This is a genomic window from Natronorubrum marinum, assembly GCF_052040125.1.
In the GTDB taxonomy this organism is placed as follows: Archaea; Halobacteriota; Halobacteria; order Halobacteriales; family Natrialbaceae; genus Natronorubrum.
On record NZ_JBPPFV010000002.1, the window covers coordinates 670,662 to 784,113 of the forward strand.

Below are 113,452 nucleotides of genomic sequence, written 5' to 3' on the forward strand. Positions count from 1 at the left end.
AGATGGACGCCCAGACCGTCGGCGACCCGAGCGACGAGGCGACCGATATCGGCCCGCAGGCTCGCGAAGACCTCATGGAGGAACTCCACGGCCAGGTCGAGGAAACGCTCGAGAAAGGCGGCGAGTGCCGACTCGGCGGCGAGCCCATGGATCGCGACGGCGCGTTCTATCCGCCGACGGTACTGACCGAGGTTCCCGACGACGCCCCGGCCGACGACGAGGAACTGTTCGGTCCCGTTGCGTCGATCTTCCGCGTGCCCGACGAGGACGCCGCACTCGAGAAGGCCAACGCCACCCGGTTCGGTCTCGGCGCGAGCGTCTGGACGGACGACCTCGAGCGCGGCGAACGGGTCGCCCGACGGTTCGAATCGGGGCTCGCGTTCGTCAACGAACTCGTCAAATCCGACCCCCGACTCCCCTTCGGCGGCGTGAAGGACTCCGGCTACGGCCGCGAACTCGCGCGCGACGGCATTCGGGAGTTCGTGAACGCGAAGACGATCTGGGTGCAACGCGGCGCCGGCGACGAGACCGGCATGGTCGAGTGATGCACTCTCTGAACCCGAATGAAGACTTCGGGAGAAGTGAGGCAGGATGGCCGTTCACACCCACGTATCGTCCCGCTATCGGGATCGATTCCGATAGAGACCGACCGTCGCGGCGGCGATCATCGCGGCGAGAAACGTCCCCGCGAAAAACAGCAATGTGAGAACCTGTTCGCGATTTGTGGCTGGCGACGAGTCGTCGTCTCGGCTGTCGGATGACGACTCCGCTGCGGTCTCCCCGTCTCCGCTCCCGCCGTCCGCAGATTCGTCGTGTTCGGTGTCGTCCCTGCCGTCTTCGTCGTCACCGTCCGCTTCGCTGTTGCTCTCACCATCGTTTTCCTCGCTTTCGTCCTCGGCGTCCGCATCACGCTCTTCGTCTTTTCCGTCGCTCCGCCCGCCGTCGGACAACTGAACGTCTCGCGTCGTCACCTGACTCTCCCTGACAGTAACGCTCGAGCGTCGCGTGTTGTATCCCTCCGCGCTCGTCTCGAGCGAGTAGCTCCCCGGATCGATCTCGAACGCGTAGCTACCGTTTTCGCCGGTCGTCGCCTCACGATCGGTGCCTGCGACCCGAACCGTCGCCCCCTGCACCGGTTCGTCGTCGGGGTTCGTCACGGTACCCTCAACTTCCGTCGGTAGACGGGTGAGTACCACGTTTCGTCGCGTCCACTGACCGGCAGGAAGCTCTTGCGTCCACGTTTTAGATTCGAATCGATCCGCGGAGACGGTGACCTCGTACATTCCCGGCTCGAGTTCCAGATTGTAAGAGCCGATGTTGTTAGTCGTCGCCTCGCGATCGGAGTCGTTGACACGAACGACGGCGGTAAGGATCGGATCGCCGTCTTCGTCGGAGACGCTTCCGACGAGTCTGGTGGTACCATCGTGCAAGACAGCACTCGAGAATGTCGGTACTGATGTCTCAGAGGGGGGAACAGATTTCGCGTGGTGATCGACGGGTGCCGAGACAGCAACGGATTCGCCACCGATACTCGCGACACCACTACCGACCGCACAGAGAAGCAAGATACCGATCGCTACCAGAACTGCTGCATTCGCTCTCGGGTCGGTCGTCGACATGCGAATCCGATCAACTCGAGCGGTGATTCCGCCGCTCGAGACTATAGGGTATCGGACGACTCACCGCTCGATACGTAACTCATCGCTCGAGCGACGCCGAACGTGCTCCGCTCGAGTAGCGACGACCGTGGCCCACCTCGAGCGAGCACCACGCTTTTATCGGCGCTGTGCGACTCCGAACCTATGACCGGACTGTACTACGAGGAGTTCACCGTGGGTGAGACGATCGAGCACGAGCGCCGGCGGACGATCTCCGAGAGCGATAACCAGCGCTTCTGCGATATGACCATGAACCAGCAGCCGCTGCATCTGGACGGCGAGTTCGCGGGCGACACCCAGTTCGGTGAGCGACTGGTCAACGGCCTCTACACGATGTCGCTGGCCGTCGGCATCTCGATCCCGGAGACGACGGACGGGACGATCGTCGCGAACCTCTCCTACGACGACGTCGAGCATCCGAGCCCCGTCTTTCACGGCGATACGATCCGCGTCCAGTCGACGGTGACGGACAAACGCGAGACCAGCGACGGCGAGCGCGGGATCGTCACCATGCGCGTCGAGGTCCACACCCAGGACGACGACCTCGTCTGCGAGTTCGAACGCACCGTGCTCTCGCTGAAACGCGAGCACGCGGAGGCGTGACCGATGGCGAACTCACGAGTCGTTCCCGACGGCGACGACGGCCACGGTCTCGAGTGGCTCTCGCTGGACGACGACGAGTCGGTGCTCTGGTCCGGCGGCCCGGACCGGCGAACGATCGCGCCGACGGCGGCGCTGCTCGCCCTCCCGGCCCTCGCCTTGCTGGTCGTCCCGTTCAACGCGGCCGCCGGACTGGCACTCGCTGCCGTGCTGGCACTGGTCATCGGTCCGCTCGTCGCCTGGTCCGTGCTCTGGATCCGCAGGACCGACTACGTCGTGACCACCAGCGCCCTCTACGCGAAACAGGGAATTCTCTCGCGGGACGTCAAACGGATCGACTTCGAGAAGGTTCAGAACACCTCCTACAGCCAGAGCGCCATCGGAACGCGCGTCGGCTACGGCACGGTCGAGGTCAGCTCAGCCGGCGGCTCCGGCGTCGAGATGAGCTTCCGTTCCATTCCGGAGCCCCGGGAGATCCAGCAACTGATCAGCAGCCGCGTCTCGCCGGCTCGTTCGTCCCGCGACCGATCGAACGCGGACTCCGACACCGACGTCGACTCGGACGACGTGCTCGAGGAGATCCTCGTCGAACTGCGAGCGATTCGGACGGCACTCGAGGAGGGTGAGACGAACCGAACTCGCCCGTCCGAGTCACAGTCGACCGACGCCGACACCGAGAGCGTCACGCTCGAGCACGATTCGACCGACTCACAGCGGTAGACCCGTAGCAGCGTCCTCGCCGGATTGTGTACGGTGCGTCGACCGACGCTCCCTCAGATCGTCGTCGAGATCATGTAGAGATTGATGCAGACGGCAGCCGTCCACGGGATCGCGAGTCCCGCGGGAACGATCGCTCGGTAGGCCGTCGGCAGCATCGGTCGGCAGACCAGCCCGATCCCGATCGCGACCCCTTTGAGCGCGAGCATGCCGAGCAGTCCGTAGCCGTCGATCGCGCTTCGAGCGACCGGGTTCGATTCGGCCAGCCCCAGGTGGAGTCCGACGAACGTCGTCACGATGTCCCCGACGAGCGAGAGACCGACGAGGACCCAGAAGAACCGCTCGAGGGCGGCCGGCGAGATATCGACCGGAAGTTGGTGGTGTAGGTGTGCGGCGTCGGAACTCATACTCTCCCCGCCGGAGTCGAACCGGGCGTCGACGCGTCGACCGTCGGGAGCGTGCCGTTCGCACGCCATGCTTCCACCAAACGGGGTATTGTTATGTCAGGCGTAGGCCGCGTCAGCCCGACGCTTTCGGTCAGTAACGACCCTCAAACGCCGCGACAACGGTCTCGAACGATCTGCGCGATCGGCCAACGCGGCCCGGCGTCGACTCGAGACGCATATCTCCCGGACGAAGCGTAATTCCGAAGCAGGCGATTGCTGGCGGCGGAAAACAATGAGATAACAACACGAACGGGGTGTAACCGCGTAAGAAACCGAGGACTACCGGTGACGCGACTCCTCCTCAGAGCACGGTTCCGTGTTTCTTGTCCGGCAGCGACTTCTCGACGTCCTCGTAGAACGCAAAGCGGGCGGCGAGTTCCGCGCGCAACTCGCTGGGCGGGACGATCTCGTCGATGACGACCTCGCTGGCCATTCGGTGGATATCGATGTCCTCGCGGTACTCCTCGCGGAGCTCCCGTTCCATCCGTTCGCGCTCCTCGGGGTCGTCGATCTCGGAGAGCTTGCGGGCGTAGACCGCGTTGATCGCCGCCTCGGGCCCCATGATGGCGATCTCACCCGAGGGGAGTCCGATGACGCTCTCGGGATCGTAGGCGGGGCCGCCCATCGCGTAGATTCCCGCGCCGTAGGCCTTCCGGATGACGACGGTCTGTTTCGGCACCGTCGCCGACGACGTCGCGTAGATCATCTTCTTGCCCTGCTCCAAGATGCCCTCCTTTTCGACCTGCGAGCCGGCCATGAAGCCGGGCGTGTCACAGAGGTAGAGTAACGGAATGTTGAACGCGTCGGACTTCCAGACGAACTCCGCGGCCTTCTCGGCGGCGTCGGGGAAGATCGCTCCGGCCCGGTGGGCGGGCTGGTTAGCGACGATCCCCACGGGACGGCCGTCGATCCGAGCGTAGGCAGTGATGATCTCCGGGCCGTAATCGGGCCGTAACTCGAAGTAGGAGCCCGAATCCACGATCCGGTCGATGACGTCGGTCATGTCGTAGCCCTTGTTCGGCGACTGCGGGACGACGGCGTCGATCCCCTCCGGCGACCGCGCCGGCGAGGTCGGCTCCTGCTGTGGCGGCTTCTCGTCCGAGTTGTCCGGCAGGTAGGTGATCAGCTGGGCGACGAGCTCGCGGGCGTGTTCCTCGTCCTTCGCGATCAGATCGGCGGAACCGGACTCCCGAGCGTGGATCTGCGGGCCGCCGAGCTCCTCGAGGTCGATTTCCTCGCCGGTGACCATCTGGACCATCCGCGGGCTCGCGATCGCCATCGCGGACATCCCCTCGACCATGATCGTGAAGTCGGCGAAGACGGGCGTGTACGCGGCCCCGGCGATACAGGGGCCGTAGAGGACACAGACCTGCGGCACTCGTCCCGAGAGCATCGAGTGATTGTAGTAATACTTCCCGATTCCCTCCCGGTTTGCGAAAAAGCCGGTCTGCTGGTCGATCCGGCCGCCGGAGGAGTCCATCAGGTAGAACACCGGCCGGCCGGTCTTCAGCGCGCGCTGTTGCATCCGCAGGAACTTCTCGACGCCCTTCTTGGCCATGCTCCCGCGCTTGACGGTGTAGTCGTTGGCCATGAAGTGAACGTCGCGGCCCTCGAAGGTCGCCCCGCCGGTGATGAGACCGTCGGCCGGCAGTCGGTCGTCCGTCTCCTCGCCCGTTCCGTCGGGGTGCCAGTCGTCGAACGCCGCGAACCTGCCGTCCTCGAACTGGAACGCGCTGTTCTCGCCGTCGAACCAGAGCGCGAGGCGATCCCGGACGAACAGCTTCTCCGAATCCGCGAGCTGATCGCGGTACTTCTCGGGACCGCCCTCGAGAATGTCCGCGATCTCCGCGCGAAGCCGTCGCTCGCGGTCGGTCGGCTCGAGATCGTCTTGCCGGTCGGCACCGACGGAGCCGCGCTGTGGAGCGTCGGCGTCCGAAGCGGCATCGACGTCCCGTTCGGTCGACCGCTCCGATTCGGGCGAACCGTCGTGGCTCGCCAGCGGCTCGTCCTCGTCGCCGACGTACACTTCGACGGATTCACCGACGTGTTCGGCCAGTGCGGCGGCGATAGCGGCCGCTTCCTCGTCAGACGCCCCTGCCGCGATACGAACGTGCATGATAGACGATGTGTGGGGGGAACCAAAAACCGTTTTCGTCGGCCGGGCTCGATCGCTCGTCGATCCAGAATCGGAGTTGATGGCGACTCGAGTGCGGTCTCGTCGGCCGAGCCCGACCGAGCACGCCGCTCACCGGCGAGCGACCTGGAGCGAGGAAGCTACTGGAGCACGGAGCCCTCGAAAGGTACGGCGGAGAGGAGAAAACGGTTCGCGTCCGACCGCCACTGATCGTTCGGAACTCGCCACGAGGGATGAGGAGGATCGCGTGTCGTGGACGCGAACCGATCGGGAGTGAGTCGTACCGTCGGGCACCTGGTGCCCGCCAGTAGCTGCCTTCGTGGTCACCAGCACGAAGACAGGTATTGCTGGACGGGGAACTGACACGAACGCTCGCGTTCAGTCGTGCAGGTTTTATAATAGGTTGGGTTTGTGATCACCTACGAACGTTTCGGTGCGCCGGTGTTGGCGTGTAGCGACCCACGCGACGGCCAGTACAAAACAAGTAGCAGGTGCAGGCACAACCGCTATCGCCGATTTCCACGTTACATTCGACCGTCATCGACCCTCCCGTGTACGTGAACATTAGCTTTGGCGTCGTGAACTGAACGGACATTGCAGACACCAGAATCGCGGTATGGAAGGCACACACACTGAGCATCTCGTCCACCGGATCGCCACGATCCGCGACCGGATCGAGGCCGGCATGGATCGTCGCGAGTTTCTTCGGACCCTCGTTACCGGCGGCTACGCACTCGGCGTCGCCGGGGCGCTCGGCGTCGACGATTTCCTCGCAGCCGACGACGGCGAGGTTCCTATCGTCACGGCACACGTCCGAGCCGATCCCGACGACCCGTGGTCGCTCGAGGAACGGACGCGATACGTCCCCGCCGAGTGGTACGCATCCGTCACGAAAGCCCTCGAGTTGAACGAGTTGCTCGCGCGAACGGCGTTGACCGGCTATCTCGGAAGCGCGGTCGTTCCCGGATCCTACGACAGCGGAACGGCCACCGTCTCCGTCGGTATCTCGAGTGATCCGAGCTCGCTCAAGGAATCGTTTGACGGACTGTTGGACGGGATCTCGCTCGATATCGAGACGATCGGCGACATCGAAGAAATCGAGCAGGGACCCCAAAATATCGAGCCGCGAGTCGTCGACTCCGTCACGAGCGACGACGTTCCCAGCGGCGTCGCCTGCGAGACGGCGAACAGCATCGCGACGCTCGGCCCCGTCATGTACGACCCGAGCAGCGAATCGGAGTTCTTCGTGACGGCCGAACACGCGTTCGACGGCGGCGCCGATACGAACGGCGATTACCTCAGCCTCCCGGTCGACGGGAGCGACTCCGTCGAACTCGGTCCCGTCTCACACGCCCACCCGGCGGAGGACGTCGCCGCGATCACGCCCGAAGGACGGGTTCAGCCCTCGAACGCGATCGACACGCCGTCGCCGTCGCGCGCCCGCGGCCAACTCACCCGGCTCGGACTCGCGGACCTCATCGCCCGCGACGAGGAACTCGAGAAGGTCGGTGCGGTGACCGGACACACGACGGGCAAGATTCAGGGGATCGACGCGGTCACCTGCTTCACCGATAACTTCTGTCGGCACGGCCAGATTCGCTGGGGCGGCGAGATGGATCTGACCGACGGCGACAGCGGCTCGGTGAGCTACTACGCCGACCCCATCGGCGACGACGAGGACGTCCTCATCGCGGGCTTCAACAACGCTCGCACCTGGTGGCCGGGACAGAGCTACGTCTGGGGCGTCGGCGCCTATCGACTCACCGAGAACTACGGCTATCACTTCTAACTACCCCGAACTGCAACGGTACGACCCTACACCCACTTCCACCTCAACCCATGGCAACCGATACTCAGACCGGCTCCGATCGCTCCGACCAACCCGGGATCGTGAGATCCGTCGCCCGACTCGCCGGCGATCTACTCATCGCCACCTGCTGGGTCGTGTTTCTGACGCTGGTCTTTCTCGGGACCACGTGGCCCCAGTGGGCGTTTTACCTGCTGTTGATACTCGGCGTCGGCCTGTACGTCACTTTCACGGCCGCGTGGCGTAGCGGCTGAACGGCGGCGAAATCGACGAGTCGAACGAATAATAGTGTCCGAGGGATGGCTTACTCGAGAACGGTCTCGAGGCGGTCGATCCACTCGGCGTTGCCGACGTGCAGCGGGACCCTGTCGTGGAGGTCGGTCGGCTCCACCTCGAGGATCGACTGGCTCCCGTCGGAGGAGCGACCGCCGGCCGACTCGACGACGTAGGCGATCGGGTTCCCCTCGAACTGGAGTCGGAGCTTCCCTCGCGGGCTGTCCTCGAGGGCGGGATAGGCGAAGATTCCGCCGTAGGTCAGCACCTGGTTGACGTCGCCGATCATCGCGCCGCCGTAGCGGAGCTTGTTGCTCGGATCGGACTCGATCTCGCGGGCGTACTCGCGGAAGTCGTCGGGCCAGTCAGGGACTCGACCGCCGAAGCCGTAGACGAGCGGGTCGTCCGAGATCGTTACGTCCTCCTCGACGACGGTTCGGCCGCCGCCGGTGAGTTCGTACTTCGTGACCGTCCCGTCGCGGGCGTAGGCCATCGTCGTGATCGGCCCGTAGAGGACGAATCCCGCGGCGACGAGCGCATCGCCCGGTGCGGGGAGGGGCTCGTCGTAGATGCCGAACACCGTCCCCATCGTATTGTTCGACTTGAGGTTCGACGAGCCGTCGAGCGGGTCGACGGCGACGCAGTAGGCCTCGTCCCCGCCGTCGATGATCTCGGATCGCTCCTCGCTCGCGTACTGGGCGACGCCGTCGATCGACGACAGTCGGTCGGCGAGCAATTCGTCGGCCCAGACGTCCGCCTCGGCCTGAACCTCCCCGCTCGGGTTCGTCTCGTCGGCTTTCCCTCGACGACCGATCAACCCCTGTCGGATTTCCGAGGCTGAGCGGGCGATCGTGGCGACGACGTTGTCGATCGGATCCGTATCACTCATCCCTACTCGGTCGCCTCGAGTGCGGCGTCGGCCGTCTCCTCCTCGTAGATGACTCGCTCAAGGGCGTCGAGGAGCTGGGTCGGGTCCTCGCGCTGCCAGACGTTGCGGCCGACGGCGAGACCCTTGCAGCCGGCGTTGACGGCGGCCTCGACGGTCGAGAGGAACTCGTAGTCGGAGGTCTTCGAGCCGCCGCTCATGACGACCTTCATGTCGCCGGCGGCCGCACAGGCGTGTTCCATCGCCTCGGGGCTGCCGGGGTACTTGACCTTCGCGATGTCGGCGCCGATCTCGAGGGCGATCCGGGTCGCGTAGGAGATCGTGCCGGGCTTGGTGTCGTTTTTCAGTCCCTGTCCGCGCGGATAGGACCACATGACCATCGGCAGGTCGTGCTCGCGGGCGCTCTCCTGGGCGTCGCGGAACTCCTCGTACATCTCGACCTCGTGGTTCGACCCGCTGTAGACGGTGAAGCCGACGGCGTCGGCGCCGAGTTCGGCCGCGTAGTCGACCGAACAGTTGACCGGCGAGTCGGGTTCGCCCATCCAGAGGTTCGAGGTCCCGTTTAACTTCAGGAGGAGGTTGACGTCGTCCTCGTAGCTGGGGTAGTAGCCCTCGGCGACGCCCTTCTGGACGGCCATCGCGGTGACGGCGTCGTGCGTCGCCGTCTCGAACACCGTCGACGGGTCGAGCTTTTCCGGGACGTCCTCGAAGTCGACTGGACCGTGCTCTAACCCGTGGTCCATCGCCAAAATCAGTGACTTGCCGTCGCGGACGATCGGTGAATCGTCGATCGGAATCATCTGTAAGTGGGTCCAACAGGCCGCTATAAATCTCTGATGGTCCGGATTGTCGAAATTGCGTACAATCGTAGTTATCTCCGCCGAGATACGGTCGATTCTCCCTCATTTGTTGCAGTTTGCCGAGCCACTCGTTGTCACTCGAGCAGTTCTCGGGCGTTGTGTCGCCACGTTCGAACGTGGACGACGTTCAGCTCGAGCACGCGAGCGACGTCGAACGCACTGATCGTCGCCAGTCGCTCCGCCGAGCGAATTCCGGCCTCGGCCAACTCGTCGGCGTCGTCGGGACCGACGCCGGTCACCGCCGTCACGGGCGTCGGTTTCGGCCACGGCCGCTCCGACGGTTTCTCCCGGCCGACCGCCGCGACGGGAGACGCGTCGTACTCGAACGCCTGCCAGTCTTCGTCCGCACTGACGGCGATCCACTCCCGTTCGGCGGCGCCGAGTCCGCGAACCTCGTCCGACCGGCGGTCGAGGTCGCCGTCGCTCTCGAACGACCACGGGAGCGAGAACCGCCGTCGGAGCGTCCCCGCAGTCGCTTCGTCGAGTCCGGCATCCAGCAACATTCGATAGGAGTACTCCTTGTCCGGAATCGCGTCGGGTTCGATATCGGCCGCCTCCAGAGCCGTCCGCTCGTCGGACTCGAGTCGCGACCGACCGTCGGTAGCGCTCTCGTCGGTCGGCCGATCCTCGGCGGCCTCGAGCACCTGCTGTTCGTCGAACGCGAGTACGACACCCTCGTCGGCGTCAATGCTAGCGTCGGCAGCGGCGACACTGCCGTCGGCGTCGGCAGCGACAGCAGCGGGATCGACGTCGAGATCGACCGAAATACCGATTCCGAGATCGACGGTCTCGGTGCTATCGTTGTCGCTTCTCGTGTCCGCATCCCGCTCCCTGACGGCGTTGTTCTTGCTCACGCGACCCACCAGTTATCAGTAGCTCACACTGTTTCGCCTTGAAGGTTGTCCTCGGAGTGGAACTACAGTGCATCGGCCAAGGCAGCCGACTCGAGCCAGCACGCAGCCGCGACCGATATCGGCCGCGACCTGAAGACGGCCTCGTCTTACACGCTCGATTCCGTCGGCTGTCGATCCCGTCGGATCGCGCCGTCAATTGATCTGTCACCAACACCGATCGATCGTATCAATTCAGCGGAATCTATTTGTAAAAGACGTACATACGTCGAAACAATGCGGCCCGCCCGACTCGCACTCGCCGTCCTGTGTTGTACCCTCCTCACACTGGCCGGTGTCGCCGTCGTCGTTGGTGCACCCCCACCGACGTCCCTCTGTGGCGTCTGTGGTCCCGGAGTCGCCGACGATTCCGAAATCGACGGCTCGACCGGGCCCGGGACGCTCGACATCTATGTCGACGAAACCGGGGACTCGCTCTGGAGCGCCCGCGTTCCCGTCACCGATTCGGCTGCCGATCGATACCGGACCAACGAGACTGCACTCGAGACCGCGGTCGATGACGCCTGGGTTTCGCCCCACGCGGCCGGCGGCGACGTTCGAGCCGTGGAGTCAACCCTCGATGACGAGACCGTCGTCGTGAACTACACCGTCGACGATGTCGCGCGGACGGGCGTCGGTGGCGCCTGGCTCGTCGATTACTTCGCCGATGTCCCGTCGAACACCCGCTACTCGGTGACCGCCGAGCGGGTGACGATCCACGCACCCGAGGGAACGGTCGTCACGAACGACCCCGCCCGCGCCAGCGTCGACGGGAATACCGCGACGTGGACGCGGAGCGACGACTCCGCATCCGGCGGCGATTTCGACCGACTGACGTACGTCACCTACGGCGAGGACAGTGTCCGCGGCACCGCGAGCGGCTACGCCACGATCGGTCTCGAACGCGGCCCACCCGCCTTGGAACGGGGCGTTCTCGGCGGCCTCGTCCCCGGAACGCTGCTCTTGCTCGCGGGAGTAGCCGTTGGACGCTACGACCCGGGCCGCGAGACGCTTCCTCCGGCGACCCTCGAGCGACTGTTCGTCGCCGTCGGAGCGATCGGTACGATCGGATGTCTCGCCCTGAGCGTCGCGGCGACCGGTCGACTGCTCAGTCCCGGACTCGGCGCGCTGAGCGCACTCGGTATCGGGTACGCCTCGATCGGCATTGCGGCTCGCCGGAGCAAGTATCGACACAGCACTCGCGGAGTGGCCGGCATCGCGGCGCTCGTGACTCTCGGCACTGGCATATTGTTGTGGCTCTTCGGCGGTCCGGTGGCCGTCGTCGTCCTCCCCTTCGCACTGGCTACCGCGTGCTTCTTGCCGCTCGGACACGCTTCGGCGACCCGGTCGAAGCCCTCCGTTCCGCTTCTCTTCGCGGTGCTCTCGGCGTTCGTACTGATCGCCGGAGCCGTCTGCCTGGCGTATCTTGCCACGCCGGTGGGATTCGGCGTGATCCTCTACTGGCTCGTGTTGGCGTTCTGGGCGGCCGCCATCGTCGTGTTCGGCTATCCGCTCGGCCTCATGGGCCGTCGGCTCGCCGGAGCGTAACCACCGATGGAATCGCCGCTGAACCTATCGAGGCGAAACGGATCGATCCGCGAACGCCCGATAGCGCCCACTACGTCGACGGGGTATCCGCTTCCGAATCAACGCTCACTCGGTCGTGGATGTGGCCCTCGCGAGCGTTCAGATGCTGCGGCGTTCGATCGTTCGATACTGCCAGCACCTCCGCGACGATGCTGTGTGCGATCTGGTAGGGCGAACCGCCGCCGAGATCGAGGCCGATCGGCGTGTACAGCGACGACAGCGCCGCCTCGTCGAACGTCGTCCCCTCGCTCTCGAAGGCCTCGGTCATCTCCTCGAACCGCTCGTGTGGCCCCATCAGCCCCACGTACGGGACGGCCGAGTCGAGCAGTCGTTCGATCGTCAACCGATCGTCGACGAAGTTGTGCGTCATGACGACCGCGTAGGTGCGGCCGTCGAGGTCGATCGCGTCGTCGATCGACGCCGGCGACGTCGTCACCGTCTCGTCGGCGTCGGGGAACCGCTCCTCGAGATCGACGCTCCCGCGAAAGCTGACCACCGTGACGCGAAAGTCGTTCTTCGCGGCCAACTCCGTCACCGGCCCGACGTCGTGACCGGAGCCGAAGACGACCAGCTCCGTCGGGGCCGCGAGCCCGTCGATAAACACCCTGAGTCGCTCCTCCCCAACCTCGAGTTCGACGGTATCGGCCCGGCCGCGCTCGGCGAGATCGGCCGCGGAACCCGCGAGGTCGTCGGGCCACGCCCCCGCTGACTCGCCGTCCGGCGTCGCGAAGACTCCCTCCGCGGGATGGTAGTACGCCCGATCGCCGCGAGCGAGAGGCGCGTCTCTGCCATCGATTTCGTCTCGTCCAGCCCCCTCGTCCCCTTCGCTCCCCTCATTCGCCTCGTTCCCGCCCTCGAGCACGGTGAGAACGGCCACGCTTCGGCCATCGTCGAAGGCTTCGACGGCCGGGCGATAGGCCTCGGTCAGCGGCTCGAGCAGGACGTCGATGATCCCGTTACAGCCGACGCCGAGCCCCCAGACGTCCTCGTCGTCCTCCATCAGGTCGTACGTCACCAGCTCCGGCCGGCCGCGTTCGCGAACCGATTCGGCCGCGACGAGGAGTTCGTCCTCGAGGCAGCCGGCCGTAATGCTGCCGACGCCCTCGCCCGCCTCGTCGAGGAGCATCTTCGCGCCCGGCCGGCGGTAGGCGTTGCCCTCGACGTCGACGATCGTCGCGAGGACGTCCGTTCCGTCCCCGTCGAGTCGTTCGTGAATGCGCTGTACCACCTCGGTCTCCGGAACGCTCCAGTTGCTTCGTGTCATTGGTTCGAGTCGCTCCCGTCGATTGTGTCGCTCCGCCGCTCGCCTCCGTCGATTGTGTCGCTCCGCCGCTCGCCTCCGTCGATTGTGTCGTTCGCTCCCTCACTTCGGTTCACGCGTTCGTCGGTCGTCGCCGGTCCTCGTAACCCCCGGTCCGGGTCGGCGACGCCGTCGGCCATCGTATACACCTTCCGTACGCCGGCGTCGTGCAAGTCAGTTCCGCACGCCCCACTTTTGACGGCCTCGCGAACCCGGTCCGGCGCCGCAACCTCGGCTCCCGCCACGACATCGACGCCGGCCTCGAACATCGGTTCCGGAAGCCCGGACGCAGTCGCGCCGATCAGGACGACCGTCGCGTCCGCGGGCGAGACCTCGAGATAGCGCTCGAGACCGCCGTAGACGAACACGGAGCCGGTGATGAATACGACATCCGCGTCGGCCATCGCCGTAGTCGCGTCCACCGGTCGGAACGTCGTGACGCGCACGTCGTCTGGCGCTGAGACGGGGCCGACATCTCCGCGTTCGATCACCCGAACGTCGACGTCCGAGAACTTCCGAAACGCGGGTCTGAAAACGCCGACCGTCGCGATCACGTCCACGCTCGGATCCAGCAGCGCCATCGGATCACCGGTCTGCCACTCGATACACGGGGCCGACAGCGCGTTAATCGCGGCGACGCCCAGGGCGGTCCGAAGCGCGGTGTCGCCGTCCGCCGTCGCGTCGCTTTGGGCCGATTCACCCGCTCCGGTGCCGTCGCCGTCGCGATCCGAGACGGTCGCCGGATCGGCGGTCTCCAGCGTCGCCCACCGGAGGAGCGTCTCGATCTCCACCCCGTCGGTCGATATCGACTCCCCCGGCGGTCGGTGAGCGAGCCCGGCCGTCCGCGTTCCCTCGTCGGACTCCGCGGATTCGGAGTCGGATCGGGGCGCTGTGCGGACGCCGGCCAGTTCGACCAGCACCGCCGCGTCGCCGATCGTCACGCGTTCCACCGTAACACCATCCACGATCCCGCGGCTACGGAGCCGGTCGACGATGGCCGGTCGGATGGGGTCGATCATCCGCGATCACCCTCGCCGTCAGAGCGCCTGCGCCGAGGATCGTACTCGAACCCGATCGGGCCGTCGATCCCGTAGCGCTCGAGTTGTCGCGCCGCCTCGTCGAGATCGGTCGGCGTCGCGAAGCCGAACAGCCCGTCGACGTAGGGAAGCGCCGTCGCCATCCCCCGCGAGCGCGGCTCGTACGCCGGCGACACCGCGAGCGGGTTGAGCCAGACGATGGCGTCGGCCCGGCCCGCGAGCCAGGTGACGCTCTCCTCGAGGTGTTGCTGGTCGCCGACGTCGAGCCCGTCGCTGATGACGACGACGACCGTTCGTCGATCCACCGCGTAGGGATGGCGCCGCCGGATCGCGTCGAACGCGTCGCCGATCCGCGTCCCGCCGCCCCACTCGATTTCGGCGTCGCGAAGGGCTCCGGCAGGATCGCCGTCGGCTCGTGCGAACTGCTCGGTCGCCTCGACGAGGTCCGTATCGAACAGGAAGACGGACGATCGGCGCGCGGCGGCCTGCAGTCGGTCCGCGACGGCGAGGAGGGTGTCACGATCGATCGTGTCGAGGACGGAGCCGCTGACGTCAATCAGCAGGCAACAGTGAAGTTCGCTCGGCACTCGTTCGCGGGTTGGAAGGTCCATCGCGGTTCCCCCCGTCCCCAGACTGGCGCGAAGTGCACGCCGGGCGTCGATCCGGTCGCCGGTGGCCGCGAGGCGCGTTCGGCGGCCAGGAATCGTCGACAGGGCGTCGAGGAACCGATCCACCGCGGCGGTCTCGTCGGCGGTCAACGGAGCCGGCGTCGCTTCGACGGGTTCGCGCCGCCCGACGGCGCTGTACAGCCGCGCGTCGTCGCCGTCGTCGCCGTCGTCGCCGTCGGACTCCGGGCGCTCGCCCGTCGCGTGCCTGCGCCCGGTCGCGAGACGAACGTCGACGCTCTCGGGGCCGTCGTCAGATTCCGGCGTTGGCGGTTCTACCCCCGACGGCAGGTCCGCTCCCTCCAGCGATGCCGCCTGTCGATCCGGATCGTCGGTATCGTCGCCGCCATCCCGAGCGGGCGAGTCGTCGTGTGTCGAAATCCGGTCGATCCCGGTCCGTAAGCGGTGCCAGAACGTCGAAAACTCGGCGTCGAACGCCTCGCCGTCGTCCGCTTCGGTGAGCAGGGTCGCCCGAAGCGCGTCGGCGGCCGGATCGCGGTCGGCGAACCCGACGACGGCGAGGGCCCGTGCACCCTCGAGTGCCCCACTCGCCGGGACGCTTGCCCCCTCGCGGCGGAGCCGACCGACGAAGCGAACGAGTTCCGTCAGCACGTGTTTTCGCGCCGCTTCGAAGTCCGGCGCGGTGTGCCGGCTCGGTGTGCGGTCGAGACCGTCGCCGTCGGTCTCGATTTCGGACTCGGAATCAGTCTCGAGCCCTTCGAACTCCGCCTCGGTCTCGGACGGGTCGCGACGCGGCGTCATGGGTCGGGCGCGTCGGTTCGCTCGCGGGCCGCGGCCGCGGCGTCGCGAAGCCGTTTTAAAAGCGACGCGTCGACCCGTTCGACGTCCTCGACTTCCTTGAGCAAGCAACCGATCGTGCGTTCGATCTCGTCAGCCGAGAGCGATCCGCTCGAACCGTCGGCTCGCAGCGCGGCGACCGCTCGAGCCCAGTCGAGCGTCTCCGCGACGCCGGGCCGTTTGAGGAACGACTCCTCCCGGAGCCGCTCGACGACGGCGCAGACTTCGGCGGCGATGGCGGCGTCGAGTTCCGGCACCTTGCGGGAGACGATTTCGTACTCCGTCTCGAACGACGGCGGCTCGACGTGCAAGTAGAGACACCGTCGCTTGAGCGCGTCGCTCAGCCCGCGGGTTCGGTTCGAGGTGAGGACGACGATCGGCGGATTCTCCGCGCTAACCGTTCCCAACTCCGGAATCGACACCTGGTAATCGGAGAGGAGCTCGAGCAGGAAGGCCTCGAACGCCTCGTCAGCGCGGTCGATTTCGTCGATCAGCAGGACCGGCGACCGATCCTCCCCCGCGGTGAGCGCGCGCAGGAGGGGACGCTCGAGGAGGAACTCGTCGTCGAACACGGAGCGCGGTCGCTCGGCGTCCGAGCCGGAGCCGTCCGTCGTGTCCGGCGCGTTCTGAAGGTTCAGCGCATCCGGCGCGTTGGAAGCATCCAGAGCGTCCGAATCGGTCGCTCCGCCCTCGGCCGCCCCCGTCGCGCCGACGCGTCCCTCGTTCGACTGCACCGCGAGCAGCTGTTTCGTGTAGTTCCACTCGTAGAGCGCGTTTTCGGCGGTCAGGCCCTCGTAACACTGGAGCCGAATCAGCTCGGTTTCGAACCCCTCGGCGAGGACCTTCCCCAGTTCGGTTTTCCCGCTGCCGGGCGGTCCCTCGACGAGGAGCGGCCGCCCGAGTTGCAACGCGAGGTAGACCGTCGTGACGAGGCGGTCGTCGGCGACGTAGTTCAGTTCCTCGAACCGCTCGCGAATCGTCGACTCCGAGACCGTCTCGAACGCGACGGTCGGCGTCTCGTCTGTCATGGCGTCAGTTCCTCGTCTTCGACCGCCTCGAGATAGTCGCCGGGATCGGTCCGGAAGCTGTCGGCGCAGCCGTGACAGCAGAAGTGGTACGTCGCCCCCTCGTGCGTGACGCTCGGCGCGTCGTCGGGATCGACGGTCATGCCGCAGACGGGATCGACTGCCGACTCGTCCGTCACGTCGTTCGGCTCGTTCACGCTGTTCGAGTCGGTCGCATCGCTCGTCGCCGTTTCGGTCTCGTTGTCACCACCTTCGCAGCAAGCGCCACCCCCTACATCGCCGGCGTCGGTCGCCGGTGACGCGTCCTCGAGACTCCCCTTCCGACGAGACGACCCCGTCACCGCCCCCGTGTCGGCCCGCACGTCGATCAGTTCGGCGAGCACGCTCGCCGCGATTTCCGGCCCCGTTTTAGCCGAGATATCGATTCCCGCAGGGTTCGTAATCGCGTCTCGGACTGATTTGGGCTCCTGCTCGAGGAGTCCTGCGGCCCGATCGACGACCGTCTCGGCGCGCGCGTCGCTCGCCACGAGGCCAATGTACGGCGCGTCCGCGAGGACGCCGGCAGCGACGGCGCGAGCGTCGTACTCGCCCATCGAGGCCGCGACGACGAGCGGGCCGGGACCGACGGCTTCGGCGATCGACTCGGGCTCGAGCGTCGAGAGCACCGTAACGTCGTCCGGAACGGTTCCGCCGACCCCATCGGGGTCGACGACCGTCACGTCGATTGCGAGTTCGCTCGCCAATCTGACGAGCGAGTTCGCGACGGGCGAGCCGCCTACCACGAGAAGTTTCGTCGTCGGAACCACCGGTTCGATGAACACCTCGAGGGTCCCCTCGCTCTGACACGTCATCGGAAACGCCTCGAGTCCGGGGCGATCGATCTCCGCGGGATCCGGGGCGAGACCGATCAGCCGTGGCTCTCCCTCGTCGATGGCCGCGCGGGCCTCGCTTTCGACCCGCGACTGGGCGCAGGCCGCGCCGCCGACCCAACCGACGAGGTCGTCGTCGGTCGTGACGAGCGCGCGGTCACCGACGTTAGCCGACACCGGCGCTTCGCGGCGGACAACGGTTGCTCGGGCGTAAGGCGTCCCGCGCTCGGCGAGCGCTCGCTCGCGCGCTGCGAGTTCGCCGTCGCCCACGGCGTCGGCTCGGTCGGTAATCGACTCGTCGTTCGTGGTCGCTGGTGGTGTGTTTTCGGTCATTTCGTGCTGTCGACGCCTCGTTTGCCGGCGTCACGAGGGATGGATGCCGGCGACCGTCGTCGTGGGACCGCTCGAATCCATCCGTGACTGTGACGAGCGATCGAGTGCCGGGACGTGAGTCCGCTCATCGTGGCTGTCAGTCGTCCGCCGCCTCGTCGCTCGACTGGACGTCGAACTCGAGGGCGACGTTGTCGGCCGGATCCGTCGCGAGTCCGGCCTCGTCGAGTTTCTCCCAGACGACGTCGGGCGTCATCGGCATCTCGACGTGGCTGATCCCGCCGTGGGCCATCGCGTCGACGACTGCGTTGACGATGGCCGGCGGCGAGCCGACCGTCGGCGACTCGCCGACGCCCTTCGCCCCGATCGGGTGGTGGGGCGACGGCGTGACAGTGTGGCCGGTCTCGAACTCCGGAATCTCCATCGAGGTGGGGAGCAGGTAGTTCATGAAGTCGCCGCCGGTGACGTTGCCGTTGTCGTCGAAGGTGACGTGTTCCATCATCGCCGTCCCGATCCCCTGGGCGAGACCGCCGTGGATCTGGCCCTCGATGATCATCGGGTTGATCCGGTTGCCGCAGTCGTCGACGGCGACGAACTTCTCGAACTCGACCTCGCCCGTCTCGCGATCGATCTCGACGATCACGATGTAGGAGCCGAACGGATACGTCATCTCCGGCGGATCGTAGTAGTTGACCGCCTCGAGCCCCGGATCCTCCCCCGCGGGCTTGTTCATGTACGCGCCGGCGGCGATCTCGGTGATCGAGATCGAGCGATCCGGCGCGCCGGCGACGTGGAACTCGCCGCTCTCGCGGTCCCACGTGATGTCCGCCTCGGCGGCCTCGAGTTCGTTCGCCGCGATGGCTTTCGCCTTCTCCCGAACCTTGCGGGAGGCGACGGCCGCGGCCGCGCCCGCGACGGGCGTGCTCCGCGAGCCGTAGGTTCCCAGGCCGTAGGGGTCGGTGTCCGTGTCCCCGTGTTCGACGGTGATGTCGTCGACGTTCATGCCGAGTTCCTCGGCGACGATCTGGGCGAACGTGGTCTCGTGACCCTGGCCCTGCGTCTGGACGCCGACTCGGACCGTCGCGTTGCCGGTCGGGTGGACCCGAATCTCGGCGGAGTCGAACATCTCGACGCCCGCGATGTCGCAGGTCTTTCCGGGACCCGCGCCGACGACCTCCGTAAAGGAGGAGATGCCGATGCCGAGCAGTTTGTCGGCGTCCTCTTCGATTCGGCGCTGTTGTTCCTCGCGGTAGTCGTCGTAGTCGGCCATCTCGAGCGCCTTGTCGAGGGCCTTCTCGTAGTCGCCCGAGTCGTAGTTCCACCCCGTCGGACTCTCGTAGGGGAACTGGTCGGGCTGGATGAAGTTCTTCCGCCGGATCTCGGCGGGGTCCATCTCGAGTTCGTCGGCCAGTACCTTCACCATCCGCTCGATGAGGTAGACGGCCTCCGTCACGCGGAACGAACACCGGTAGGCGACCCCGCCCGGCGCGGTGTTGGTGTAGGCCGCCGTCAGGGTGCCGTAGGCCGTGTCGACGTCGTAGGATCCGGTGAAGATGTTGAAGAACCCGGCGGGGAACTTCGACGGCTGGGCCACGGCGTTGTACGCACCGTGGTCCGCGAGCACGTCGGTCCTGACCGCCAGGATCTCGCCGTCTTCGGTCGCGGCGAGTTCGCCCTGCATGTCGTAGTCTCGGGCGAACCCGGTCGACTGGATGTTCTCCGAGCGCTCCTCGACCCACTTCACCGGCTGCTCTAACACGTACGACGCCGCCGCGGCGACGACGTAGCCGGGGTAGATCGGCACCTTGTTACCGAATCCGCCGCCCACGTCGGGGCTGACGATCCGAACCTTGTGTTCGGGGATCCCCGAGACTTGCGAGAACAGGGTTCGGTGGATGTGGGGCGCCTGCGAGGTCATGTGGACCGTCAGCTTGTCCTTGCCGGGATCAAAGTCGCCGACCGCCCCGCAGGTTTCGATCGGCGCGGGATGGAGTCGCTGGTAGAGCATCTGCTCTTTAACGGTGACCGGCGCGTCGTCGAACACCTCGGCGGTCGCCTCCTCGTCGCCCGTCTCCCAGTCCAGACAGTGGTTGTCCTCCTGGCCCTCGATGTCGTCTCTGATCAGCGGCGCGTCGTCCTCGAGCGCCTTCTCCGCGTCGACGACGGGATCGAGCACGTCGTAGTCGACGACGACTTTCTCCGCGCCGTCTTTCGCCGTGTACCGGTCGGTCGCGATGACCGCGGCGACCTCCTGGGACTGGAACTTCACCTTGTCGTTGACCAGGACGTCCTGCGTGTCGTCCATCAACGTCGGCATCGTCGCGAGGTCGTACTCGAGCAAGTCCTCCGCGGTCAGGACGGCGACGACGCCGTCGACGTCCAGTGCGCGGGACTTGTCGATGTCCTCGATCCGTGCGTGGGCGTGCGGGCTACGAACGAGTTCGCAGTGAAGCATCCCCGGTTTCTTGATGTCATCGACGTAGTTGCCGCGACCGGTGATGAAGCGCTGGTCTTCCTTCCGCTTGACCTCCTCGCCCATCCCGCCGCGACCGTGGCCGCAGTGTTTCTCGGGCTGCGGGCCGCCGTCCTCCGCTTCCGCGAACCGTTCGGAGTCGCTGCTCATCGCGAATCACCGCCGGAATCGCCACCGTGTTCGCGGTCCGTCATCGGCCCGCCACAGCAGTTCTCCGCGCCACAGTCGAACTCGCCGTCGGCGACATCGTAGTCGACCGAGGCGGACGCCTCCGTCGATCCGTCTCCGTCGACGGTAACGCCGCCGTCGGCGGCTGCGATCTCCCCTTCCTCGAGTTCCTCGGCGGCATACTCGATCGAGCGGACGATGTTCTGGTAGCCGGTACACCGACAGAGGTTGCCGCTGATCGCCTCCCGAATCTCCGCTTCGCTCGGGTTCGGATTCTCGTCGAGCAGGGCTTTCCCGGACATGAGCATCCCCGGCGTGCAGTAGCCACACTGCAGGCCGTGTTCCTCGCGGAACCCCTCCTGTAGCGGATGTAACTCGCCGCGGGCCTCCGGGAGCTCTTCCATGCCCTCGACGGTCGCGAGTTCGCTCCCCGCGGCCTGCGTCGCGAACATGAGACAGGACTTGATCGGTTCGCCGTCTTTGAGGACGGTACAAGCCCCGCAGTTTCCGGTGTCGCAGCCGATGTGCGTGCCGGTCAGGTCGAGTTCCTCCCTGATCGCGTGGACGAGCAGCTGTCGCGGTTCGACGTCGATCGTGTGTTCGGTTCCGTTGACCGTCAACGTAATCTCTCGTGTGTCTGTCACTGTGATACCCTCCGTTTGATAACCCCGGCGCGTTCGGCGGCGTCGCCGAGCGCGCGCTGGGTGAGGACGTTCACCATTCGTTCCTTGTAGCCGGCGTCGCCGTGTTCGTCCGACTCGGGGTTCGACTGCTCGGCCGCCAGCTCGCCGGCGCGTTTGAACAGGTCGCTATCGGGGCGTTCGCCCTCGAGGTGTGCTTCGGCGTCGGTCGCGCGGACGTTCGTGATGTCGACCGCGGTGAGAGCGATCCCCGCCCGCTCGATCCGGCCGTCCTCGTCGAAGACGAGCCGCGCGGCCGAGCCGACCATCGCGTAGTCGCCGACCTTCCGTTTGAGCTTGTGGTAGGCGCTTCCCTCGCGCGGCTCCGGCGTCGGCACGCGAATCTCGGTGACGAGTTCGTTCTCGTCGAGGGTCGTGTCGTACGGGAGCAGGAAGAAGTCCTTCGCGGGAATGACCCGCTCGCCGTCCGGCCCGTGGGCGACGACCTCGCCCTCGTGAGCGAGCAGGACGCTTCCCCAGTCGCCCTTCGGGTCCGCCTGGGCGACGCCGCCGACGACCGTTCCGCGGTTGCGGATCTGCGGATCAGCGACCAGCGGTGCCGCGTCGGCGAAGCTCCCGTACTTGTCGTCGATCACGTCCGAGTGCTCGACGTCGGCGTGGCGCGCGAGCGCGCCGATTGTGAGCCAGCCGTCTTCCTCCTCGAGGTAGTCGAGGCTCTCGATGCGGTTGATGTCGATGACCGTCTCCGGGACCGCAAGTCGGAACCGGAGCATCGGCACCATGCTCTGACCGCCCGAGAGGATCGCCCGGTCATCCAGACTCTCGAGTAAGCTTACGGCCTCCTCGACGGTCTGGGGCTCGTGCTGTTCGAACTGTGCCGGTTTCATAACATGCCACGGATCCGGTCTGTGATACCCGAATCCGTCTCCTCGTCCACGTCGCTCATCTGCCGTTCGATATCGCTGAAGAAGTTGCCGACGATCTTGTTGGCGACGGGCTCGATCACGCGCGAACCGAGTTGCGCGATCCGGCCCGAGATGTCGGCCTCGGTCCACCACTCGATCCGCGAGCCCTCGCCGTCCTCGAGCGGGTAGATCTGCATTCCCGAGTCCATGCTGAAGCTGCTCCCGCTCGCGGTTCCGCTCCCGGTGGCGGTCATGATGAACTCCTCGTCGTCGCGCTCTTTGATCGTCACGGAGGTCTCGAAGCGCGGCTTGACGCTGCCGACGCCGACCTGCATCAACGCGGCGTACTCCTGTCCCTCGACGAACGCGCGTTCGGCGACGTCCTCCGGATCGGCTTCGGGCAACGTCTCGAGGTCCTCGTCGGGCTCGTAGTCGTCGAAACTGAAGTCGTCATCCATCGGGGTGATGTACTTACAGCCCTTCAGCGAGTTTCTGACTGCGACCGGGTCCGAGAGGACGATCCACGCCTTCTCGGGGGGAACGTCCTCGAGTACGAATTCGCCGTCGAACTCCATCAGGACCACCCGCTCCGCAGTCGTGTCCGTGATTCGATATCGCCCATCATCTTTTATAACCCTGCACTATGTGCATACTATTTACCACAGTATATGGTATACCGTACCACTCCAATAAACGTTAGTGTTAGTTTCGGGTCAGCCCGATCCGACCAGTCGCGACTATGACGAGGGAGATGTCGCACGACGGTGACGACCTGATCGACCTCGACGATGCGGTCGACCGGATGCGAACCCTCCGTTCGACATGGTTGGCCGACCGACCGACCGAGCGCGTGTCGCTCGAGCGATCCGCCGGACGGGTGCTCGCGGAGCCGATCCGCGCGCCGGTAGACGTTCCCGCGCGGAGCCACGCGACGATGGACGGCTTCGCGCTCGACGCGACCGACGAGTACCCGCTCGAGGTGGTCGACCGGTCGGTGTTTCCGGAGGACGATCCGGGAGCGCTCGCCGACGGTGCGGCGGTTCGTATCGCGACCGGGTCGCCGCTTCCACCGTCGGCCAACGCGGTGCTCAAACGGGAAGAAGCGACCGTCGACGACGGCCGGCTTTCGGGACCCGCGCTCGAGCCCGGAACCTACGTCTACGAGCGCGGGAGCAACGTTTCCGAGGGGGAGCAACTGTTCGACGCGGGCGAACGGCTCGGCGCGAAGGACGCCCTGCTGCTCGGCGACCTCGAAATCGACGACGTGACCGTTTTCGAGCCGCTCTCCGTCGGACTGCTCGCGACCGGGACGGAGATCCACGAGGGCCGCCACCGCGACCTCGACTCGCCGATGCTAGCCGGACTCGTTCGCTCGTGGGGCCACGAGGCGACTTACGAGGGATCGGTTCCCGACGAGAACGATCGGGTCGCGTCGCGGATCGACGAACTGGCCAGCGAGCACGACGTCGTGCTCACGACCGGCGGCACCAGCGTCGGGAAGAAGGACTACGTCGTCCGCTCGCTCAACGCCCTCGGCGACGTGCTCTTTCACCGCGTTCGGCTCCGCCCGGGGAAACCGATCGCCGTCGCGCGCCTCCCCGACCACGACGCGGTGGCGATCGCCATCCCGGGGAAACCCGTCGGCGCGCACCTGGTAACGTCGCTCGTCGCCCGACCCTTTTTCACCGGCGACGACGCGCTGCCGACGGTGTCCGCGCGGCTGGCTCGAGCCGTCGACATCGCGACGCCCGGGTTCACGTACGCCATTCCGGTCACGCTCGAGGATGGCGTCGCGATGCCGCTCGGCCACGTCGACTCGGCGCTCCCGATCTACGACGAGACGTTCGACCCGAGCGTGCTCTCCTCGAGTACGCGCGCGAGTCGGGCCGACGGGATCGTCCTGACGGAAGACGCGATTCGGGCCGACGAACGGGTCGCGGTCGTTCCCCACACCGTTCTCGAGCGATGATTGAGGTGAAGCGATGACGGAAATGACCGAGAACGCACCCGACGCGGAGCAGGAGTCACCGCCGTCAGAGAATCTTCCGGTGGTCGACGTGGATCAGCGCTCGGAGGGATCGAGTCAGAAACCCGACCGCGACGACTCCGACGGCCGTTCCCGCGACCAACCGGCGGTCGCCGGAGTGCTCCTCGCCGCCGGAACGAGCAGTCGGTTCGGCAGCGAGAACAAACTTCTGGCGACGGTCGAGGGCGAGACGATCGTTCGTCGCGCCGCGCGAACGCTCCTCGAGAGCGACGTCGACTCGGTCGTCGCGGTGCTCGGCCACGAGGCCGACCGGGTTCGGGCCGCACTCGAGGGACTCCCGATCGAAACCGTCGTCAACGAAGTGTACGACACCGGTCAGGCCTCGTCGCTGCGGACGAGCATTCGAGCAATCCGAGACCGCGAGGAAAAGTGTGAGGCGGCGGTCGTCGCGCTCGGCGACATGCCGTTCGTGGAACCGGAGACCGTGAACGCACTGCTGACGGCGTACACCCAAAACGCCGGCGACGCGATCGCACCGGCGTTTGATGGCGTCCGCGGCAATCCGGTGCTGTTCGATGAGCGCTTTTTCGACGCGCTCGGCGACGTCGACGGCGATATCGGCGGACGCGAGCTCCTGCTCGAGAGCGACTCGAGCGTGCTCGTCACCGTCGACGATCCGGGCGTGCGCCGCGACGTAGACCGTCCTCACGATCTGTAGACCCGACCGCGTCGCACGATGCCGATGTTCCTGTTCGTCACCCTCGATCGATCTGTGAAACTACTCGGACTCGAGTTTCCTGACGACGATTTTGCCGTCCTCGACGTGCCACTCGACTCGATCGCCGGCGCCCACGTCCAGAAAGTTGCGAACCGGTTTCGGCACCGTCGTCAGGTTCTTCTCGGAGATTTTCGTATCAGTCAGGTTTCCCATCGGCGTATGGTAGTGCCGTAGTCGATACATAGCTTACGCTATACTGATAGACGGGATCCGATTAGCCGCTCGAGCGCCACCGGTGTGCGCCGCCGTCGGAGGCCTTCGAGAAGTCGAGGTCGTACCGGTCGGATTCGATGAGGACTTTTCCGGGCACGTACCGGTCTTCGGCCCCGTCGACCGGCTCGAGGAGGTTTCTGTCCGCCATCGTCGAGAGCACGTCCCGAACCGTTCCTTCGCGGCCGGGGATCAAATTCGCCTCTTCCATCACGCCGTCGACGTCGACCTGCCCCCGGAGGAACGCCAGCCGAATCGCCGACACCCACGCCGGTTCACGCTTCGTTTCCCGACACATGAAGGGATAGTTGTGAGGGATGCTGTTATAGTTTCTGACGGGACTGTGCAAGCGATTGGTCGGTGGCGGTCCGAAAGACGGCCGAAGCGACCGCGGTTCGCCGAGACCTGGCGGTCGGCTCGCCGGGGCGAGGACGGTAGGATGATAATTCATATCAATAAAGTGAATTGTAACGCGCATGGTCGCTCGCTACAGCCGGCGAACGCTGCTTGGCGCGGGACTCGGCGGTGGCGGACGGGTCGTACTGCAGACGGGGCGTCCCGAATACGGGTCGAAGAAAAACGAGTCGAAGAGCGGAGCGTTCTCGTCGGGCCAGCGAGAGAACGGGCTACTGGTGAAGCGGTTTCTCGGCCATCTCCTTGCGGAGTTCGGCCAGCGCCGCTCGAGAGACGTTCCCTTCGAACGTCTGGAGGAGCGCGTACACCTCCGCTCGAGAGACCTTGACGTCGCCCTCGCGGACGACGTCCTCCGGGCGCTCGCGGAGTTCGCGCATCGTGCCGACGGCGAGCAGGTAGGGAATCGCCCACGCCGAGAGCCGGTTGCCGTGGGTTTCGGGGACGACTTCGAGGTAGCGGTGGGCGTCGTCGAGGTAGGTTTCGGCTCGTCCGGTGACGCGCTTGATGACGTTGGTGACGCCGCGCTGATTGGACTCGTCGGTCACCGCCTCGAGGTCCACGTTTTCCTCTTCGAGCCACTCGGCGGGGAGGTAGACGTTGTTCTCCTCGTGGTAGTCCGACTCGACGTCTTTGGCGATGTTGACCAGTTGCAGAAGGAGCGCGAACGAACGGGCGTTGTTCCGCATCTCCTCGGCGCGTTCGGGCGACGCCCCACGGGCGACCAGTCCGGTGATGAGCGTGCCGACGGTGCCGGCGGCGTACCAGCAGTACTCCTCGAGTTCCTCGAGCGTCTGTAAGCGGAGTCCGCCCTCGTCGGCGTACCGACTCGTGAACATCGCCATCCCGTCGACGAGTTCGCGGACGGGTTCGCGCATGATCTCGCGGGGTTCCTCGTCGAGCGATTCGAACGTTCGCAGGATACGCGGCGTCTCCGCGACGACCTCCCAGTCGTCGGTTCGCTCGTCCGGAACCCATGGCTCGACCTCGTTCATAAACGCCGAGACGGTTTGGTCGGCGTTCGGATCGAGCAACTCGTCGTACGCCGTCAGCAGGTCGCTCTGGGCTTCCGGAGGAATGTGGCCGGCATCTTCGATCGTATCCGCGACGCGACAGAGGAGGTAGCCGAGACAGATATGCTTCGCCATCGGCTCCTCGAGTCGATCAATAGTGATCGAAAAAGTCCGCGAAACGTCGTGAACCGCGTCGTAACACCACTCCAGGTCGGCGTCAGTCGGCGGTTCGGGCTGGCCCGTGGTCATCTACTCTGTGAGGGTTTGTTCCCACCCCGGAAAAACACCGCGGTCTCGGCGGAATGTTCCGTTCGAGACTCGTAGTACCGATCCTGTGTGCCCGATCGACGTCCGTGCTGGCGATCTGCATCGCCGTCAGTCGAAACCGTCCGCAATTGCGATCGGATACCTGTCCGGTTCGGTGAACGTTCGTCCGACGTCCGAGAGACGATCATCTCCCGTGGGATTCGACGCGACGACCGCGACCGGTCGCGTGTTCGATACGACACCCGCCCGGCGTATTCCGACCCGACGGCTATCCCGACCGCCGTCGAAAGGCGAGCGTGACGCAGACCGTACTCATCGCGGGCGCTCACGGACAGGTCGGACAGCACGTGGCAGCCATTCTCGGCGAGAGCGATCACGAGGGCAGGGCGATGGTCAGGGACGACGGCCAGGTCGCGGAGATGGAGTCGCAGGGAGCCGACGAGACGGTCGTCGCGGATCTGACGGAGACCGTCTCCCACGCGGTCGAGGGCTGCGACTCGATCATCTTCGCCGCCGGTTCCGGCGGAAACGACGTCTACGGCGTCGACCGCGACGGCGCGATCAACCTGATCGAGACCGCCGAAGAGGCGGGCGTCGACCGGTTCGTCATGCTCAGTTCCATGGGAGCCGACGATCCCGAGTCGGGTCCCGACGCGCTCGAGGACTACCTGACGGCGAAAGCGGAGGCCGACGAGTACCTCCGCCAGAGCGGCCTCGAGTACACGATCGTTCGGCCGGGCGAGTTGACGAACGAATCCGGGGTCGGAACGATCGAGGTCGGGGACGACATCGGGCTGGACGCCGGTGATATCCCTCGTGAAGACGTCGCCCGGACGCTCGTAATCGCGCTCGAGCACGACGAACTCGTCGGGGAGACGTTCGAGATCCTCTCGGGCGACGAGCCGATCGAGGAGGCCCTGGAGACGATCGCCGCGAACTGATCGTCGCTCGGCACCAGCCCCCCCAGTTCGGGGGTCCCTCAAGCACTCGGTTCGGCCGGTCAGAGGGTGACCGCGCACAGCAACAATAATAACAACGCATCGCCCCGAAAACCCACGCATGGACTTCGAACTCTCGGCCGAGCAACAGCAGATCCGGGATATGGTTTCGGACTTCGTCGACGAGGAGATCGTCCCCGTCGCCGACGAGATCGATCACGAGGACGAGTACCCCGCCGATCTCGTGGGTGAGATGGCCGAACTGGGGCTGATGGGGATGCCGTTTCCCGAAGAGTACGGCGGCGCCGGGCTGGATTATCACTCCTACGCGATCGGTCTCGAGGAGATTTCGCGGGGGTCAGGTGGTCTCGGAACGATCGTTGCCGCTCACACCTCGCTCGCTGGCAACATGCTCTACGAGTTCGGCGACGAGTCCCAGAAGGAGGAGTACCTGACGCCGGTCGCTGAGGGGACGGATATCGGCGCGTTCGCACTCTCGGAAGCCGGCGCGGGCAGCGACGTGCCGGCGATGGAGACGACCGCCGAAAAGGACGGCGACGAGTACGTGATCAACGGCGGCAAACTCTGGATCTCGAACGGTTCCGTCGCGGATACGGTAACCCTCTTTGCGAAGACCGACCCCGAGGCGGGCAACAAGGGCATCTCCTCGTTCGTCGTCAAACCCGAGGCAGACGACGGCTTCATCGTCGAAGGGACGGAGGACAAACTCGGCGACAAGGGCTGTCCGACGGCCGAACTCCGGTTCGACGACCTTCGCATCCCCGAAGATCGCCTGCTCGGCGAGGAGGGGGAAGGGTTCGTCCACGCCCTCAAAACGCTCAACGGCGGCCGGATCACCATCGCCGCACGCGGCGTCGGCATCGCTCGCGCGGCCTTCGAGGAGGCCCGCGACTACGCGAACGAGCGCGAGCAGTTCGGTCAGCCGATCGGCGAGTTCCAGTCGATCAAACACAAGCTGGCGGACATGGACACGAAGATCCAGGCCGCGAGCATGCTAATGCACAAGGCCGCCGACAAGAAGATTCGCGGCGAGAACTACATCAAGGACGCCTCGCAGGCCAAACTCTACGCCTCCGAGGTGAGCCGCGAGGTCGCCAACGAAGGGATCCAGATCCACGGCGGCTACGGCTACACCAAGGATTTCGCCGCCCAGCGCTTCTATCGCGACGCCAAACTCAACGAGATCTACGAGGGCACGAGCGAAGTGCTCCGGAACACGATCGGGGACCAGTTGCTCGACGAGGCCTGAACGGCCACCATCGTTCGTCGTCCGGCCTCCGCTATTTCCACCACAGGACGTACACCGTGATCGCGATTCCCCCGACGGTGCTCAACACCACGGCCGCGATCAGGCCGAGGACGACGTCGATCTGCAACAGACCGATCACGAGCGCGAGAAACACCAGTTGGAGAACGGCGAGGGCGACCCCGAACCTGAACCAGCCGGTTTCGACTGCTACCACCGATCCCTCGCTCGGATCCCTCGCGTCTGGTGCGGACATTTCTTCGGGGACTGTACGACGCGGGTCGGTATAGTTCTCCGCTCCGAGAGTGAGCAAGACGTGGCCTATTTTTCGTTCCCGTCGCCCTCGAGACACTCCTGAACCCAGTCGTAGTGTTCGCGAACCCGCCGCTCGCCGCCCTCGGTGAGTGCGCACACGTCGTAGATCCCTTCCGTTCGCTTCTCGACGAATCCCGCGTCCACCAGCGCCGACAGCGAGCCGTAGAACGCCTTCGGCTCGAGGTGGTCGTCGTAGTGGGCCTCGAGGCGGGACTTCAGCTGTTGGCTGCGCAGTTCGCCGTCTTCGGCGGCCGCAAGCAGGATGCAGATATCGCGACGACGACCGCTTCGGAGCCACTTGGTCATACTCACACTCGAGCGAGGCGACGCTCAGGCGTTTCGGTTCGGCGTGGCGGTACTATCCGCAGTGTCGTTACTCGACGAGGAGCGCAGTCGTCCCCTCGAGGACGAGGGCCCACAGGAGCCCGCCGGCGCTCGCGAGGGCTACCAGCATCGGCGTCCCGAGCTCGAGGCGGACCGTCCCCGCGCGGTGATCGAGTTCGTGCCGGAAGAGGAACCGCGTTCCGTCTGGATCACCGCCGTAGCGGGCCATACACAGCCCTTGGAGGAGTTCGTGTGGGACAACGATGAGTGCGACGAGGCCGATCGACGCGACGAGCCAGCGCCCGCACTCGAAAAGCGACCGGTGGCTCGTTTCGTTCGCACCGATGCGACGTGTTCCCTACGTACATCGGCCACAATACTCTCTGCTCACCTAGAAATTAAAATTTTATAGAATGTTTTATCATCCTATAAAATAGGTGGGTTGTATGAACAGAAGGCAGGTTCTCCGGACGGCCGGAATTGCGACGACGGGATGCCTCTCGCTCTCATCGACAGGTTCCGGTGCAGTCGAATCGGGACCGTCCGTCGATGTCGAAACGAATCCACTCGAAGGGGCGGCCCGTAGTGCAGTCGTCAGGCGGGCGCGCGAGTCACCCCAGATCGAGTACGTGACCGAACAGCTTGGTGAGCGGCGGTCGGTGGCGGAGGCAGTCGAGTACACCGTCGGTTCGGATACTGGCCTGAAAGTCCAGTTCGGAATGAAGGACAGTCCGAACCCCCTCATCAAGTACTACCGTTCGGACGCGTTGCCGGACACCGGCGTCGATTCACGGGGTGCCGACGATGTCGTCGCCATTGGGACAATGACGCTCGGTGACGGGATCCGGGTCGTCGACGGGGCGCGGTCGACAGTCGTGGACATCATGGAGACTCAGGCCGTTCGGGAGGTTCAGAGCGGACTACGGGACAACGACGCGTTTCGCAGGCGAACGGATCGGATCGAGCGACGGCCGGAGAAGTTCGACCTTCGGACGGACCGGCCACGGCTCGTCCGCGACCCCACACGGGATGACGATCAGTTCGTGTATCTTCTTCCGGTGACCAAAGACGGTGACTTCCACAAGTTTATCCGGGCGACAGGTACCGACCCCGCCACAGCGGACGTCCGGCTGGACCCATCCCCCAGCGGCGGTCACGTGTCGTGTTATCGGGGTATCTGTGCCGACTGGTGTCTGATCATCTGTGGTGCGCTCGGGTCTGCAGGAGCGATCGGCTGTGGCGCTGCCTGCTTGGCGGCCGTCGCAACGGCCCCTATCTCGCCAGGCTGTGGGCTCCTCTGTGGCGCAGTTGTCACCGGCGTCTGTTACCCCACGTGTACGAATAGGGTTCACTGATCGTGCAGTCAGTGATCGAACTCTCGAGTACGGAGGTTGCGACACTTGCGCTCGTGGTCGTGTTCATGACGATGTTCGCCTGGTTCGGGACGGACACCACTGGAACAACGCGGCTGGTCACCACCGTGTTGACGCTGATCGCAAGCGCTCTGGCCGGGTTCACCGTGTTCTGGCTGATTAATCGGTGATCCGTTCGTAGCGTCCACGAGACTGGACTCCCGTTCGGTCGCCACGGTTCGCCGTGGCGATACTGTTCAAAGTATCCTGTGCGGCGGTACTGTTCGAACTATCACGACTCGCCGAGGAGCGCAGTCGTCCCCTCGAGGACGAGGGCCCACAGGAGTCCGCCGGCGCTCGCGAGGGCTACCAGCATCGGCGTCCCGAGCTCGAGGCGGACCGTCCCCGCGCGGTGATCGAGTTCGTGTCGGAAGAGGAACCTCGTTCCGTCGGGATCGCCGATAACGACGGTTCCGGAGCCGACGGCCAGCGAGACGAACACCGTCCCGACGAGGGCGGCCGAAAGCACGGCAACCGTGCCGACGCCGCCGGAGACGACGCGTGACAGGAACTGCATGCCCGACCGCCGGCCGTCCTCGCGAGTCCTCGAGCCGTAGATACCAAAACCCTGCATGTCGCTTCCGGGAAGCCCGCCGATGCGGACGTCGCTGGGATACTGCAGAAGGACGCCGGCCATCCAGAGGTCGCCGATCGAACCGGCGGCGTTAGCGGCCAGTGGCACGATCAACAGCGGCGAGGGGACGACGATCATCGCCGCGAGTCCAGCGACCGTGATACCGACGAACGGTGCCAGTAAGGTGGCGAGCAACTGGTTGCGCGTGTAGCTCACGTCCTCCGTCTCCGCGTAGGCGTAGGGCAAGACGAAGTAGGCGAGGCCGAAGCCGTAGTCGGGATCACCGCCGTAGCGGGCCATACACAGCCCGTGAAGCAGTTCGTGTGGGACAACGACGAGCGCGACAAGGCCGACCGAGGCGACGAGCCAGATGAGCGCATCCGGCGGCGCGAACACCGGGACGACGATCGGCTCGAGGGACGTGCCACGGATCGTCGCCAGCACGTGGCCGAAGAGGTAAGCGAGGCCGAAAAACCCGACGACGGCGACGACGACCCACTGAATCGCGACCGATCGCGTGCGCTGGAACGTCGCGATCAGCCGGGGGGACTGGCGCGGCTCCAGAGTCACGACCGAACCCTCTCGAGGCACCGAAAAATCGGTACCGATTCGCCTCGGCGTCGGCGAGGTTTGGATCGAATCGCGGTACCGGCAACCCGCGTCGAAACCGATAGCTTCCCGGTCTTCGATCCGTGAGTACCGGCTATGACCGACGATCGAACGGCCGAAGCAGGCGGCATCAAGGCCATCTACGACGAGACCGAGACCGAACGCGTCCTCGAGTTCGAGGCGACCGGTGACGGGGCTGCTCGTTCCGGCACGAGCGCCGCGATCGCCCAGAACCGCGAGGGCTACGCCATGCTGAAAGTGCGACCGACGGCCGATGGCGACGAACTCGAGCGCTACTACGGCTTCGACATGGCGCTCGACCACGCCGGGGAGTTGCTGAGCGTCTCCCCGCACGACCTCCCGATTCCGGGCGCGGCCGAAGATATGGGAATGTGAATCGGTTCGGGACAGGAAGGACCGCTCGCGTCACGTGACGATCGCGTACAGGAACAGCATGCAGAAGTAGACGAGCAACAGTGTCCCGAGCGCCTGCAGCCGGAACCGGCGAATGTCCGCCCCTTCGTCGGCGTACGCGCGTTCGAACGCGGCCCGTTCGCGGGTGGAGAGCGTCGAGGGGTGCTCGAGGCCGCGGTGCAGCGTTTCGAACCGTTCGTCGTGGAACGGCTGGCGACAGTACGGACAGCGCGCGGCCGGCTCGCCGCCGTGGACGGCCGTCTCCGGACCAGCATCGCGGCGTGGTGTCTCTGCGTCGTCGCCGTTCGGGTCGCTATCGCTGTCCCCGGGATCGTTCGTCGCGCGAGACGCGTCGAACGGAGACACGGTATCGATTGCTACGTGAGCATCCCCTATCGTTGCTCGGCTTCGCTTCAATGATCGTGAACGCCGGTCTCGAGAGAGACTGGACCGAACCGGTTCGCCCAGTGTAGCTCCCGAGGCCCGCGGAAGAGCGGGAAAAGCGGGACTCATAAATACGCAGAGTCGAACGATTTAGACGAGAACAGTCGTGGCAACTACATCGTCGTCGTTTCCCCGTCCGATCGGTAGCCGACAACGCTTCTCTGCGCTTCTCGCAGCGACCGCGCTCGGGGTTTACCTCCTGTTGATCATCGGCGCAACGACCTCGCTGACGAACGCAGCAGCAGCGTGTTCGACCTGGCCGACCTGCCACGCACCGGCCGATCCCCTGAGTCAGACCGAACTCGTGATCGCCTGGGGCCACCGCCTTGCGGCGGTCGTCGTCGGTCTCCTCGTCGCCGCCACCGCCGTCACGGCGGTCCTCGGCGACGTCTCGAGTCGCGTCCGCTGGACGATCCTCGCAGCAGCCGTCCTCTACGTGATTCAGGTCGGCGTCGGCGCCGCGACGGCGGTCTTCGGACCCGCGGCGATCGTTCCCGGGCTCCACCTCACGCTCGGGCTCGTGATCTTCACGGGCATCGTGCTCGCGCTCGCCTGGGACCTCGAACTCGCGACCGGCGAGGCGAACGACACGATCGACCAGCCCGAGCCGCTCGAGTCCGCAGCCGCCGACGGGGAGGCACCCGCGGCCCGCTCGCTTCCAACCGGACGGCTCGCTCGAGCGCGGCTCACCGCGTTCGCCTACTTCAAGATGATGAAGCCGCGGCTGATGTGGCTGCTCTGTCTCGTCGCCGCCGCGGGGATGGCGCTGGCCGCCGGACCCGATCTGACCCCCGACGTGATCGTCGCCACGCTCGGCGGCGGCGTCCTCGCGATCGGCGCGAGCGGAACGTTCAACCACGTCTTAGAGCGCGACATCGACCAGAAGATGTCCCGGACCGCCGACCGACCGCTGGCGACCGAACTGATTCCGGTCCGGAACGCGATGGCCTTCGGCGTGTTGCTGACGATCGCCTCGCTGGCGACCTTCCTGACGATCAACTCGCTGGCAGCCGCGCTCGGACTTGCCGCGATCGTCTTCTACAGCGTCGTCTACACGCTCGTGCTCAAACCCAACACGGTCCAGAACACGGTCATCGGCGGCCTCGCCGGCGCGCTCCCGGCGCTCATTGGCTGGGCGGCCGTGACGAACGAGATCGGCTGGCCGGCGCTCGCACTCGCCGGCGTGATCTTCCTCTGGACGCCAGCCCACTTCTACAACCTCGCGCTGGCGTACAAGGACGACTACGCTCGGGGCGGCTTCCCGATGATGCCCGTCGTCCGCGGCGAGACCGAGACGCGCAAGCACATCGTCTACTACATCGCCGCGACGCTCATCTCGACGATCGCGCTCGCCTGGATCACCGATCTCGGCGCGCTCTACGCGGGGACGGTCGCGATATTCGGCGGGATCTTCCTCTGGTTCGCCATCCGGCTTCACTTCGAGCAGACCGAGGCCGCGGCGTTCCGGTCGTTCCACGCCTCGAACGCCTTCCTCGGCGCCGTCCTCATCGCGGTGCTGATCGACGCGCTCGTGATCTGAGACGAACGTCCCATGGCGTTCCGACATTCCTAACCGCGCCCCGTTCCTACCGACAGCCAATGCACCGCCGATCGTTTCTCGCCGTCACCGTCGGCACCGCCCTGACTGCCGGACTGGCCGGCTGTACGTCGCTGCTCGGTGAACAGTATCCGGAGGAGTTGGAGGACGTCGAACCCGACCGAGAGCTTCCGGAACCGACGCTCGGCGACGGTGACGTGACCGTCGAGGTCTACACCGATTTCACCTGCCCGTCCTGTCACAGCTTTCAGGCGGACGTCTTCCCGACGCTCGAATCGGAGCTGATCGAACCCGACGAGATCACGTACCGTCACACCGACTTCCCGATCCCCGTCGAGGACGAGGCCGTCTCGATGGCGAACGCCGCTCGAGCGGTCCAGAGCGAAACCATGACCGACGACGAGCCGGCCGGAGAATTCTTCGCGTACAAGCGGGTGCTGTACGAGAACGACTATACGAGCGACGAGGACCTCGCGACGGCCGCGGCAGACGTCGGCGTCGACGCCGACGTCGTCACCGAGGCGCTCGAGGACGGTACGTACTACCCGACGATCGCCGCCGATAGGGAACGCGGCGAGGACGCCGGCGTCGAGGGAACGCCGACGGTAATCGTCGACGACGAAGAAATCGACGACGCGTTCGACATCGACGAGATCGTGCAGACGGTCGAGGACGCTACGTAGCTACCGCAGGGAGGCGGGAGCGGGAACAAGAGCACCCAGCCCAGTTCGGAGACGACCACGGAATGGGGGAACTCACGAAACGCCGCTGTCGGCTCCCAGCCGGTTCGACTCACCGGGAGGTGGCAATGAATCGATTGACGGTTTCGTCGCTGCCGGCGATGATGAGGCTGTCGTCTCGATGGATCGTGAACTCGGGGCCGAGGTTAGTTAGCAACTCGCCGTCCCGTTCGGCCGCGACGACCGTACATCCCAGCCGTGCGCGGATGTCGAGGTCCCCCAGCGTTTGGCCGGCGAACTCGGGTGCGGTCGTCCGGATGATCTCGAACTGCGTTTCCGGCGTCAGTACCTCCTCGTCCTCGAGCAAGATCGAAGAGAGCATCCGACCCGTCACCGTCGACAGCGCGAGGACGTACTCGGCACCGGCTCGGTAGAGTTTTCGGACGGTTTCGGTCTCATTGGCTCGCACGATCACCTCGGTTTCGGGAGCCACGTTCTCGAGGACGAGCGTCGCGTAGATCGCGGCCGTATCGTCGTCGAGTGCGAGGACGATCGACCGGGCGTTCTCGATATCCGCAGCCTCGAGCGTGTCTTCGTCCGTGACGTCTCCGACGACATCGATGCCGAGGTCTTCGCGCCTGTCGATAATCGTATGGGAGAGTCCCTCCGCCCCGAGCGTGTCGCCGACCGTCCGGCCGACTTCCCCGTAGCCGCCGACGACTACCCGAAAGGTGCGTTCTTCCGCAGGCGAGAGCGTTCGTGCGGTCAGTTCCGTAAGCGTCTCGTGAGAGCCGGCGACGAGCAGAATCGTGTGCTCGGTGATGATCGTCTCGGGATCCGGTGCGGGGACGAATTCGCCGTTGAACCACGCGCCGATCACGTTGATGCCCATGCGGTCGCGTATGCCTGAGTTGGCAATCGTCCGACCGGCGAGATCACTGCCACGCTCGACGAGGAATTCGGTGATCTCGAACTGTTCGTCGAGTTCGATCGTCTCCTGCAGTTCGGTGGTGATCGACATCGCGGCCTTCGCTGCGAGGCTGTGACCGAGAACCTGTCGCGGTCGAACGACGATATCCGCACCGGCGTAGCGATGGTAGGTCTCGGCGGCTTCGTCCTCAGCCACGCTTACGATCTGGATCTCGTCGGTGAGTTCCCTCGCGGTGAGGATCACTTCAGGATTGGCTTCGTCGGAGATGTCGACCACGAGCGCGCGGGCCTCGTCGATGTTCGCCGCCAAAAGCGTCTGTTCTTGCTCCGGATCGCCCATCATCGCCTCGATGCCGTCGGCCGTGAGGTCCGTGACGGTTTCCGGATCGTCGTCGACGAAGACGGACGGAACGTCCGCGGCCTCGAGTTCGTCCCTGAGAACGTCTTCGCGTTCCCTGTGCGAACAGATGATGACGTGATCGGTGAGGTCGGTCGACTCCGCCGGCTGCGTCGCAAGCGCCCGCTGAAAGAGCGGCACGACGAACAGTGGCAGCGCGAGAAAGACGAGCAACACGCCGCTGAGATTCATTCCGATAACGATGAGGTTCATCGGGGCGCTGTTCCAGGCGTCCGTATCGCCGCCGAACCCGGCGGTCGTCAGCGACTCGATAACGACCTGAATCGACTCGTAGATCGTTCGCTCCTCGCCCTCAAACATCAGCATCCCCCACTGATAGATGAAGCCGTAGGCGATCACGATCCCAAAAACAGCGACGAGCGACAGCACGATTCGTCGCCACCACGTGTTCATCGGGCTAACTATTACTGTTGGCAGGTATGAAACCTACTGCTTTTCTGGTTCTCTATCCGGGTATTGCGACAGCAATACGCGTTCGATGGCCCGTTCGACCCATCACCTTACTCGTCGTCGGTTCGGGCCGCGTCGATGCGCTCGAACTGCTCGTCGCTCAGTTCGATCTCGACCGCGCCGACGTTCTCTGCGAGTTGGTTGGGCGTGCGCGCACCGACGATCGGCGTGCAGGTGAACCGATCCTGGTCCATCAGCCACCGCAGGGAAACCTGCGCCGGCGTGGCGTCGACCTCGTTCGCGACGGACTCGACGGCCTCGAGGACGTCCCAGGCGCGATCCGTGGCGTAACGATCCTCGAACAGGTCGTCTAAGCTGGCCCGGGAGCCGTCCGGCGCTTCGACGGAGCCGTTCTCGGCCTGCTCGTACTTCCCCGTCAGGAAACCGCCGCCGAGCGGCGAGTAGGGACAGACTGCGATGTTCTGATCGGCGCAGACGTCGAGGTAGTCGCCGACGACGTCGTAGTGGGCCGCGTTGACCATCGGCTGGGTGACGTCGAAGCGCTCGAGGCCCTCGACGTCGCTTTGCCACAGCGCCTTCGTCAGTTGCCAGGCGGCCATCGTACTCGCGCCGAGATGGTTGACTTTCCCCTCTCGGACGAGGTCCGAAAGGACCGACATCGTCTCCTCGATCGGCGTCTCCTCGTCCCAGCGGTGGATGTAGTACAGGTCGAGGTAGTCGGTGCTCAGCCTGTCGAGGGTGCCCTCGATCTGAGCGCGAATGTGCTTGCGCCCGAGTCCGGAGTCGTTCGGGCCGGGCTCTCCCCAGCCGTCGAACGGGAAGTAGACCTTCGAGGCGATGACGAGGTCCTCGCGGTCGATGTCGTCGCGCGCTTCGAGCCAGTCGCCGATCCACTCCTCGCTGGTCCCGTCCGGATCGCCGTAGACGTTTGCGGTGTCGATGAAGTTGATACCGTGGTCCCAGGCCGCATCGAGCAGCTCGTGGGCCTCCTCGCGGTCGGTCTCGACGACCCCGCCGGTCTCGCGTCCGAATCGCCAGGTGCCGTAACAGAGTCTCGAGACGGTCGTGCCCGTGGTACCGAGCGTGGTGTACTCCATGGAGAGGAATGATGTCCGCGAGCGGGAAAGCTGTGGGGAAGCGGCGAATCGTACGCCCCTGCTCAAGGTGCGTGCAGATCCATGGCGAGGCGTCTTGTCCGTGCCGCCTGCTGTGTCCGACGATGGAACCGAACGAGTCGGCCGTCCGCGAACTCGGATCGGCGGAGTCACCGGGACCGATCGTACGCGAGTACGATGCCGAGACGCCGGTCAGTATGGCCGTCGTCCACGCGATCTGTGCCGTTACGAACGTCGACCCGCTCGAGGCCCCGACCGAACTCGGGTTCGTCCTCTACGATCACGTCGATCCGGAGGCGCACGATACGCTCCTCGGCGACGGAACCGGTGACGGCGAGACGGTCGTCTCGTTCGACGTCGCGGGCGAACAGACGTACACGGTCGATATTTCCGACGACGGCCGTATCGAGGTCCGCCGATCCAGCGCGTCACGGTAGCGTGCCGCCGCGTTCTCGTCGCCCGTTCCGGAGGTTCGCGAGCTACTGTCACCGGTCGGTCGACCAATTGGACGGCGACCGACGAGATCACCGACCACGGACCGCATTCAGCGCCGAACGTTTTAGGGGTCCGCGTACAAGCGAACGTATGGATCGCATTCTCGTCGCCATCGACGACTCCCGAGAGGCCCGTGACGCACTGAAATACGCACTCGAGCAGTTCACCGAGGCGACGATTTACGCCGTCCACGTGCCGGAGGTGTCGAACGTCACCTTGGACACCAGTTACGACGCGTCGATGACCAACGAGGCGGAGGAGCGTGCACAAGACGTCCTCGAAACCGCGACGACGATCGCGGAAGAGTACGGACGAACGATCGAGACCGAACTGGCGTACGGCCATCCGGCCAAAGCGATCGTTTCGTACGCGACCGAAACCGAGATCGATCAGATCGTCGTCGGTAGCCGTGGGAAAGGCGGCGTCAAACGGGTACTGCTCGGCAGCATTGCGGAGACGATCATCCGGCGAGCGGACTGTCCGGTCACCGTCGTTCGGTGATCAGTCGTCCTCGGGAGAGTCGGGGTCGTTGCCCGGTCGCTCGGTTTCGGGGACACCGCCGTCGGGTCTCTCTGGTCCGTCCGTCGTCTCGGCATCCGACTGTTCGTCGGACGCCATCCACTTGGCGTCAGGTCTCGCCGGAACGTAGGCCCGGCCGACGGGACCGCCGATGAACCACTCCCGGATCGTCAACTGTCGTTCGGCACCGTCCTCTCGTGCGCTCTTGAGACGTCGCTCTGTCGTCTGGAAGTAGTTGACGACGGTGACGAGGAGCACGCCCCCGATCGTATTTCCGAGCAACACCGGGAGAATGAATCCGGTGAGACCCGGAATCACGTCGATGTGACCTAAAAACACGAGGTACATCACTTCGGTAAAGGAGACGACAACGTGGTAGAGGTTCGCGTAGGGGATCATCAGGAACGCGATGTAGATGAGGAAAAAGCGGGTGATGGTGTCGCGGACGGCGTAATCGAGCCAGACGACGCCGGCGACGATCAGCCCGGCGAAGCCGGCTTTGAAGAACAGATCCCAGAACGGCGCGTTCATCCCCTTCATCGCGATATCGGTGGCCGCTACGGCCGCCGGATCGGAGAATACACCGGTGTACGCTAAGACGAGTGCGCCGAATCCGCCGCCGACGAAGTTCCCGATTAACACGACCACCCAGATCCGGAAGAGGGCCGGAAGGCTCGCCAGGCGCTCGAGAACGAGCGCGACCGGGGGAAGCGTGTTCTCCGTGTACAGCTGATAGCCGCCGAGAATGATGTAGATGAAGCCGATCGGGTAGAGAATCCCGCTCAGGATCGGGTCACCACCGGTCGACGCGGTCATCGACGCGTAGATCAGGAACGTAAGCGTGATCGCGAACCCGCCGGCGAGACTGCTGAAGAACAGTTCGCGGATGCCGATATCGATCTCCTCGTCGGCGGCCGCGATGATCCGCTGGAAAACTTCGTTGCTCTCGAATCGGTCGCGAACCACCGCACCCACTGCCGGGGCACCGTGCCTCGACTCTTCGACGCTTTCCCGGAGATTTCTATCGGAATCGGACACTACGTCGCGTTCGGTGGGGGGAGGAGAAAACACCTCTCATTTGCCTGAGTGGCGTTACGACTCGATCGTCGGAACTGCGAACTCGAACGACAGTTCATCGTCCGTCCGGGCGAACTGAAGTAGCCGCTCGACGAAGGCGGTTTTCCCCTCGGAGTAGGCGATGAGATCGTCGTGTTCGGTCGACAGTTCGCGCTTCAGCGTCTCGTACTCCGTGCGGAGTGTGGGGGCCGTTTCGAGGACGTCCCGCGTGACGACGCTGACTTTCCAGCCGTCGCTCGACGCCGCGAAAACGTGATCGTTGAATCGCCGGCCGTTCTCGCGGCGAAAGACGGGATGCCACTCGTCGCTGTTCTCGTGTCTGTCGCCGCCGAGTTCTGACTCGAGCGTTCGGGAGACGTCGCCCACAGCGTCGTCCGCGACGACGATATCGAGATCGACGATATCCTTCGCAGCGAGACCGGGGACGGCGGTCGAGCCGACGTGTTCGATTCGTTCGACAGCGGACTCGAGCGCTGCGTCGCAGAGCGCGTCGGTCACGCGCTCGCGTTCGGCCTTGAAGCGCCCGCGCCACGCGTCGTGTCTGGACGGAACGAGTTCGATCGGGTCCTCGTTCGGACTGACCATTGTTTCGCAGACACGTATCCGACACTTGAAAGTTTGGCTCGAGCGGCGACCGAGCCGACGCCGAAAACGCAGAGAGCGACGGAAATCGACCCTACTGAACCGACGGCAGAATCTCGTCCTCGTAGAACTCGATCGCCAGCTCCTGGTCGGGCCCGATCTGGTGGAAGTAGACGTGGTCGTAACCGGCGTCGACGGCCTGTTCGATACTGTCGATGTGATCCTGGGGGTCCGGACTGGTGGTCGTGCCGGAGTCGGCGATGTCTTCCTTTTCGACCAGCTGTGCGGCCTGCTCGAAGTGGGCCGGCGTAGGCAGTACCTGTGAGAGTTCGCCCGGCATAGAGCCGTTGGGCCAGTACTCGTAGACGGTGTCGACGGCCTCGTCTTCGGTCTCGGCGTAACAGCCGTGGAGTTGCGTGTATTTGGGGCCGTCGCCGCCGGCGTCCTCGTACGCTTCGACCGGCGCTTCCTTCGGGCCGGAACACCAGAGGCCGTCGGTGTTCTCGGCGACCCACTCGGCCGTCTGCGGGCCGAACGCGCTCCCGATCGCCGACGGCTGCTCGTCAGGACAGGTGTACAGTCGCGCGTTCTCGACCGTGAAGTGCTCGCCGTGATGGCTGACGGTTTCGCCCGTCCAGAGCTTGTGCATGACGTCCATCGCCTCGTCCAGCATCTCGAGGCGGACGTCGTGTTCCGGCCAGCGCTCGCCGGTGACGTGTTCGTTCAGGTTCTCGCCGGTGCCGACGCCGAACGTGAATCGGTCGCCGAACATTTCGTCGACGGTCGCCACGGCGTGGGCGACGTTGACCGGGTGGATCCGGACCGTCGGGCAGGTGACGCCGACGCCGACCTCGATGTCCTCGGTCGCTTCGGCGATACCACCCAGCGTGGACCAGACGAACGGCGACTCGCCCTGCGCCGAGACCCACGGGTGGAAGTGATCCGAAATCGAGAGGAAGTCGAAACCGGCGTTCTCGGCACGCCGGGCGATATCGACCAGTTCGCTCGGGCCGTGCTCCTCGCTCGAGAGGGTGTAACCGATCTGAGTCATTCCCGCGTCGCTACCACGAATCGGCGCGTAATGGTTCGGCTTGCGACGGCTGTGCGGTCCGATCTCGCCCGAGTCGGAGCGCCGGCGACGGATGGCCGCGCCCGACGACCAGTTTACGTCGACCGGGGTCGTACGAGGGGTATGGAACCGAACCGCCAGCCGACGGATCCCGAACGACCTCGAGGGCGTGCATGATCGAGCGATCGCTGACCGTCGTCCCGGAGAACGGACTGCACGCGCGCCCGGCAGCGCGGTTCGTCTCGACGGCGAGCCAGTACGACAGCGCGATCGAGGTGTCGGCGGCGGACGGCGATCCCGTCGACGCGAGCAGCATGCTCGCCGTCACCGGGCTGAACGTCCGCGGCGGCGAGCAGGTCCGCCTCACCGTCGACGGCCCGGACGAGGACGCCGCGTTCGAGGCGCTCGAGGAGATACTGACGACCCCGGAGGACGAGTGAGGTGAGCGGAACGAACGGCGAGCGACTGCTCGGGGGAACCGGCGTGACGCCGGCCGTCGGCGTTGGCCCCGTCCACTGGCTCGCGACGGACCTCGAGTTGCCGGAGCCGCCCGATGCCGACGCCGTCGATCGGTCGAGCGAGCGCGAACGGATCGCCGCCGCTCGCGAACGGGCGCTCGAGGCGCTCGATCGGGAACGGGCGGCGGCCGCCGAGCGCGTCGGCGAGAGCGAGGCGCAGATCTTCGACGCGCACGCGGCGTTCCTGACCGATCCCCAACTCGAGGACGGCATCGACGAGGCGGTCGACGACGGGCTACCGGCCGAACACGCCGTCCAGGCGGCGTTCGAGGACCCGATCGCGCAGTTCGAGGCGATGGAGGGGCCGATGGCCGAACGTGCCGACGACCTTCGCGACGTTCGCGACCGGCTCGTTCGCGAACTTCTCGGACGGGAGACAGCGGCGATCCCGCCCGGAAGCGTCCTCCTCGCCGAGCGACTGACGCCGAGCGACACGACCGGACTTGATCCCGACTCGGTCGCCGGCGTCGCGACGGTCACCGGCGGGCGGACCGCCCACGCGGCGATCCTCGCGCGAGCGCTCGGACTCCCCGCCGTCGTCGGCGTCGGCGAGGCGTTGCGCGCGCTCGAGGCGGGAACGCCGGTGGTCGTCGACGGCGAGCGGGGCCGCGTGATCGCCGATCCCGACCCCGAAACGCGGGATCGAGCGGGACGCGACCGAACCGTCGAACCGATCGCGGAGCCCGTCGCAACCGCCGACGGTCGGTTGATCGAGGTCGCGGCGAACGTCGGCGGCGACGATTTCGCGGCCGCGGCGACCCAGGGTGCCGACGGGATCGGGCTCTTCCGGACGGAGTTTCTCTTCCTCGATCGCGAGGAGCCGCCGACCGAGGACGAACAGTACGAGGCGTACTCGGACGCGCTCGAGACGTTTCCCGACGGCCGAGTGATCGTTCGCACCCTCGACGTCGGCGGGGACAAGCCGCTGCCCTACCGCGAGGGCGCGTCCGAACGAAATCCGTTTCTTGGCGCGCGGGGGATTCGGGTCGCCCTCGAGGAGCTGTCGGACCTTTTCGAGACGCAGCTGCGGGCGATCTGCCGGGCGGCCGCGACCGAGAACGGGGGCGAGCTCGCGGTGATGTTCCCGATGATCGCGACGGTCGAAGAACTCGAGGCAACGCAGGCTCGGCTCGAGGCCGCCGCGTCGGCGTTAGCCGAGGAGGGCATCGAGTACGGACGCCCCACTGTCGGCGTGATGATCGAGACGCCGTCGGCGGTCTTTATGACGGACGAACTCGCCGCGCGCGTCGACTTCCTGAGCATCGGGACGAACGACCTCACGCAGTACGTGATGGCCGCCGATCGGGAGAACGAGCGCGTCGCCGACCTGCAAGATCCGTTGCACCCCGCGGTACTCCGAGCGATCGATCGGACGACGGACCACGGCGGCGACGCGTGGGTCGGCGTCTGCGGCGAACTCGCCGGCGATCCGGCGGTGACCGAGCTCCTGATCGGCCTCGGCGTCGAAGAACTGAGCACGAGTCCGATCGCGATCCCGGCGATTAAACGCCGAGTTCGGGAGGTCGAGTCGGCGGCGGCGCGGGCGCTCGCCGACCGAGCGCTCGAGGCGGAGACGCGCGAGGACGTTCGAACACTGCTGGACGGCGAGTAGTTCAGGCCTCAGACCTCAGACCTTCGAGACCTCGCGGGCCTCCTCGGCGGCCTCGCGGACGGTCTCGACGGTGGCCGATGGCGACGTCGCGGCGACCGCCGCGTTGAGCGCCCCCTCGAGGACCGGCGCGTCGGCGATGACGACGTCGTCGACGCCGGCCATCTCGATCGCGAGTTCGGCGTTCATCACGGCGCTCCCCAGATCGACGAGAACGACCACGCCGTCGCCGTCGGACGCGGCCTCGATCGCTTTGCTGATAGGATCTGGACTGGTGCCGATCCCGCCGTCGGGATCGCCGCCGGCGTACTCGAGGGCACCCTCGCCGCTCATTTCGCGGGCGATTTCGCAGATCCCTTCGGCTGCCTTGGCGCTGTGGGAGACGACGACGATGCCGACCATCAGTCGTCACCCTCGCCCGGACTCTCGGCCTCGAGTTCCGCGGGGTCGACGTCCGCTTCGGCGTCGGTCTTATTTTCCATCTCGCCGTCGAGCTCTTCGGCCGCCACCGCGAGCAGTTCCTCTAAAATCATGAGCGTGCTCGTCGCGCCGGGATCCTGGTGGCCGACCGATCGCCAGCCCAGATAGGAGGCTCGTCCCTTCTTCGCGCGGATTGGGGTCGTGAACTCGACGCCGCGGCGGGCGGCGTCGACCGCCTTGGCCAGCGCCTCGAGCGGGTCGAGGTCGTCGACTTCGATCGACTTCTTGTAGGTGTGGACGGCGGGGGTGAGCGCGTCGACCATCGTCTTGTCGCCCACCGACGCCTTTCCGCGGCTCTCGACGGTCTCGAGGTAAGCCTCGGCGAAGGCGACGCTGGAGTCGGCCGCGATTCCGCCCTCGAGTTCCTGGCTCGCGCTCATGATCGAGCCGCCGTAGAGCGGACCTGACGCGCCGCCGATCGTCGAGACGAGGGCAACGCCGATCGTCTTGACGAGGTCAGCCGGGTCGTCGGCGTCGCTCTCAGACACCTTCTCGAGGGCCGCCTGAAAGCCGCGGTTCATGTTCGCGCCGTGGTCGGCGTCGCCGATCGCCGAGTCCAATTCGGTGAGCGTCTCTTTCTCTTCGGCAAGCCGATCGGCGACGGCCTCGAGTGCGGTGACGACGAGGTCGCACTGTCGCTCGAACTCCTCCGACATGCTCACTCCCCGCCGGTGACCGTCAGTCCGGGCGTTTCGACCGGGGAGGCGAGCAGCTCTTTGAGTTCGTCGTCGAGTTCGAGCAGCGTGATCGAACAGCCCTCCATATCCAGCGACGTCATGTAGTCGCCGACCCGGGCGTTCCAGGTCTCGACGCCCGCCTCGCCGAGCAGCTCCTGTAGCCGACGGTTGACGACGTAGAGCTCCATCAGCGGCGTCCCGCCCATCCCGTTGACGATCGTGGCGACCTCCGCGCCCGCTTCGAGGTCGAGGTCCTCGAGGACGGCCTCGGTGAGATGATCGGTTATTTCGTCGGCGCTCATCACGTCCGTTCGCTCGGTCCCGGGTTCGCCGTGGATGCCGATGCCGAGTTCGATCTCGTCTTCTCCCAGGTCGAACGTTGGCTCGCCTTTTTCGGGCGTAACACACGAGGTCAGGGCCATCCCCATCGTCCCGACGCGATCGTTGGTCTTCTCGGCGAGGCGTTTGACCTCCTCGAGGTCGTCCCCGCGGTGGGCGGCCGCTCCGGCGACTTTGTGGACGAAGATCGTCCCGCAGACGCCGCGTCGACCGGACGTGTACAGCGAGTCCTCCACGGCGACGTCGTCGTCGACGACGACGGTTTCGACTTCGACGTCCGACTCCATCCCCGCCATCTCGACGGCGGTTTCGAAGTTCATCACGTCGCCCTCGTAGTTTTTGACGACGCAGAAGACGCCCTCGCCGCCGTCGCAGGCCAGAATCATCTCGCTCAACTGGTCGGCCGTCGGCGAGGTGAACACCGCGCCGGCCGCCGCGCCATCGAGCATCCCGTCACCGATGTAGCCGGCGTGGGTCGGCTCGTGGCCGCTTCCACCGCCGGAGACGATGCCGACTTTCCCCTCGACCGGCGCATCGTCGCGGACGACGACCTCCGTCCCCTCGAGTCGCCGCAGGTCGTGAGCGGCAACCATTCCCTCGAGCATTTCGTCGACGACGCGGTCGGACTCGTTGATGAGTTTCTTCATAAAAGACCTTTACGTACATAACGATGCAATCGCTGATAAGCGTTCTCGTGGGTCCGATTCGAGACGGAACGGAACCCACCTCGAGCGTCGGCAGACCGTCTCGAACCTCGAACGATATCGAGCGGTGCGACTGACGGCGCGGCAAATCGAACTCCCCACTCGCGGCCGGCAGATACCGGATCGTATGGACGCTGGCTTCCTCGGCCAGGCGGGTATCGCTCGAGGCGGGTCCGGGACTCCACGCGAGTTAGTCTTTCACCTCGAGGAACGAGATACACCAGTTCTTCGCGTCGGCGAGCTCCTGCCTCGAGAGCGGAACCGACTCGTCCTCGTTCCAGAGCGGTCGAACCGCCATGTGAGTGGGTTTACAGTATCGCGAGAGGATCGGCGTCTCGTAACTGACGAACCCGAAGCGGGAGAGAAGCGACGGTGAGAGGCAGTGGTCGGTCACCGACAGCACGCCGGCGTCCTTGTTGTCCACGATGACCGCCCTGAGCAGGTCGGCGAACGCGTCGTGATTCGACGCTAGCGGCACCGAATCGAACACCATCACGTCCCCCTCGCCGTTGGATCGCGTGACGAGAGCAGCGGCGGGGCGGTCGTCACGGGCAGCCACGTACACGGTGTGGTCGGCGGACGGTGCGTCGAGCAGCCATCGGTAGTACTGTGCCTCTCGATGGGCGTGTAACGCGCGGGGGACGTTCGACTCGTAGATCGACTCGAGGACGTCTACGGGGGGCGACGCGTATCGTTCGATGTCGTATCCTGCACCGGAGGCGGTAAGCCGATCGAACAGGCCCAGACCCGTTCGTGCGACTGCGTCCGCCACCCGCCCGGCCGAATCGAACGGCTGACCGCTCGGCAGAACGCCGCTGGGGCGGTTCAGACGGTAGTACATGGATACTACGCTCACCTCCGACCAGCCGAGGTCCTGCTGTGCGCCGAGCGACGCGGCGTTCGGGAAGTTGAAGAAAAACGCCGACTCGTGCTCGCTGTAGTAACTGATCCCTCGTTCGGTAATCCGCGAGTACAGCCCCTTCCGACGGTGGTCCGGGTGAACGACCGCGTCAACGGGTTTGAGCGCCAGGACGACGTGCTCTCCCCGGCGGACCCGACAGGGCACGTATCCCTGCACGGCGACGATTTCGCCGTCCCGTTCGGCGAGCGTAATCGGGACGTGCGAGAGGTACGGGTCATCGACGTACTTCCAGTCGAACCAGTCAGCGCTCGGTCGATACCCCCACTCGGTCTCGAACAACGAGAGAATCCTATCACGGTCCCTCGATTCGTACGTTCTAACCAGGTACTCGTCCGAGTCACCCGTTTGATTCTCTAGCGCCATTTGACCGATATTCGGCGGGTTCGCCCTTCGTTAAGTGGGCACATCGATATTCCGTGTGAATGAAACGGGTGAACCCGAACCGGTCCCGTGCCCTGTAGGCGAGAGAAACGGGTGAAACCGGGTCCAACCCCGTCTCGTGTACGGGAAGAATACGAGCGGTAGAGCTGTCCTATTTCGAGGACGAATGGGACCTGGTCCGATCCGACGGGGGTCGCCGGCGAATCCGGGGTCCCGGAGTCGAAGACGGCCGTGGCGACGAATCGAACCCCTTACCCCCGGTCGACCGAAACCGCCCCATATGGAAGCCGTAGTCGAAGCGACGGCCCTCGAGAAGTCCTACGGCGAGACGGTCGCACTCTCCGGCGCATCGGTCTCCGTCGCGGGCGGCGAGGTCTTCGCACTGATCGGCCCGAACGGGGCCGGGAAGACGACGCTCGTTCGCGCGCTGACGGGAACGACCGACCCCGACTCGGGATCGGCTCGAGTGCTCGGCGACGCGCCGTCGGCCATCGACCGGGACCGCCTCGGGGTCCTCCCGCAGGAGTTCTCTCCGCCGGATCGTCTGAGCGCTCGAGAGTTGCTCTCGTACTACGCCGGACTGTACGACGATCCCAGAGACCCCGACGCGGTGCTCGCCGACGTCGGCCTCGCGGATACCGGCGACACCTGGTACGAAGACCTCTCGGGCGGCCAGCAGCGCCGCGTCTGCGTCGGCTCGACGCTGGTCAACGACCCCGACGTCCTCTTTCTGGACGAACCCACGACGGGAATCGACCCCGCGGGTCGGCGGACGGTGTGGCGCTTGATCGACGACCTCGCCGCTGGTGGGACGACCGTCGTCCTCACCACCCACGACATGGCCGAAGCCGAGCGGCTGGCCGACCGCGTCGGCCTGCTCGCCGACGGCTCGCTCGTCGCTCGCGGGACGCCCGACGAACTCGTCCGCGACCACGGCGGCTCGAGTCGTCTCACCGTCGAGACGGCCGTCGGTCTCGACGCATTCGCCGACCTCGAGTTCCCCGTCGGCCGTCCGGAACGGGGCCGACTGCAGGGCCGAGCGTCGGATGGCGCGGTCGTCGTTCGCGATATCGCCCCTGCAGAGATCGGAACGGTCGTCGACTACCTCGAGGGTCGCGGCCTCGAGTACACCGGCCTCTCGTGGGCTGAACCCGACCTCGAGGACGTCTACCTCGCGCTCGCGGATCGGACGGAACTCGAGCGAACGGATCGAGACGGCGGCGACCCGTCCGAGAAGACGGACGCCGACGATATCACTCACGCGGGTGAGACAGCGTGAGCCGACTGCGTCGCATTCGGGCCGAGACCAGCGCGGGCTGGCGCTCGTTCGTCCGTCGCCGAACCGCGGTCTTCTTCACCTTCTTCTTCCCGGTGATCTTGATCGTCATCTTCGGCGCGCTCGTGCGAACGGATCCGACCGGCGAGGGGTTGTTCACGGAGCCGCCGGCGTACTACGTGCCGGCGTATCTCGCCGTCGTCGTGCTCTTCACGCCGCTCTCGCGGATGGGGAGCGAGGTCGCGCGCCACCGTGAGGGCAACCGGTTCGAGAAACTCGCGACGACGCCGGTGACCCGCGGTGAGTGGCTGCTCGCCCAGACGCTGGTCAACGCCGTCATCATCGGCCTCGCGAGCGTGCTCATCCTCGCGCTCGTGGTCGTCCTGACCGGCGCCGAAATCGCGTTCTCGCCGTGGCTCGTGCCGTACATCCTCGTCGGCGTCGTCTGTTTCTGCGGCATCGGCGCGATGCTCGGTAGCTACACCGACTCCCAGGACGGCGCTATCGCCGCGAGCAACGCTATCGGCCTCCCGCTCTTGTTCCTCTCGGAGACGTTCATCTCGCTCGAGCAACTCCCCGGCTGGTTCGAACCGCTCGTGAACGTCTCGCCGCTGACGTACTTCGCTCGCGGCGTCCGCGCGGCGACCTTCCCCCAGGCGGAGATCGCCGACGTGGCGGGTCTCGAGCCCGCAGTGGCGAACTTCGCGATTTTGGCCGTGCTGGCCGCGATCGCGTTCGGCCTCGGCGCGCGCTCGATTCCGCGGACTGATTGAGGCCTGCGGTTTTCGAGCGGTGGGCGTCGTTCGGAGAATTAGCTGACGGCGGGCCTGACTCGAGACGAAAAGTAACACTATTGTGCGGCCATCTCATATCCCGCAACTGGAGTCCCCGAGTGAACGCAGTTCCGCCGGAACTGCGAGCGCTCGAGGATGAACGAGGAGTCCCGTGGTGGTGAGCAGATCCGAACGGATTTGCGAGGTACGCGGGGCTTCGAACGAAGTGAGAAGTCCCGTGGTGTAGTGGCCAATCATATGGGCCTTTGGAGCCTATGACGGCGGTTCGAATCCGCCCGGGACTATTTTCGCGCGAACAAACTCGTGAGGCGCAAGTATCCTTGGCGGTTCGAACCAGGGAACGAAGCGAAGCGGAGTGACCGCGGTTCGAATCCGCCCGGAGTATCCTGCCGCGAACAACGTCGTGAGCGCGAAATACGCCCAGCGGATTCGGGCCCAGAAGGCGAGAAGATTCGATCCTTCGCGGTTCGAATCCACCCGAGACGATGCCCCTGTTGGTACGAATACTCTCTTCTGCGGTGGTTGTCGTCGGGAGTCTCCTGCGGTTGACGCGTCGTAGTGACGTGCACCCGTGAACGACAACCTGTTGAACGGAGGTGGACAGCCAACAGAAGTTCGTACTGCGATTCGACGTCAGCCGATTGCGTCTTCCGTCGACGGGCCTACAAACACGCTCGAGTTCGTGGAAATAGACCGAACGTCGGAATTAGCAAAAAACCCCAGTACGAATTTATCTGGTGAAGCGTGGTACGTATACTCATGGTGGGGAATAATGCCTGATTCGCAAAATCACGTCGGCGACGATGCAGCGATGACCCAAACCACCGTCGCCACCCGCGAAGGGACGACGACCACGCTTCCCAGGGAGACGGTCGAAGCGTTTCGCGAGCACCTTCGCGGGCAGCTACTCTCGCCGGCGGATGCGGGCTTCGAGGAGGCGACGCGCATATGGAACGGAATGATCGAGAAACGGCCGGTGCTCGTCGTCCAGCCGACGGGCACTGCTGACGTCGTAGCTGCGGTGCACTTCGCCCGCGACCACGATCTCCTGCTCTCGGTGAAAGGCGGCGGTCACAACATCGGCGGCACCGCGCTGGCCGACGGCGGACTGACCATCGACATGTCGCGCCTCCGCGGCGTTCTCGTCGACCCCGAAACGCGGACCGTGACCGCTCAAGCCGGTTGCCTGCTCGGGGACGTCGACCGCGAGGTTCAGCTTCACGGCCTCGCGACGCCGTTGGGATTCATCTCCGAGACCGGGCTGGCCGGCCTGACGCTCGGGGGCGGCTTCGGCTACCTGACCCGTCGGTTCGGCTGGACGGTCGACAACCTGCTCGAAGTCGAAATCGTCACCGCCGACGGGCGAGTTCGTCGTGCGAGCCGCGACGAGCACGAAGCGCTCTTCTGGGCGGTCCGCGGCGCCGGGCATAACTTCGGCGTCGTCACCGCCTTCACCTACCGGCTCCACGAGGTCGGGCCGACCGTCTACGGCGGGCTCATCGCCTGGCCTGCCGAGCGGGCCGATGAGGTCCTCGAGACCTACCGAAAACTCACGACGACGGCACCCCGAGAGCTAACGGCATTTCTGGTCCTCATGCGAGCCCCGCCGGCGCCGTTCGTGCCCGAGGAGGCACACGGTGAACGGATCTGCGCGATGACCGTCTGCTACAGCGGTGACTTGGCCGACGTCGACGAGGCGCTCGCTCCCGTTCGGGCGCTGGGCGACCCCGTCGTGGATCTACTACGGGAACAGCCGTACGCGCAACTCCAATCCTCTCTCGACGAAACCGAGCCGAAGGGGATGCACTACTACTGGAAGACCGAGTTCGCCACCGAGTTGACCGACGATCTCCTGTCGACCGTGTGCGATCTGGCCGCGGAGTGTCCGATTCCGGCAGGACAGTTGGTCGTCGCCCACCTCGGCGGGGCCCTCAACGAGCGCGACGAGGACGACGGGGCCGTCGGTAACCGCGATGTCCGCTTCGTGTACGGTGCGGCCGGGATGTGGGAGCCCGATGACCCCAACGCCGAGCAGTTCCGTCAGTGGATCAGAGATGCCAGGGCGCGGATTCACCCCTTCTCGACCGGCGGCACCTACATCAACTTCCAGACCGCGGAGGAGGGCGACGAGCGCATCCGGACGACCTACGGCGACAACTTCGATCGGCTCGTCGAGGTCAAAAACACGTACGATCCGGACAACCTGTTTCGGTCGAATCGGAACATCGCCCGACCGTGACCCGCGTCCGGTAATCGGGGAGAATTCGCGTCGTCCTCCCGAATTCTCTTCGATCGGACGAATCCAAGAGACAGATTGTCAGACTCCGACACGCGATTTCTCCTCAGTCGGGGTTCGTTCTGACGGACGCGAGAGTGGCTGCTTCTGCGGTTCACAATCCATCCGTGGCTACTTTGCGCCGACCCCGTGAGGCGCAACTATCCCTACTGTTTGGACTCAGGGAACGGAGCGAAGCGAAAGAGCCGCGATTCGAGTCCGCCGGTAGTCTATCGAATCGAGACCGTCCCGTGCTCGCGTCCGTCTCGCGAGACGAACTGTTTCGGAGCGGCGACTTCGATTCCGCGACCGAGAGCCATCAGTGCCGTCCCACACAACCGGTCGGTCCGTTCCTCCCAGTAACCGGGAACGCAGGCTACGCGTAGAATCGCCGGCCCTCGAGCGCCCGACGACGGGCCACGACCCTGGCGAATACGCGACGGAACGCTCCCTGTAACTCCCGTCGCGACGGGCCGTACGGCGTGCTCGCTCGGAGTCCATCCCCAGCGTCCACCGTCGCGAGTTCCGGCTACCGGCGAATCGAACTCGTGTCGAAGAGAAGCCGACCGTCGACGACTGACTGAGAGTATCACACAGTCCAAATCGTGTTGGTAGTACGCTTTTGCATAACTGGTTGCATTCTACGCACAGTACTTGAGAGCCAAACGCAGCAAGACGGTCAACCACTCCGCGGTAATGTCCCACTCGTCGCCGTTGTCGGTCGTTTCAACACGAAGAGGGGATAATCAGAATTGTTTCTAGAGTATTACTTAAAAATATATCACTCATATACTCAGAACAGAAGCTTTACATCGAACTACGAACCTGTTTTGGATGCAGACCATGACCTCCACATCGAACCAACACCGCTGCCGCTCTGACGAACCCGCAGACACGATCGAGTCTGATCGATCGTCGCCCCTCTCCCAAGACGATATCTTCCACGTGTTACAGACGAACCGACGGCGGGATGCGATCGCGTACCTGTTAGACAGGGACGGCCCCGTCAAGATGAGCGACGTCGCCGAGTACGTCGCTGCGAAAGAGAACGACACGACCGTCGCGAACCTGACCTCCGCACAGCGCCAGCGCGTCTACATCCCGCTCTACCAGTCCCACCTCCCGAAACTCGACAAGAAGGGGATCGTCGAGTACGACCAGTCCCGCGGAATCGTCCGGTCGACCGATCGCATCGAGATCTTCCGTCCGTACCTCGAGGACACCACCGACAGTGCCGATAGCTCGGCCCGTGGCTCACATCGGTCGTTCGTGGCGAGCGCCGTCGGCGACTATCACGTGACGTCCGCGTGTGCGAGCACCGGACTGCTGGTCGCGACGATGGCCGGATTGGTACAGCTCCCCGAGTTGACGCTCGCCGTACTCATCGTCGGCCTCTTTACGCTGGCGACGGTCGCGACGACGCTCACCGACTCGCTCGCATCGAACGACGCCATCGACGGCCGTTCGGTCCACTGATTCCCAGGCCGGTTCCACACGTCGGTGCCGGCGAACGCGAGCCGCGTTCGAACGACGTCTGCACGGTTTCTATTTTCCGTTCGGTGGCGACCGCGAGTCGCTGCCCGTAGCTGGACGACGGCACTCGTTCGTCCTCGTATCAGAACGACGGACTGAGTATCCAGCCTGTCTCTTAACGGTCGCATAGTAATCGCCGCATCGACGGTCCGTCGCGTATGTTCGGAACCAGCGATATTCGAGGAACCGTCGGCGACGACGTCACGGCGACGCTCGCCCTCTCGGTCGGACGGGCCGTCGCCTCCGAGGGCTACGACCGCGTCGTCGTCGGGCGCGACGTTCGGGAGAGCGGCGACGCGCTACTCGACGCACTGACCGCCGGTCTCCGGGAGTGCGGCGCGGACGTGCTCGAGGCGGGCGTCGTTCCGACGCCGACGGTCGCGAGAGCCGTTCCGTGGACGAACGCGGACGCAGGAATCGTCGTGACGGCCTCGCACAATCCCGCGCCGGACAACGGTTTCAAACTCTGGTCCGCAACTGGACGGGCGTTCGATCCCGAGCAGTGCGAGACGATCGGGGCGCGAATCGAGCGAGACGAGTACGACCTCGGCGCCTGGAACGAGTACGGGTCGATCGAGTCCCTCGACGATGCACCTGATCGACACGCGACTGCACTGCGAGACGCCGTCTCGATCGACGACCCGCCGACCGTCGCCCTCGATATCGGGAACGGCACGGGTGGGATCACCGCCCGCGTGCTCGCCGACCTCGGTTGTGACGTCGTCACGGTGAACGGCCACCGAGACGGACGGTTCCCGGGTCGGCCGAGCGAATCGACTCGAGAGACGCTCTCGGACCTCTCGTCGCTCGTCGAGGCGACCGATGCGGACGTCGGAATCGCCCACGACGGCGACGCGGACCGAATGCTGGCCGTCGACGACACCGGGACGTTCGTGCCGGAAGACGTCCTCATGGCGCTGTTCGCACGCGACGTCGCGACCGACGGCGACGTCGTCGCGGCACCGGTGGATACCAGTATTGTCGTCGACGACGCGCTCGCGGCAGTCGGTGCGTCCGTGAGTCGAACGCGAGTCGGCGACGTTTTCGTCGCCGACCGTGCGAGGCGTCCGGACGTCGTCTTCGGCGGCGAGCCCAGCGGCGCGTGGATCTGGCCGACGGAGACGCTGTGCCCGGACGGCCCGCTGGCCGCGTGTAAACTCGTCGAACTTGTGGCCGACCGTGGACCGCTCTCCTCGCTCGTCGCCGACGTCGAAACCTACCCCATCCACCGACGATCGGTCGAAGTCACGGAGAAAGCGGCCGTGATGGATCGAGTTCGCGAGCGGGTCTGCGATCGGTACACGGACATCAGCACCATCGACGGCGTCTACGCCGACGTCGGCGACGGCTGGATCCTGCTGCGAGCGAGCGGCACGGAGCCGGTCGTCCGGATCACGGTCGAAGCGCGAGCGAAACCGCGGGCCGAGCAGTTGACTACTGACGCCGTAACGATCCTCGAGGACGCGATTGCGGCGTCTCCGTGATTCGGGCGGGATCGTGCCGTATGGTGAAAGACGTGTGCGTTCAGTTACGGGATGTGACGTGTGAGAGGCCGAACGACGGTTTAACGGATAGATAATGAAGGTCTCGGTCCCCTTTTCCGTGGATAGACCGCCGCGGTGGTCCGACGGACGACGCTGGCGGACCGCGTTCGCCGGCCGACGAACCACTGCGCATGGAGAGGCACTGAAACGATGACTGGGACGTTTTCCCGTGACGACGACGTATCGACTACGACTACGGCGACCGACTCGAGCGGACTGGACACCCTGCTCGTCGGGATCGACGCCGGCTGTCTGCCGGTCTTCGAGCGACTGTTCGAGGACGATCGGATTCCGACGATCGAACGACTCTGTTCGGCGGGCGTGACCGCACCGCTCGAGTCGCAGATTCCGCCCTGGACGCCGAGCGCCTGGCCGTCGATCTACACGGGGGTCAACCCCGGAAAACACGGCGTCGTCGGCTTCGTCGGCTACGACGGCTACGACTGGCACGTGACGAACAACGACGACGTCAACGAACACCCGATCTGGACGCTGCTGGATCGTCACGATCGCTCGAGCGTCGTCGTCAACGCACCCGTCACGCACCCGCCGGACGAGTTCGACGGCGCGGTGATTCCGGGCTTTCTCGGCCCCGAGGATCCGGCCTGTCACCCCGACGGACTGCTGGACGAAGTCCGCGACGCGATCGGCGACTACCGAGTGTATCCGAAGTACACGCGAGACGACGACACGGTCACCGAGACGGAGAAGATCGAGGAGTACCAGCGACTGGTCCGAATGCGCGGCGAGGCGTTCCGATACCTCGTCGGGGAGTTCGAACCCGACTTCGGCTTCGTCCAGTTTCAGAAGACGGACACGGTCTTCCACGAGTTCGACGGCGACGAGGAGATGGTCGACCGCGTCTACGAGGCGACCGACGAACAGCTCGACGAGATTCTCGAGACCTGTGATCCGGACCGCGTTTTCCTCGTCAGCGATCACGGCATGGGACCGTACGACGGCTACGAGTTCCGGATCAACGAGTTCCTCCGCGACGAGGGCTACCTCGAGGTGACGACCGGCGGCAAGGGAATGCCCTCGTGGACGCCGATGCGGCGACGACTCCGCGAAGGCGAAGAGTGCGAGACGTGGGAGCCCGGAACGGCCGCACGAGCGGCGTCGGTCGCGGCCAGGTTCGGCATCACCGCCCGTCGACTCAGGGCCGCGCTCGAACGCGTCGGGCTCGCCGAGTTCGCGATCCAACACGCACCCGGTGGCGTCTCCCGAACGGCGAACGAGCAGGTCGATTTTGCCGACTCGAAGGCGTACGTCCGTGCGCGAACCGAACTCGGCGTTCGGATCAACCTCGAGGGACGGGATCCGTCGGGCGTCGTCCCGCCCGAGGCGTACGAGGAACTCCGCGAGCGGCTTATTCGGAAACTTCGTACCGTCGAAACGCCCGACGGCGAGCCGTTCTTCGAGACGGTCGCTCCGCGCGAGCGCTACTTCCACGGCGACTACGTCGAGGACACCGTCGACATCGTGACGATCCCGAACGGGTTCGACCACATGATCTCCGAGCAGGTCGCCGACGGCGACTACTTCGGCCCGGCCGAGCCGTGGAACCACAAACTCGACGGGATCTTCGTCGCGACGGGGAAGGGGATCGACGACGAAGGGGCGCTCGAGCGAGCCCACATCTTCGACGTCGCGCCGACGGTTCTGGCGGCGATGGGGGTCCCGTACAGCGACCGTATGGACGGAAACGTCGTCCCCGTCGTGGATCCGGTCGTCTCGACGTCGTACGCGGCCTACGACGACGAGAGCGAGGGCGAGCGAACGGAACCGGACGACGACGTGACCGAGCGGCTGGCCGATCTCGGCTACCTGAACTGACGCCGCTCTCCGCTCACAGACAGTTTCGACTGCTGCAACGGGTAGTTACACGCTCTATAAGTATGGGCCGTTGGTCGAGTCGCAGATAATACGGCTAGTATGGGATTTATCGCCGAAGTCCACCTGGTTCACGACGACCTCGCGTTGGCCCCGACGATAGCGCGCTATCCCGACGTAACGATCAGATACGAGTACGAGGCGACGACTGCCGAACGAACGCTGCAGTTCGTCTCCGTCTTTAGCGACGAATACACGCCCCTCGAGCGAGCGATGGACGAAGACCCCACGGTCTCGAACCCGGTACGAGTCGCGACCTTCGAGAATCGGGCGATCTACCGCATGACGGTCGAGACCGACGTCGAGATCGTTCCCGACCGGTGTGCGGAGACCGGGCTGTTCGTGTTCACGATGACGAGCGCCGAACGGGGCTGGATCGCACGGGTGCATCTGCCGGACCGTGACGCGCTGACCGCGTTCCGAACGTGGAGTCGCGATCGCGGCGTTTCGTTTCGGGTCACGCAGCTGTACGACCTCTCGGTCTCCGACAACGGGACCTACTTCCTGACCGAGCAACAACACGAGATTCTCCTCATGGCGTACTACGCCGGCTACTACGACATTCCACGCGGAATCACGCAGGACGGACTCGCCGAACGACTCGAGATTTCGGACTCGGCGGTCTCCCAGCGACTCCGACGCGCCGTTTCGGAGTTGATCGCTGCCACGCTCGAGAACGATCGGACGCCGAGCAACTGGGCCTGACAGCGTTCCAGGGCTACCGCTGCGGCGTTCGCGGGGGATCGATTCCACGGAGACGGAGAGATTCGCAGTGTTCGTCGTCGCGTGCGGCGCAGACCTGCGCTCCGGCCCGTGCCGGAACCGCTCCTTCCCCGAACGGGGGTTCGAGGACCCGTCTCCGGTTGATTCCCCGGCGTCCACCGTGTTTCGAACCGAGCGCTCGCGGACATCCGGAACGCTTCGATTTTCGAAGACACTAGTCTGTCCGCGTTGCCGTCCAGTCCGCACACTCAGGATACGAAGCGTCCCTACGTCTCGTGGAAACCTCACAGCCACGGCGAGTCGCGTTTTTCGACGTGTCGCACTCCTCGACCGATCGACCGCCGAGACCCGCCTCGGAGGCTTCGGCTTCGGACTCGAGGTGGCTGAACGGGCGGGCGAACCGTGTTCTGTGGGCTGTCTCGGTGACGTATCGGCTCTCGTCGGTGTCCGTGTAGAAGCCTCCGAGAGTACCCGCGACGAAGACGCGTTACGGTTGCCGACCTGTTGGTCCCGTCAGTCTCGGTCGTGCGATGGACTTCCGCCACCGGGTGACTCCGTTCGTCGGTCGGCCACGGTCGTATCCCATAGGGTTGACCCGTACCCATATCCGTACCAGTGATCGATAGATGTACTCTTAGCTAGGTGATAACTCGGAACCCGTATCCGCATGAATCCGGGTGATTCGGACCTGTACCCATCAGTTGTGCGGGGTGAAACCGTCTATAGTGGTTGTTAATGTCGTCTGGTAGATATCTATGGAGTTCGATTTCGAACTTAAAAGCTTGCTATCCGAATCCATAGATACTGGACCCCGTCATTACTCAAAACGAATGACTATCAATGTCGGAACGAAGTGGTATGCAGCGTTCGAATCGGAAGGATTCTCTGCGAACTCGGTTTGCCCGTTGGGATGACGGTCACGAATCGAGTGATTCCCGAACACGACGAACGTTTTTGCGTGGTGTTGCGGCTACCGGAGCCACTGGAATCGGTTTGACGTCGACCGCCGGAGCGGCCTCGGAGCCGTACAGTCAGTACGAGGGCGACTACCGGAACGTCGTCGACGTCGTCGACGCAGGTGCAGACAACACTGGCGAGGAATCGATCACCCCCGTCCTCGAGGACCTTCGAGCGGACAACACGCTGCTCGTGTTCCCGGAAGGGCGGTACTACATGGACGAACAGTTCCGGTTCACCGGGTTCGACAACTTTGGAGTCGTGGGTGATGATGCGACGCTAGTCCCGGCGAACTATCACGACTTCGCCGGTCCGCAGTACAGACTGTTCCGGCTCGGCGTCTCGTACAGTCCCGGCAGTCACCTCAGGTTCGAGGGGTTCGACGTCGATCAGCGCGCTCCCGACACGGGGATCCGGGTCATCGAGGCCAACGCCGCCGATCGACTCGAGGTACGCGACGTGACCGTCTACGGCGAACACGACAGCGGCACGTGGGGTCCCGGACTGTTCAACGTCACCGATCCCGACGGCTGGGGCATCGTCGAACGGTTCCGCGCACCGCACGGCGGCGCGTGGGTCAACAACACGCCACACGCCGGAAACCGCTGGCGCGGTCCGATCGGTATCGAAGCCAACCAGAACGCGGGCACGCTCGAGTTTAGACGCTGTTGGCTCGGTGGTTTCCCGAACAACGGCCTCTACGCGGCGGGCGGTGGCGGGACGATCATCGTCCACGGTGGGCTCTACCGGAACAGCAACGGCGCGAACGTCCGCGTCGGTGGACAGGGCAGCAAGATTCGGTGGCCGACGGTCGAAGTCGACGAGACGCGCCCGGAAGACAAAACGCAGCGCGGAATTCGGATCGAGAACGGAAAAAACGTAAAGATCCACGGCGCCGCCGTCGAGATCACCTCGCCGAAACCGACCAGTCACGCGATTTCGGTGATGAACTCCTGTGAGAGCGCCCGGATCGAGAACACGCGGGTCGAACTGCGCGGTTCGGACGTCAATCACGGCCTCGTCCTCTCGCCGGACTGCGGAGAGACCGTGATCGCCTCCACCGAGATCAGTCACGACACGGCGGGCGGCTATCCGCTGTGGATCCGCGACAGCGACAGAACCGAGCCGGTGCTCGTCGAACACCTCTCGATTTCGGGGGCGGCGGGCGACGGCGGCGGCTTCCGAGACGGGATTCGCTGCGAACGGGACAACTGCCGATTTAGTCACGTCGACGTCAGCCAACCCGGTCGCGACGGCGTCGATCGGAACGCGATCGTCAACACGGGCAGCGATCTGACCGTCTACCGGAGCGACCTGCGCGCCAGCCAGTATCCCTTCGTCGATCTGGGCGCGGACACGCTCGTTCGCGACTCCGTCCTCGAGTCGTCGGGCGACAACGAGGCCGCCTGTCTCTACGCGTCCGCGGAGGACCCGACGTTCAAGAAGAATAAATTGGTCGACGGCATCCGCAACCTCGGCGCGAACGGCGTCACGACCTGGGAGAACAACCACGCCTAACTCGATACTGATCGGGCGGGATCGATCGTAACGGCCTCGAGAGGGCTTTTAACACCCGTATAATAACGCCTCGCAGTCGCCACCGTCCTGACACTGTGAGCACGGTGGACGCAGAACGATCGTCGGCGAGGGGGGCCGCCGACTCTCGGTCCGAACGCTCCCGGGGGAACGCGTGAACCGAAGCATCGCGAGCGGCGTCTTCTCGGTCGTCAGTGCGAAGGTCGTCGTACTCGTCCTCACCGCACTCTCGACGCCGCTGCTGTACCGGTTTCTCGGTGCGTCGGGCTACGGCGACTACGCCTTCTTGATGTCCGTCTTCGCCATCTACATGATCTTCGTCAGTTCCGGAATTACCGACGGCGTCCGGAAGTTCCTCGCCGAGGACCGCAACGCGACGAACTGGAGCGAGCACGTCGTCGGCTTCTACTTCCGGCTGGCGGTCGGTCTCGCCGCCGTCGGTGCTGTGTTGCTGGTCCTCGCCGCGCAGTTCAACGTCGTCAGCTTCGCCTTCGGCGAGGAGTTCACGATCTACTTCTACGTCCTCGCCGTCCTCGTCGTGACGGCGCAGTTTCGCGACTACGCCCGAAAGACGCTCATGGGGTTCGGACTCGAGCGATACTCCGAGCCGCTGAAGATCCTCGACAAGGTCGGGTTCGTCGCCGTCGCGCTTCCGCTCGCGTACGTGTTCGGCGTGATGGGTGCGCTCGCGGGCCACCTGGCCGCGAGTCTGCTCGTCGCCGTCGCCGGACTGATCATCGTCCACCGTCGGATCTCGCTGTCGTGTATTTACAGCAAGCCGACAGAACGGTTCCCGCGCACGGAGATGCTCACGTTCAACTCGATGAGCATCGTGCTCGTCTTCCTGCTGATGTCGCTCTATCACATCGACATCGTGATGCTCCAGCACTTTCGAGAGAGCGCGGACGTGGGGAACTACCGGGCGGCGCTGGTGCTCGCCGAGTTCCTCTGGTTCGTTCCGCTGGCGATCCAGACCGTCTTCGTCCACTCGACCTCCGAACTCTGGTCGCAGAACCGCCACCGGAAGATTTCGGCACTCGCGTCGAAGGCGACGCGGTACACGTTCCTGCTGACGGCCGTCATGGCGGTCGGGCTCGCGGCGTTAGCCGACGTCGCCGTGCCGATCTACTTCGGCTCGGAGGCGATGCCGGCGATCGAGCCGCTGTTATTGTTACTCCCGGGTGCGCTCGGCTTCGCGCTCGCGCGTCCGATTCTGGCGATCTCACAGGGGGAGGGGACGCTCCGGTATCCGGTCGCAGCCACCGGCGCGGCGGCGCTGATCAACGTCGTCCTCAACTTCGCGCTCATCCCACGCTACGGGATGCACGGCGCGGCCGTCGCGACCAGCGTCGGCTACGGGACGATGTTCGTCTTCCACTGCTGGAGCGCCCGAGTCGTCGGCTTCGATCCGCTCGCGGACGCCCGAATCGGTCGGGTGGCGCTGACGACGGTCCTCGCTGGCGCCCCCATCGTCGCCCTCGCGACGGCGATCTCGAGTCCGTGGCTCGCCCTCGCCGTCGTTCCGCCCGCCGGCTTCGCCATCTTCGTCGCCTTCGCGCTGCTCGTCGGCGCGCTCGACCCGTCCGAGCCGTTCGAGGTGCTATCCATCTTCCCTAATCCGCTCGGCTCGAGAGCCGCGTCGATCCAGGAGCGACTCGAGAGCGACGGCGACGGCCAGTCGCGGAGCTGGTACCAACACCTGTTGTTCGTCGCCGGTCTGTCGCTGCTCGTCTCGGGGCTCGCGCTGGGGGTTCTGGAAGCGGACGCGCTGTTAGTCGTGCCCTGAAGGAGGGAGGCTTTCTCGAGAGGGTGTTCGGCCGTCCGTCGACGGTCGAGAGTGTCACGCAGATCGTTCCGACTCGAGAGTTGCGAGTGATCGACTCGAGGATGGCGATTCGGGCGGTTCGTCCGCGATCCTCACGCGGTTACGCGTTCGTTCCGCCGAACCTGTTGACGTCCTCCCCGCCCTAACGGACGGGGCTTTCTCCTCGCATCCACGTATTCTCCTCGCACCCACCTAACGCCTCCGTCGTTCGCTCGGCAGTTCGAGATCAGGATCGGCGCTAGCGGCCAGCGTTTTTGGTGCGCTCGACCACGGTGGCGACTTCGTGGTGGTAGTCGAATTCGCGACGGCTGCGGCGGCAGCCATCTTGAGGGGGTCGTCATCGAAGGAACGGATACCGGTACACGTTTTCGCTGTCGAACTAGTCGGGAGACACGTCGCTCGAGAACCCGATCTTCGCGTGCGTGCCGTCACAGTCCGGTTTCTCCTCTGAACCCCCGCACCGGCACAGTGACGCACCGCTATCGCACGATTTCGTCCCGCCGTCCTGTCCCTGCATTTCGAATCGTCCTTCGATACGAAGTGGTCCATCGGGCACCGGCGTCACCCGTACGGTCCCATCTGCGGTGGGACGGTCCGCAGTCGATCCGTCGGTCGAGATCGTTCCAGACGCTTCGAACTCGACTTCTTCGTGGCTACTGTCACAGAGCGGTTCGTTCGAGGATGCACCACAGCGACAGAGTGCAACTCGCGTATCCTCGAGCAAAACCGTCCCGTCGGGGGCGGTGATCTCGACGTCGCCCGAGAGGTACAGCGGTCCGTCCGGAACGACCGTGACCGTGTTCCGCTCCGGTATCGGTTCCTCGTACTCGGCGTCAGGGTGGTCGAACTGCAGGGCGCCGGTCGGACACGCCATGATCACGGACATAAGCTCCTCGACGGCAGCCTCGTCGGGCTCGATCCACGGTCGCTTGTCAGGATCGAACACCGCCGGCAGTCCGCGTACGCACTCCTTCGCGTGAATGCACCGATTGACGTCGTACTCGACGACGATGTCCTCGCCGGAGTACTGGTGAATGTCTTCTTCCATTGTGTTCGCTACTTGGATCGACGCTTTCGCGGGATACAAGGGTTGCGGCGTGTTAACAAACACGATGTGGTTGCCAGCGTAACACTGATTCTCGGCGTTCCACTACACGACGTATGCCAATCGAAACCCCCGATGAACTCCGCCGAATCCTCGAATACGACCGCGTCGCAGTCGTCGGAGCCTCGACGTCGCACGAGAAGGCCGCACACATCGTGCCGGCGTATCTCCAGCGCCACGGCTACGAGATACGACCGGTCAATCCGACTGCGACCGAGATCTTCGGCGAACAGGCCGCCGACTCACTAACCGACGTCGAGTCCCCCATCGACATCGTCGAGATCTTTCGGCCGAGCGAGGAAGTCCCGGAGATCGTCGCGGAGGCGCTGGATCGTGACGACGTCGAGGCGATTTGGATGCAGGCTGGAATTCGGAACGACGAGGCGGCACGAGCGGCCGAAGCCGCCGGCGTCGACGTCGTTCAAGACCGCTGCATGAAGGTTGAACACGGCCAGCTAATCCGCAACCCGATGGACTGAGTTGGGGACGCAGACTGTCCGTTCTGTCTCCGAAAATCTGGCCGGTTGCTTTTGTGCTCGGGGCGCCAGCAACGAGTTGGGAATCCAGGACTGTCCTTCCTTCGCGCTAGCACGTCCACCTCGAGGTGTTCGGATAACTGCTACAACGAACTGTCAGCCGCCTGTGAGCCGGGGCGCTTCGTTACTGTACCTGCGTCTCGAGGTGTTCGCTCTCGGCCATGTCGAACACCATCGCGAACAGCAAGAACGCGATGCCGGCGACGAACAACACGACGGTCGCCGATCCATCGATCAGCGCGCCGAGACTCGTGACTGCGGCGAGCAGCGCCGCACCGGCGGCGAGGACGCCGGCGCCGGCCAGCCCGGCGCCGACGAGGTAGAACAGCGCGAGCGGGTGGAAGTCGAGCGCGAGGTACTTGGTCTTCAGCCGCCAGAGGAAATTCTGGAGCAGCATCGTCGAAACCTTCGGGATGTAACTCGAGTAGGTGATGCTCGACTCCTCCTCGCCGTAGACGGCCGGCATGGCGACGTCAGCGACGCGCATGCCATGGACGTTCAGCTTCACGAGCAGGTCGTTGCAGTAACCGTAGTACTCGTAGAGGTTCTCGAGGTCGACCGCCTCGAGCGCGTCGTTCGAGATGGCTGTGTAGCCGTTCTGGGGGTCCATCGTCTTCCAGTAGCCCGAAGCGATCTTCGTCAGGAAGGTGAGGATCGCGTTGCCGACGAATCGAAATCGCGGCATCGCGGCCCGGTACTCCCTCGAGAGGAGCCGGTTTCCCTTCGCGTAGTCGGCTTTTCCCTCGACGATCGGGTCGAGGAGCCGGGTCATCTGCGAGAGATCCATCTGGCCGTCCGCGTCGACGGTGACCGTCGCGTCCACGCCGTCCTCGAGGGCCGCGAGGTAGCCGGTCTTGATCGCCCCGCCGGCACCGAGGTTCTCGCGGTGTCGAATCGGGACGACGCGGCCGATCGGGTCGCGTACCGACGCCCGTTTGGCGAGCGCAGAGACGCCGCCGTCGCGGGCCGCTGGTTCCCCCGCGACTCCGCCGTCGGCGACGAGTTGTGCGTCCTCCCTCGAGTCGGCCGACCCGTCTGAACCTGCGTCCGCTCGGGCCGCCTCGAGGATTTCGTCCCAGGTACCGTCGGTCGACCGATCGTCGATGGCGTAGATTCGGTCGACGTAGTCGGGCATCTCGCGAATCACGTCGCCGACGAACCCCTCCTCGTTGTAGGCGGGCATCACGACGCCGACGCTCGCGTCTCGGTACATCAGCTTCCCTCCAGCAGCTCCGAGGCGGTCACGACCTCGATGTCGGCGTCGTCGACGTGCTCGAGAAGGTCCTCGAACGCCTCGGTCGACAGGCCGTCCTCGCCGATGTGCTCGAAGTGCAAGACGGCGAGCTGGCCGTACTCCGCCGCGCGGTCGACGTATCGTTTCGTCGTCTCGCCGTCGGCCCCGGAGAAGACGCCGACGTTATGCGGGTCCGTTAGCGGGAGGGCGTTCGGGCCGCCGCCGTAGCGGAACGCCTGCTCGTGGAACTCCCGAACGAGGTCGATCGTTTCCGGGCCGAGGACGTTCCGCGGCGTGACGAAGTGTCGCGCGCCGTCCTCGAAGCCGCGACTCTCGAGGAACGCCTTCGTCCGCCTGATCGCGCCCTCCTGTTCCTCCGGCGAGTAGTCGTGGAGGTACTGCGCGCCGGTTCGCGGCCGCGCGGCCATATCCCAGCCGGCGTCGTCCAACGCCTCGAGTTGGTCGATCGTGAGCCGGTCGGACTCGCCTAGCGCCTCGTAGATCACCGCTTCCACGCCGGCGAAGTCGTAGTCCCCCATCGGCTCGAGCGCGTGCTCGTAGTGGCTCTCGAGCGTGCCGTCGAACAGCAGCATTACCTTCCCCGTTTCGGGTCGGTCGACGGCCCGGAGGTCGTCGATCCGACAGTCGATCGATCCCGACTGATCGCCGCGTCGGCGAGCCGTCAGGCGGATCTCGCGGACGTCCGTGAGATCCGGATCACCATCGATCTCGCTGGTGCCGAAGTCGACGCGCACCCAGCGGTCGGTCGGCCCGGTGAGGGTGCGCTCCATCGCGTACGCGTTCCGCGAGTTCGGCGCGTACAACTCGAGGGAGAGGTGCAGCTGGTCGCGGCCGGTGAAGGTGACGGCCAGCGAGAGGTTCTGATCGGACAGGTCGATGCCGTCGGAGCGCACCTGATAGACGGCAGCGTGCTCGGTGTCTTCGGGCGCCGAGAGGCGAGCCGACTGCGACCCGGCGTAGGGGTCGTCCGTCTCGGCCTCGAGGCTCCCGGCGTCGATCATCGCCGCCCAGTCGCTGAGATCCTCGAAGTCCTCGATCGTCTGGCCCGGGAGGTCGAGGGTCCCGTCACCGTCGTCCTCGTCGGGAGTCCGTGCTTCCGCTGACGGCTCGCCGCCATCGTCGCGCCACTCGCGGACGGTCGAGAGACAGCCGGCGAGACCGATTGCCCCGGCCGCGCCGACGGCTGTCACGAACGATCGTCGGTTTCGATTCGTCATTAGCGGCGTCGACGAACCGTTCGGTCTTTCTTATAGAGTTGTTAGGCTCGGAGCGGGTCGAGTTCTATCGTCCGGCCAGTTCTGCTACGCGCCGTCCCGCGAGTCGTAGGGCTCGCGAGACGGAATCCAAAACTGCGACGCCCAGTTTACCGACTCGATAATAATGCGACGCGAACGGCTAGAACCGGAAAATGACTCGCGTCAGCGTCATCATCCCGACGTACAACAGAGCACGGACGCTTCCACGGGCGATCGACAGCGCGCTCGCACAGACGATAGACGACCTCGAGGTCGTCGTCGTCGACGACGGCTCGACCGACGACACCGATTCGGTGCTCGCCGAGTACGACGACCCGCGGGTTCGGCCGGTCGTCCACGCGACCAACCAGGGGGCGAACGTCGCCCGAAATACGGGGATTGGCCACGCCCGCGGCGAGTACGTCGCCTTCCTCGACTCCGACGACGCGTGGCGCTCCGAGAAGCTCGAGCGACAGCTCGAGACCCTCGACGGACGGTCCGAGGAGTGGATCGGCGTCTACTGCGACGCGGCGTTCGAGCTGTCGGGAACGGACGGCTGGTTCCGATCGACGGCCGCAACCGTCCTCGCTCGCGGGGACGACCGGCCAGCGATGGAAGGCGGCGAAGAGCTGATCGGCGAGATTCTCGCGGACAACGTCCAGCCGGGCGCCGGCTCGACGCTGCTCGTTCGAACCGACGTCGCCCGCGAAATCGGCGGCTTCGACGAACAACTCGACCGGTTTCAGGACCCCGAGTTCTGTCTGCGGGTCCTCGAGGCGGGCAACCTCGCGTACGTCGACGAGGAACTGGTCGTCCGCGAGGAGACGGGAATCCCGCCGGCGGACGTCATCACAAACGCCGACGAACAGTACCTGTCGATGTATGACGAGACGGTCGAGCGCTTCGAGAGCGAGGGGTACGAAATTCGTTCGAGCCACCAGCTGATCCTCGCGAAGTGTTACTTCTCGGAGGGGCGACTCCTCCGCGGCCTCTGGCACCTCCGGAAGGCGGCGCCGTCGCGACGACAGTATCCGGGGCTCTGCTGGGCCGCCGGCGTCGGCGTTCGACGGCGACCGGTGCCGATCATCGCGACGGTCGCGTTCGTTCTGGTAACGATCGCCCTGATTCAGGGTGTAGTCGCTCGTCGCGTCTTCACCGACTAACGCTCGTCCTGCCGACACGAATACGTATCGGTGCTAGAGAATAACGTAGCATCCGTTGTTTTGCTGACTGAAACGATGTCGTGATCGCTCTCGAGCCTGCAACGGTCTTGTCGAATCGATAACTAACCCGCTCTCTCCGGCAGCGTGTGACGTGAACGTCAGAACACTCTACCACGCGGCCAGAGGACTGCAAGACCTCGCGGCGACCGAACGCGAATCGGCCGCCTCGCCGTCGATCCGGCGTCGGCTCTGGCTCTGGCGGCGGGGCTTTCTGAGCCGCTCCGATGCCGTCTACGACCTCGACGAGTCGACGTATCGAGACTACCTGAACGACTATCAGCGGTTCGTCCGAACGAAGCAGATCAACGGAACGTGGTCGGTCGCGCTGTCGAACAAACTCCTCTTCCACCGCGTGATGCAGCCGTTCGACGCCCACCGAATGGGCGTCTACGGTATGATCCGCAACGGTTCGTTCCACGGCGTCGACGGGGGCGACGGCCGACGCGAGGTGACCGACGGTGGCGCGGTCGTCCCGGCCGAGAGCGAGGACGAAACCGATTCGCGGGGGGCTTTAGAGCGTCGGGGTTCGAGCGATGCCGAGCGGCGGGACTCGAATCGACCTGCGCCACACTCGTCCGCGGAAACCCGCAACGCCGCCCAGCGCGTCGTCGAACGGCTCGAGAGCGACGGTCGGCTGGTACTCAAGTGGGTTCGCGGTGGCGGCGGGAACAACGTCCTCCTGTGTGAGCGAACGGACGACGGCTACCGGGTGAACGGCGACCGCTACGCCGAAGCCAAGTTCAGATCGCTGGTCTCAAATCTCGAGGAGTACCTCGTCTGTGAGTACGTCGAACAGGGCTCGTTTGCGGACGGCCTCTACGCGGAAACGCCGAACACCATCCGGATTATCACGATGTACGACGAGGAGCGCGACGAGCCGTTCATCGCTGCGGCGATCCAGCGGATCGGGACGTCGGACTCCGCGCCACTGGACAACTTCACGCAGGGCGGTCTCTCCGCAGAAATCGACCTCGAGACGGGCGAGCTCGGCCCTGGCGTGTGCCCGCCCGGCGACGGCGACCTCGAGTGGCACGCGGTCCACCCCGAGGCGAAGACGCCGATCGACGGCGTGAAGATTCCCGGTTGGAGCGAGATCCGCGAGCGAGTTCTCGAGATGGCAGACAGCTGTCCGTTCGTACCCTACGTCGGCTGGGACGTCATCGTCACGGGTGAGGACGGCGAGTTCTCGGTGATCGAAGCGAACAGCTACCCCGGGCTCAAGTCGATCCAGGTCCACGGACCGTTGCTGGCGGACGACCGAGTTACGCGATTTTACGAGCGCCACGGCGTCCGGTAGTCCGGCCGTTCGCCTGTCGACCACCGGACCGTTTGCTGCCCTGGGACGATCGGTCGCGTCGTCACGATAACCATTGCGGGCGCGATAATAGATGTATTCTCGAGTTAGTCTCGCGATAGTAAACATCGGTTCTCTCCAAGGAGAGACCGGATGCAACGGAACTCCCTCTTGCGACGAACAGCACCGTCACTCACGGTCGGTACCGTACTCGTGAGTCTCGGCGTCACCACGGTGAGCAGCGAGACCGACGAGGGTGTCACGCGGAGGACGGTCGAGATACTCGAGGGGACGGAACAGAAGACGATGGTCTACGCCACGGCCGCGGATGCAGCCGGTCTGACGGGCGGCGTCTACGGCACCGAGGTCGCCGGTTCCGTGACCACGGAGGAGGGAGCCGATTGGGTGATCGACGCTGTCACGCTCGTCACGGTTCTCGAGTCGAACGCCGTCGCGGTCGAGCGCGAGACGCACGGGCGAGGACGGGATCGACCCGAGTTGGCAGTTTCGCCACGGGCGGTCGATGGACCGAGAAGCAGACGGAACGAGCAGTATCAGCGAATCGATGGCACGCTACGGGCAGATCGGATTCGAAACTGTGCAGTGGGGCGCCGGAGCGGGACTATCAACGGGCGTAGCGAGGTCGTTACTCGTAGTGCTGCTCGGTTCGCAGTTCCCAGAGGTCGTCGAACGTGATGACCTCGACGTCGGCGTCGTCGATGTGCTCGAGGAGGTCCTCGTAGTCGTCTTCCGGCATGGTGTTGTTCGACTCGAACTCATGGAAGTTCAGGATCGTACACTGGTTGTGTTCCGCGGCGAGGTCGACACAGCGCTTCGAGATGTCGATGTCGTGACCGATCGTCCGCGGCAGCGCCAGCGGATCGAAGCCGTAGACGCTCGTCGTGTTGACGTTCCCCGCCTGGTTAAAGCCGCCGCAGTAGTGGAACTTCGTCTTCTGCTCGAGGCTCGACCGGTCGTAGCTGTTGTGTGGGTAGACGATGTAGTCGGCACCCTCGAACTCGTTGTTGATGGACCACTGCTTGTCCTGCCGGAGCCTGTTCTCGATCCGTTCGTCGTCCTCGTACTCGTGAATGGCCGTGTGCGTGCCGTGAACGACGATCTGGTCACCTTCCTCCTGGCGCTCCCGAAGCTCCGAGATCGACATGACGCCCTCCCGGCCCTGTTCGACCCATCGCGGAACCGGGGCCTGCACCGCCGGGAAGTCGTACTCGTCGTGCAGCGGCGAGGCAGTCTCGTAGTAGTCGCTGGTGCCGTCGTCCCAGACCAGCATCACGTACCCCTGTTCTGGCTTCTCGTGCGTGCGCAGGTCGTCGATCCAGACCTCCGCCTCGTCCATCGAGTGGAGGACCTGGATCTCGAGTCGGTCGAGCGAGTCCATCGCGGGTTCGTACTCGCTCTCCTGGAAGACGCCCGGACTCGACCGGAACCAGCCGACGTCGGGCTCGCGATACGTGATTTCGCGGAGCGAGTACACGCGCTCGCTACCGAACTGGTCGACGAGACGCAGGTTGATCGTGATGTTCTGTGGCGTCGTCGTCCTGATCGCAAAGGAGAGATCCGTCTCGGAGAGGTCTTCGCCGGTGAGATCTCGCTGGGCGACGACGTTCTCGCTGCCGTCGGACTCCAGTTTGAAACTCTGCTCGCCGTCGTAGACGACGTCCTCGTCCGCCTCTCCCGAACCCTGGACGACCTCCCACTCGTCGAGATCCTCGAAGTCGTCGAAGGACGCTCCCGGCTGCCGGTACTGTTCGCGGCTGTTGTACTCGGTCTCGAGCGGGGGAACGCCGTCCGCGAGCGCCGCCGCACGGTCGGTGGTTTTTCCCTCCTCCGAGGACTCGTCACCGTTGGAACTGCCGGTGAGCGACTCGAGGCGATCGGTACACCCCGCGAGACCAGCGGCCGCGGTTGCACCGGACAGTGCGAGGACTCGTCGTCGCGTCGTTCGGTCGGGTGTCATAGACGAGTCGAAGGTATCGACAGTGACCCCATTATTATAGATACGATAGTTCCCCCTCCCCCACCGTTCAGATCGCTGCTGTGCGGCCGTCTCGGGGCTTAACAATGCCATAGTTAACGACCACAGGCCCGGAGGTGGGACCAATCAGGCGTACGTGTGTGGCGATCGGTCTTCGATCGGCCGCCCTCTCTCGTGCGTCGGCAATACGGTGATCTTCGACGATGAATAGGGAGCTCTTCGGCGTGTTCGGGAGTATCGAGACGTTCGACCGATTCAGATCCAGCGACGAGTTCGACGAGGTGCTCGTCGGCTCGACCATCACGGTCGGGATCAGGGACTCCGACCTCGGAACCCACGGCTGGAGCGCGCGATACGCCGGCGACGACGGCTACTGTGTCATCTGGGGAGAGGTGTACGTCCCCGGCGACGCCTCGAACGCCGCCCGGTGGCTCCTCGAGCGCTACGAGGCGGACGGCCGCGAAGCGCTCTCGGAACTCAACGGCTCGTACGTCGTCGTACTCGACTCCGCGGCCGCCGGTGAAGCGATCGTCGCGACCGACGTGGTCCGTTCTCGGGAGTGTTTCTACACCGACGATCCCGGCGTTCGCGTCTTCGGCACCGACCCCGCCGAGGTCGGCCGTCCTATCGCGGACCGGACGCTCGACCGAAACGGCATCCTCGAGTTCCTGCATCTGGGCGTGACCCTCGGGGAGAAAACCGGCGTGGACGAACTGAATCGGCTCCCGATAGACAGCTACCTCACGGCCGACTCGGTCGAGTCGCTCGAACGGTTCGTCTATCGACCCCAGGAGTTCGACTACGCGACCGAACTCGCGGAGCGTCTCGAGCGCGCGCTTCGACGGCGGTCGGCGCTCCCGGGGACGAAAGGGGTACTCCTCTCGGCGGGGTACGATTCGCGGATCATCCTCTCGCAGGTGGCCGACATCGACCACAGTTACACGGTCGGCTCGCCGGATGCACAGGAGGTACAGGGGGCCAAACGGCTCGCCGAGCAGTACGACGCGAGCCACACCGCGTTCCCGCCGGACGAGCGCTATCTCCGCGCCGACGAGTCGAAGATTCGGTACTCACAGGGGATCAAAGAGTCCTTACACATCCACCACGCGGGCTACACCGACGAGATGGACGTCGACACGATGTATCACGGCCTTCTCTGTGATACCTTCTTCCGGGGCCACTTCACCGCACAGGACAGCGTCGACGTCTTCGGCAAACGCGTCCCGATCGCCCGGCTCGATCCCGATCCGGATCCGATCGAGTCGCTGCTCGGAAAGTTCGGGTACAGCCGCGATGCCAGCCTCGAACTCGCCGAGCGAACGTCGTTCGACGTGGATCCGGAGTCGTTCGTCAGGGAGGCGATCGACGCCGAGTTCGACGCGAGGGGGGATCGCGCGCGGACGATACAGAACACGCTCACCTGCGTCGGTATCGCCAACCAGCCGTCGATTCCGTTCCACAACCACCTGTCGGATCAGTTCCTGACGTCGTTTCTGGCGACCGACCGCGAACTCGTCGACTGGCATCTTCGGACGCCACCGGAACACCGGACGACGGAGACGTTCCTCCAGGCGTGCAAACAGCTCGACGGCGACGTGTTGCGACACAGGCCGCCGGACCGGCCGTACGATACGATGCTGTTCAACGAGATCGAGCGATTCGTCCGTCGGAAGACGCCGTTGCTCTCGTCGTTTCAGCCGCCCTGGCCCGACCGCAAGACCCTCTTCGAGCGCCACGACTTCGACCGGCGGCTGCTCGCCGACGCCGAACACGTCCACGACCTCCCCGCCAGACACAAACTGCGGCTGATCGATCTTCGCGGGTGGCTCGAGTGCTGGACGGACTCGAGAGACCGATCGATTCCGTGGCTATCGCCACCGCAGTCGACGATCGGATAACGTATTCGACGGCAATCGCCCGCCGAGGAGACGGTTCGACGAGATAGGAACCGGTCGAAACCCGTCTAATGACGGGGTAGATCTGTTGCAGCCGGTAAACCGAGACAATACTTATATGTCACGCAGTTTTAGCGCGAGATATGCGTCTGACGCCGCCTTGGTTTCGCTCCTCGTCGGAAGATCCTCCTAGAGAGGACTCCGACGGCGATCCCGATACCAGCGCCGGAGTGACGATCTATCACTCCCCGCCGAGCGATCTTTCAGAGGAGTCGTCCGTATCAAGCCGACGAGCAGCGCACTTCATCCCGGAGTCCGACACCGCGTTGATAGTCGAACTCGACGAGATGAGTACGCCGTCGACCGTCGACGAGGTCGTCGATCAGCTGATCGCGCCCGCGGATCCGCCGGTCGAAACCTGGGCGACCGTCCACGAACGGTTACACCGAGATCGACTTCCGGCGCTCGACGCCTCGAACGACATCGTGTTCGACGAGTCCCAGGGGGTCGTCGAGCGACCACTTCAGGCTCGATCCGGCACGCAGAACGGCGTCGCAGTCGCCTCTTCGGCCGTTTCGACAACGGCTCCGTTTACGCCTTCGCGTGTGTTTCTCGCGCTGCTTTCGCTCGCGCTGTTGGGCGCAGCTGTTTTCGTCGTAATAACGGTTGTCGTATAACAGTTACACTGCGGCGATCAGCCGTTACCGGTTGACGAGTCGGCTAACGGTCAACACCGAAAAGAGGAGCAGAATCAACGCGCTCAACGCGATCCCCGAGAGGAACGAGGTAAACGGCAACTCGATGACGGCACCGACTAGGAGGACGTAACAGAGGACCGTCGCGCCGATGTAATAGTCGTCCCAATTTTCGTCGGTCGCTTGTGCGGGCACGGATTCGTCGGCCGGCTCGATCTGGAGGTACTGATCGACCTGGTTCGCGAGCGGCTTCCGTTCGACGATACCGCGGTTTTTCTGGTAGTCGATAATGCCCGCCTCGTCGAGTTTCGACAGATGAGACTGGTAGAGCGGGATATAGACGCGCTGGCGTTGCGTGGACGTGAGTTGTTCGACCGTCGTATCGTGTTCCCACGCCGCGACCTGCTCTGCAATATCGCGCATACGCACTGGTCCCTCGGTGCCGCGAAGGTACCGAAGAACCAGTCGGCGGCGTTCGTTCTGCAGCAGGTGGAATATTTCGTCCTTGGAAAACGCAGACGTTTCCGATGGCTGATCGACGTCACCGTCGATAGGCGTTTCCGATGGCTGGTCGACGTCGCCGTCCGTCTCCTGCTCACCGTGTTCTTTTTCGCTGATATATGTCGCGTTCATCGCACCAATATCCCGTAAACAGAAGGGGGTAATAAAGCATTGGAACTGTAAATTGTCGATGCGCACGATTTAGGTGGATTCACAAACATTGCTCGCCTTTCTAGTGTTTTTATATCTTCCTCAGATCGACTCTATCGCATATTTATTGGCGTGTTCGGATCCGGAGCGAATTTTTAATTTCCGGCCCTAATTCGGAAATATTGCGGACCGTCTATCTGAATAGGAGACTGTTTCACTCATTGGAACCGTTCAGAACTGGCAAAAGAGCCTTACGTGGAATCAGTATCTGATTTTTGATATTCTGGTGTCGGGCGGCCGGCAGACACCCCCTTCAGTAGACCGCTTATCGTGCCGATAATAAACCAGCTAAGTTCCGTCGACTACCTCATGAGCGACAATCACTGGTGGTTTTTCGACCTCGCAGTCGTCATCGCGATCACCGGCGCAGTGACGTTCGGGGTATTTTCCGGCGTCGATGGCGCCGTCCGTACGGTGTTGCTTATTCCGCTCGTCTGCTTTCTACCGGGCTATGCGTTCGTTTCTGCACTGTTTCCGGACAAGCCAACCGACGAGTATCAACCGTTCGACGACGAGGAAACCGCACTTGGAAATCCGTTAGTCATCACCGGCGGACTCGAGTCGATCGAGCGAACGATACTGTCAGTCGTTTTTAGCGTTGCGACCGTTCCGATGATTGCCCTTCTAGCGTCTGCAACCCCTAGGGGTTTGGTGCTCGAAACGGTGCTCTCCGGAGTTGCAATGTTCACGGTCGTGCTATCGGTACTTGCGATCGGTTCTCGCTATCGGTGTCCAGCCGACCGCCGCTACGCGCCGTCGCTCTCGAAAACATCATTATTTAACACACCATCACGACCGAACGCGTACTCGCGAACGAACACCCGACCGTACAACGTGGCGATCGTCGTCGCGTTGATCCTGTTGGTCGCGAGTGCGGGCTTTGCGATCGCGAACCCGCCTCAAGGTGACGGGTTTACTGAATTCGCCGTCGAAACCGAGACCGTAAGCGGCGATATCGACACGATGTATCAGTCGACGTACACCGCCGGTGAAACTGATGAACTCGCGGTGTCGATCACTAACCAGGAACACGAGGACCGCAGCTACACGACCGTGGCGTTGCTCGAGCGAGTTGCCGACGGCGACGGTACCGATGGCGATGCGAACGTCACCGAAGTGAACGAACTCGACAGGCGGTCGACGACGGTCGCCGACGGCGACACGCACGAGCAGACGCTCGAAATTACTCCGTCGATGCAGGGAGAGGATCTCCGACTGACGCTGTTGCTCTACGAGGACGAGCCACCGTCGGAGCCGACGACCGAGAACGCGTACCGAGCGATCCACCTCCCGATCGAGATCGAATAGATGTGGCCGTGGGAGCACCTCGCCTTCGCGTACGTCCTCTACTCCCTGTTCGCCAACGCGGTGCTCGGACGGTCCCCGACGGGCCGGGAGGCGATTGCCGTGGTCCTCGGCTCACAACTCCCGGATCTCGTCGATAAACCCCTCGCCTGGACGGTCGGGATCACGGAAACCGGCTACTCGATCGGACATTCGATCTTCGTCGCTCCGGTCGTCTGTCTCGCGGTGTACGCGGCGGCCGCCCAACGCAGCGACCGACTCCTCGCTGGCGCGTTTGCACTTGCGTACGGCTCACACCTCGCGACCGACATCTACGATCCGCTGCGCGAAAGTTCGCGACTCGATCCGCGGGTCGTCCTGTGGCCGCTCGAGTCGCCACCGACAGGCGATCACGGCGGGTTCGTCGACCACTTCGTTCTGTACCTCGTTCGGTACGTAAACGAGCTGCTCACCGGCGGCGTGACGCCGTCGGTCGCCCTCCAGCTCGGGCTCGGCGTCGCCGTCGTGTCGCTCTGGCTGGTCGACGGGGCGCCGATCGCCGCAGACGGCTACCGGTGGCTTCGGGGCCGTCTGCGGGCGTGAGTCGGCGTTGATCGCGCGACGCGCCGCTGTCGGGAGTCGACCGAGCAGCCCGTTCGTCGACTACTCCCAATCGAGGCTATCGGGGAGCTCGGCGAATCCGCCGCCCGAGTATCGGTGCGCGGTCCAGCCGGCGTCCCTCGCGCCGTCGACGTCTGAATCGTCGTCGCCCACCATCGCGTAGGCTCGTGCCGGGAGCCGCGCTTCGGCGAGTTGGTAGGGAGCTTCGCACGGCTTGTGCGCGCCGGCTTGATAGGAGGTGACGACCGTTTCGAAATGCAGCTCGAGATCGTGTTCGCGAAGTTTGTGCCGCTGCCAGTCCTCGAAGCCGTTGGTCAGCACGCCGAGCCGATAGCCGTCCGACAGGCGGTCCAAATCCGCGTGGACGGCGTCGGGCGGTTCACAGGCCGTAGCCTCCCGTCTACGGAGTTCGTCCGCTAACTGATCCGGTTCCGAGCAGGCTTCGATACTGGCGAACGCACGCCGAACGGGATCCGGCTCGTGCGCCTCGAACAGCTCGTAGAAGACGTCATTGTACCGTTCGATCCACTCCTCCCGGGCCTCCCCTTCGACCGTTTCGAAGGTCGCCGTCAGTATCTCCGGGTACGCCCGACGGTGCTCGAGCAGCGTTCCGTCCAGGTCGAAAACGATCGCCTTCGCGTTCGCCATCGTCTCGCAGCGTACGGAAACCGGAGCTAAAGATATTCCGCTGGACTGAACCCAACGGAATGGTCCGGTCGGTCACCGGCGTCGAATCGAAAACGACCGTTCCGGCGACGAACGAACGGCGACTATCCGGATCCCGGTCCGGCCGCGCACATCGTCACGTCACCGTTCGTGTAGACCGTGGCCTGATCCGGCCGACAGAGTTGCGGCTGGTCGATCTGCTTGATCCGTCCGTTTCCGTCGGCGTCGGCGAAGTAGACCGCGTCAGTCGACTGCGTCGAGCGGTAGACCGTGTACCCGTGGTCGGCGACGCCGTCGTCCGGAACTGTTGCGGTGCCTATTCCCGACCGGGGATAGGCCCCAGTACGCCAGAACAGCGTCTGGTACGGATGATCCGTGTGGATTCGCTGATCCTCGCGGATCTCGCTTCCAGTTTGAGAGCCGGTCAGTTCGCCGATCGAGTCGACCGCGGCGAGTTCCGCTTCGTTGTACGCCAGTTGCTCGTGGTGATCGCTGAAGACCGGGTTTTCCGAGTTGCTCTCCACCGCCAGTATCATCGCTCCCGGATAGACGAGCACGAAAACCAACAGCACGGAGACTACGACCCGCGAATCGAGACTCTGAACCAGCGTCCGGAGTCCGATCGCACCGAGGATCGCCATCGGCGCGAAGAGGAACGCGAACCAGCGCGTCGGGATGAAGTTCCGGATGCCGAACATCGGCAGACCGAGGACGAAGACCAGCATGAACGCCGCGGCTAACAGGAGCGTGAACACCGACTGTTCGGCGCGTCGCCGGTGGACGACGTACAGACAGCCGACGAACGTGACGCCGAGCAGGAACAGGAATCCGAGGGCGTCCACGTAGGGGACGACCTGATCGAGCAGCGTCGTCGTCGCTTGGGCCGCTCCGTCGGAATCGGCGTTACCCGTGTCGCTCGCGATGTTGAGGAAGCCGGCGCTCTCCTCTATCGTCTGGCTGAAGAAGCTCATCACGGTCGCGAGGAACGACTGATCGCCGTAGGGCGTCAGCGACCAGACGAAGATCGTCAGCCCGAAGTTGAAGACGACGAGTCCGATGAGGTTGACCGGCTTCTTCGACCGGAAGACGCTCGTATCGACGCGCGTCAGCCCAAGCGGGTCGATTTCGAAGACGATCTGGGCGAGAAACGCCGCCAGCAACAACACCAGCATGATGAACGTCGACACCTGGTGGGTGAGGATGACGGCGACGCTGAACAGGACCAGCAACGCGAAGTCGCGGATCGTGTACTCGATGCGCATGACGCGGAGCAGCGAGTACAGCATCGCGAGGAAGAAGACCAGCCCGAGGCTGGTCGGAATGAGGTGCATCCCCCACATCGAGACGTGGCTGGCGAGGGCGAAGAGGGCCGTCGCCAACGTCGCCCACCGCGCGGACACGAGCAGATTCGCCGTGGCGTAGACGAGCAGAACCGAGAGCGGCATCGCGATGCCGACGGAGAGATACAGCGCCGTCCGAAGCGACACGTCGTACAGTATCGACGACGACGCGACTAACAGGTGGTAAAACGGCGACGCGTAGTGTTTGTCGTGACCGATGCCGCCGACGGAACCCTCGTTGACGATCGCCTGCGTGAGCTCCGTGTGGGTCCAGATGTCGATCCCGATGTATCCCGGCGTCGCGTAGAGCGCGGTAAACCGGAAGATAAACGCGAAGGCGACGATCTGCAGCAGCAAGATTCCGGGATGGAGGTCGCGGTCGCTCACGAAGAGGATCTGCCCGATCACGAGCGTCCCGAGGACGCTCGCCGCCCCGAAAAAGAGCGGGGTCCGCGCGCCTTGCATCACCGTCAGTACCACGAGCGCCGAGAGCCCGGCCAAAACGATGCTCGGAAGCGCCATCGCCACTCCCGACGGAAGCGTCGGAAGGCTCGTGGAGTTTGTCCCCTGGTAGAGGGAGACGAGATACAGGGCACACGCGGTTCCGAGGATCAGCGGGACGGTCTCGAGATACAGCTGCGACGCGAAAAACCGCAGCGGAAACAACGCCAGCGCGAGCGCGAGACCGACGATCGCCGCGACGGTGTCGAGTCGTAACGGTCGCAGCTCCGACAGCCTGCTATACACCGTGGCCCACCTCCGCTCGACGACCTGCCGAGTCGTCTCGCTCGAGAACGCGACGGTAGACGGAAAGCAGACTCGTCCCCAGCGCGTCGAGACTCAGCCCGTCGATCGCCTCGCGGCCGTCGGATCGGCGGCGAGCGTCGGCGACGTACTCGAGGCCGTCGATCAGCGCCGTGTCGTCGTCGCTGACGACGCAGTCGGTCACGTCCGCGACCGTCTCGCGGACGAAGCCGACGTCGGTCGAGACGACCGGCAGGTTGCAGGCGGCGGCTTCCTTGACGACCATCGGGCCGCTCTCCCGTTCCGACGTTACGAGGAGGACGTCGCTCGCGTTCATGTAGGACGGAATCTCCTCGTGGTCGACGCCGGTGACCGTCCGCAGTTCGAGGTCGGCGTCGGCGCGCTCGACCAACCGTCGCGCTCGCGGGTAGTCCTTGACGGCTCGCGTCCGATCGTACGGGAAGAGCGCGATCGGCCGGTCGGTCTCCCAGCCGACGCGTTCGCGTGCGTCCGCCTGCGACATCGGTTCGAACAGGTCGGTGTCGACGCCGAACGGGATCAGTTCGTGGTCGGTCTCGAGGACGCTCGACATGGCCCGACTCGGGACGATAGCCGCGTTCGCATGCCGGGCACCGAACCGGCTGAGCGAGCGGAGCCAGTCGTGATCGCTCATCAAATCCGTTCCCCAGAGGGACAGAACGACCGGACGGGTCGGCTGGGCGAGCGCGAACGGCGCGACGAGCCCGTAATTCGCGTGGACCAGGTCGTAGTCGTTCGACCGGAGCTCCGAGAGGATCCGCGGATAGTATCGCGCGTAGTCCGTCGCCGACCGACTCGAGTCGCCGCTGTGTGCGCCGGGGACTTCGAGGACGGTACAGTCGACGCCACGGGCCTCGAGTACCGACACCTGCTGGTCGAAAAACGGTCGCGGGGACGTGACCAACTGAAGTACGTTCATGAATGGGTTAGCGTGGATTGACCGCCGGCGTCGAATCGTTTGCTACGCGTGTGCGCGCATGCGTCTCAATCTGCTTCACGACGAACGCCGTCACGTCGATCCGCTCCTCGAGCAGGCGTTCGCGTCGCCGTCCCCACGTTTCCGCGGGTTGTGCGAGCGCGGAGTCGATCGCCTCGAGCGCACGAGCGTGGCGATCGTTGCCGTTGCAGCCGAACAGCAGTCCGTACTCGGCCTCGAGTTCGGCGGTGTAGCCGAGCGAGAGCGGGTTGACGTAGACGGCCGGCGTGCCGAGCACCGCCGCCTCGGTCGCGGTCGTCGCGCCCTCGCTGACGACGATATCGGCGTGAGCGAGCAGATCGTGCAACCGTTCGGGTCGCGTCGAAAACTGGTACGACTCGAGGTCGGCCGGCGGCTCACCTTCTGCCGTGAGCAACACCTCGAGACCGGCGTCTTCGAGCCGATCGATCGCTTCGCGCGGATCGTCGAACCCGCCGTGACCGACGTCGTGGGACGCTTCCCAGCTACTGAGGCGAACGACGGCGAACGGGTCGTCGGGACCGAGACCGACCGACTCGAGGACGGCCGGATCGGGATCGAACCGACTCGGATGGAGGTAGGCGAGTTCGTGATATCCCGGGTAACGCACCTGGCTCGACCCAACGTCGTCGCGGTAGCACGCCGGCGTACAGATCGCGTCCGCGAACGGGTAGGCGAGTTTCGTGATGAGCGTCGCGTGTTCGGTGTCGTAGAAGACGACGCTCTTGGTACGCAAAACGGACGCGACGTGAGCGGCGGCGACGCCGCCGATGGCCGTAACGACATCAGGATCGATCCGTCGCGCCCGGGCCAGCAGGCGCGTCTCGTAGGTCGCCTGCACGGTGGCCAGCGAGAGCAGCGAGTCCGACTCGCCGGCGAGCACCTCGTGGTCGATATCGTACGCCTCGAGCAGCGCGATGGCCACGTCGCTCTCGCGAGCGAAGACGTGGACCTCGTGTCCCCGAGCGTCCAGTTCCTCGATCGGATTCCGGAAGAAGTGGACGTGTCCGGGGTGTTGAATCGTAATCACGACTCGCATTAGCGATCACAACCTCCGGTAGACGAATCCCGCGTCGTGGGCCGCGTCCGCCCCGTACGTTCCCGTGACGTCGATCAGGGCGGGATTCTCCCCCAGTTCGGCCGCGACGGCCTCGAGATCCAGCCGTTCGAACTCGGCGTGTGGCGTCGCGAGGAGGACGGCGTCGAAGCCCTCGAACGAAAGCGTCTCCTGGACCTCGAGGTCGAACGTCTCGTGTACCGCATCGGCGTCCGCGAACGGGTCGAAGCCCTCGACGTCGATGTCGTACTCTCGAAGCGCGTCGACGACGTTCGCGACTTTCGAACTTCGGATGTCCCCGACATCGGGTTTGTACGAGAGTCCGAGAACCAGCACGCGACTCTCGCGAAGGGTCTTGTGACACTGGTTGAGCGCCTTGATCGTCAGATCGGCGATGTGGTCCGGCACTGACTCGTTGACGTCGCGACCGGCGCGGATGAGTTCGGGCTCGTAGCCGTCCTGGGCCGATCGGTGGGCGAGGAAGTAGGGATCGACCGGAATGCAGTGGCCGCCGACCAGTCCCGGCCGGTAGTCGTGGAAGTTCCACTTCGTGCCCGCGGCCTCGAGAACCGCCTGCGTGTCGACGTCCATCCGCTCGAGCGCCATCGAGAGTTCGTTGACGAACGCGATGTTGAGGTCGCGCTGGGTGTTCTCGACGACTTTGCACGCTTCGGCGACTTCGATCGAGGGCGCGCGGTGGACGCCCGCGTCGACGACCGACTCGTAGAGCGTCGCGACGTCGTCGAGCACTGGGTCGGTTTGTGCGCCGACGACTTTGACGACGTGTGCGAGTCCGTGTTCGTCGTCTCCGGGCGTCGCGCGCTCCGGCGAGTAGCCGACGAAGAAGTCCTCGCCCGCGGTGAGGTCGGACGCGGACTCGAGGGCCGGAATCAGCACGTCCTGGGTCGTCCCCGGGTAGACGGTCGACTCGAGGACGACCGTCGTGCCGGCGGTCAGTTTCGAGCCGACGGTGGTCGCCGCGCTCTCGACGAAGCGCAGGTCCGGCCGGTCGTCGTCGTCGATCGGCGTCGGTACGGCGATGATGACGTAGTCGGCCTCGCCGATCTCGGCGGCGTCGGTCGTGTAGGAGATGTCGCCGTCCTGGATCGCCTCGTCAGAGAGGTCGCCCGTGGTGTCGACGCCGTCCTGAAGACGCTCGACTGTCGATTCGTCGATATCGTAGCCGATGACTCGGTAGTCCGACTGCGCGAAGCCGACCGCAAGCGGCAGGCCGACGTAGCCGAGTCCGACGACGCAGATCGTCGCCTCCCGGACGGACTGCTCCTCGACGTGCTCGAGGGTGGTCCCCTTCTCGCTCGATTGCAGGGGTAGTCGGTCGCGCTCTCGATCGTCCGTTCGATTCTCGGTGTCGCTGATTGTCGTGGTCATAGATGATACGTGGTTTCTGGACCGTCACACCCGCTCGTGTGACGGTTTCCGTCCGAAACGGTTCCGTTCGCGTTCCTCATCCATGCCGAGACAGTTCGGGCGGTTTACTATAGCCAGAATAAACGGTTGCACCACGACCATCCGCTCGTGAGGCGATCTGCTGGGGGAGAGTCGGCGGCTCAGAAGGTTCGCGTCGATATCGCGCTCAGCGGCTTATACTGGTGTTAAACGGGGCTATACGGATTCATAATGAAGGTCCCGTACGACCGACGATTCGTGCGGTCAGTTCGATCACGACCGCCGTGATTCGGACCCCACGACCGCGTCAGAACCGTGAAACACATGGTTTCAACTTCCCAGATCGAACTCGAACCCGCGTTCGCCTCGATACGCGCCAGCGTGTCCTCGAGTACGGGTTCGGTGCCGATTCGACGACTCGACGTCCAGACGTTCGCATCGGTAGTTCCCAGCGATAGCGATCAGTTGGGTGGACCGGTATCCTGGCTGTCGATGCTACGCGGCGCATCGATCTGGGAAGCGGCGATGATTGCGGTTCTGTTCTTACTGATCAGCGGACTCGTCGGCATCCGTCTGCGAGAACTGCTGTCGAACCGCGAGGTCGAACTCTCCACGCACCCGCTGCTGTCACAGTCAGCGGACGAGTCGGCTGAGATAACTGGCACACCCACCGACGATCACCAACCCTACGAACAGTATCTCTCACCCGAAACACCGACCGAACTCCTGAGCGACAAGGGAGAGGTGGTTCGATTGCTCGTCGCAAATCACGGCCGCATTCGGCAACACCAGATCGCCGACGAAACCGGTTGGTCGAAGTCGAAAGTGAGTCGAATCTGCTCGCAGATGCACACCGACGGCACGATCGAGAAGACCTCGGTCGGCCGAGAGAACCTCATCACCCTGTCCGATCGAGAGCCGGAGACGGAAACGCAGTGTACCGAAACCGAAAAACCGATTCAGTGAGCACGCACCACACTCTCGCACCACTCTCGCACTGACTGAAACGGTTCGCATGCCGATCGCGCGAGCGGCGTGCGATCGGGTATCTCTCGATTCGACGGAGGCGATCGGTCGGATGCCGCCACGCACACCACGGTCGTCCGATCCGATCGCATTCGGTCCGTCGCTGCTGTCCTACACGACCGCTCGAGCCCAGCGTGCAGTTGCCGCCGTCGTCGTGACCGTCCAGAGCGAGGTGTCGCCTGATTCGGGTCGAGGCGGACTGGACTCGAACCCGTCGGCCGCCGGAGTCATCGCTTCCCGAAGACGGCACCTATGGCTACCGAAACACCTGTTACCGACGGAATCGGTGACTCACTATCGGTTTCGTATCGTTACGACTGTTCGGTCTACGAGGGAGCGAACGCTCCCGCACACGACGGGAGTCCCGCTATAGCGCTCTCGGTCGTGGGACAGCGTGACGATCCACGGCTCGTTTGCACGAACTGCAAACGAATTTTGTATTAGACGGACGATAGTACTCGGCTTATTCGTGGTATAGTAATGGCCGCTGTCGGTCTTGACGGTAGTAACGACCCGCCCCGTCTCGCAGTCGACGGGCGTGGGTAGGTGATATCAATGACATACAACCGTACTGTCCGTCAGGCAGCACCCACGCACCGACCGGGTACGACCGTCCCGAACGCGGCACCCGTTGCAGACCGTCTGACAAGCGCGACGAATCCGACGACCGCCGCTCGAGCGGAGGTGAGCGGCTGATGTGCGGCATCATCGCGCGTATCGGTCACGGTGACGCCGCGGAGACGCTGCTGTCGGGACTCGAAAATCTCGAGTACCGCGGCTACGACTCGGCGGGGATCGCCGTCCAGAACGGCTCCGGCGTCAAGGTCCACAAGTGCTCGGGCGAGGTCGACGACCTCAAATCGTCGCTCGAGAGCCAGCCCCACGGCAACATGGGGATCGGCCACACGCGCTGGAGTACCCACGGCCCGCCGACCGACGCGAACGCACACCCGCATACGGACACGGCCGGTGATGTCGCCGTCGTCCACAACGGCGTCATCGACAACTACGACGAGCTCCGAGCGGAGCTTCAGGCCAAGGGCCACGAGTTCGAGAGCGACACCGACACGGAAGTCATTCCCCACCTCATCGACGAGTACCGGACGGAGACCGGCGACAGCGAACTGGCGGTCCGCCGCGCCGTCGAGACGCTCGAGGGAAGCTACGCGATCGCCGCGATCGTCGACGGCGAGGAGGCGGTGTACGCCGCACGGAAGGGCTCACCGCTCGTCCTCGGACTCGACGACGAGGAGTGGTTCCTCGCCAGCGACGTCCCGGCCTTCCTCGACCACACCGACGAAGTGATCTACCTCGAGGACGGCGACATCGTCGTTCTCGACCCCGACTCCTACCGGATCTCCGATCTCGAGGGCACTCCTATCGATCGATCGACCGACACCGTCGACTGGGACCCGGAGGACGCGGGGAAAGGCGAGTACGACCACTACATGCTCAAGGAGATCAACAACCAGCCGACGTCGCTCTCGAACACGATCGAGGGCCGGATCGACGGCGGTGACGTCGCGCTCGAGGAGCTTCCGGCGGGCACGTTTGCGGACGTCGACGCCGTTCAGTTCGTCGCCTGCGGGACGTCCTACCACGCGGCGATGTACGGCGCCAACCTGCTTCGGTCGGCCGGGATCAGCACGGAGGTCGTCCGCGCGAGCGAGTACGCCTCGATGTCCGGACCCGTAGACGAGGGGACCCTCGTCGTCGCGGTCACCCAGAGCGGTGAGACCGCCGACACGCTCGAGGCCGTCCGCGAGGCGACCGCGCGCGGTGCCCGGTCGCTCGCCGTCACCAACGTCGTGGGATCGACGGCCGCACGCGAGGCAGACGACGCGATCTACATCCGCGCCGGCCCGGAGGTCGGCGTCGCCGCGACGAAGACCTTCTCGTCGCAGGCGGTCACGCTCGCGTTGCTCACCCAGCGACTCGCGGCCGACGTTCCGAACGCGACCCCTGCCGAGGACCGCGAGACGATGCTCGAGGAGCTGAAAGACCTCCCGGAACACGTCGAGCAAGTCCTCGAAGCGACCGACGCAGAGTCGCTCGCCCGGGATACCGTCGACAGCAAGTCGTACTTCTTTATCGGCAACGGCCTCGGCCACTCGGTGGCGCTCGAGGGCGCGTTGAAGTTCAAGGAGATCACGTACGAACACGCCGAGGGGTTCGCCGCCGGCGAGCTCAAACACGGTCCGCTCGCGCTCGTGACCGACGAGACGCCGGTGTTCGCGGTCGCCACCGGCAGCGGCGACGGGAAGACGAAGACGAACGCGATCGAAGCCCAGACCCGCGGCGCGCCGATCGTCGCGGTCAGCCCGGACGACCACCCGCTGACCGACGTCGCCGAGGTTCACCTGTCGATTCCCGACACCCACCCCGTCTGGGCCGGCCTACTCGCGAACGTCCAGCTCCAGTTGGTCTCTTACCACGCTGCGGATCTGCTCGAGCGACCGATCGACAAGCCGCGCAACTTGGCGAAGAGCGTGACGGTCGAGTGATCGAGACGCCGCGATACTGACGACTTTTCGCTGACGCCGTTCGTGCGTAACCTGCGTTTGCTCCTCGAGGCGTATCTATTCCTCCAGTATCGGTAGCGATCTGCCGAGCAGCGAGGAGCCTCAGGTCTCGAATCGATCGTGCTCGGAGACGAATCCGTTCGAACACGGCGACGCGCGACGTGGACGACAGAGCCGGCAGTCTGCGGGTCGAAGGGGACCGACGAAGACGGCCCGCGGAGAGCTACCGAGGCGACCGCTCGGTGCGTGGTAGACGATGTGTGAACCGACCGTCGACCGTGAGCGGTCACCGGCGACGCTCGCGGGGAGCGCGAAACGGTGACCCGAGGTTCGGGCGAGTCGCTTCGTACTCCCGGTCCGGATCCGCCCGTCGATATGCGTCCGTCGGGATCGGTTCGAGAAGCCCCTCGAGTCGAAAACCGGTCTCCAGTGCCGGCGAGAGCATCGCGGAGAGGAGCGCGATACGCTGGTGCGTCTACGCCCGCTCCGAACGAGTCCCACGCCGCCGGTGCCCGCTCCGTTTCGCGGGAGTTCCGGGCGTCGCCGTCCCCCTTCGAAGTCCGCGTGTGGGTGCTGGACCGACAGGATCAGCCAGCCACCGGGGCGAAGAACGCGACGGAGGCCCCGGAACAACCGGGCCCGCTCTCGGACGTGGTGAAACGGCAGCGAACTGGCGACGCCGTCGAACGCACCGTCCGCGAACGGACGATCGCGACCGAAGTTCACCCGAAGAAAGTCGGCGTCGGACGCCCGCTCGCTCGCCTACGCGAGCAGCCGACGACTGGTGTCGAGGCCGACGACGGCCGCACCGCGACCCTCGAGTTCGCGGGCGAGGTGACCGGCGCCACAGCGGGCGTCGAGGACGCGAGTTCCGAGCACGTCGGGACGCAACGAGAGAGAGAGTCGTCGGTCATTCGAGGGACGCGTCGGGCCGCAACGAGGGAGTCGCCGACCGCTCGAGAGACGCGTTGGCAGGTTCCGTTTCGCCCTCGCGATCGTAGCCGGTTGTTAGTCTATCGTACGCCCGGCGGACGGTCGGGAGGTCCGCGCCGTCTGGCATCGACTCCTCAACGTACGATTTCCCGTATAAACACGACCGCAATCAGTCGGATCCAACGTCCGAAACCGGCCGATTCGAGCGCCGCTCCGACGGCTCAGCGACCGGTTAGTCCTCCTCGAGTACCAGCGTGATCGTCTCGTCGTCGCCGTCGATCTCGACGTCGACTTCGTCGTCATCGTAGCCGTCCGCGCTCGCGATGATCGTGTAGCCGCCATCCTCGACCTCGAACTCGGCCTCGCCGTCGTCGGCCGCTTGCTCCTCGCTCGAGCCGAAGAACCCGGACTCCTCGAGTTCGACGGTGGCGTCGTCGATCGAATCGCCGTCCTCGTCCTCGACGATCGCCGTGAGCGTGTGCGTCCCATCGCCATCGTCGTCCGCCGCGAGTTCCAGCGTGACCGTCTCGTCGTCGCCGTCGATCTCGACGTCGACTTCGTCGTCCTCGTAGCCGTCTGCGCTCGCGGTGACCGTGTAATCGCCGTCCTCGAGTTCGAACTCGGCCTCGCCGCCGTCGGCCGCTTGCTCCTCGCTCGAGGAGATATCGCCGTCGACCTCGACGGTGGCGCTGTCGATCGAATCGCCGTCCTCGTCCTCGACGATCGCCGTCAGGGAGTGGGTCTCGTCGTCGTCCTGGTCGTCGTCGCCACTCTGATCGTCACCGTCGTCCTGATCGCCACTCTGATCGTCACCGTCGTCCTGATCGCCGCCGTCGCCGGCGTCCTGGTCGCCTCCGTCGTCTCCGCCACCGCTATCGGAATCTCCGTCGTCCGTGTCGGAACCGTCGTTACCGTCTCCGCCGGTCTCGTCTTCGTCGCCGTTTTCGTCGTCGGACCCCGAGCCGTCGTCGCCCGAGCCGACGTCATCGACCGGTTCGTCGGCGTCTCCCCAGTCGTCGTTGACCGCACCGAGCGCGCTCCCGAGGGAGGCGCCGCTGGCGGCGAGTGCGAGCCCGGCTACCAGGAAGACGATCCCGCTGACCGTGAGCAGTACCTGTATACCACGCTGGGCGGACCGCGTCCGTGTCGCTTGCTGGTTGACGTTGGGGCACATTGTTGGATGTTGAATGACAGTGGATTACGTGCTCGTGGCGTCGTCCGTTCGTGACGTCTTCGACTGTTCCACAGCCGGTCGCCGCCATCTCGTCGTCCGTCCGAGAGCCGTACCTACAAACTGGTTCGGTGACGTGGCTGCGGGTCGGTTCGACGGAAATCGAACCGGAGGAACGGTCTGTGCACGCTGATGGGGGAAATACCCACCGCGTACGAGAGAGATGACGTTCACTACCGGTTCGTTTCGTCTTTCGGCGGTTCACTATACCGCAAATAAGACCGTTTCGTCCGATGAAACAGTCCGCAACGCTACTAAATCGAGCGGGACGACGCAGGACGCTACTGCCGTTACGACGGCGCTCGAGGCCCGACGCGCCGGCGAGGACCGTCTATCGCGGTCGGGACGCCTCGGCGTGGCGTCACACCGAGCGTGGCGACGCGTTGTCGTCGAGCGTATCCGTCGATCGTCGATCCGAACGTACGAGCGGCGTGTCGCCTCGCACGACTCTCGAGCGGGGTACGGTCGGTCAGTCCGAGGCGATCGATTTCGAATCCGGGGCCGCTCGAGGGCGATTATACGGTGGATAACGGCCACGATGAACCCGATGCGTCGCGCGGATGGAACGCGTTGCTACTCCGCGAGTCGGTGATCGGTCACCCGGTCGAACTGGGTGTGAGAAATCGTGTCGCGAACGGATCGAACCGCGTCGAGTGCCGACGATCCGAGAACGGCGAAACAGCAAATCGCGAGGCTGGCGGGCGACGGGCGGTTTTTTGTGGCCTCCCACCCGTACCGAAGCGCTCGCCGTCGGTTATCGCGTTCGATCTCCGTCCAGCCCCAGGAAAGGTGTCGGTCGTACTGCAGTTGCCGTTCGATATCGGGGCGGCGGTCGATCTCGTCGCGGTACTTCGACCAAATCCGCCCGAAGATATCCGCGCTTCCGTCGAGTTCGAGGTGTAGTCGATCGCTCCGCTCGATCGCGGCCGCCGCCGACACGTTCGAGTCGTGGAAGTGCCGTACGACCAGGGGCTCGTCCACGTACTCGTACTCGTACTCGCGGGCGATCCGAATGGCGAGATCCCAGTCTTCCCCGCAATCGAAATCGGTATCGTAGTCACCGACCGTCTCGAAGCACTCGGCGCGGATCATGTGACTCGAGTAGGGCTTGAGATCGAACCGGGCGAGGATCTCCGGATAGATTTCGCCGCGGATCGACGGCGTGTAGATGCCGACTGTTCGGCCGTTCTGTCGGACGAGACCGCCGGTGTAGACGACGCCGCAATCCGGATTGGTTTCCATGACGGCGAGCTGTTTTTCGACCTTCCCGGGATCCCAGCGATCGTCGTCGTCCAGAATACAGACGTACTCGCCGCGGGCTCGCGCTATCGCCAGGTTTCTGCTCGCTGCGATTCCGAGTCGCTCGTCGTTGTAGAACGGCCGAACGCGCTCGTCGTCGTACCGCTCGAGGACGGCCCGCGTCTCTTCGACGGGCGGATCGCAGACGATCACGACTTCGATCTCGTCGTGCGTCTGCTCGAGGGCCGTTTCGACCGCGCCCTCGACGAACGACGGCCGGTCGTAGGTAGGAATAATAACGCTGACGAGCGTCACGATCGTGACTCACCCGTCGAGCGGCACTGGTGGAGAGTGGTGTGCCTACGCGCTACTGAACACATACCGTGAACGATCGCCCAGAGATACTTATCCGTGAATTGGATTCTCAGGCGTTGATGAGCTCTCGCTGCGAGTACTGTCCGATTTAGATTGAAAGTCAGAACAATTGAAGGTAACTTGACCACAACCGACGCGGGCAGTCGAACCGGGACTGTAGCCCGTTTCGGACCGGTCACTGTCCGGATTCGGCGACTATCTCGAACGGAATGCTGTTGCTACTTTTTACGTTCCCGCTCGAGTGACCGAACAGTGATCGAACGGACGGTATTTCGAACAGCTATGAATGAATACAGCACACACGACGAGCGGCGAGAAGAGGGCGAGAAGAGTCAGGAGTGGGACGGTGAGGCGCGCGAGTGGCCGCAGGTTTCGGTGATCGTCCCCGTCTACAACGATCCGACGGGGCTTCGGGATACGCTCGATTCGCTGATCGAACAGACGTATCCGACCGACGCCCACGAGGTGCTCGTCGTCGATAACGGTTCGACGGACGAAACACCGGCCGTCGCAAGGGAGGTTGCGGACGATCACGAACGGATAACCGTCCTCGTCGAGGACGAGATTCAGAGCTCTTACGCGGCGCGAAACAGGGGCATCGAGCACGCGGGCGGTGAGATCCTCGCGTTCGTCGACGCGGACATGATCGCCGAGGAGGAGTGGCTCGCCGACGCCGTCCGTGCGTTCGAACGGACCGACGCCGAGTACATGGGCTGTAACGTCGAGATGGTGCCCTCCGAGGATGGCGGCTCGCTCGCGGAACGGTACAACGTGCGGACCGGGTTTCCCATCGATCACTTCATCGAAAACCTCGGATTCGCACCGACGTGTTGCCTGCTCGTCCACCGATCCGTGATCGACGACGTCGGACCGTTCGACTCGCGGCTGCTCTCCGGCGGGGACCGGGAGTTCGGTCACCGGGTTCGCGACTCCGGCCGAGAGCTCCAGTTCGCGCCGGAAGCGACGATATACCACCCGACGCGGTCGACGGCCGACGCAATTTTGCGAAAGTCGCGACGCGTCGGCCGGGGCGTCTACCAGCTTCGCGTGTTCCATCCCGATCGATACGACAGTGCGGTTCCAGTCGCGCTCAATCCACTGCCGTACCTCCCGCCCCGACCCGAGCGAGTCCGCAACGTCGACGGCTGGAGCGACTTCTCTCGCCGAGAGAAGGTGGGATTCTACCTGCTATCCTACGCACGTGGGATCTGCAACGGGCTGGGTCGGCTCGAGGAGACGGTTCGGAGACGCGTGCGCGCCTCGTGGTGAGTTCGGGCCGGCAGTCGAACGCCGCTCACGTCGATTGGGGCGTATCGCCGCCTCGCTGCGAGTCCTCGACGCGAGCGTACTCGAGGAGGCGTCGACTTACTTCCGCGCGATCAGTTCGATCGAGTGATCGCTCTCGGCCATCGCCCGCCGGAGGTCGTCGAAGCTCTCGACGTCGCACTCGAGACCGTGCCAGCGTCTCGCGTCCGGGACTCCGGCGGCGGCGTCCGTCCGAACCGCCGAGACCACCTCGAACCCGTTCGTCGCGAAGCGGTCGACAATCCCCGTCTTCGATACCGGCGAGAGATCGAGCGGGTGCAGTTCGGCGTAGACGACCGTCGGCCCCGGCGCTTCGAGGACGTCGGTTAGTCCCTCGAGCACCGCGGCCTCGTAGCCTTCGACGTCGAACCGGACGACGTTGATCGAGGCGGGATCGACGTCACGGTCAGCGAGATACCGATTTCCGGTGGTCTGTTCGACCGAGACGGGGTCGCTCTCGCCGCCCTCGAGCGTCGCTGTCGACGAAACGCCGCCTGTCGCCGCCGAAACGCCGTCCGTCGCCGTCGAAACACCGTCCATCGCCGACGCTGAAACGCTATCCTGCGCCGAGGAGCCCGCGCGAACCTGATGCTGGTTCGAGTGCGTACTCAACCGCATCTCGACCGTCCGCTCCTCGTCGCCGAAGGCGAGTCGCTCGACGTCCGCGAGGTCGGCGTAGCCGTTGCGCTCGAGGTTGTGCTCAAGGAGGGCGACGTTCGACGGAATCGGTTCGACCGCGTGGATCCGCGCTCGGTCGCCGAGGATTCCGGCTTCGATGGTACAGAAGTAGCCGATGTTCGCGCCCACCTCGAGGACGCGAACGGGACCGTCGATGGCCGCGGCGAGGCGCTCGAGTTCGCGTGCGAAGGCCGTCGACGAGCGGTACTCGTGGACGCCGTAGGCGAGCAGCGTCCGCGAGATGCCGGCGTCGGCGGTGTCGACGACCAACTCGTGGTCGCCGACGGACACGAGTTGATAGCGTCGGTTCTCGAGTCGGAAGGCGTAGTAGGGGTTTCGGCCGGTCGTCAGCTCTACGACCGAGCCGACGGCCGCACCGAGTCGACCAGCGCGCAGGAGCCGGGCCAGTTTTCGGGCCTCCAGCCCCAGATACTGTGCGATCTGCGGTGCGTCGTCGAACACCGACCGGATGCGTTTCGCGGACGTTCGTGTTACAGTCATCGGTCCGGTAGGGCAGATTGCCGCGTCGGTCGAGTACCCGTTCCTGAGTCACCCATCGCTAGCTCGAGTTAATTCACGAGTGCGGATAAGTCTCGAGGCGTCTTTCGACTCGTGAGAGCGGCTCTCGAGCGGGACTCGAGAGCCGGCACAGCGACGGCTCGGTACACGACTCGGAGCGGAGAACAGCGACGCGAACAGCGAAGGTGATCCGTCGAACTCGATCGATTATCCGTCATCGAACGGGCCGCCGTCGTCGAACGGACTCTCTGGACCGTCGTCGTCGAACGGGCCGCCGTCGTCGAACGGACTCTCCGGACCGTCATCATCGAACGGGCCGCCGTCGTCGAACGGACTCTCCGGACCGTCATCGTCGAACGGACTATCGGGTTCGTCGGTCCCATCATCATCCTGACCGGGCACCCCATCATCGCCATCCTGTCCGGGCGGGTCGTCGTCCTGTCCGGGCGGCCCGTCACCGTCCGGACCCTGCGGGGCATCATCGTCGTCCGAATCGTCCGGCGAGTCGGTCTCGGCCGCTTCGTCCGGATCCGACTCGTCATCGGATTCGAGATTCGAAGCCGTCGACTCGTTGTCGGTCGACTCGTTATCGGCCGATTCGTTGTCGGTCGACTCGTTATCAGCCGATTCGTTGTCGTTGGAATCGTTGTTGGGCTCGAGGTCGGTCGACGGCGTCTCGGTAGCCGAGTCGTTCATCGGCGACTCCTCGGACGAATTCTCCGACGGTTCTTCACCCGGGCCGAGCAGCCCCGGTCCCATACTGGGAATAAAGACCATTGTCAGCGCTCCGAACGTGAGCAAGACGATGAGGACGGTTACGAGCAACGTTGACGCTGCCGGTAACGGATCGTCGTCCGGCGTCGGACCGTCGTCTGAACGAGCCATTCGGTCGATTATTCGAGCCCGACAAGCTTTGTTAAGCCCAGCCCACATCGATCGTCGCCGATCCGCGGGATCGGTATCCAAAGGATTCGACTCTCGCGAGAGCGCGACAGCGGGCACCGGCGAGAGACCTGAACCGCCGCGCGGGTGGACGATCCGTCTCGGTGGCCGAACAATGATATAGCCGGCTCACCCACTATTCGTCAGGAACGCCCGTTACAATGACGAACCACTACGATCACGCGCAGGTCCAGGAGTTCTGGCAGTACGTCTGGGAGCGCGACGACGTCTACACGTTGGCCGAAGACGCCGAGGACCCGACCTACGTTCTCGGGATGTTTCCGTACACCTCCGGGACGCTCCACATGGGGCACGTTCGAAACTACGCGATCACCGACGCCTACGCTCGGTATCGCCGGATGCAGGGCGACGACGTCCTCCACCCGATGGGCTGGGACGCGTTCGGACTCCCCGCGGAAAACGCCGCGTTCGAGCGCAAGACCGACCCCCGATCGTGGACGGAGGCGTGTATTCGTCGGATGCGCGAGGAACTCGAGACCATGGGATTCGGCTACGACTGGTCGCGAGAGATCACCACCTGCGAGCCGGACTACTACCGGTGGAACCAGTGGCTGTTCAAACGCCTCTACGAGGCGGGTCTCGTCGAGTACGAAGCCGCGTCGGTCAACTGGTGTCCCGACTGCGAGACGGTGCTTGCGGCGGCTCAGGTGGAGGAGCGCGAGGTCGAACGAAGTGAGACCTCGGAAGTAGCGAGCGGCGGAGCCGCGACTCGCGAGCACGAGCGGGTCTGTTGGCGCTGTGAAACCCCCGTCGGCCGGCGCGAACTCGACCAGTGGTTCTTCACGATCACCGACTACGCGGAGGAACTCCACGACGACCTCGAGGCGCTCGAAGGCTGGCCCGACGGCGTCCGCGAGATTCAGCGCAACTGGATCGGGCGTCAGGAAGGGTCTCGCATCTCGTTCGAAGTGGCGGACTACAACGAGGGGTCGGTCGACGTCTTCAGCACTCGTCCGGAGACGGTCTACGGTGCCACGTATCTCGCCGTCTCGCCGGGCCACGACCTCGCGCGGGAACTCGCCGAGACGGACGACACCGTCGCCGAGTACGTCGACGCGGTTCGCGAGCAGGATCCGAGCGAGGTCGGGTTCGCCGGCGTCGAGACGGACGCGACGGCGATCCATCCGCTCACCGACGAGGAACTGCCGGTCTACGTCGCCGGCTACGTCTTAGCGGACGTCGGCACCGGGGCCGTCATGGGCGTTCCCGCACACAACGAGCGCGATCACACGTTCGCCGCGGAGCACGACCTCCCCATCGAGCAGGTCGTCTTCCCCAGTACTCCGGACGAACGGAAGAGCCTCGAGGACGGTCCCTACACCGACGACGGAATCCTCGAGCACAGCGGCGAGTACGACGGGCTCGAAAGCGACGTCGTCCGCGAACGGGTGGTCACCGAGCACGACGCGCTGACGGAAGACGTCACCTACCGCCTGCGCGACTGGCTGATCTCCCGACAGCGCTACTGGGGGACGCCGATCCCGGTCGTCCACTGTGAGGACTGCGGGCACGTCCTCGTGCCCGACGAGGAGCTCCCGGTCGAACTGCCCGAGTTCGTCCGGACGACGGGGAACCCGCTCGAGGCCCACGATTCGTTCCGGGAGACCGAGTGCCCCGACTGCGGCGGGCCGGCCCGGCGCGAGACGGATACGATGGATACGTTCGTCGACTCCTCGTGGTACTTCCTGCGATTCCTCTCGCCGCATCTGGAAGACGCACCCTTCGACACCGAACTGGCCGACGAGTGGCTGCCGGTCGATGTCTACGTGGGCGGCGAGGAACACGCCATCCTCCACCTGCTCTACACGCGATTCTTCACGAAGGCACTGGCCGATCTGGATCTGCTCGATCGGCGCGAACCGATTACGGAGTTAAAGAGCCAGGGAACGGTGCTGTACGACGGCGAGAAGATGTCCAGTTCGAAGGGGAACGTCGTCGCCCCCCAGGAGTACGGCGCGGAGACGACGCGGCTGTTCGTCCTCTCGGCGGCCCATCCCGAACAGGACTTCGAGTGGACCGCGAACAACGTCCGTGGCGCTTACGATCTCCAACAGACGCTGTACGGTATGGCTACCGCGTTCGTCGAGGAGGGCAACACGCGGGTCGAGCGGCTGGATCACGACGAGTACATCGCCCGCGAGATCGACCGAACGATCGCCGCGGTCACCGAAGAGTACGACCGGTTCCGGTTCCACCGGGCGGCCACGGAGATCCAGGAACTGGCGCGAGTGCTTCGACGCTACCGCGAGTACGACAGGCCACACGGCGAGGTCTACCGCCGCGGGCTGTTGGCGCTGGCCGCGCTGATCGCCCCGATGGCACCCCATCTCGGCGAAGAGTGTTGGAACAAACTCCGAGGCGACGGGCTGGTCGTCGAAGCCGACTGGCCCGAACCCGAGGGTGGTCTCGAGGACTACCGACGCGAGCGCCAACTCGTCGAGACCACCCTCGCGGACGTCCGGGACATCGTCGACACCGCGGCGATCGACGATCCGGAACGAATCGAACTCGTCGTCGCTCCGGCGTGGAAGTACGAGGTGCTTCGGATCGCGGCCGACTACGCCGACGAGGAGCTCGCAGACGGCGATTCCGGTTCGCTCGTCGATCGCGTCCTCGAGACCGACGCCGTGGCCGAACTCGCGGTCGACCGCGAGCCCGTCGCGACGTTCGTCGCCGATCTGGCCGGCCGGGACGACCGCGCGGATTTCGAGTCCGTGCTCGCAGCGGCGGACGAGCTGGCGATCTTAGAGCGCAGTCGCTGGCTCGTCACCGACGAGTTCGACGCCGACATCGTCGTCCGCGGCGCGAGCGACGACGACGAACTGGCGGAGCGGGCGCGGCCGGGAAAACCCGCGATCCGCATTCGGTAACGATCGATTACACTGTCAATCCGCCAATATCAATTGCTGACTTCCCGCGTCAGCGAATCGGTCGCTCGATCGAAATCGCCAGGGGATGGGTTCGTCGCGATTCCTTCGATATCGAAGGTGACTGGCCGTATTTTTGTCAGAATCGAGATCAGGAAGGACAGTTTTATTCCATCGGATTCGGTAGGGTACCAGTATGACGGAGGGGGACGGCGACAGTGTCGATACGTCGTGTGACCAAGTGCCAAGTCAGAAGGTTATCAGAGCTATCGCTGCGGCCGAAGGAATTCCACCCGAGCAGTTGCACCCACCAACGTACGAATCGCTGCACACGGTCGTCGATCCGGAAGCACTCGACGCACTCTTTGCGCGCCGTTCCGACGGCGCACCCCGACCCGGCGGTGAAGTGACGTTTCCGTTCTGTGACTACGACGTAACCATCGAACGAGACGGCTCGGTCGTCCTCGAGGAACGCTCAGACTCGTCGGAGTAGCGATAGTTGACGCGCTAGTCACGTATTACGGACGTCGAGCCACGGTGCTCGCCAGCCAGTATCGACTGGCGCTCGCCGGACGGAAAGACTCTTTTCGTCGAAGGGGCGTAGTACGGAACGATGGAGAGCCACTACGAGGCCCTCGGGCTGTCGCCGACCGCCGACGAGCGGGCGGTTCGGCGAGCCTACCGCTCCTTGTTGAAAGAACACCATCCGGACCAGGGTGGCTCTCGAGAACGCTTTCTCCGGATCAAGACCGCCTACGAAGCGATCGTCGGGGAACAGCCACTCGACGGTCCCGAAACCGACGGCGGCACGATTCCACCCGTGTGTGACGGCGCGAGCGGTCCCCGGCAGGCCCCACCGACGTACGACCCCGACGCGCGTTCGGCCGACGAGTCGGCCGTCGACAGCCACGAGACGCTGACGGTCGGCGGCCGGCATCTCACGCTCACCCTCTCGGCGCTGGTCCACGATCTCTCCCTCGCCGACCTCGTCGACGAACACGTCCCCGTTGCGACCGATCGAACGGTCGCCTTCTTCTGCGTTCACAACACGAGTTCCCAGCCCCGCTGCTGGCGAGGGAAGGCGAACACGAGTTTCATCGGCGACGACGGCTTTCTGTACGAGGGCTCGAGTATCGTCACCCCACACGCCGAGCAGTTGCCCGAGCGGTGGTGCGGTACCGACGTCGAGATTCCGCCCGGCCGGGCGCTCGACGCGGTCGTCATCGCCCAGGAGATGCCGGCCGACGTTACCGTCGAAACGGTGCTGTACACCCAGCACGCGAGTGAAACAGGTGATAACGCGCCCGACGGAGTCGACGAGCCCACCGAGGATACCGAACGATACCTCTTCGAACTCCGGCCGCTCGTGCGCGAACGGCTCGATCGGTTCCCGTTTCGGACGTAGCTGTGTCGCTGTCTGACAGCCGAGACGGGTTCGCCGGCCTCCGGGACTACCGTAGACCCGGAACAACAAGACAAATACGGACCCTATCCTAACCTTCGATAATGGCAACCGCCGACGCGAAACGACGGCTCCGAGAGCGGCCGATGGGTGTCACAATCGTCCTGTCGATCGTCGGCTACGCGCTCGTCATCGGCACGTTCGTGCTCGACCTGCCGATCTATCCGGACCTCACGCTCGGACAGGTCAACTTCCTCACGCACGCGATTGCCGTCATCAACGCGGCCACGACGGTGTTGCTCGTCGCCGGCTGGTACTGGATCCGCGTCGACGAGGTCGAGAAACACCGGAAGGCGATGATCAGCGCGTTCGTGTTGATCCTCCTCTTTCTCGTCACCTACCTGACCCGCGTCGGCGGCGGCGACGGCGAGAAGCTGTTCGTCGGTCCCGACCCGGTCTACTACGCCTACCTGCTCATGCTGGCGATCCACATCTTCCTCTCGATCGTGGCCGTCCCGGTCGTGCTCTACGCGTTGATCCTCGGCTTGACGCACACGCCCGCGGAGCTTCGGGGGACGTCCCACGCCAAAGTCGGACGGATCGCCGCCGCCTCGTGGGTTCTGAGCCTCGTCCTCGGCGTCGTCACCTACCTGCTGCTCAACCACGTCTACAGCTACGAGTTCGGGATCGTGGTCGCCCCGCTGTTCTGACTCGAGTCGATAGCCGTGAGAAACCACCGTCACCAGCCGAGCGATGCGGAGACGTGGCCTAATTCGCCGCCGAATCGGACGTCGATTCAGTACCGCCGACGGCACGAATTCACGCGTTCGGACTCCGCGTAGCCGTCGGCTTCGAATATCTATCCGGTTTCGTTCACGTCGCCGTCGACCTCCGCGGAATCGGCGACGTCGACGGACTGGCCGGTGACGTCTCCGTCGACCTCGGCATCGTCCTCGAGCACGACGTCCCCGTCGGCGTCGACGTTCCCGCCGACTTCAGCGTCCTCCTGAAGCAAGACGTCGCCGCCGGCCTCGAGGTCGCCGTCGACTTCCGTGTCGGGACTGAGAACGACGTGCCCGCCCGCGGCCACGTCCTCGGCTTCCGCGTCCTCTTCGAGTCGGACGTGTTCGCCGGCGTCGACGGCGCCGTCGACTTCCGCGTCTCGCTCGAGCACGACCGAACCGCCGGCGATAACGCTCCCGTCGAGGAGGAACTCCTCGGGGACGACGACGTCGTCGCCCGTCTCCACGTCTCCGATCTCCTCCTCGACGGTCACAGCGCTTCGGTCCTCGATCGGCCACGACTCGTCGATTTCGCCGTCGGCCTCGAGCGGACTATAATCGTCGTCGACGGCTTCGTCGTCTTCCTGTGCACTCATCGCGTTAGCCGTCGCTCCAACGACGAGTGTTCCGCCCGTTACCTGTAGAATACGTCGTCGAGTCGTCTCTCGTGACATCACTGGTTGCTGGCTACCGGGAGAGAAATAAAAGGCCCACCAGCAGTTCCGCACTGTCACGGACGGCAACACGACGTGGCGTGGCCGTCTCGTCGCGCGAGACGGGCGCTTACAGGTAGCCTTCCTCGGCTAGTCGCTCGATCCCTTCCTCGAGTCGCTCCTCGCTCGCGGCGTAAGAGATTCGCGCGTAGCCGGGCGTCCCGAACGCGCTGCCGGGGACGGTGGCGACGTGGGCGTCCTCAATCGCCCCCTCACACCACGCCTGATCGTCGTCCGCGACGGGCAGCATCATGTAGAACGCACCGTCCGGTACGGCGACGTCGACGTCGTAGTCTTCGAGCAGGTCGACGACCAGTTCGCGGCGTTCCTCGAACGCTTCGGTCATCTCCGCGACGGCTTCGTCGGTGTTCTCGAGTGCCTCGATGCCGGCGTGCTGGACGAAGTTGACGGCCGAGGAGACCGAGTGGCTGTGGAGCTTGCCGGCCTGGTCGATCAGTTCCTCGGGACCGGCGAAGTAGCCCAGCCGCCAGCCGGTCATCGAGTAGGCCTTCGAGAAGCCGTTGACGGTGATCGTGCGCTCGGCCATCCCCTCTAGCGTGCCCAGACTCGTCGGCTCGACGCCGTAGGTAATCTCCTTGTAGATCTCGTCGGAGATGACGGTGATGTCGTGTTCGACGGCAAGGTCGCGCACGCCCTCGAGGGCTTCGTCGGAGTAGACCGCGCCGGTCGGGTTCGACGGTGAGTTGACGATCAACAGTTCAGTGTCGTCGGAGACGGCGTCCGCGAGGTCGTCGAGTGCGGGCTCGAGCTGGAAGTCGGTCTCGGAGAGGTCGACGCGAGTGAGGTCGCCGCCGGCCATCTTGACCATCGCCTCGTAGGAGACCCACGCGGGATCGAGCAGGGCGACCTCGTCGCCGTCCTGGATAAGTGCCTGCACGATCTCGTAGAGGGCCTGTTTCGCGCCGGGGGTGACGATGATCTCTTCGGGGCCGTGATCGAGGCCGTCGTCGGCGAGTTTTTCCGAAATGGCCTCGCGCAGGTCGATGATCCCCGCGGAGGTCGTGTAGCCGGTATGGCCGGCGTCCATCGCGTCCTGGCCGGCGTCGATGATGTTCTGGGGCGTCGGGAAGTCGGGTTCGCCGACGCTCAGGTCGACGACGTCGGCGCCGTCGTTCTCGAGTTTAGTTGCCAGCGCGGAGATGGCAAGCGTTGCGGACGGTTCGACTCGGGTCAGGCGGTCGGTGAATTCCATGGACATTGTGCTGAGTTGCGTTACGCTGAATCTGGGGTTACGTCTGGGTCTACGTCTGAATCTGAATCGGGATCGGGGAGTTCGTCGACGAGATCGAGCGCGCCGTCGACGGCTTTCGCCGCGTTCTCGACGCGTTCGCGGGACTCGGCGGCGGACATACCGGGTCCCGTCACGCCGAGCGTTACCGGGGTGTCACGCTCGAGGCTCACGTCGGTGAGCCGCTGGGCGGCCGCGTCCGTGATCACCTGATCGTGATCCGTATCGCCGGTGATGACGGTCCCGATGACGGCGACGGCGTCGACGGCCTCGAGGCGGGCGAGTCGGTCAGCCGCCAGCGGCGCGTCGTACACGCCCGGTACGGTGACCGTTTCGTACACCTCAGCGCCCGCGGATTGGGCCGCCTCGAGTGCCTCCTGTTCCATCTGCTCGGTGATCGGACGGTTGAACTCCGCGACCACCAGTCCGAGCGCGGTCATATGCCAGCGGTGGAGAGGGTGAGTAAAAGAGGTACCGTTCTTCGCGGACGACACGCGAGCAAGCCAGTCGACTCCTTCGTATCGATGTCCGCCGGTCGATGTCGGCGTCACCGGCTCACGGACTCACTCGAAGAGAAGGACACACGGGAGCGACTTCGGCTCTACGACCCGTAGCATCGTGTACGAGATACCCGCGAGCCCGCCGAGAAACGACGGATTAGCGAGATGGGTCTGTTCGTCGGACGTGCGGAAGGCTCCGATCGACGCTTTCCGGGCGAGACAGCCCTCCAGCGCCGTTTCCGGAGCCGTCACGCGACGCTCGGTCCGTCTCGCGGTGGCGTTGAGAAACTCGACGCGACCGCAGTTCCCGTCGGCGAGGTCGTCTACCGGTAACAACTCGTCGGCGGCGATCCCGTCGAGGGCTCGCGAAAGGTCGCGTTCAACGAGTTCGTGATCGACCGCCGCCCGCATCCCGAGTCGCGAAAGACCGATTCCGGTGCGGCCGTAACTCCACCGATCGGTGAACTCCTCGTCAGCCCAGGGTCGACGATCCCGCCAGTTCGAGGCTCTTTCAGAGTACTGCCGTGTCTCGAACTCGACGGCTTCTATCGCCGCGGACAGATAGGCCTCGTCGCCGGTCGCTTCGTACAACCGGGTAAGCGAGTACGCGATTCCGCTGGCGCCGTGTAGAAATCCGGTCAAGGGCGGACACTCATCGATCGTGTTCCACACGCGGTATCCGCCCGCGGATTCGGATCGGTTGGCGAGCAACTCGTCGCCACACTCAGTCGCAATCGACACGAGTTCGTCGGATTCGTACCGCTCGTCGAGCGCGAGGAGGCCGAGGATGGTTCCCGCCGCACCTCCGGAGACATCGTACTGTGTATCGGGGCCGAACGCGTCCGTCCGTATCGACCGGGCGGCCCGAACACCCGTTCGGAGCATCGCTTCGTCGTCGAGCATCGCACCGACCGTCGCGATTCCGTAGATCACGGATCCGATACCGGTCACTCCACCGTGTTTCGACATCGACGGCGTGACCTGAGCGGATCGGACCGAACGAAGGGTCGGTTCGGTCACGTCCCGCGCGACGGTCGCGTACCGCTCCTCGTCGGTAAGTTGGTACAGACTGGCAGACAGAAGTGCGACGCCACCGGTCCCGACGTGCAGCGTCTCGTCGAACGGATGAATCGTCAGTCGATCGGTCGTGTCGATCGACTCTATCCACGTCCAGTTCAGTTCCTCGCTTCCCCGCGACGAGCCGAGTCGACGAATCCGCTCGAATAGCGCCGCCGCTTCGGATCGAAACGACGTCTCGTCAACCGACGGTTCGTCGGATCGAACGGCTCCGCCGAGATCCGGCGAGGGATCCGGTTTCGCCCCGAGCGCTCCTCGGATCAACTCGAGTTGCGTATTCATGTCCGCGACCGAAGCCGATTCGATCCGGTCTCGGCTTCGGCTGATCCCGGACGCTCCGGCGTCGACTCCCGTCGCGTCACCGCCGAAGTCGATCCTCGTTCGATCGGTTTCGGACGTGAATCGAGGCGGATCCAGTCGTCGTAGTTCGACTCGCTCGGAATCGTAGAGTTCCCACGGAACGTCGCCCGAAACGGTCCCGTCGCAGAACGGAACCGCCAACTCTTCCATCGCCACACCGAACCGGAACCCGTCACTGAGCGAGGCTCGCGAACACATCTTCCGTAGGAGGGTCGCGTACACCTGCGTCGGTCTGTACACGATTCTGTTTTCGACCGCCGAGAACCGATCGAACAGTCCGATCTCGTCGAACAGCGTCCCGGAATCTCGCAACTCGAGTACCGATCTGTACGTCTCTTCGAACCCGGTGGTGACCGCCGTCACGTACTCGTCAGGCGGCCGTCCACGGCCGTCAACCTTCGGCACGTTATCGCTCCGGTCGATGGCCGGATGCTCGCGTTCGACCGTCATCACGTCGGTGTTGACGGCCTCGAGATAGGGCGAACTGACGTGGGTTAACGTCGCGTCGTCGTCGGAGATACCGATCCCGGCCATCAGTGCGGACGTATCTCCGCCACCGAGTTCGGTGATCGAACCACCGATCTCGTACGGCAACAAGAGGCTCAACAGAACGTTGTTCCGGACGAACCGCTGAACGCCGGTCGGCATCGGGGAGCGGTCGGGCCCGATATACGGGTGGAAAATCGTCTCTGCGTCGACGAGTGCGGGAGTCGAGCCCGCACTAACCAGATTCTCGAGATGACAGTCGGTAAACTCGAGGACGTACGCGAGGCAACTGAGAGCACCGGCTCGGCGGTAGTAGCGTTCGACATCGCGTTCGGTTCGACAGTCGCGTCGTTCGATCCACTCCATCCACCCGTATCCGTCCCGACACACGTACGTCGGATCGATACCCACCGTAACCGGTAAGTACTCGTCGAGATCGTCGAGGACGTCGTAGAACGTCGCACCGGCCCCGACGCTTCGAGGTTTGTAGGCGACTGTAACACCGGACTCGAACTCCACGCGCATTATCGCACGCCCGTCGCCGTGCGTGTCGTCCGCGAGGGAGTAGATTTCGACGACGTCGCCGAGATCGCCGTCCTCGGTAAAGCGCTCCGCGAGCAGTTCGCGGTCGGATTGCAGGCGGCGACTGAACTCTTCGAGATGCTCATACCACTGTCTGATCTGGGTCGTGAGGAGTCTAGCGAAGACTGGATATTCCGAACAGAGAGACGGGAACGCACCCGAAAAGAGCGCCTCGATAAACTGATCGTAGTACGCCGTCGGTAGCTCCGAGAACTCGTCGGGGTCCGCGTGAGCCAACGCTCGATCGTGTGCGGCGACATAGGTCTTGAATTCGACGTACAGTATCCGTGAAAATCGCGTCTCGAATCGAACCCGAAACCACTCCTGCATGATCCCGATCGTGTCGTCGGACAGCACCTCGAGAGCGACGTCGTCGAGTTGATTCCGGGCGTACTCCGCAACGGCTGCCGACAGCGAACCGAACGGCTTCTCTCGCTCGTTGTGAACCCACTGCTCCGGATTCGGAATCAAGTTCTCCGGGAATTCGTCCGGGGAGCGCGACTCGATTGCCGTTGCGAGCGCATCCAATCGATCGACCCAGGCGGGTATCTCCTCGCCTTCGGCCAGCGTATCGACGCACGCCGCTCGCCGTAGATCGTCCCGCGAGAACTCCCCGCGGTCGATCCGACGGTGAAACGATTCCTCGTCCGGATACTGCTCTCGCCACGCTTCGACGAGCTCGTCGGCCGTGGCGTCGTCGATAGCGTACTCGAACGCATCCGGCTCAGAGAGCCGTTCGAGGAGGGTTCGAGACTGTGCTGCGATTCGCCGTTGCTCCGTTTCGCTGAATATCTCGCTCATAGTGTTACGATGATCTCTCGCCGATCATATTATTTTTCCAATTAGTATGTATCTTATATATTGTCTGAGGAAATGGAAATACTGTCCTACTTCACGTAATTTAAGTGCCTATGGAGTCGACTTGGCGGATCACGTGGTGTACGCAGGTGGCCTTTCCCGGGTTTCGTTCCCGTCACCGCGTTCGATTCGTGACGATTGGGGGGCGACCGTCAAATTTTTCACCAGAGATTACCTAACGTAAGGTGATGAACAGGGGAACCGAAACCGGACTCTTCGCCGCCGCCCTCGGCATTCCGATCGTCCTCTTGTTTGCACTCCTGGGTTCGATTCTGGCCGCAGCGCTCGCGCTCACGCTCGTATCGAGTCTCAGCGTCTCGTTCGTGGTCGCGGGACGGCTCGCGGACAGGTCTCGCTCGGAATCCGAATCGAGTGCGTCAACCGGGCGAAACGCGACCGGTTCACTCGAGACCCTCAGAGACCGATATGTACGCGGTGCACTCACCGAAGCGGAGTTCGAGCGACGGGTCGAGACGATCCTCGACACCGAGCCGTCGCACTCGAACGACAATACCGCGATCCGGACCGACGAAGACGCCGGCCGCGAGCCCGAATTCGATCGATCCTAATCCTCCTGTCCCCTCAGTCTTGGCGCGGTTAGAGCCGTAAACGGGGACGCGACGACATACCAGTTGTGAGAGTACGCCGGGACATCAGTAGTGGCCCATGATGCCGCGCTCGCGGGTTCGCTCGACGAATCGACCGAAAACAACGTATCCAACGACGAGATACCCGACGCTACTCGCCACGAGAGCCGTCAACTCGAGCGGCGAAAACTCCCACAGTCGTGTCCCGTCCGTCATCGCTCGCATCAACAGGTCGCTTCCGAAACTCAACGGAAGGAGGGCCAGAATCGGTCCTTGAACCACACCAGGGGCCGCGATAAGCCCCACGAAACCGAATTGGAGCAACTGCTGGACGTTCTCGATTCGCTTGTACAGCAAGGAGAGTCCGGCGATGAAGTAGCCGATTCCGACTGCCGGAAGGATCGTCATGACGAGCAGGGGAACGATCGTGACGACGTCGACCGTGAGCGACCGGCCGGTGGTCACGAGCATCAGTCCCAGCAACCCGATCGCCAGCCCGGTGCTGACGACGATGTTGAAGACCGTCTTGACTCCGAGTACGCGACCGATGCCAAACGGAGACATGTACAACTGCTCGAGCGTTCCCCACTGCGCTTCCTGCATGATGCTCCGCGCGACGTCGAAGTACGCAGCACTCGCGGCCAGAAACAGGAAGAATCCGATGACGATGGTATCGAGGGCGCTATCGACGCTGTTACCGCCGACCGTTTGTCCGCCGAAAAAGACCATTGCAAACATGATGTACACACCAAAGAGCATCAGGACCGTGTTGAGCCAGTAGCGCTTGAGCAGGATGAACTGCTTTTCGAATACCGCGACCAGCAGTCTCCGGTGACCGGACATCCGATTACACCTCCCCGTCGTCGATAATGTGCAGGAAAATCTCTTCGAGGTCCGGTTCGACGGTATCGACGGACACGAACGTCGTCGACGACTCCCGAAGAACGTCCATCAGCGCGTAGAACTCGTTTCCTCGCACGCCGGTCGTCTCGAAACGGTGTCGGTCGCCGTGCTCGGTCCACCGAGTGGCACCGAACCGTTCGGTCAGTTCAGCCCGTACGTCGGGGGACAGTCGGCCCCGAACGGTGATACGAAACGTCTGGGTGTGAAATACGTCGAGGAGATTGTCGACAGTGTCATTGGCGAGTATCTCACCTTCGTTCAGAATGATCACGCGATCACAGACCGCTTCTATTACTTGCATATCGTGACTCGAGAGGAGTACTGTTCGCCCGTCGCGAGTGACCAGTTGCCGAAGCTCGCGACGTAACTCCAACGAACTCTCGACGTCGAGGCCGAGCGTCGGTTCGTCGAGAAACACGACTGGCGTTTCCCGGACGAGCGTACACGCCAGCGACGCCTTTTGTTTCATTCCCCGCGAGAGTTCGTTTACCGGAGTGTCGGCTTTCGCTTCGAGTCCGACCTGCGAAATTATCCGACCGACCCGGTCCGGGTCAGCCGGTTCGTCTCCGAGACGGGCGAAAAACCGCACATTCTCGCGGACAGTCAGTCGCCAGTAGATGTTTCGCGCTCCCTCGAGCATCGCTGCCACCGACCGATAGACCGTCTCGGGTGATCTTTCGACATCGGTGCCACAGAGCCGAGCGACGCCGTCACTGGGTTTGATTAGGCCCAGAAGCATCTTGATGGTCGTCGTCTTCCCGGCTCCGTTGGGGCCGAGCAGACCGACGACAGTTCCCGCTTCGATCTCGAACGAGAGTTGTTCTACCGCGGTAACGGTATCCGAGCCGGTTCCGTACGATTTCGTCAACCCGTCGACCGACACGACCGTCTCGGACCGGCCGTGGGAGACGGATTCGCCTCGCGGATACCGATCCGAGACTTCTGCTTCGCCGTTCATATATCAAACCCCAATGTGGCCGAATATTTAATACTTGGTAGTGTAATTAAATTCGCCAAAGACCGTTGGGGTGGTAAGACGAGTGTCACCACTCGGTACGACGGATCGACACACCTATGGCCCCCTGTTATTCCACTTTCTGATAGAATGATTTAAGCCGTTCCACATATATTTTCTATCTGGTTATGTCAGTTTCAAACCCTGATGTAGACGTGACCAGTGGACCAGCAACACTCAAAAATCAGTTCGACTCGGCGTTCGAACCGGAGACGGATTCGAATCCGGCCGTCCAACTGACGACGTGGACGACCGTTACCACGACGACCACTACCGGGACGGTCGACTGACTCAGCATACCGCTCTCCGGTTACGGTTGTATCGAAATTCAATATTCTTTAACCTAGTAAAAAGATTTAATACCTATGTTCTCGAATTATTTGTTGGCTATGTCCACAGTTCAGAATACGATTGGCGGTTTCGAAGCGACGAAAGCCAAATTCGATTCGGAATTCGACATTCGTGAACTCGTACCGATCCGAGCCGACGATACGATTACGACCACGACGACGGTCACCGTTACGACCACGACGAGTGCGCCGTTTTCCTGTAGCTGTTGAACTGAAACACCGACCGGCCAAATCTCGTTTCTTTGCTCCGGCACTCGACGATCGAGCGCGGTAGCGACGGTTACCGACGACACGTCCGAAACCTCTCGATGTCGGATCCAGGTCGAGTCCGTATCGAAGCAGAACCCGAATCACTAATTCTTAAGCACGGTCACCGTCAACGACCGCGCAATGACAACGCTACGGACGCCAGGCCCGACGCTCGGCGTCGTCGGCGGGGGACAGCTCGGACGGATGCTCGCCGAGGCGGCATCGCCGCTCGGCGTCGAGGTCGTCGTGCTCGATCCGACGCCTGACTGCCCGGCCGCGCCCGTCGTTCGGGACCAGATCGTCGCGGACTTCGACGACGAGGCTGGAATCCGCGAACTCGCCGCGCGCGCGGACGTGCTCACGTTCGAGATCGAACTCGCCGATCAGGACGTCTTGGAGCGCGTCAGCGAAGACTCGGGAACGCCGGTCCACCCGAAGCCGTCGACGCTGCGGACGATCCACGACAAACTCGTCCAGAAACGGGAACTCGAGGACGCTGGCATCCCCGTCCCGCCGTTCCGCGCGGTCGAGGACGCCGACGATATCCGCGACGCCATCGACGACTACGGCGCGCCGGTGATGCTCAAGGCCCGGACGGGCGGCTACGACGGCCGGGGGAACGTCCCCGTCGAATCGAAAGCCGACGCCGAGGATGCTCTCGAGTCGGTCGCCGGCCCCGCGATGGTCGAAGCCTTCGTCGAGTTCGAACGGGAGGTTTCGGTGATCGCCGTCAAGGGAGACGACGAGGTCGCGACCTTCCCGCTCGGGGAGAACATCCACGTCGACGAGATCCTGCGGGAGACGGTCGTTCCTGCGCGCTCGAGCGAGGCAGCGACTGAACGAGCCTACGAGGTCGCGCGGGACGTGCTCGAGGTCATGGACGGGCGCGGCGTGTACGGCATCGAACTCTTCGAGACGAGCGATGGGGAGATTTTGCTCAACGAAATCGCCCCGCGCCCGCACAATTCGGGCCACTGGACCATCGAGGGCGCACACAGTTCGCAGTTCGAACAGCACGCGCGGGCCGTCCTCGGCTGGCCGCTGGGCTCGACCGAACTCCGCTCGCCGACCGCGCTCGCGAACTTGCTGGCCGACGTCGAGGAGAATCAGGACGCGGAACTACACAACCTCGATCAGGTGCTCGAGACCCCCGGCGCGAACCTCCACTGGTACGGCAAGCGCCAGGCCCGTCCGGGGCGAAAGATGGGGCACGTGACGGTCTCCGGACGCGACGAGAGCGCCGACGTCGAGGAACTGCTCGAGACCGCTCGAGTTCTCGAGGACGCGATGACGTTCCGTTCGGAGTGAGCGCCACGTAGTGGCGTTCCACGCGGAGTGAGTACCACCGGCGCGCCGTGACGTCTCGGCGGTTTGAAGTCCTCCGGCCGACCACTGACATTCATGAGCGACAGCGTTGCCGAGCTAATCGACCGGTTACACCGCGAGGCCGAACAGGACCGTCCGACCGAGGAGACGCCCGACGTGGGCATCGTCATGGGGAGCGACTCGGATCTCGAGGTCATGATGACCGGCGGGAAACGCCCCGGCGCGTACGACGCGTTCGTCGACGAACTCGGCTTCGGCGAGCAGACCGACTTCGAGAACCCGCCCGAGAAGCGCTTTACCTTCGAGACGTACGTCACCTCAGCCCACCGTACGCCCGACTTAATGACGGCTTACGCCGAGACGGCCGAGGATCGCGGCCTCGAGGTGATCATCGCCGGCGCGGGCGGGAAGTCCGCTGACCTGCCGAACATGACCGCTTCGGTCGCCTATCCGCTGCCCGTGATTGGCGTCCCCGTCCAGGAGAAGTCCGTCGACAGCGTCATCGGAATGCCCACCGGCGCGCCGCTCCTGGCGGTCGACGCGGGGAAATCGTTCAACGCGGCGCTCTCGGCAGCCCAGATTCTGGCGCGCCAGCACGACGAGGTTCGCGACCGACTCGTCGCCTACCACGAGGGGCTCCGCGAGGGGGTTGGGACGGTCTCTCGAGCGCTGCACGACGAAGGGACGGTCGACTTTTCGAACCGGTAAATTTCACCCAAGACTCGTATTCGAACAACCGACCGGGCAGCGAAGCGTACACTCTCGAAAACTGATCATTCGTTCGATTGCTGTTGCCGCGGAGCGCGGTCCTCGATCAGTCTATCCCGGTCCCTTCTTGCGTTTTTCTCGTTCGAGTAATCCTGGGATACCCGTTCGACCGGTCCTGAAATGTACGTATATAGTTTACAGTGATTATTCGAGACGGTTCGTTACCGCGGAAGTCGCCGGTATGGCCCGTCTGCGGCCGAAAAACGAACAATCAACCCTTATATGCGTGGGGTATGAATCTCCGAACGTTACGGAGATGAACGACTGGATCGCTATCGGGATGCTGGCAGTCGTGGGGTTGTCGATACCACTCGCTATGATGGTGGTGTCCTACCTCATTCGGCCGTCGGTTCCCGAAACGAGTAAACGTGCCACCTACGAGAGTGGCGAGGTCCCGACCGGCGGAACGCGCATCCGCTTTAACATTCAGTACTACATGGTCGCGCTTCTGTTCGTGGTCTTCGATATCGAGACCGTCCTTCTGTTTCCGTGGGCGGTCGTCTATCAGGACGCGCTGGCCTCGCCGGAGTACGGGCTTCTCGAGGCGCTCGGCCCGATGTTGCTGTTCGTCGCCATCCTCATGGTTGGACTCGCGTGGGCGTGGCGCACCGGTGCAGTACAATGGGCACAAACACGAACGCAAGCAGCGTCCAACTCTGACCGACAATGAGTAGTGACAATCCACGGCAATCGATCTACGACAGCACCGCACCGTCGACGGACACCCGCGACTCGCGGATCGGCGAGGGTCCCGACGACCGGTTCAACTCTAAACTGCGGGAGGCGTTCGGTTCGACGCCGTTCATCCTCACGAAGTTCGACAAGTTCATGAACTGGGTGCGGGGGAACTCGATGTTCATGCTGCAGTTCGGGATCGCCTGTTGCAGCATCGAGATGATTCACACGTACGCGATCAAACACGACCTCGATCGCTTCGGCGCCGGGGTTCCCCGCGCTTCGCCGCGACAGGCCGACGTGATGATCGTCCCCGGAACGATCGTCTCGAAGTTCGGCCCCCGCATGAAGCGCGTCTACGATCAGATGCCCGAACCCAAGTTCGTCGTCGGAATGGGCTCGTGTACGATCTCCGGCGGTCCGTTCCAGGAAGGGTACAACGTCGTCAAGGGCGCCGAGGAGATCATCCCGATCGACATCCACGTTCCCGGCTGCCCGCCGCGGCCGGAGGCACTGGTCTACGGCGTCGCCAAACTCCAGGAGCGAATTCGCAACGGCGAGTCCTCGCCCGTCGTCGTCAAACCCTACGAACTCGAGCAGTTCGGCGACCTGGAGAAAGACGAACTCGTCCAAAAACTCGCGAGCGAGATCGACGAGGACGACCTCGTCATGCGCTACAACTGGGCTGATTCGCCATGAGTTCGGGACTCGAGCGAACGCGACCGATAGAGACCACCGAGGACGACCTCGAGGCGCTGTTGGGTGACCGCGCGCTCGCACGTGACGACCACCTGAACGCGCCGGGGTTCGTCATCCGACCGGACGACGTTCAGGACGTGCTCTCGGATCTGCGCGACGAGGCGGGATTCGATCACCTCTCCTGTCTCACCGCACAGCAGTACGAGGATCGGTACGAGTCGATCTACCACATGAAGAAGTACGCCGATCCGACCCAGGAGGTCTCGATCGTCGTGCCGACGACGACCGACGACCCCGTCAGCGAGTCCGCCGCGCCGGTGTTTCGGACGGCGGACTGGCACGAGCGCGAGGCGTTCGACCTCGTCGGAATCGACTACGAGGGCCACCCGGATCCGCGACGGATCCTCTTGCCCGAAACCTGGCAGGGCCACCCGCTCTCACTGGATTACGATCAGGAGAAGCCACAGCTCGTCACCCTGTCCGAACACGCCAACCCGATTCAGCCGGACCACCACGACGCCGAGTCGGACACGATGTTCTTGAACATCGGTCCACACCACCCGGCGACCCACGGCGTGCTCCACGTCAAGACCGTCCTGGACGGCGAGACGGTCGTCGACGTCGATCCCGACGTCGGCTACCTGCACCGCTGTGAGGAGCAGATGTGCCAGCAGGGAACCTACCGCCACCAGATCATGCCCTACCCCGATCGCTGGGACTACGTCTCGGCCGGGCTGTTGAACGAGTGGGCCTACGCCCGCGCGGCCGAGGATCTGGCGGATATCGAAGTGCCCGAATACGCCCAGATCATCCGAACTATGGGCGCCGAACTGTGCCGGATCGCCTCCCACATGCTCGCGCTCGGAACCTTCTGTCTGGACGTTTACGGCGACTTCACCGCCGTCTTCCAGTACGCGTTCCGCGACCGCGAGGTCGTCCAGGATATTCTCGAGGACCTCACCGGCCAGCGGCTGATGTTCAACTACTTCCGCCTCGGCGGGGTCGCCTGGGACCTGCCCGAACCCCGCGAAGAGTTCATCGCAAAGACGCGGGACTTCCTCGACGAACTCCCGGCGAAGGTCGACGAGTACAACGACATGGTCACCTCGAACGAGATCTTCCAGGTCCGGTGTATCGACACCGGAATCTTAGAACCCGAGGTCGCCAAGGACTACGGCTGTACCGGGCCCGTCGCCCGCGGTTCGGGCGTCGACTACGACATTCGACGCGACGACCCCTACGGCTACTACCCCGAACTCGACTGGGACGTCATCACCGACGACGGCTGTGACAACTACAGCCGCGTCCTCTGTCGGATGCGGGAGGTCGAGGAGTCCGCGAAGATCATCGAGCAGTGTCTCGACCTGATAGAGGACTGGCCCGAAGACGAGCGAGAGATCCAGGCCAACGTCCCGCGGACGCTGAAGCCGGACGCGGATACGGAAGTCTACCGCGCGGTCGAGGGTGCGAAGGGCGAACTCGGCATCTACATCCGATCCGACGGCACCGACAAACCGGGTCGGTTCAAGATCCGCAGCCCATGTTATCACAACCTCTCGGCGCTCGGTGAGATGACCCAAGGGGAGTACATCCCCGATCTGATCGCCTCGCTCGGCAGTCTCGACATCGTTCTCGGGGAGGTGGATCGGTAACTATGGCCGGCGCAATCACACGGACGCCGCTCCAGAACGACGATACCATTCTGCTCCCCGAACGGATCGGAGAGCTGACGGGGCTCGACGGGTACGGAACCGGCGGCGAACTGCTCGCCATCTTCCTCGGAGCCTTCCTCATCGGCAACCTGATGCTCGCGATGACCGGCGTCGCCGGCCCGTGGGCGAAACGAAAGATCACCGCCGCCTTCACCGACCGGATCGCGGTCAACCGGCTCGGACCGGCCGGCATCCTGATCATCGTCGCCGACGCCGTGCGACTGCTCTCGAAGGAACTGATTATCCCCGAGAACGCCGATCGGCCGGCCTACGACCTCGCGCCGATCGTCGTCGCCTCCTCTGCCCTGCTTGGCTTCGCCGTGATTCCGATGGGCAGCGGGATCCACCTCGCTGATCCCGAGGTCGGACTGGCGTACGTCTTCGCGGTGGCCGGCATCGCGAGTATCGGTCTGGTGATGGCCGGCTACGCGTCGTCGAACAAGTACTCGATGCTCGGTGGCCTGCGGGCGGTGGCACAGAACGTCGCCTACGAGATTCCGCTGGTCGTCACGGGGATGTCGGTCGTCATTTTCGCCGGCTCCTTGCAGATGAGTACGATCGTCGAGGCGCAGGGACAGACCCTGATCGATCTCGGCCTCGTCTCGATTCCGGCGTGGTACGCGCTCGTCAACCCGTTCGCGTTCGTCCTCTTCCTGGTGGCGAACTTCGCGGAGGTCGGTCGGAATCCCTTCGACACGCCCGAAGCGCCGACCGAGATCGTCGCCGGCTACCAGACCGAGTACTCCTCGGTCTACTTCGTCCTGATCTACCTCGGGGAGTTCCTCCACATCTTCCTCGGCGGGGCGATCATCGCGACGATCTTCCTCGGCGGTCCCGCCGGACCAGGGCCGGCCGAACTCGGCATCGTCTGGTTCATTATCAAGATCTGGGGTATTTTCTTCCTGACGCAGTGGCTTCGATCCGCGGTGCCCCGGGTCAGGATCGACCAACTGATCGAGATCGGCTGGAAGGGACTGCTCGTCCTCTCCTTTGCGAATCTCGTACTCACCGCGGTAATTGTGGGGCTGATAGCATGATCGGGTTACTCAAATCGATGGCGACGACGATGAAACACGCACTGGACGGGTCGACCTTCACGGTCGAGTACCCCGAGACAGCTCCGGACGTTTCCCCACGCTTTCGGGGCGTCCACAAGTTCAGCCAGGAGCGCTGTATCTGGTGTCGCCAGTGTGAGAACGTCTGTCCGAACGATACGATTCAGATCGTGATGGACGACCAGCGCAACGGCGAACAGTACAACCTCCACATCGGCCAATGTATCTACTGCCGGCTCTGTGAGGAGGTCTGCCCGGTCGACGCCATCCTACTCACGCAGAACTTCGAGTTCACGGCGGATACGAAACACGACTTCGTCTACAACAAAGAGCAGCTGAAAGCCGTACCGTGGTACAAGGATATCGACCCGCTCGAGTCACGCGAACCCGACCGGAGCGCGTGGATCGGCGAGGGAGAGGGGGATGTCGATTACCAGTAACAATGTTGGAAACGATTGCGTTCGTGGCGTTTGCGGTCGTGACGCTCGCCAGCGCGCTGGCTGTGGTCCTCTTACA

At 64.4% G+C, this 113,452-nt stretch carries 105 protein-coding genes, 1 tRNA gene and 1 pseudogene (2 of these 107 only partly in view); 53 read left to right on the plus strand and 54 right to left on the minus strand.

Annotated elements, in window-relative coordinates; all coding sequences use genetic code 11:
- Positions 1–545, plus strand: partial view of an NAD-dependent succinate-semialdehyde dehydrogenase gene (locus ACSFC5_RS12970; RefSeq protein WP_440765670.1) — the end only. The gene continues 856 nt to the left of window position 1, outside the view; the window shows 545 of its 1,401 coding nt (coding positions 857–1,401); its start codon lies beyond the left edge, outside the window; the stop codon is at positions 543–545.
- 75 nt (positions 546–620) lie between these two features.
- On the opposite strand, the gene ACSFC5_RS12975 is transcribed toward ACSFC5_RS12970, so the two are convergent.
- Complete coding sequence (locus ACSFC5_RS12975; protein ID WP_440765671.1) at positions 621–1,430, minus strand: carboxypeptidase-like regulatory domain-containing protein; 810 nt, start codon at positions 1,428–1,430, stop codon at positions 621–623.
- Between the two features lie 372 nt (positions 1,431–1,802).
- On the opposite strand from ACSFC5_RS12975, the gene ACSFC5_RS12980 reads away from it, so the two are divergent.
- Together ACSFC5_RS12980 and ACSFC5_RS12985 are read left to right on the plus strand one after the other, a co-directional pair.
- Positions 1,803–2,261 carry a MaoC family dehydratase gene (locus tag ACSFC5_RS12980; protein ID WP_440765672.1) on the plus strand — a complete coding sequence of 153 codons (459 nt, stop codon included), beginning with the start codon at positions 1,803–1,805 and terminating at the stop codon, positions 2,259–2,261.
- Between the two features lie 3 nt (positions 2,262–2,264).
- A complete protein-coding gene (locus ACSFC5_RS12985; protein ID WP_440765673.1) occupies positions 2,265–2,978 on the plus strand; it encodes a PH domain-containing protein in 714 nt (237 codons plus the stop codon).
- 53 nt (positions 2,979–3,031) lie between these two features.
- On the opposite strand, the gene ACSFC5_RS12990 is transcribed toward ACSFC5_RS12985, so the two are convergent.
- Both ACSFC5_RS12990 and ACSFC5_RS12995 read right to left on the minus strand, forming a co-directional pair.
- Complete coding sequence (locus ACSFC5_RS12990) at positions 3,032–3,382, minus strand: DUF5658 family protein (protein WP_440765674.1); 351 nt, start codon at positions 3,380–3,382, stop codon at positions 3,032–3,034.
- A gap of 340 nt (positions 3,383–3,722) precedes the next feature.
- On the minus strand, positions 3,723–5,537 hold the full coding sequence (locus tag ACSFC5_RS12995; RefSeq protein WP_440765675.1) for an acyl-CoA carboxylase subunit beta: 1,815 nt from the start codon (positions 5,535–5,537) through the stop codon (positions 3,723–3,725).
- Between the two features lie 634 nt (positions 5,538–6,171).
- Between ACSFC5_RS12995 and ACSFC5_RS13000 the strand changes: the two genes are divergently transcribed.
- Positions 6,172–7,344 (plus strand): hypothetical protein, encoded by a 1,173-nt coding sequence (locus ACSFC5_RS13000; protein ID WP_440765676.1) that lies wholly within the window; start codon positions 6,172–6,174, stop codon positions 7,342–7,344.
- 50 nt (positions 7,345–7,394) lie between these two features.
- Positions 7,395–7,616 carry a DUF8119 family protein gene (locus tag ACSFC5_RS13005; RefSeq protein ID WP_440765677.1) on the plus strand — a complete coding sequence of 74 codons (222 nt, stop codon included), beginning with the start codon at positions 7,395–7,397 and terminating at the stop codon, positions 7,614–7,616.
- 50 nt (positions 7,617–7,666) lie between these two features.
- Here ACSFC5_RS13005 and ACSFC5_RS13010 read toward each other — a convergent pair whose 3' ends face one another.
- From ACSFC5_RS13010 to ACSFC5_RS13020, 3 genes are all read right to left on the minus strand, one after another.
- On the minus strand, positions 7,667–8,524 hold the full coding sequence (locus ACSFC5_RS13010) for a class 1 fructose-bisphosphatase (RefSeq protein ID WP_440765678.1): 858 nt from the start codon (positions 8,522–8,524) through the stop codon (positions 7,667–7,669).
- 2 nt (positions 8,525–8,526) lie between these two features.
- Positions 8,527–9,321, minus strand: a complete 795-nt coding sequence (locus tag ACSFC5_RS13015) for a class I fructose-bisphosphate aldolase (RefSeq protein ID WP_440765679.1) — start codon at positions 9,319–9,321, stop codon at positions 8,527–8,529.
- 134 nt (positions 9,322–9,455) lie between these two features.
- On the minus strand, positions 9,456–10,235 hold the full coding sequence (locus ACSFC5_RS13020) for a DUF7409 domain-containing protein (RefSeq protein WP_440765680.1): 780 nt from the start codon (positions 10,233–10,235) through the stop codon (positions 9,456–9,458).
- A 273-nt stretch (positions 10,236–10,508) separates the two neighbouring features.
- Here ACSFC5_RS13020 and ACSFC5_RS13025 point away from each other — a divergent pair, with 273 nt between their 5' ends.
- The gene (locus ACSFC5_RS13025; protein WP_440765681.1) at positions 10,509–11,819 is read left to right on the plus strand and encodes a hypothetical protein; all 1,311 of its coding nucleotides are present in this window, start codon (positions 10,509–10,511) and stop codon (positions 11,817–11,819) included.
- 70 nt (positions 11,820–11,889) lie between these two features.
- On the opposite strand, the gene ACSFC5_RS13030 is transcribed toward ACSFC5_RS13025, so the two are convergent.
- The 9 genes from ACSFC5_RS13030 to ACSFC5_RS13070 form a co-directional block, all read right to left on the minus strand.
- Positions 11,890–13,122: an XdhC family protein gene (locus ACSFC5_RS13030; protein ID WP_440765682.1), complete on the minus strand. Its 1,233-nt coding sequence runs from the start codon at positions 13,120–13,122 to the stop codon at positions 11,890–11,892.
- Entirely contained in the window at positions 13,119–14,177 is a 1,059-nt protein-coding gene (locus ACSFC5_RS13035; RefSeq protein ID WP_440765683.1) for a Rossmann-like domain-containing protein, read from the minus strand. Before ACSFC5_RS13035 ends, ACSFC5_RS13030 begins: the two co-directional genes overlap by 4 nt.
- Positions 14,174–15,622, minus strand: coding sequence for a VWA domain-containing protein (locus ACSFC5_RS13040; protein WP_440765684.1), 1,449 nt, complete (start codon positions 15,620–15,622; stop codon positions 14,174–14,176). Before ACSFC5_RS13040 ends, ACSFC5_RS13035 begins: the two co-directional genes overlap by 4 nt.
- The gene (locus ACSFC5_RS13045) at positions 15,619–16,686 is read right to left on the minus strand and encodes an AAA family ATPase (RefSeq protein WP_440765685.1); all 1,068 of its coding nucleotides are present in this window, start codon (positions 16,684–16,686) and stop codon (positions 15,619–15,621) included. The genes ACSFC5_RS13040 and ACSFC5_RS13045 overlap by 4 nt, the downstream gene beginning before the upstream one ends.
- The gene (locus tag ACSFC5_RS13050; RefSeq protein WP_440765686.1) at positions 16,683–17,885 is read right to left on the minus strand and encodes an XdhC family protein; all 1,203 of its coding nucleotides are present in this window, start codon (positions 17,883–17,885) and stop codon (positions 16,683–16,685) included. The genes ACSFC5_RS13045 and ACSFC5_RS13050 overlap by 4 nt, the downstream gene beginning before the upstream one ends.
- A gap of 136 nt (positions 17,886–18,021) precedes the next feature.
- Positions 18,022–20,505, minus strand: coding sequence for an aerobic carbon-monoxide dehydrogenase large subunit (locus ACSFC5_RS13055; RefSeq protein WP_440765687.1), 2,484 nt, complete (start codon positions 20,503–20,505; stop codon positions 18,022–18,024).
- Positions 20,502–21,167, minus strand: a complete 666-nt coding sequence (locus tag ACSFC5_RS13060; RefSeq protein ID WP_440765688.1) for a (2Fe-2S)-binding protein — start codon at positions 21,165–21,167, stop codon at positions 20,502–20,504. The genes ACSFC5_RS13055 and ACSFC5_RS13060 overlap by 4 nt, the downstream gene beginning before the upstream one ends.
- On the minus strand, positions 21,164–22,051 hold the full coding sequence (locus tag ACSFC5_RS13065; RefSeq protein ID WP_440765689.1) for an FAD binding domain-containing protein: 888 nt from the start codon (positions 22,049–22,051) through the stop codon (positions 21,164–21,166). The genes ACSFC5_RS13060 and ACSFC5_RS13065 overlap by 4 nt, the downstream gene beginning before the upstream one ends.
- Positions 22,048–22,644 (minus strand): SRPBCC family protein, encoded by a 597-nt coding sequence (locus ACSFC5_RS13070; protein ID WP_440765690.1) that lies wholly within the window; start codon positions 22,642–22,644, stop codon positions 22,048–22,050. Before ACSFC5_RS13070 ends, ACSFC5_RS13065 begins: the two co-directional genes overlap by 4 nt.
- Positions 22,645–22,808: 164 nt before the next feature.
- On the opposite strand from ACSFC5_RS13070, the gene ACSFC5_RS13075 reads away from it, so the two are divergent.
- Both ACSFC5_RS13075 and ACSFC5_RS13080 read left to right on the plus strand, forming a co-directional pair.
- Positions 22,809–24,038, plus strand: coding sequence for a molybdopterin molybdotransferase MoeA (locus ACSFC5_RS13075; RefSeq protein ID WP_440765691.1), 1,230 nt, complete (start codon positions 22,809–22,811; stop codon positions 24,036–24,038).
- A gap of 13 nt (positions 24,039–24,051) precedes the next feature.
- The gene (locus ACSFC5_RS13080) at positions 24,052–24,774 is read left to right on the plus strand and encodes a nucleotidyltransferase family protein (protein ID WP_440765692.1); all 723 of its coding nucleotides are present in this window, start codon (positions 24,052–24,054) and stop codon (positions 24,772–24,774) included.
- Between the two features lie 60 nt (positions 24,775–24,834).
- On the opposite strand, the gene ACSFC5_RS13085 is transcribed toward ACSFC5_RS13080, so the two are convergent.
- From ACSFC5_RS13085 to ACSFC5_RS13095, 3 genes are all read right to left on the minus strand, one after another.
- Positions 24,835–24,987 (minus strand): AbrB/MazE/SpoVT family DNA-binding domain-containing protein, encoded by a 153-nt coding sequence (locus ACSFC5_RS13085; RefSeq protein ID WP_440765693.1) that lies wholly within the window; start codon positions 24,985–24,987, stop codon positions 24,835–24,837.
- Between the two features lie 61 nt (positions 24,988–25,048).
- On the minus strand, positions 25,049–25,342 hold the full coding sequence (locus ACSFC5_RS13090) for a hypothetical protein (protein WP_090304413.1): 294 nt from the start codon (positions 25,340–25,342) through the stop codon (positions 25,049–25,051).
- A 328-nt stretch (positions 25,343–25,670) separates the two neighbouring features.
- Positions 25,671–26,717 carry a phytoene/squalene synthase family protein gene (locus tag ACSFC5_RS13095; RefSeq protein ID WP_440765694.1) on the minus strand — a complete coding sequence of 349 codons (1,047 nt, stop codon included), beginning with the start codon at positions 26,715–26,717 and terminating at the stop codon, positions 25,671–25,673.
- 314 nt (positions 26,718–27,031) lie between these two features.
- Here ACSFC5_RS13095 and ACSFC5_RS13100 point away from each other — a divergent pair, with 314 nt between their 5' ends.
- Entirely contained in the window at positions 27,032–27,676 is a 645-nt protein-coding gene (locus tag ACSFC5_RS13100; protein ID WP_440765695.1) for an SDR family oxidoreductase, read from the plus strand.
- Positions 27,677–27,794: 118 nt separating this feature from the next.
- Complete coding sequence (locus ACSFC5_RS13105; protein ID WP_440765696.1) at positions 27,795–28,943, plus strand: acyl-CoA dehydrogenase; 1,149 nt, start codon at positions 27,795–27,797, stop codon at positions 28,941–28,943.
- 31 nt (positions 28,944–28,974) lie between these two features.
- On the opposite strand, the gene ACSFC5_RS13110 is transcribed toward ACSFC5_RS13105, so the two are convergent.
- From ACSFC5_RS13110 to ACSFC5_RS13120, 3 genes are all read right to left on the minus strand, one after another.
- On the minus strand, positions 28,975–29,196 hold the full coding sequence (locus tag ACSFC5_RS13110) for a hypothetical protein (protein ID WP_440765697.1): 222 nt from the start codon (positions 29,194–29,196) through the stop codon (positions 28,975–28,977).
- 65 nt (positions 29,197–29,261) lie between these two features.
- A complete protein-coding gene (locus ACSFC5_RS13115; protein WP_440765698.1) occupies positions 29,262–29,561 on the minus strand; it encodes a PadR family transcriptional regulator in 300 nt (99 codons plus the stop codon).
- 67 nt (positions 29,562–29,628) lie between these two features.
- Positions 29,629–29,808, minus strand: a complete 180-nt coding sequence (locus tag ACSFC5_RS13120; protein WP_440765699.1) for a hypothetical protein — start codon at positions 29,806–29,808, stop codon at positions 29,629–29,631.
- Between the two features lie 217 nt (positions 29,809–30,025).
- Here ACSFC5_RS13120 and ACSFC5_RS13125 point away from each other — a divergent pair, with 217 nt between their 5' ends.
- Complete coding sequence (locus ACSFC5_RS13125; RefSeq protein WP_440765700.1) at positions 30,026–30,934, plus strand: hypothetical protein; 909 nt, start codon at positions 30,026–30,028, stop codon at positions 30,932–30,934.
- A 2-nt stretch (positions 30,935–30,936) separates the two neighbouring features.
- The gene (locus ACSFC5_RS13130; protein ID WP_440765701.1) at positions 30,937–31,122 is read left to right on the plus strand and encodes a hypothetical protein; all 186 of its coding nucleotides are present in this window, start codon (positions 30,937–30,939) and stop codon (positions 31,120–31,122) included.
- Positions 31,123–31,223: 101 nt separating this feature from the next.
- Here ACSFC5_RS13130 and ACSFC5_RS13135 read toward each other — a convergent pair whose 3' ends face one another.
- The gene (locus ACSFC5_RS13135) at positions 31,224–32,135 is read right to left on the minus strand and encodes a DUF3267 domain-containing protein (RefSeq protein WP_440765702.1); all 912 of its coding nucleotides are present in this window, start codon (positions 32,133–32,135) and stop codon (positions 31,224–31,226) included.
- A 135-nt stretch (positions 32,136–32,270) separates the two neighbouring features.
- On the opposite strand from ACSFC5_RS13135, the gene ACSFC5_RS13140 reads away from it, so the two are divergent.
- Entirely contained in the window at positions 32,271–32,570 is a 300-nt protein-coding gene (locus tag ACSFC5_RS13140) for a DUF7111 family protein (RefSeq protein ID WP_440765703.1), read from the plus strand.
- A gap of 30 nt (positions 32,571–32,600) precedes the next feature.
- Here ACSFC5_RS13140 and ACSFC5_RS13145 read toward each other — a convergent pair whose 3' ends face one another.
- Positions 32,601–32,954, minus strand: coding sequence for a DUF7410 domain-containing protein (locus ACSFC5_RS13145; protein WP_440765704.1), 354 nt, complete (start codon positions 32,952–32,954; stop codon positions 32,601–32,603).
- A gap of 184 nt (positions 32,955–33,138) precedes the next feature.
- Here ACSFC5_RS13145 and ACSFC5_RS13150 point away from each other — a divergent pair, with 184 nt between their 5' ends.
- Both ACSFC5_RS13150 and ACSFC5_RS13155 read left to right on the plus strand, forming a co-directional pair.
- The gene (locus ACSFC5_RS13150; protein ID WP_440765705.1) at positions 33,139–34,572 is read left to right on the plus strand and encodes a heme o synthase; all 1,434 of its coding nucleotides are present in this window, start codon (positions 33,139–33,141) and stop codon (positions 34,570–34,572) included.
- Between the two features lie 59 nt (positions 34,573–34,631).
- On the plus strand, positions 34,632–35,273 hold the full coding sequence (locus tag ACSFC5_RS13155; protein WP_440765706.1) for a DsbA family protein: 642 nt from the start codon (positions 34,632–34,634) through the stop codon (positions 35,271–35,273).
- 109 nt (positions 35,274–35,382) lie between these two features.
- On the opposite strand, the gene ACSFC5_RS13160 is transcribed toward ACSFC5_RS13155, so the two are convergent.
- Both ACSFC5_RS13160 and ACSFC5_RS13165 read right to left on the minus strand, forming a co-directional pair.
- Positions 35,383–37,011, minus strand: coding sequence for a potassium channel family protein (locus ACSFC5_RS13160; RefSeq protein WP_440765707.1), 1,629 nt, complete (start codon positions 37,009–37,011; stop codon positions 35,383–35,385).
- Between the two features lie 107 nt (positions 37,012–37,118).
- On the minus strand, positions 37,119–38,126 hold the full coding sequence (locus tag ACSFC5_RS13165) for an aldo/keto reductase (protein WP_440765708.1): 1,008 nt from the start codon (positions 38,124–38,126) through the stop codon (positions 37,119–37,121).
- A 122-nt stretch (positions 38,127–38,248) separates the two neighbouring features.
- On the opposite strand from ACSFC5_RS13165, the gene ACSFC5_RS13170 reads away from it, so the two are divergent.
- Both ACSFC5_RS13170 and ACSFC5_RS13175 read left to right on the plus strand, forming a co-directional pair.
- The gene (locus tag ACSFC5_RS13170) at positions 38,249–38,581 is read left to right on the plus strand and encodes a HalOD1 output domain-containing protein (RefSeq protein WP_440765709.1); all 333 of its coding nucleotides are present in this window, start codon (positions 38,249–38,251) and stop codon (positions 38,579–38,581) included.
- A 148-nt stretch (positions 38,582–38,729) separates the two neighbouring features.
- On the plus strand, positions 38,730–39,140 hold the full coding sequence (locus tag ACSFC5_RS13175; protein ID WP_440765710.1) for a universal stress protein: 411 nt from the start codon (positions 38,730–38,732) through the stop codon (positions 39,138–39,140).
- A 138-nt stretch (positions 39,141–39,278) separates the two neighbouring features.
- On the opposite strand, the pseudogene ACSFC5_RS13180 reads toward ACSFC5_RS13175, so the two are convergent.
- From ACSFC5_RS13180 to ACSFC5_RS13190, 3 genes and pseudogenes are all read right to left on the minus strand, one after another.
- A pseudogene (locus tag ACSFC5_RS13180) lies at positions 39,279–40,229 on the minus strand (formate/nitrite transporter family protein); the annotation flags it as partial.
- Between the two features lie 21 nt (positions 40,230–40,250).
- Entirely contained in the window at positions 40,251–40,820 is a 570-nt protein-coding gene (locus tag ACSFC5_RS13185; RefSeq protein ID WP_440765711.1) for a GrpB family protein, read from the minus strand.
- Between the two features lie 91 nt (positions 40,821–40,911).
- Positions 40,912–41,868 carry a TIGR03557 family F420-dependent LLM class oxidoreductase gene (locus tag ACSFC5_RS13190; protein WP_440765712.1) on the minus strand — a complete coding sequence of 319 codons (957 nt, stop codon included), beginning with the start codon at positions 41,866–41,868 and terminating at the stop codon, positions 40,912–40,914.
- Positions 41,869–42,059: 191 nt separating this feature from the next.
- On the opposite strand from ACSFC5_RS13190, the gene ACSFC5_RS13195 reads away from it, so the two are divergent.
- Positions 42,060–42,326: an HPr family phosphocarrier protein gene (locus ACSFC5_RS13195; RefSeq protein WP_440765713.1), complete on the plus strand. Its 267-nt coding sequence runs from the start codon at positions 42,060–42,062 to the stop codon at positions 42,324–42,326.
- A gap of 1 nt (position 42,327) precedes the next feature.
- Positions 42,328–44,016, plus strand: coding sequence for a phosphoenolpyruvate--protein phosphotransferase (gene ptsP, locus ACSFC5_RS13200; RefSeq protein ID WP_440765714.1), 1,689 nt, complete (start codon positions 42,328–42,330; stop codon positions 44,014–44,016).
- Positions 44,017–44,031: 15 nt separating this feature from the next.
- Here the strand turns inward: ptsP and dhaM are convergent, their stop codons facing one another.
- From dhaM to ACSFC5_RS13220, 4 genes are all read right to left on the minus strand, one after another.
- Positions 44,032–44,415: a dihydroxyacetone kinase phosphoryl donor subunit DhaM gene (gene dhaM, locus ACSFC5_RS13205; protein WP_440765715.1), complete on the minus strand. Its 384-nt coding sequence runs from the start codon at positions 44,413–44,415 to the stop codon at positions 44,032–44,034.
- Positions 44,415–45,149, minus strand: a complete 735-nt coding sequence (gene dhaL, locus ACSFC5_RS13210) for a dihydroxyacetone kinase subunit DhaL (protein ID WP_440765716.1) — start codon at positions 45,147–45,149, stop codon at positions 44,415–44,417. The genes dhaM and dhaL overlap by 1 nt, the downstream gene beginning before the upstream one ends.
- Before the next feature lie 2 nt (positions 45,150–45,151).
- Positions 45,152–46,156: a dihydroxyacetone kinase subunit DhaK gene (gene dhaK / locus ACSFC5_RS13215; protein WP_440765717.1), complete on the minus strand. Its 1,005-nt coding sequence runs from the start codon at positions 46,154–46,156 to the stop codon at positions 45,152–45,154.
- A gap of 247 nt (positions 46,157–46,403) precedes the next feature.
- Positions 46,404–47,414, minus strand: a complete 1,011-nt coding sequence (locus tag ACSFC5_RS13220; protein WP_440765718.1) for a GNAT family N-acetyltransferase — start codon at positions 47,412–47,414, stop codon at positions 46,404–46,406.
- Positions 47,415–47,796: 382 nt separating this feature from the next.
- Here ACSFC5_RS13220 and ACSFC5_RS13225 point away from each other — a divergent pair, with 382 nt between their 5' ends.
- The 10 genes from ACSFC5_RS13225 to ACSFC5_RS13270 all read left to right on the plus strand — a co-directional run bounded on the left by ACSFC5_RS13225 (position 47,797) and on the right by ACSFC5_RS13270 (position 61,833).
- On the plus strand, positions 47,797–48,795 hold the full coding sequence (locus tag ACSFC5_RS13225) for an ABC transporter ATP-binding protein (RefSeq protein ID WP_440765719.1): 999 nt from the start codon (positions 47,797–47,799) through the stop codon (positions 48,793–48,795).
- A complete protein-coding gene (locus ACSFC5_RS13230) occupies positions 48,792–49,565 on the plus strand; it encodes an ABC transporter permease (protein ID WP_440765720.1) in 774 nt (257 codons plus the stop codon). Before ACSFC5_RS13225 ends, ACSFC5_RS13230 begins: the two co-directional genes overlap by 4 nt.
- A gap of 232 nt (positions 49,566–49,797) precedes the next feature.
- Positions 49,798–49,870, plus strand: a tRNA-Gln gene (locus ACSFC5_RS13235).
- Between the two features lie 488 nt (positions 49,871–50,358).
- On the plus strand, positions 50,359–51,825 hold the full coding sequence (locus tag ACSFC5_RS13240; RefSeq protein WP_440765721.1) for an FAD-binding oxidoreductase: 1,467 nt from the start codon (positions 50,359–50,361) through the stop codon (positions 51,823–51,825).
- 879 nt (positions 51,826–52,704) lie between these two features.
- Positions 52,705–53,337, plus strand: coding sequence for a DUF7344 domain-containing protein (locus ACSFC5_RS13245; protein WP_440765722.1), 633 nt, complete (start codon positions 52,705–52,707; stop codon positions 53,335–53,337).
- A gap of 215 nt (positions 53,338–53,552) precedes the next feature.
- Positions 53,553–54,878, plus strand: a complete 1,326-nt coding sequence (gene glmM / locus ACSFC5_RS13250) for a phosphoglucosamine mutase (protein WP_440765723.1) — start codon at positions 53,553–53,555, stop codon at positions 54,876–54,878.
- A gap of 210 nt (positions 54,879–55,088) precedes the next feature.
- A complete protein-coding gene (locus ACSFC5_RS13255) occupies positions 55,089–56,774 on the plus strand; it encodes an alkaline phosphatase family protein (RefSeq protein ID WP_440765724.1) in 1,686 nt (561 codons plus the stop codon).
- Positions 56,775–56,873: 99 nt separating this feature from the next.
- Positions 56,874–57,536: a helix-turn-helix domain-containing protein gene (locus tag ACSFC5_RS13260; RefSeq protein WP_440765725.1), complete on the plus strand. Its 663-nt coding sequence runs from the start codon at positions 56,874–56,876 to the stop codon at positions 57,534–57,536.
- 876 nt (positions 57,537–58,412) lie between these two features.
- Positions 58,413–60,029 carry a right-handed parallel beta-helix repeat-containing protein gene (locus ACSFC5_RS13265; RefSeq protein WP_440765726.1) on the plus strand — a complete coding sequence of 539 codons (1,617 nt, stop codon included), beginning with the start codon at positions 58,413–58,415 and terminating at the stop codon, positions 60,027–60,029.
- A gap of 172 nt (positions 60,030–60,201) precedes the next feature.
- Complete coding sequence (locus ACSFC5_RS13270; protein WP_440765727.1) at positions 60,202–61,833, plus strand: flippase; 1,632 nt, start codon at positions 60,202–60,204, stop codon at positions 61,831–61,833.
- A gap of 418 nt (positions 61,834–62,251) precedes the next feature.
- Here the strand turns inward: ACSFC5_RS13270 and ACSFC5_RS13275 are convergent, their stop codons facing one another.
- Entirely contained in the window at positions 62,252–62,920 is a 669-nt protein-coding gene (locus ACSFC5_RS13275; RefSeq protein WP_440765728.1) for a CDGSH iron-sulfur domain-containing protein, read from the minus strand.
- A 113-nt stretch (positions 62,921–63,033) separates the two neighbouring features.
- On the opposite strand from ACSFC5_RS13275, the gene ACSFC5_RS13280 reads away from it, so the two are divergent.
- The gene (locus tag ACSFC5_RS13280; protein WP_440765729.1) at positions 63,034–63,456 is read left to right on the plus strand and encodes a CoA-binding protein; all 423 of its coding nucleotides are present in this window, start codon (positions 63,034–63,036) and stop codon (positions 63,454–63,456) included.
- A gap of 181 nt (positions 63,457–63,637) precedes the next feature.
- Here ACSFC5_RS13280 and ACSFC5_RS13285 read toward each other — a convergent pair whose 3' ends face one another.
- Both ACSFC5_RS13285 and ACSFC5_RS13290 read right to left on the minus strand, forming a co-directional pair.
- Entirely contained in the window at positions 63,638–64,726 is a 1,089-nt protein-coding gene (locus ACSFC5_RS13285; RefSeq protein ID WP_440765730.1) for a glycosyltransferase family 2 protein, read from the minus strand.
- On the minus strand, positions 64,726–65,985 hold the full coding sequence (locus tag ACSFC5_RS13290; protein WP_440765731.1) for a polysaccharide deacetylase family protein: 1,260 nt from the start codon (positions 65,983–65,985) through the stop codon (positions 64,726–64,728). Before ACSFC5_RS13290 ends, ACSFC5_RS13285 begins: the two co-directional genes overlap by 1 nt.
- 191 nt (positions 65,986–66,176) lie before the next feature.
- Here ACSFC5_RS13290 and ACSFC5_RS13295 point away from each other — a divergent pair, with 191 nt between their 5' ends.
- The 3 genes from ACSFC5_RS13295 (at position 66,177) to ACSFC5_RS13305 (ending at position 69,216) form a co-directional block, all read left to right on the plus strand.
- Positions 66,177–67,166 carry a glycosyltransferase family 2 protein gene (locus ACSFC5_RS13295; protein ID WP_440765732.1) on the plus strand — a complete coding sequence of 330 codons (990 nt, stop codon included), beginning with the start codon at positions 66,177–66,179 and terminating at the stop codon, positions 67,164–67,166.
- Positions 67,167–67,317: 151 nt separating this feature from the next.
- Positions 67,318–68,523 (plus strand): sugar-transfer associated ATP-grasp domain-containing protein, encoded by a 1,206-nt coding sequence (locus ACSFC5_RS13300; RefSeq protein WP_440765733.1) that lies wholly within the window; start codon positions 67,318–67,320, stop codon positions 68,521–68,523.
- Between the two features lie 150 nt (positions 68,524–68,673).
- Positions 68,674–69,216 (plus strand): hypothetical protein, encoded by a 543-nt coding sequence (locus ACSFC5_RS13305; RefSeq protein ID WP_440765734.1) that lies wholly within the window; start codon positions 68,674–68,676, stop codon positions 69,214–69,216.
- On the opposite strand, the gene ACSFC5_RS13310 is transcribed toward ACSFC5_RS13305, so the two are convergent.
- On the minus strand, positions 69,167–70,498 hold the full coding sequence (locus tag ACSFC5_RS13310; protein ID WP_440765735.1) for a polysaccharide deacetylase family protein: 1,332 nt from the start codon (positions 70,496–70,498) through the stop codon (positions 69,167–69,169). The two genes, ACSFC5_RS13305 and ACSFC5_RS13310, sit on opposite strands and share 50 nt — an antisense overlap.
- Before the next feature lie 221 nt (positions 70,499–70,719).
- Here ACSFC5_RS13310 and ACSFC5_RS13315 point away from each other — a divergent pair, with 221 nt between their 5' ends.
- Both ACSFC5_RS13315 and ACSFC5_RS13320 read left to right on the plus strand, forming a co-directional pair.
- Positions 70,720–72,414, plus strand: a complete 1,695-nt coding sequence (locus ACSFC5_RS13315) for an asparagine synthase-related protein (RefSeq protein ID WP_440765736.1) — start codon at positions 70,720–70,722, stop codon at positions 72,412–72,414.
- 140 nt (positions 72,415–72,554) lie between these two features.
- The gene (locus ACSFC5_RS13320) at positions 72,555–73,088 is read left to right on the plus strand and encodes a hypothetical protein (RefSeq protein ID WP_440765737.1); all 534 of its coding nucleotides are present in this window, start codon (positions 72,555–72,557) and stop codon (positions 73,086–73,088) included.
- Positions 73,089–73,112: 24 nt separating this feature from the next.
- Here ACSFC5_RS13320 and ACSFC5_RS13325 read toward each other — a convergent pair whose 3' ends face one another.
- Entirely contained in the window at positions 73,113–73,739 is a 627-nt protein-coding gene (locus ACSFC5_RS13325) for a DUF7344 domain-containing protein (RefSeq protein ID WP_440765738.1), read from the minus strand.
- A gap of 387 nt (positions 73,740–74,126) precedes the next feature.
- Here ACSFC5_RS13325 and ACSFC5_RS13330 point away from each other — a divergent pair, with 387 nt between their 5' ends.
- Positions 74,127–75,125 carry a DUF1616 domain-containing protein gene (locus ACSFC5_RS13330; RefSeq protein ID WP_440765739.1) on the plus strand — a complete coding sequence of 333 codons (999 nt, stop codon included), beginning with the start codon at positions 74,127–74,129 and terminating at the stop codon, positions 75,123–75,125.
- Positions 75,126–75,704: a metal-dependent hydrolase gene (locus tag ACSFC5_RS13335; RefSeq protein WP_440765740.1), complete on the plus strand. Its 579-nt coding sequence runs from the start codon at positions 75,126–75,128 to the stop codon at positions 75,702–75,704. It abuts the gene before it with no gap.
- A gap of 60 nt (positions 75,705–75,764) precedes the next feature.
- Here the strand turns inward: ACSFC5_RS13335 and ACSFC5_RS13340 are convergent, their stop codons facing one another.
- The 5 genes from ACSFC5_RS13340 to ACSFC5_RS13360 form a co-directional block, all read right to left on the minus strand.
- Positions 75,765–76,370, minus strand: coding sequence for an HAD family hydrolase (locus tag ACSFC5_RS13340; protein ID WP_440765741.1), 606 nt, complete (start codon positions 76,368–76,370; stop codon positions 75,765–75,767).
- Positions 76,371–76,492: 122 nt separating this feature from the next.
- Positions 76,493–78,475 (minus strand): putative glycosyltransferase family protein, encoded by a 1,983-nt coding sequence (locus ACSFC5_RS13345; RefSeq protein WP_440765742.1) that lies wholly within the window; start codon positions 78,473–78,475, stop codon positions 76,493–76,495.
- A complete protein-coding gene (locus ACSFC5_RS13350) occupies positions 78,468–79,430 on the minus strand; it encodes a glycosyltransferase (RefSeq protein ID WP_440765743.1) in 963 nt (320 codons plus the stop codon). Before ACSFC5_RS13350 ends, ACSFC5_RS13345 begins: the two co-directional genes overlap by 8 nt.
- Positions 79,431–79,437: 7 nt before the next feature.
- Positions 79,438–80,505: a DUF354 domain-containing protein gene (locus tag ACSFC5_RS13355; protein WP_440765744.1), complete on the minus strand. Its 1,068-nt coding sequence runs from the start codon at positions 80,503–80,505 to the stop codon at positions 79,438–79,440.
- Positions 80,506–80,511: 6 nt separating this feature from the next.
- The gene (locus ACSFC5_RS13360; RefSeq protein WP_440765745.1) at positions 80,512–81,912 is read right to left on the minus strand and encodes a nucleotide sugar dehydrogenase; all 1,401 of its coding nucleotides are present in this window, start codon (positions 81,910–81,912) and stop codon (positions 80,512–80,514) included.
- A 342-nt stretch (positions 81,913–82,254) separates the two neighbouring features.
- Between ACSFC5_RS13360 and ACSFC5_RS13365 the strand changes: the two genes are divergently transcribed.
- The gene (locus ACSFC5_RS13365) at positions 82,255–82,896 is read left to right on the plus strand and encodes a helix-turn-helix transcriptional regulator (RefSeq protein ID WP_440765746.1); all 642 of its coding nucleotides are present in this window, start codon (positions 82,255–82,257) and stop codon (positions 82,894–82,896) included.
- Between the two features lie 755 nt (positions 82,897–83,651).
- Positions 83,652–85,460, plus strand: coding sequence for a glutamine--fructose-6-phosphate transaminase (isomerizing) (glmS, locus tag ACSFC5_RS13370; protein ID WP_440765747.1), 1,809 nt, complete (start codon positions 83,652–83,654; stop codon positions 85,458–85,460).
- A 120-nt stretch (positions 85,461–85,580) separates the two neighbouring features.
- On the opposite strand, the gene ACSFC5_RS13375 is transcribed toward glmS, so the two are convergent.
- The 4 genes from ACSFC5_RS13375 to ACSFC5_RS13390 all read right to left on the minus strand — a co-directional run bounded on the left by ACSFC5_RS13375 (position 85,581) and on the right by ACSFC5_RS13390 (position 89,196).
- The gene (locus ACSFC5_RS13375; RefSeq protein ID WP_440765748.1) at positions 85,581–86,204 is read right to left on the minus strand and encodes a class I SAM-dependent methyltransferase; all 624 of its coding nucleotides are present in this window, start codon (positions 86,202–86,204) and stop codon (positions 85,581–85,583) included.
- Positions 86,205–86,388: 184 nt separating this feature from the next.
- Positions 86,389–86,538 carry a hypothetical protein gene (locus ACSFC5_RS13380; RefSeq protein ID WP_440765749.1) on the minus strand — a complete coding sequence of 50 codons (150 nt, stop codon included), beginning with the start codon at positions 86,536–86,538 and terminating at the stop codon, positions 86,389–86,391.
- Positions 86,539–86,643: 105 nt separating this feature from the next.
- Positions 86,644–87,585 carry a carboxypeptidase regulatory-like domain-containing protein gene (locus ACSFC5_RS13385; RefSeq protein WP_440765750.1) on the minus strand — a complete coding sequence of 314 codons (942 nt, stop codon included), beginning with the start codon at positions 87,583–87,585 and terminating at the stop codon, positions 86,644–86,646.
- Between the two features lie 630 nt (positions 87,586–88,215).
- Positions 88,216–89,196 carry a glycosyltransferase family 2 protein gene (locus ACSFC5_RS13390; protein WP_440765751.1) on the minus strand — a complete coding sequence of 327 codons (981 nt, stop codon included), beginning with the start codon at positions 89,194–89,196 and terminating at the stop codon, positions 88,216–88,218.
- A 342-nt stretch (positions 89,197–89,538) separates the two neighbouring features.
- Between ACSFC5_RS13390 and ACSFC5_RS13395 the strand changes: the two genes are divergently transcribed.
- On the plus strand, positions 89,539–90,525 hold the full coding sequence (locus ACSFC5_RS13395; protein ID WP_440765752.1) for a glycosyltransferase family 2 protein: 987 nt from the start codon (positions 89,539–89,541) through the stop codon (positions 90,523–90,525).
- A 96-nt stretch (positions 90,526–90,621) separates the two neighbouring features.
- Here the strand turns inward: ACSFC5_RS13395 and ACSFC5_RS13400 are convergent, their stop codons facing one another.
- Together ACSFC5_RS13400 and ACSFC5_RS13405 are read right to left on the minus strand one after the other, a co-directional pair.
- The gene (locus ACSFC5_RS13400) at positions 90,622–91,740 is read right to left on the minus strand and encodes an FkbM family methyltransferase (protein WP_440765753.1); all 1,119 of its coding nucleotides are present in this window, start codon (positions 91,738–91,740) and stop codon (positions 90,622–90,624) included.
- A 225-nt stretch (positions 91,741–91,965) separates the two neighbouring features.
- On the minus strand, positions 91,966–92,643 hold the full coding sequence (locus ACSFC5_RS13405; protein ID WP_440765754.1) for a hypothetical protein: 678 nt from the start codon (positions 92,641–92,643) through the stop codon (positions 91,966–91,968).
- Between the two features lie 218 nt (positions 92,644–92,861).
- On the opposite strand from ACSFC5_RS13405, the gene leuS reads away from it, so the two are divergent.
- From leuS to ACSFC5_RS13425, 4 genes are all read left to right on the plus strand, one after another.
- The gene (gene leuS, locus ACSFC5_RS13410; RefSeq protein WP_440765755.1) at positions 92,862–95,591 is read left to right on the plus strand and encodes a leucine--tRNA ligase; all 2,730 of its coding nucleotides are present in this window, start codon (positions 92,862–92,864) and stop codon (positions 95,589–95,591) included.
- 193 nt (positions 95,592–95,784) lie between these two features.
- Positions 95,785–96,081, plus strand: coding sequence for a DdfA family disk-determining factor (gene ddfA / locus ACSFC5_RS13415; protein ID WP_440765756.1), 297 nt, complete (start codon positions 95,785–95,787; stop codon positions 96,079–96,081).
- Between the two features lie 120 nt (positions 96,082–96,201).
- A complete protein-coding gene (locus ACSFC5_RS13420; RefSeq protein ID WP_440765757.1) occupies positions 96,202–96,993 on the plus strand; it encodes a J domain-containing protein in 792 nt (263 codons plus the stop codon).
- Positions 96,994–97,094: 101 nt separating this feature from the next.
- Positions 97,095–97,700, plus strand: coding sequence for a DUF420 domain-containing protein (locus ACSFC5_RS13425; protein ID WP_440765758.1), 606 nt, complete (start codon positions 97,095–97,097; stop codon positions 97,698–97,700).
- Positions 97,701–97,849: 149 nt separating this feature from the next.
- Here ACSFC5_RS13425 and ACSFC5_RS13430 read toward each other — a convergent pair whose 3' ends face one another.
- The 4 genes from ACSFC5_RS13430 to ACSFC5_RS13445 all read right to left on the minus strand — a co-directional run bounded on the left by ACSFC5_RS13430 (position 97,850) and on the right by ACSFC5_RS13445 (position 103,540).
- The gene (locus ACSFC5_RS13430; RefSeq protein WP_440765759.1) at positions 97,850–98,368 is read right to left on the minus strand and encodes a polymer-forming cytoskeletal protein; all 519 of its coding nucleotides are present in this window, start codon (positions 98,366–98,368) and stop codon (positions 97,850–97,852) included.
- Between the two features lie 187 nt (positions 98,369–98,555).
- On the minus strand, positions 98,556–99,704 hold the full coding sequence (locus tag ACSFC5_RS13435; protein ID WP_440765760.1) for a pyridoxal phosphate-dependent aminotransferase: 1,149 nt from the start codon (positions 99,702–99,704) through the stop codon (positions 98,556–98,558).
- Positions 99,705–99,718: 14 nt separating this feature from the next.
- On the minus strand, positions 99,719–100,174 hold the full coding sequence (gene ribH / locus ACSFC5_RS13440; protein ID WP_440765761.1) for a 6,7-dimethyl-8-ribityllumazine synthase: 456 nt from the start codon (positions 100,172–100,174) through the stop codon (positions 99,719–99,721).
- 123 nt (positions 100,175–100,297) lie between these two features.
- Positions 100,298–103,540, minus strand: coding sequence for a type 2 lanthipeptide synthetase LanM family protein (locus ACSFC5_RS13445; RefSeq protein WP_440765762.1), 3,243 nt, complete (start codon positions 103,538–103,540; stop codon positions 100,298–100,300).
- A gap of 245 nt (positions 103,541–103,785) precedes the next feature.
- On the opposite strand from ACSFC5_RS13445, the gene ACSFC5_RS13450 reads away from it, so the two are divergent.
- On the plus strand, positions 103,786–104,166 hold the full coding sequence (locus tag ACSFC5_RS13450; RefSeq protein ID WP_440765763.1) for an SHOCT domain-containing protein: 381 nt from the start codon (positions 103,786–103,788) through the stop codon (positions 104,164–104,166).
- 84 nt (positions 104,167–104,250) lie between these two features.
- Here the strand turns inward: ACSFC5_RS13450 and ACSFC5_RS13455 are convergent, their stop codons facing one another.
- Together ACSFC5_RS13455 and ACSFC5_RS13460 are read right to left on the minus strand one after the other, a co-directional pair.
- Complete coding sequence (locus tag ACSFC5_RS13455; protein ID WP_440765764.1) at positions 104,251–105,027, minus strand: ABC transporter; 777 nt, start codon at positions 105,025–105,027, stop codon at positions 104,251–104,253.
- Between the two features lie 4 nt (positions 105,028–105,031).
- Positions 105,032–106,045, minus strand: a complete 1,014-nt coding sequence (locus ACSFC5_RS13460) for an ABC transporter ATP-binding protein (RefSeq protein ID WP_440765765.1) — start codon at positions 106,043–106,045, stop codon at positions 105,032–105,034.
- 797 nt (positions 106,046–106,842) lie between these two features.
- On the opposite strand from ACSFC5_RS13460, the gene ACSFC5_RS13465 reads away from it, so the two are divergent.
- The 8 genes from ACSFC5_RS13465 to ACSFC5_RS13500 form a co-directional block, all read left to right on the plus strand.
- Positions 106,843–108,009, plus strand: coding sequence for a 5-(carboxyamino)imidazole ribonucleotide synthase (locus ACSFC5_RS13465; RefSeq protein ID WP_440765766.1), 1,167 nt, complete (start codon positions 106,843–106,845; stop codon positions 108,007–108,009).
- A gap of 93 nt (positions 108,010–108,102) precedes the next feature.
- On the plus strand, positions 108,103–108,735 hold the full coding sequence (locus ACSFC5_RS13470) for an AIR carboxylase family protein (protein ID WP_440765767.1): 633 nt from the start codon (positions 108,103–108,105) through the stop codon (positions 108,733–108,735).
- Positions 108,736–109,051: 316 nt separating this feature from the next.
- Positions 109,052–109,465: an NADH-quinone oxidoreductase subunit A gene (locus ACSFC5_RS13475; RefSeq protein ID WP_440766306.1), complete on the plus strand. Its 414-nt coding sequence runs from the start codon at positions 109,052–109,054 to the stop codon at positions 109,463–109,465.
- Positions 109,462–110,169 carry an NADH-quinone oxidoreductase subunit B gene (locus tag ACSFC5_RS13480; RefSeq protein WP_006089403.1) on the plus strand — a complete coding sequence of 236 codons (708 nt, stop codon included), beginning with the start codon at positions 109,462–109,464 and terminating at the stop codon, positions 110,167–110,169. The genes ACSFC5_RS13475 and ACSFC5_RS13480 overlap by 4 nt, the downstream gene beginning before the upstream one ends.
- Positions 110,166–111,821, plus strand: a complete 1,656-nt coding sequence (locus ACSFC5_RS13485) for an NADH-quinone oxidoreductase subunit D (protein WP_440765768.1) — start codon at positions 110,166–110,168, stop codon at positions 111,819–111,821. The genes ACSFC5_RS13480 and ACSFC5_RS13485 overlap by 4 nt, the downstream gene beginning before the upstream one ends.
- 2 nt (positions 111,822–111,823) lie before the next feature.
- Positions 111,824–112,918, plus strand: coding sequence for a complex I subunit 1/NuoH family protein (locus ACSFC5_RS13490; RefSeq protein ID WP_440765769.1), 1,095 nt, complete (start codon positions 111,824–111,826; stop codon positions 112,916–112,918).
- Positions 112,915–113,376 (plus strand): NuoI/complex I 23 kDa subunit family protein, encoded by a 462-nt coding sequence (locus ACSFC5_RS13495; protein WP_006089400.1) that lies wholly within the window; start codon positions 112,915–112,917, stop codon positions 113,374–113,376. Before ACSFC5_RS13490 ends, ACSFC5_RS13495 begins: the two co-directional genes overlap by 4 nt.
- A gap of 2 nt (positions 113,377–113,378) precedes the next feature.
- On the plus strand, positions 113,379–113,452 hold the 5' portion of the coding sequence (locus ACSFC5_RS13500; protein WP_440765770.1) for an NADH-quinone oxidoreductase subunit J. Its footprint extends 196 nt past the window's final position; the window shows 74 of its 270 coding nt (coding positions 1–74); it begins with the start codon at positions 113,379–113,381; its stop codon lies off the right edge, out of view.

Bases quoted from the DNA above. Each gene is read 5' to 3' on its own strand.
- ACSFC5_RS13350 (WP_440765743.1), bottom strand. From the start codon at position 79,430: ATGAACGTACTTCAGTTGGTCACGTCCCCGCGACCGTTTTTCGACCAG.
- ACSFC5_RS13355 (WP_440765744.1), bottom strand. From the start codon at position 80,505: ATGCGAGTCGTGATTACGATTCAACACCCCGGACACGTCCACTTCTTC.
- ACSFC5_RS13475 (WP_440766306.1), top strand. From the start codon at position 109,052: ATGAACGACTGGATCGCTATCGGGATGCTGGCAGTCGTGGGGTTGTCG.
- ACSFC5_RS13290 (WP_440765731.1), bottom strand. From the start codon at position 65,985: ATGACGAATCGAAACCGACGATCGTTCGTGACAGCCGTCGGCGCGGCC.
- ACSFC5_RS13040 (WP_440765684.1), bottom strand. From the start codon at position 15,622: ATGACGCCGCGTCGCGACCCGTCCGAGACCGAGGCGGAGTTCGAAGGG.
- ACSFC5_RS13385 (WP_440765750.1), bottom strand. From the start codon at position 87,585: ATGTGCCCCAACGTCAACCAGCAAGCGACACGGACGCGGTCCGCCCAG.
- ACSFC5_RS13080 (WP_440765692.1), top strand. From the start codon at position 24,052: ATGACGGAAATGACCGAGAACGCACCCGACGCGGAGCAGGAGTCACCG.
- ACSFC5_RS13340 (WP_440765741.1), bottom strand. From the start codon at position 76,370: ATGGCGAACGCGAAGGCGATCGTTTTCGACCTGGACGGAACGCTGCTC.
- ACSFC5_RS13155 (WP_440765706.1), top strand. From the start codon at position 34,632: ATGCACCGCCGATCGTTTCTCGCCGTCACCGTCGGCACCGCCCTGACT.
- ACSFC5_RS13315 (WP_440765736.1), top strand. From the start codon at position 70,720: ATGAATAGGGAGCTCTTCGGCGTGTTCGGGAGTATCGAGACGTTCGAC.
- ACSFC5_RS13105 (WP_440765696.1), top strand. From the start codon at position 27,795: ATGGACTTCGAACTCTCGGCCGAGCAACAGCAGATCCGGGATATGGTT.
- ribH (WP_440765761.1), bottom strand. From the start codon at position 100,174: ATGACCGCGCTCGGACTGGTGGTCGCGGAGTTCAACCGTCCGATCACC.
- ACSFC5_RS13480 (WP_006089403.1), top strand. From the start codon at position 109,462: ATGAGTAGTGACAATCCACGGCAATCGATCTACGACAGCACCGCACCG.
- ACSFC5_RS13320 (WP_440765737.1), top strand. From the start codon at position 72,555: ATGCGTCTGACGCCGCCTTGGTTTCGCTCCTCGTCGGAAGATCCTCCT.
- ACSFC5_RS13295 (WP_440765732.1), top strand. From the start codon at position 66,177: ATGACTCGCGTCAGCGTCATCATCCCGACGTACAACAGAGCACGGACG.
- ACSFC5_RS13400 (WP_440765753.1), bottom strand. From the start codon at position 91,740: ATGACTGTAACACGAACGTCCGCGAAACGCATCCGGTCGGTGTTCGAC.
- ACSFC5_RS13055 (WP_440765687.1), bottom strand. From the start codon at position 20,505: ATGAGCAGCGACTCCGAACGGTTCGCGGAAGCGGAGGACGGCGGCCCG.
- ACSFC5_RS12980 (WP_440765672.1), top strand. From the start codon at position 1,803: ATGACCGGACTGTACTACGAGGAGTTCACCGTGGGTGAGACGATCGAG.
- ACSFC5_RS13195 (WP_440765713.1), top strand. From the start codon at position 42,060: ATGATCGAGCGATCGCTGACCGTCGTCCCGGAGAACGGACTGCACGCG.
- dhaM (WP_440765715.1), bottom strand. From the start codon at position 44,415: ATGGTCGGCATCGTCGTCGTCTCCCACAGCGCCAAGGCAGCCGAAGGG.
- ACSFC5_RS12990 (WP_440765674.1), bottom strand. From the start codon at position 3,382: ATGAGTTCCGACGCCGCACACCTACACCACCAACTTCCGGTCGATATC.
- ACSFC5_RS13035 (WP_440765683.1), bottom strand. From the start codon at position 14,177: ATGATCGACCCCATCCGACCGGCCATCGTCGACCGGCTCCGTAGCCGC.
- ACSFC5_RS13280 (WP_440765729.1), top strand. From the start codon at position 63,034: ATGCCAATCGAAACCCCCGATGAACTCCGCCGAATCCTCGAATACGAC.
- ACSFC5_RS13420 (WP_440765757.1), top strand. From the start codon at position 96,202: ATGGAGAGCCACTACGAGGCCCTCGGGCTGTCGCCGACCGCCGACGAG.
- leuS (WP_440765755.1), top strand. From the start codon at position 92,862: ATGACGAACCACTACGATCACGCGCAGGTCCAGGAGTTCTGGCAGTAC.
- ACSFC5_RS13025 (WP_440765681.1), top strand. From the start codon at position 10,509: ATGCGGCCCGCCCGACTCGCACTCGCCGTCCTGTGTTGTACCCTCCTC.
- ACSFC5_RS13085 (WP_440765693.1), bottom strand. From the start codon at position 24,987: ATGGGAAACCTGACTGATACGAAAATCTCCGAGAAGAACCTGACGACG.
- ACSFC5_RS13275 (WP_440765728.1), bottom strand. From the start codon at position 62,920: ATGGAAGAAGACATTCACCAGTACTCCGGCGAGGACATCGTCGTCGAG.
- ACSFC5_RS13285 (WP_440765730.1), bottom strand. From the start codon at position 64,726: ATGTACCGAGACGCGAGCGTCGGCGTCGTGATGCCCGCCTACAACGAG.
- glmM (WP_440765723.1), top strand. From the start codon at position 53,553: ATGTTCGGAACCAGCGATATTCGAGGAACCGTCGGCGACGACGTCACG.
- ACSFC5_RS13460 (WP_440765765.1), bottom strand. From the start codon at position 106,045: ATGAACGGCGAAGCAGAAGTCTCGGATCGGTATCCGCGAGGCGAATCC.
- ACSFC5_RS13455 (WP_440765764.1), bottom strand. From the start codon at position 105,027: ATGTCCGGTCACCGGAGACTGCTGGTCGCGGTATTCGAAAAGCAGTTC.
- ACSFC5_RS13110 (WP_440765697.1), bottom strand. From the start codon at position 29,196: ATGTCCGCACCAGACGCGAGGGATCCGAGCGAGGGATCGGTGGTAGCA.
- ACSFC5_RS13000 (WP_440765676.1), top strand. From the start codon at position 6,172: ATGGAAGGCACACACACTGAGCATCTCGTCCACCGGATCGCCACGATC.
- ACSFC5_RS13010 (WP_440765678.1), bottom strand. From the start codon at position 8,524: ATGAGTGATACGGATCCGATCGACAACGTCGTCGCCACGATCGCCCGC.
- ACSFC5_RS13070 (WP_440765690.1), bottom strand. From the start codon at position 22,644: ATGGAGTTCGACGGCGAATTCGTACTCGAGGACGTTCCCCCCGAGAAG.
- ACSFC5_RS13185 (WP_440765711.1), bottom strand. From the start codon at position 40,820: ATGGTCAGTCCGAACGAGGACCCGATCGAACTCGTTCCGTCCAGACAC.
- ACSFC5_RS13365 (WP_440765746.1), top strand. From the start codon at position 82,255: ATGGTTTCAACTTCCCAGATCGAACTCGAACCCGCGTTCGCCTCGATA.
- ACSFC5_RS13260 (WP_440765725.1), top strand. From the start codon at position 56,874: ATGGGATTTATCGCCGAAGTCCACCTGGTTCACGACGACCTCGCGTTG.
- ACSFC5_RS12985 (WP_440765673.1), top strand. From the start codon at position 2,265: ATGGCGAACTCACGAGTCGTTCCCGACGGCGACGACGGCCACGGTCTC.
- ACSFC5_RS13265 (WP_440765726.1), top strand. From the start codon at position 58,413: ATGCAGCGTTCGAATCGGAAGGATTCTCTGCGAACTCGGTTTGCCCGT.
- ACSFC5_RS13380 (WP_440765749.1), bottom strand. From the start codon at position 86,538: ATGCCAGACGGCGCGGACCTCCCGACCGTCCGCCGGGCGTACGATAGA.
- ACSFC5_RS13075 (WP_440765691.1), top strand. From the start codon at position 22,809: ATGACGAGGGAGATGTCGCACGACGGTGACGACCTGATCGACCTCGAC.
- ACSFC5_RS13405 (WP_440765754.1), bottom strand. From the start codon at position 92,643: ATGGCTCGTTCAGACGACGGTCCGACGCCGGACGACGATCCGTTACCG.
- ACSFC5_RS13470 (WP_440765767.1), top strand. From the start codon at position 108,103: ATGAGCGACAGCGTTGCCGAGCTAATCGACCGGTTACACCGCGAGGCC.
- ACSFC5_RS13175 (WP_440765710.1), top strand. From the start codon at position 38,730: ATGGATCGCATTCTCGTCGCCATCGACGACTCCCGAGAGGCCCGTGAC.
- ACSFC5_RS13330 (WP_440765739.1), top strand. From the start codon at position 74,127: ATGAGCGACAATCACTGGTGGTTTTTCGACCTCGCAGTCGTCATCGCG.
- ACSFC5_RS13030 (WP_440765682.1), bottom strand. From the start codon at position 13,122: ATGACACGAAGCAACTGGAGCGTTCCGGAGACCGAGGTGGTACAGCGC.
- ACSFC5_RS13430 (WP_440765759.1), bottom strand. From the start codon at position 98,368: ATGAGTGCACAGGAAGACGACGAAGCCGTCGACGACGATTATAGTCCG.
- ACSFC5_RS13050 (WP_440765686.1), bottom strand. From the start codon at position 17,885: ATGACCGAAAACACACCACCAGCGACCACGAACGACGAGTCGATTACC.
- ACSFC5_RS13140 (WP_440765703.1), top strand. From the start codon at position 32,271: ATGACCGACGATCGAACGGCCGAAGCAGGCGGCATCAAGGCCATCTAC.
- ACSFC5_RS13255 (WP_440765724.1), top strand. From the start codon at position 55,089: ATGACTGGGACGTTTTCCCGTGACGACGACGTATCGACTACGACTACG.
- ddfA (WP_440765756.1), top strand. From the start codon at position 95,785: ATGACGGAGGGGGACGGCGACAGTGTCGATACGTCGTGTGACCAAGTG.
- ACSFC5_RS13120 (WP_440765699.1), bottom strand. From the start codon at position 29,808: ATGGCCCGCTACGGCGGTGATCCAGACGGAACGCGGTTCCTCTTCCGG.
- ACSFC5_RS13495 (WP_006089400.1), top strand. From the start codon at position 112,915: ATGATCGGGTTACTCAAATCGATGGCGACGACGATGAAACACGCACTG.
- ACSFC5_RS13465 (WP_440765766.1), top strand. From the start codon at position 106,843: ATGACAACGCTACGGACGCCAGGCCCGACGCTCGGCGTCGTCGGCGGG.
- ACSFC5_RS13360 (WP_440765745.1), bottom strand. From the start codon at position 81,912: ATGACCACGACAATCAGCGACACCGAGAATCGAACGGACGATCGAGAG.
- ACSFC5_RS13305 (WP_440765734.1), top strand. From the start codon at position 68,674: ATGCAACGGAACTCCCTCTTGCGACGAACAGCACCGTCACTCACGGTC.
- ACSFC5_RS13240 (WP_440765721.1), top strand. From the start codon at position 50,359: ATGCCTGATTCGCAAAATCACGTCGGCGACGATGCAGCGATGACCCAA.
- ACSFC5_RS13090 (WP_090304413.1), bottom strand. From the start codon at position 25,342: ATGTGTCGGGAAACGAAGCGTGAACCGGCGTGGGTGTCGGCGATTCGG.
- ACSFC5_RS13310 (WP_440765735.1), bottom strand. From the start codon at position 70,498: ATGACACCCGACCGAACGACGCGACGACGAGTCCTCGCACTGTCCGGT.
- ACSFC5_RS13490 (WP_440765769.1), top strand. From the start codon at position 111,824: ATGGCCGGCGCAATCACACGGACGCCGCTCCAGAACGACGATACCATT.
- ACSFC5_RS13245 (WP_440765722.1), top strand. From the start codon at position 52,705: ATGACCTCCACATCGAACCAACACCGCTGCCGCTCTGACGAACCCGCA.
- ACSFC5_RS13335 (WP_440765740.1), top strand. From the start codon at position 75,126: ATGTGGCCGTGGGAGCACCTCGCCTTCGCGTACGTCCTCTACTCCCTG.
- ACSFC5_RS12995 (WP_440765675.1), bottom strand. From the start codon at position 5,537: ATGCACGTTCGTATCGCGGCAGGGGCGTCTGACGAGGAAGCGGCCGCT.
- ACSFC5_RS13115 (WP_440765698.1), bottom strand. From the start codon at position 29,561: ATGACCAAGTGGCTCCGAAGCGGTCGTCGTCGCGATATCTGCATCCTG.
- ACSFC5_RS13325 (WP_440765738.1), bottom strand. From the start codon at position 73,739: ATGAACGCGACATATATCAGCGAAAAAGAACACGGTGAGCAGGAGACG.
- ACSFC5_RS13005 (WP_440765677.1), top strand. From the start codon at position 7,395: ATGGCAACCGATACTCAGACCGGCTCCGATCGCTCCGACCAACCCGGG.
- ACSFC5_RS13445 (WP_440765762.1), bottom strand. From the start codon at position 103,540: ATGAGCGAGATATTCAGCGAAACGGAGCAACGGCGAATCGCAGCACAG.
- ACSFC5_RS13125 (WP_440765700.1), top strand. From the start codon at position 30,026: ATGAACAGAAGGCAGGTTCTCCGGACGGCCGGAATTGCGACGACGGGA.
- ACSFC5_RS13395 (WP_440765752.1), top strand. From the start codon at position 89,539: ATGAATGAATACAGCACACACGACGAGCGGCGAGAAGAGGGCGAGAAG.
- ACSFC5_RS13170 (WP_440765709.1), top strand. From the start codon at position 38,249: ATGGAACCGAACGAGTCGGCCGTCCGCGAACTCGGATCGGCGGAGTCA.
- ACSFC5_RS13225 (WP_440765719.1), top strand. From the start codon at position 47,797: ATGGAAGCCGTAGTCGAAGCGACGGCCCTCGAGAAGTCCTACGGCGAG.
- ACSFC5_RS13485 (WP_440765768.1), top strand. From the start codon at position 110,166: ATGAGTTCGGGACTCGAGCGAACGCGACCGATAGAGACCACCGAGGAC.
- ACSFC5_RS13435 (WP_440765760.1), bottom strand. From the start codon at position 99,704: ATGTCCATGGAATTCACCGACCGCCTGACCCGAGTCGAACCGTCCGCA.
- ACSFC5_RS13165 (WP_440765708.1), bottom strand. From the start codon at position 38,126: ATGGAGTACACCACGCTCGGTACCACGGGCACGACCGTCTCGAGACTC.
- ACSFC5_RS13045 (WP_440765685.1), bottom strand. From the start codon at position 16,686: ATGACAGACGAGACGCCGACCGTCGCGTTCGAGACGGTCTCGGAGTCG.
- ACSFC5_RS13095 (WP_440765694.1), bottom strand. From the start codon at position 26,717: ATGACCACGGGCCAGCCCGAACCGCCGACTGACGCCGACCTGGAGTGG.
- glmS (WP_440765747.1), top strand. From the start codon at position 83,652: ATGTGCGGCATCATCGCGCGTATCGGTCACGGTGACGCCGCGGAGACG.
- ACSFC5_RS13425 (WP_440765758.1), top strand. From the start codon at position 97,095: ATGGCAACCGCCGACGCGAAACGACGGCTCCGAGAGCGGCCGATGGGT.
- ACSFC5_RS13450 (WP_440765763.1), top strand. From the start codon at position 103,786: ATGAACAGGGGAACCGAAACCGGACTCTTCGCCGCCGCCCTCGGCATT.
- dhaK (WP_440765717.1), bottom strand. From the start codon at position 46,156: ATGAAGAAACTCATCAACGAGTCCGACCGCGTCGTCGACGAAATGCTC.
- ACSFC5_RS13160 (WP_440765707.1), bottom strand. From the start codon at position 37,011: ATGAACACGTGGTGGCGACGAATCGTGCTGTCGCTCGTCGCTGTTTTT.
- ACSFC5_RS13015 (WP_440765679.1), bottom strand. From the start codon at position 9,321: ATGATTCCGATCGACGATTCACCGATCGTCCGCGACGGCAAGTCACTG.
- dhaL (WP_440765716.1), bottom strand. From the start codon at position 45,149: ATGTCGGAGGAGTTCGAGCGACAGTGCGACCTCGTCGTCACCGCACTC.
- ACSFC5_RS13065 (WP_440765689.1), bottom strand. From the start codon at position 22,051: ATGAAACCGGCACAGTTCGAACAGCACGAGCCCCAGACCGTCGAGGAG.
- ACSFC5_RS13190 (WP_440765712.1), bottom strand. From the start codon at position 41,868: ATGACTCAGATCGGTTACACCCTCTCGAGCGAGGAGCACGGCCCGAGC.